The organism is Paraburkholderia sp. EG286A, assembly GCF_040965375.1.
Classification (GTDB): Bacteria; Pseudomonadota; Gammaproteobacteria; order Burkholderiales; family Burkholderiaceae; genus Paraburkholderia.
Map to the genome: position 1 here is coordinate 1,077,707 of NZ_JBFRCB010000003.1, position 115,343 is coordinate 1,193,049.

General features: G+C 63.2%; 99 protein-coding genes, 1 tRNA gene, 1 pseudogene and 1 riboswitch (1 of these 102 cut by a window edge). Of the genes and pseudogenes, 45 read left to right on the plus strand and 56 right to left on the minus strand.

Annotated elements, in window-relative coordinates; translation table 11 throughout:
* Positions 1-249: 249 nt before the first annotated feature.
* From AB4Y35_RS17720 to AB4Y35_RS17735, 4 genes are all read right to left on the minus strand, one after another.
* Entirely contained in the window at positions 250-756 is a 507-nt protein-coding gene (locus tag AB4Y35_RS17720) for a carboxypeptidase regulatory-like domain-containing protein (protein WP_368705250.1), read from the minus strand.
* Between the two features lie 198 nt (positions 757-954).
* Entirely contained in the window at positions 955-2,460 is a 1,506-nt protein-coding gene (locus tag AB4Y35_RS17725; protein ID WP_368705251.1) for a DegQ family serine endoprotease, read from the minus strand.
* Positions 2,461-2,596: 136 nt separating this feature from the next.
* On the minus strand, positions 2,597-3,898 hold the full coding sequence (locus AB4Y35_RS17730) for an ATP-binding protein (protein WP_368705252.1): 1,302 nt from the start codon (positions 3,896-3,898) through the stop codon (positions 2,597-2,599).
* 135 nt (positions 3,899-4,033) lie between these two features.
* The gene (locus AB4Y35_RS17735) at positions 4,034-4,696 is read right to left on the minus strand and encodes a response regulator (RefSeq protein WP_028205939.1); all 663 of its coding nucleotides are present in this window, start codon (positions 4,694-4,696) and stop codon (positions 4,034-4,036) included.
* Positions 4,697-5,219: 523 nt separating this feature from the next.
* Here AB4Y35_RS17735 and dacB point away from each other — a divergent pair.
* From dacB to AB4Y35_RS17750, 3 genes are all read left to right on the plus strand, one after another.
* Entirely contained in the window at positions 5,220-6,809 is a 1,590-nt protein-coding gene (dacB, locus tag AB4Y35_RS17740) for a D-alanyl-D-alanine carboxypeptidase/D-alanyl-D-alanine-endopeptidase (protein WP_368705429.1), read from the plus strand.
* A 329-nt stretch (positions 6,810-7,138) separates the two neighbouring features.
* Positions 7,139-8,113 carry a sterol desaturase family protein gene (locus AB4Y35_RS17745; protein ID WP_368705253.1) on the plus strand — a complete coding sequence of 325 codons (975 nt, stop codon included), beginning with the start codon at positions 7,139-7,141 and terminating at the stop codon, positions 8,111-8,113.
* 182 nt (positions 8,114-8,295) lie between these two features.
* A complete protein-coding gene (locus AB4Y35_RS17750; RefSeq protein ID WP_368705254.1) occupies positions 8,296-9,678 on the plus strand; it encodes an acylhydrolase in 1,383 nt (460 codons plus the stop codon).
* Between the two features lie 96 nt (positions 9,679-9,774).
* Here the strand turns inward: AB4Y35_RS17750 and AB4Y35_RS17755 are convergent, their stop codons facing one another.
* The 7 genes from AB4Y35_RS17755 to AB4Y35_RS17785 all read right to left on the minus strand — a co-directional run bounded on the left by AB4Y35_RS17755 (position 9,775) and on the right by AB4Y35_RS17785 (position 18,311).
* A complete protein-coding gene (locus tag AB4Y35_RS17755) occupies positions 9,775-10,827 on the minus strand; it encodes an L-threonylcarbamoyladenylate synthase (protein WP_368705255.1) in 1,053 nt (350 codons plus the stop codon).
* Between the two features lie 14 nt (positions 10,828-10,841).
* Positions 10,842-12,059, minus strand: a complete 1,218-nt coding sequence (locus tag AB4Y35_RS17760) for a 5-(carboxyamino)imidazole ribonucleotide synthase (protein WP_368705256.1) — start codon at positions 12,057-12,059, stop codon at positions 10,842-10,844.
* A 56-nt stretch (positions 12,060-12,115) separates the two neighbouring features.
* Entirely contained in the window at positions 12,116-12,634 is a 519-nt protein-coding gene (gene purE / locus AB4Y35_RS17765) for a 5-(carboxyamino)imidazole ribonucleotide mutase (protein WP_028205944.1), read from the minus strand.
* Between the two features lie 26 nt (positions 12,635-12,660).
* Complete coding sequence (locus AB4Y35_RS17770) at positions 12,661-13,551, minus strand: phosphoribosylaminoimidazolesuccinocarboxamide synthase (protein WP_368705257.1); 891 nt, start codon at positions 13,549-13,551, stop codon at positions 12,661-12,663.
* Positions 13,552-13,796: 245 nt separating this feature from the next.
* Complete coding sequence (fba, locus tag AB4Y35_RS17775; RefSeq protein WP_133182807.1) at positions 13,797-14,861, minus strand: class II fructose-bisphosphate aldolase; 1,065 nt, start codon at positions 14,859-14,861, stop codon at positions 13,797-13,799.
* Between the two features lie 384 nt (positions 14,862-15,245).
* On the minus strand, positions 15,246-16,682 hold the full coding sequence (gene pyk / locus AB4Y35_RS17780; RefSeq protein WP_368705258.1) for a pyruvate kinase: 1,437 nt from the start codon (positions 16,680-16,682) through the stop codon (positions 15,246-15,248).
* Positions 16,683-17,111: 429 nt separating this feature from the next.
* On the minus strand, positions 17,112-18,311 hold the full coding sequence (locus AB4Y35_RS17785; RefSeq protein WP_368705259.1) for a phosphoglycerate kinase: 1,200 nt from the start codon (positions 18,309-18,311) through the stop codon (positions 17,112-17,114).
* A gap of 491 nt (positions 18,312-18,802) precedes the next feature.
* On the opposite strand from AB4Y35_RS17785, the gene AB4Y35_RS17790 reads away from it, so the two are divergent.
* The 6 genes from AB4Y35_RS17790 to AB4Y35_RS17815 all read left to right on the plus strand — a co-directional run bounded on the left by AB4Y35_RS17790 (position 18,803) and on the right by AB4Y35_RS17815 (position 23,693).
* Positions 18,803-19,726 carry a branched-chain amino acid transaminase gene (locus AB4Y35_RS17790; RefSeq protein ID WP_368687590.1) on the plus strand — a complete coding sequence of 308 codons (924 nt, stop codon included), beginning with the start codon at positions 18,803-18,805 and terminating at the stop codon, positions 19,724-19,726.
* Between the two features lie 60 nt (positions 19,727-19,786).
* The gene (locus AB4Y35_RS17795; RefSeq protein ID WP_028205950.1) at positions 19,787-19,981 is read left to right on the plus strand and encodes a zinc-finger domain-containing protein; all 195 of its coding nucleotides are present in this window, start codon (positions 19,787-19,789) and stop codon (positions 19,979-19,981) included.
* Between the two features lie 207 nt (positions 19,982-20,188).
* Positions 20,189-21,214, plus strand: a complete 1,026-nt coding sequence (waaF, locus tag AB4Y35_RS17800) for a lipopolysaccharide heptosyltransferase II (protein ID WP_201695308.1) — start codon at positions 20,189-20,191, stop codon at positions 21,212-21,214.
* 303 nt (positions 21,215-21,517) lie between these two features.
* Positions 21,518-21,964 (plus strand): nuclear transport factor 2 family protein, encoded by a 447-nt coding sequence (locus AB4Y35_RS17805; protein WP_069262853.1) that lies wholly within the window; start codon positions 21,518-21,520, stop codon positions 21,962-21,964.
* A gap of 27 nt (positions 21,965-21,991) precedes the next feature.
* Positions 21,992-23,062, plus strand: coding sequence for a YheT family hydrolase (locus AB4Y35_RS17810; protein ID WP_368705260.1), 1,071 nt, complete (start codon positions 21,992-21,994; stop codon positions 23,060-23,062).
* A complete protein-coding gene (locus AB4Y35_RS17815; RefSeq protein ID WP_368705261.1) occupies positions 23,055-23,693 on the plus strand; it encodes a DUF2946 family protein in 639 nt (212 codons plus the stop codon). The genes AB4Y35_RS17810 and AB4Y35_RS17815 overlap by 8 nt, the downstream gene beginning before the upstream one ends.
* An 8-nt stretch (positions 23,694-23,701) precedes the next feature.
* Here AB4Y35_RS17815 and AB4Y35_RS17820 read toward each other — a convergent pair whose 3' ends face one another.
* Positions 23,702-25,507 (minus strand): M48 family metalloprotease, encoded by a 1,806-nt coding sequence (locus tag AB4Y35_RS17820; protein ID WP_368705262.1) that lies wholly within the window; start codon positions 25,505-25,507, stop codon positions 23,702-23,704.
* A gap of 168 nt (positions 25,508-25,675) precedes the next feature.
* Here AB4Y35_RS17820 and moaC point away from each other — a divergent pair, with 168 nt between their 5' ends.
* Positions 25,676-26,155 (plus strand): cyclic pyranopterin monophosphate synthase MoaC, encoded by a 480-nt coding sequence (gene moaC / locus AB4Y35_RS17825; protein ID WP_368705263.1) that lies wholly within the window; start codon positions 25,676-25,678, stop codon positions 26,153-26,155.
* A 4-nt stretch (positions 26,156-26,159) separates the two neighbouring features.
* The gene (locus tag AB4Y35_RS17830; RefSeq protein ID WP_368705264.1) at positions 26,160-26,510 is read left to right on the plus strand and encodes a nucleotide pyrophosphohydrolase; all 351 of its coding nucleotides are present in this window, start codon (positions 26,160-26,162) and stop codon (positions 26,508-26,510) included.
* Positions 26,511-26,580: 70 nt separating this feature from the next.
* Here AB4Y35_RS17830 and AB4Y35_RS17835 read toward each other — a convergent pair whose 3' ends face one another.
* The 8 genes from AB4Y35_RS17835 to recA form a co-directional block, all read right to left on the minus strand.
* Positions 26,581-28,422 (minus strand): PglL family O-oligosaccharyltransferase, encoded by a 1,842-nt coding sequence (locus AB4Y35_RS17835; RefSeq protein WP_368705265.1) that lies wholly within the window; start codon positions 28,420-28,422, stop codon positions 26,581-26,583.
* 144 nt (positions 28,423-28,566) lie between these two features.
* Complete coding sequence (locus tag AB4Y35_RS17840; RefSeq protein ID WP_368705266.1) at positions 28,567-29,181, minus strand: pilin; 615 nt, start codon at positions 29,179-29,181, stop codon at positions 28,567-28,569.
* A gap of 126 nt (positions 29,182-29,307) precedes the next feature.
* The gene (locus tag AB4Y35_RS17845; RefSeq protein ID WP_368687583.1) at positions 29,308-30,030 is read right to left on the minus strand and encodes a TerC family protein; all 723 of its coding nucleotides are present in this window, start codon (positions 30,028-30,030) and stop codon (positions 29,308-29,310) included.
* A 186-nt stretch (positions 30,031-30,216) separates the two neighbouring features.
* Positions 30,217-31,098: a succinate--CoA ligase subunit alpha gene (gene sucD / locus AB4Y35_RS17850; RefSeq protein ID WP_069262862.1), complete on the minus strand. Its 882-nt coding sequence runs from the start codon at positions 31,096-31,098 to the stop codon at positions 30,217-30,219.
* Positions 31,099-31,195: 97 nt separating this feature from the next.
* Positions 31,196-32,362 (minus strand): ADP-forming succinate--CoA ligase subunit beta, encoded by a 1,167-nt coding sequence (gene sucC, locus AB4Y35_RS17855; protein WP_321930262.1) that lies wholly within the window; start codon positions 32,360-32,362, stop codon positions 31,196-31,198.
* Between the two features lie 50 nt (positions 32,363-32,412).
* Positions 32,413-33,108 (minus strand): DUF2889 domain-containing protein, encoded by a 696-nt coding sequence (locus tag AB4Y35_RS17860; protein WP_324160523.1) that lies wholly within the window; start codon positions 33,106-33,108, stop codon positions 32,413-32,415.
* 119 nt (positions 33,109-33,227) lie between these two features.
* Positions 33,228-34,115, minus strand: coding sequence for a recombination regulator RecX (recX, locus tag AB4Y35_RS17865; RefSeq protein WP_368705267.1), 888 nt, complete (start codon positions 34,113-34,115; stop codon positions 33,228-33,230).
* 53 nt (positions 34,116-34,168) lie between these two features.
* The gene (recA, locus tag AB4Y35_RS17870) at positions 34,169-35,245 is read right to left on the minus strand and encodes a recombinase RecA (protein ID WP_069262865.1); all 1,077 of its coding nucleotides are present in this window, start codon (positions 35,243-35,245) and stop codon (positions 34,169-34,171) included.
* A 248-nt stretch (positions 35,246-35,493) separates the two neighbouring features.
* On the opposite strand from recA, the gene AB4Y35_RS17875 reads away from it, so the two are divergent.
* From AB4Y35_RS17875 to AB4Y35_RS17890, 4 genes are all read left to right on the plus strand, one after another.
* A complete protein-coding gene (locus tag AB4Y35_RS17875) occupies positions 35,494-36,246 on the plus strand; it encodes a response regulator transcription factor (protein ID WP_342921200.1) in 753 nt (250 codons plus the stop codon).
* Positions 36,247-36,258: 12 nt separating this feature from the next.
* Positions 36,259-37,905 carry a sensor histidine kinase N-terminal domain-containing protein gene (locus AB4Y35_RS17880; protein WP_368705268.1) on the plus strand — a complete coding sequence of 549 codons (1,647 nt, stop codon included), beginning with the start codon at positions 36,259-36,261 and terminating at the stop codon, positions 37,903-37,905.
* A 321-nt stretch (positions 37,906-38,226) separates the two neighbouring features.
* Positions 38,227-39,885, plus strand: a complete 1,659-nt coding sequence (locus AB4Y35_RS17885) for an MFS transporter (RefSeq protein WP_368705269.1) — start codon at positions 38,227-38,229, stop codon at positions 39,883-39,885.
* A gap of 111 nt (positions 39,886-39,996) precedes the next feature.
* Positions 39,997-40,073, plus strand: a tRNA-Met gene (locus AB4Y35_RS17890).
* A gap of 98 nt (positions 40,074-40,171) precedes the next feature.
* On the opposite strand, the gene AB4Y35_RS17895 is transcribed toward AB4Y35_RS17890, so the two are convergent.
* Positions 40,172-41,188, minus strand: a complete 1,017-nt coding sequence (locus tag AB4Y35_RS17895; RefSeq protein WP_368705270.1) for a diguanylate cyclase — start codon at positions 41,186-41,188, stop codon at positions 40,172-40,174.
* Between the two features lie 175 nt (positions 41,189-41,363).
* Positions 41,364-42,119, minus strand: coding sequence for a FadR/GntR family transcriptional regulator (locus AB4Y35_RS17900; RefSeq protein WP_368705271.1), 756 nt, complete (start codon positions 42,117-42,119; stop codon positions 41,364-41,366).
* A gap of 73 nt (positions 42,120-42,192) precedes the next feature.
* Here AB4Y35_RS17900 and dgoD point away from each other — a divergent pair, with 73 nt between their 5' ends.
* Both dgoD and AB4Y35_RS17910 read left to right on the plus strand, forming a co-directional pair.
* Positions 42,193-43,341 carry a galactonate dehydratase gene (gene dgoD / locus AB4Y35_RS17905; protein WP_069262869.1) on the plus strand — a complete coding sequence of 383 codons (1,149 nt, stop codon included), beginning with the start codon at positions 42,193-42,195 and terminating at the stop codon, positions 43,339-43,341.
* Between the two features lie 284 nt (positions 43,342-43,625).
* Complete coding sequence (locus AB4Y35_RS17910) at positions 43,626-43,925, plus strand: hypothetical protein (protein ID WP_368705272.1); 300 nt, start codon at positions 43,626-43,628, stop codon at positions 43,923-43,925.
* A gap of 17 nt (positions 43,926-43,942) precedes the next feature.
* Here the strand turns inward: AB4Y35_RS17910 and AB4Y35_RS17915 are convergent, their stop codons facing one another.
* Positions 43,943-44,869 (minus strand): CopD family protein, encoded by a 927-nt coding sequence (locus AB4Y35_RS17915; RefSeq protein WP_368687575.1) that lies wholly within the window; start codon positions 44,867-44,869, stop codon positions 43,943-43,945.
* Positions 44,870-45,479: 610 nt separating this feature from the next.
* Between AB4Y35_RS17915 and AB4Y35_RS17920 the strand changes: the two genes are divergently transcribed.
* The 4 genes from AB4Y35_RS17920 to AB4Y35_RS17935 all read left to right on the plus strand — a co-directional run bounded on the left by AB4Y35_RS17920 (position 45,480) and on the right by AB4Y35_RS17935 (position 50,414).
* Positions 45,480-46,247 carry a c-type cytochrome gene (locus AB4Y35_RS17920; protein WP_069262871.1) on the plus strand — a complete coding sequence of 256 codons (768 nt, stop codon included), beginning with the start codon at positions 45,480-45,482 and terminating at the stop codon, positions 46,245-46,247.
* Positions 46,248-46,269: 22 nt separating this feature from the next.
* Positions 46,270-47,565, plus strand: a complete 1,296-nt coding sequence (locus AB4Y35_RS17925) for a c-type cytochrome (protein WP_368705273.1) — start codon at positions 46,270-46,272, stop codon at positions 47,563-47,565.
* Between the two features lie 270 nt (positions 47,566-47,835).
* A complete protein-coding gene (locus AB4Y35_RS17930) occupies positions 47,836-48,456 on the plus strand; it encodes a hemolysin III family protein (protein ID WP_342921208.1) in 621 nt (206 codons plus the stop codon).
* A 257-nt stretch (positions 48,457-48,713) separates the two neighbouring features.
* On the plus strand, positions 48,714-50,414 hold the full coding sequence (locus tag AB4Y35_RS17935) for a DEAD/DEAH box helicase (RefSeq protein ID WP_368705274.1): 1,701 nt from the start codon (positions 48,714-48,716) through the stop codon (positions 50,412-50,414).
* Positions 50,415-50,480: 66 nt separating this feature from the next.
* On the opposite strand, the gene AB4Y35_RS17940 is transcribed toward AB4Y35_RS17935, so the two are convergent.
* On the minus strand, positions 50,481-51,314 hold the full coding sequence (locus tag AB4Y35_RS17940; protein WP_368687571.1) for a ferritin-like domain-containing protein: 834 nt from the start codon (positions 51,312-51,314) through the stop codon (positions 50,481-50,483).
* A 630-nt stretch (positions 51,315-51,944) separates the two neighbouring features.
* Between AB4Y35_RS17940 and AB4Y35_RS17945 the strand changes: the two genes are divergently transcribed.
* Positions 51,945-52,142, plus strand: coding sequence for a hypothetical protein (locus AB4Y35_RS17945; RefSeq protein WP_028205977.1), 198 nt, complete (start codon positions 51,945-51,947; stop codon positions 52,140-52,142).
* A 258-nt stretch (positions 52,143-52,400) separates the two neighbouring features.
* On the opposite strand, the gene AB4Y35_RS17950 is transcribed toward AB4Y35_RS17945, so the two are convergent.
* Positions 52,401-52,778: a hypothetical protein gene (locus tag AB4Y35_RS17950; RefSeq protein ID WP_342921211.1), complete on the minus strand. Its 378-nt coding sequence runs from the start codon at positions 52,776-52,778 to the stop codon at positions 52,401-52,403.
* A 221-nt stretch (positions 52,779-52,999) separates the two neighbouring features.
* Here AB4Y35_RS17950 and glpK point away from each other — a divergent pair, with 221 nt between their 5' ends.
* Both glpK and AB4Y35_RS17960 read left to right on the plus strand, forming a co-directional pair.
* Complete coding sequence (gene glpK, locus AB4Y35_RS17955) at positions 53,000-54,535, plus strand: glycerol kinase GlpK (protein ID WP_368705275.1); 1,536 nt, start codon at positions 53,000-53,002, stop codon at positions 54,533-54,535.
* A gap of 144 nt (positions 54,536-54,679) precedes the next feature.
* Positions 54,680-55,366 (plus strand): HAD family phosphatase, encoded by a 687-nt coding sequence (locus AB4Y35_RS17960; RefSeq protein WP_069262876.1) that lies wholly within the window; start codon positions 54,680-54,682, stop codon positions 55,364-55,366.
* 116 nt (positions 55,367-55,482) lie between these two features.
* On the opposite strand, the gene ribB is transcribed toward AB4Y35_RS17960, so the two are convergent.
* The 4 genes from ribB to AB4Y35_RS17980 form a co-directional block, all read right to left on the minus strand.
* Entirely contained in the window at positions 55,483-56,211 is a 729-nt protein-coding gene (gene ribB, locus AB4Y35_RS17965) for a 3,4-dihydroxy-2-butanone-4-phosphate synthase (protein ID WP_368705276.1), read from the minus strand.
* A 163-nt stretch (positions 56,212-56,374) separates the two neighbouring features.
* Positions 56,375-56,548: riboswitch (FMN riboswitch) on the minus strand.
* Between the two features lie 113 nt (positions 56,549-56,661).
* The gene (locus tag AB4Y35_RS17970) at positions 56,662-57,402 is read right to left on the minus strand and encodes a helix-turn-helix domain-containing protein (protein WP_368705277.1); all 741 of its coding nucleotides are present in this window, start codon (positions 57,400-57,402) and stop codon (positions 56,662-56,664) included.
* Between the two features lie 202 nt (positions 57,403-57,604).
* Positions 57,605-58,792 carry an MFS transporter gene (locus AB4Y35_RS17975; protein WP_368705278.1) on the minus strand — a complete coding sequence of 396 codons (1,188 nt, stop codon included), beginning with the start codon at positions 58,790-58,792 and terminating at the stop codon, positions 57,605-57,607.
* A gap of 57 nt (positions 58,793-58,849) precedes the next feature.
* Positions 58,850-59,254, minus strand: a complete 405-nt coding sequence (locus AB4Y35_RS17980) for an extradiol dioxygenase (protein WP_368705279.1) — start codon at positions 59,252-59,254, stop codon at positions 58,850-58,852.
* A gap of 113 nt (positions 59,255-59,367) precedes the next feature.
* Between AB4Y35_RS17980 and AB4Y35_RS17985 the strand changes: the two genes are divergently transcribed.
* The 12 genes from AB4Y35_RS17985 (at position 59,368) to AB4Y35_RS18040 (ending at position 73,213) form a co-directional block, all read left to right on the plus strand.
* A complete protein-coding gene (locus tag AB4Y35_RS17985) occupies positions 59,368-60,351 on the plus strand; it encodes a LysR family transcriptional regulator (protein ID WP_368687565.1) in 984 nt (327 codons plus the stop codon).
* A 280-nt stretch (positions 60,352-60,631) separates the two neighbouring features.
* The gene (gene miaB / locus AB4Y35_RS17990; protein ID WP_368705280.1) at positions 60,632-62,005 is read left to right on the plus strand and encodes a tRNA (N6-isopentenyl adenosine(37)-C2)-methylthiotransferase MiaB; all 1,374 of its coding nucleotides are present in this window, start codon (positions 60,632-60,634) and stop codon (positions 62,003-62,005) included.
* Between the two features lie 45 nt (positions 62,006-62,050).
* Positions 62,051-63,184, plus strand: coding sequence for a PhoH family protein (locus tag AB4Y35_RS17995; RefSeq protein WP_368705281.1), 1,134 nt, complete (start codon positions 62,051-62,053; stop codon positions 63,182-63,184).
* Positions 63,185-63,219: 35 nt separating this feature from the next.
* The gene (gene ybeY, locus AB4Y35_RS18000) at positions 63,220-63,681 is read left to right on the plus strand and encodes an rRNA maturation RNase YbeY (RefSeq protein ID WP_368705282.1); all 462 of its coding nucleotides are present in this window, start codon (positions 63,220-63,222) and stop codon (positions 63,679-63,681) included.
* Positions 63,682-63,690: 9 nt separating this feature from the next.
* A complete protein-coding gene (locus tag AB4Y35_RS18005; protein WP_368694040.1) occupies positions 63,691-64,380 on the plus strand; it encodes a gamma-glutamylcyclotransferase in 690 nt (229 codons plus the stop codon).
* A gap of 236 nt (positions 64,381-64,616) precedes the next feature.
* Positions 64,617-65,510, plus strand: a complete 894-nt coding sequence (locus AB4Y35_RS18010; RefSeq protein ID WP_324155991.1) for an HlyC/CorC family transporter — start codon at positions 64,617-64,619, stop codon at positions 65,508-65,510.
* Positions 65,511-65,707: 197 nt separating this feature from the next.
* A complete protein-coding gene (gene lnt / locus AB4Y35_RS18015) occupies positions 65,708-67,396 on the plus strand; it encodes an apolipoprotein N-acyltransferase (RefSeq protein ID WP_368705283.1) in 1,689 nt (562 codons plus the stop codon).
* A gap of 249 nt (positions 67,397-67,645) precedes the next feature.
* A complete protein-coding gene (gene glyQ / locus AB4Y35_RS18020; protein WP_342921223.1) occupies positions 67,646-68,653 on the plus strand; it encodes a glycine--tRNA ligase subunit alpha in 1,008 nt (335 codons plus the stop codon).
* Positions 68,654-68,669: 16 nt separating this feature from the next.
* Positions 68,670-70,769: a glycine--tRNA ligase subunit beta gene (gene glyS, locus AB4Y35_RS18025; RefSeq protein WP_368705284.1), complete on the plus strand. Its 2,100-nt coding sequence runs from the start codon at positions 68,670-68,672 to the stop codon at positions 70,767-70,769.
* A 20-nt stretch (positions 70,770-70,789) separates the two neighbouring features.
* Positions 70,790-71,353 (plus strand): D-glycero-beta-D-manno-heptose 1,7-bisphosphate 7-phosphatase, encoded by a 564-nt coding sequence (gmhB, locus tag AB4Y35_RS18030; protein WP_368687556.1) that lies wholly within the window; start codon positions 70,790-70,792, stop codon positions 71,351-71,353.
* Positions 71,354-71,394: 41 nt separating this feature from the next.
* On the plus strand, positions 71,395-72,156 hold the full coding sequence (locus AB4Y35_RS18035; protein WP_133182884.1) for a 1-acyl-sn-glycerol-3-phosphate acyltransferase: 762 nt from the start codon (positions 71,395-71,397) through the stop codon (positions 72,154-72,156).
* Between the two features lie 169 nt (positions 72,157-72,325).
* Complete coding sequence (locus AB4Y35_RS18040; protein ID WP_368705430.1) at positions 72,326-73,213, plus strand: M48 family metallopeptidase; 888 nt, start codon at positions 72,326-72,328, stop codon at positions 73,211-73,213.
* A 62-nt stretch (positions 73,214-73,275) separates the two neighbouring features.
* Here AB4Y35_RS18040 and AB4Y35_RS18045 read toward each other — a convergent pair whose 3' ends face one another.
* The 14 genes from AB4Y35_RS18045 to AB4Y35_RS18110 all read right to left on the minus strand — a co-directional run bounded on the left by AB4Y35_RS18045 (position 73,276) and on the right by AB4Y35_RS18110 (position 92,564).
* Positions 73,276-74,016, minus strand: coding sequence for a WecB/TagA/CpsF family glycosyltransferase (locus tag AB4Y35_RS18045; protein WP_368705285.1), 741 nt, complete (start codon positions 74,014-74,016; stop codon positions 73,276-73,278).
* 104 nt (positions 74,017-74,120) lie between these two features.
* Entirely contained in the window at positions 74,121-74,873 is a 753-nt protein-coding gene (locus tag AB4Y35_RS18050; protein ID WP_368705286.1) for a heparin lyase I family protein, read from the minus strand.
* A gap of 38 nt (positions 74,874-74,911) precedes the next feature.
* On the minus strand, positions 74,912-76,201 hold the full coding sequence (locus AB4Y35_RS18055) for a WzyE family oligosaccharide polymerase (protein WP_368705287.1): 1,290 nt from the start codon (positions 76,199-76,201) through the stop codon (positions 74,912-74,914).
* Between the two features lie 51 nt (positions 76,202-76,252).
* Positions 76,253-77,335, minus strand: coding sequence for a glycosyltransferase family 4 protein (locus AB4Y35_RS18060; RefSeq protein ID WP_368705288.1), 1,083 nt, complete (start codon positions 77,333-77,335; stop codon positions 76,253-76,255).
* Positions 77,336-77,380: 45 nt separating this feature from the next.
* Positions 77,381-78,598: a hypothetical protein gene (locus AB4Y35_RS18065; RefSeq protein WP_368705289.1), complete on the minus strand. Its 1,218-nt coding sequence runs from the start codon at positions 78,596-78,598 to the stop codon at positions 77,381-77,383.
* A 107-nt stretch (positions 78,599-78,705) separates the two neighbouring features.
* Positions 78,706-79,947 carry a UDP-N-acetyl-D-mannosamine dehydrogenase gene (wecC, locus tag AB4Y35_RS18070; RefSeq protein ID WP_368705290.1) on the minus strand — a complete coding sequence of 414 codons (1,242 nt, stop codon included), beginning with the start codon at positions 79,945-79,947 and terminating at the stop codon, positions 78,706-78,708.
* Positions 79,948-79,974: 27 nt separating this feature from the next.
* On the minus strand, positions 79,975-81,129 hold the full coding sequence (gene wecB, locus AB4Y35_RS18075; RefSeq protein WP_368705291.1) for a non-hydrolyzing UDP-N-acetylglucosamine 2-epimerase: 1,155 nt from the start codon (positions 81,127-81,129) through the stop codon (positions 79,975-79,977).
* A 36-nt stretch (positions 81,130-81,165) separates the two neighbouring features.
* On the minus strand, positions 81,166-83,379 hold the full coding sequence (locus AB4Y35_RS18080) for a polysaccharide biosynthesis tyrosine autokinase (protein WP_368705292.1): 2,214 nt from the start codon (positions 83,377-83,379) through the stop codon (positions 81,166-81,168).
* Between the two features lie 3 nt (positions 83,380-83,382).
* Positions 83,383-83,826, minus strand: coding sequence for a low molecular weight protein-tyrosine-phosphatase (locus tag AB4Y35_RS18085; RefSeq protein ID WP_368705293.1), 444 nt, complete (start codon positions 83,824-83,826; stop codon positions 83,383-83,385).
* Positions 83,823-84,998, minus strand: coding sequence for a polysaccharide biosynthesis/export family protein (locus AB4Y35_RS18090; RefSeq protein ID WP_368705294.1), 1,176 nt, complete (start codon positions 84,996-84,998; stop codon positions 83,823-83,825). The genes AB4Y35_RS18085 and AB4Y35_RS18090 overlap by 4 nt, the downstream gene beginning before the upstream one ends.
* A gap of 101 nt (positions 84,999-85,099) precedes the next feature.
* A complete protein-coding gene (locus AB4Y35_RS18095) occupies positions 85,100-86,509 on the minus strand; it encodes an undecaprenyl-phosphate glucose phosphotransferase (RefSeq protein WP_368705295.1) in 1,410 nt (469 codons plus the stop codon).
* A gap of 1,062 nt (positions 86,510-87,571) precedes the next feature.
* Positions 87,572-88,705 (minus strand): PIN domain-containing protein, encoded by a 1,134-nt coding sequence (locus tag AB4Y35_RS18100; RefSeq protein WP_368705296.1) that lies wholly within the window; start codon positions 88,703-88,705, stop codon positions 87,572-87,574.
* Positions 88,706-88,710: 5 nt separating this feature from the next.
* Entirely contained in the window at positions 88,711-90,735 is a 2,025-nt protein-coding gene (locus tag AB4Y35_RS18105) for an ATP-binding protein (RefSeq protein WP_368705297.1), read from the minus strand.
* Positions 90,736-91,223: 488 nt separating this feature from the next.
* Positions 91,224-92,564: a DnaB-like helicase C-terminal domain-containing protein gene (locus AB4Y35_RS18110; protein ID WP_368705298.1), complete on the minus strand. Its 1,341-nt coding sequence runs from the start codon at positions 92,562-92,564 to the stop codon at positions 91,224-91,226.
* 388 nt (positions 92,565-92,952) lie between these two features.
* Between AB4Y35_RS18110 and AB4Y35_RS18115 the strand changes: the two genes are divergently transcribed.
* Together AB4Y35_RS18115 and AB4Y35_RS18120 are read left to right on the plus strand one after the other, a co-directional pair.
* Positions 92,953-94,602 (plus strand): hypothetical protein, encoded by a 1,650-nt coding sequence (locus AB4Y35_RS18115; RefSeq protein ID WP_368705299.1) that lies wholly within the window; start codon positions 92,953-92,955, stop codon positions 94,600-94,602.
* 180 nt (positions 94,603-94,782) lie between these two features.
* Positions 94,783-95,085 carry a YciI family protein gene (locus tag AB4Y35_RS18120; protein ID WP_368705300.1) on the plus strand — a complete coding sequence of 101 codons (303 nt, stop codon included), beginning with the start codon at positions 94,783-94,785 and terminating at the stop codon, positions 95,083-95,085.
* Between the two features lie 1,108 nt (positions 95,086-96,193).
* Here AB4Y35_RS18120 and pcaF read toward each other — a convergent pair.
* From pcaF to AB4Y35_RS18150, 6 genes are all read right to left on the minus strand, one after another.
* The gene (gene pcaF, locus AB4Y35_RS18125) at positions 96,194-97,396 is read right to left on the minus strand and encodes a 3-oxoadipyl-CoA thiolase (protein WP_368705301.1); all 1,203 of its coding nucleotides are present in this window, start codon (positions 97,394-97,396) and stop codon (positions 96,194-96,196) included.
* 50 nt (positions 97,397-97,446) lie between these two features.
* A complete protein-coding gene (locus tag AB4Y35_RS18130; protein ID WP_368705302.1) occupies positions 97,447-98,391 on the minus strand; it encodes an electron transfer flavoprotein subunit alpha/FixB family protein in 945 nt (314 codons plus the stop codon).
* Positions 98,392-98,419: 28 nt separating this feature from the next.
* The gene (locus AB4Y35_RS18135) at positions 98,420-99,169 is read right to left on the minus strand and encodes an electron transfer flavoprotein subunit beta/FixA family protein (protein ID WP_368705303.1); all 750 of its coding nucleotides are present in this window, start codon (positions 99,167-99,169) and stop codon (positions 98,420-98,422) included.
* Between the two features lie 68 nt (positions 99,170-99,237).
* A complete protein-coding gene (locus AB4Y35_RS18140) occupies positions 99,238-100,497 on the minus strand; it encodes an MFS transporter (protein WP_368705304.1) in 1,260 nt (419 codons plus the stop codon).
* Positions 100,498-100,612: 115 nt separating this feature from the next.
* Complete coding sequence (locus AB4Y35_RS18145; protein WP_368705305.1) at positions 100,613-101,767, minus strand: acyl-CoA dehydrogenase family protein; 1,155 nt, start codon at positions 101,765-101,767, stop codon at positions 100,613-100,615.
* Positions 101,768-101,819: 52 nt separating this feature from the next.
* A complete protein-coding gene (locus AB4Y35_RS18150; RefSeq protein WP_368705431.1) occupies positions 101,820-102,653 on the minus strand; it encodes an IclR family transcriptional regulator in 834 nt (277 codons plus the stop codon).
* 313 nt (positions 102,654-102,966) lie between these two features.
* On the opposite strand from AB4Y35_RS18150, the gene AB4Y35_RS18155 reads away from it, so the two are divergent.
* The 3 genes from AB4Y35_RS18155 to AB4Y35_RS18165 all read left to right on the plus strand — a co-directional run bounded on the left by AB4Y35_RS18155 (position 102,967) and on the right by AB4Y35_RS18165 (position 107,445).
* Positions 102,967-104,190: a CaiB/BaiF CoA transferase family protein gene (locus tag AB4Y35_RS18155; protein ID WP_368705432.1), complete on the plus strand. Its 1,224-nt coding sequence runs from the start codon at positions 102,967-102,969 to the stop codon at positions 104,188-104,190.
* A gap of 203 nt (positions 104,191-104,393) precedes the next feature.
* On the plus strand, positions 104,394-106,433 hold the full coding sequence (locus tag AB4Y35_RS18160; protein WP_368705306.1) for an FUSC family protein: 2,040 nt from the start codon (positions 104,394-104,396) through the stop codon (positions 106,431-106,433).
* Positions 106,434-106,503: 70 nt separating this feature from the next.
* Positions 106,504-107,445 carry a LysR family transcriptional regulator gene (locus tag AB4Y35_RS18165; protein ID WP_368705307.1) on the plus strand — a complete coding sequence of 314 codons (942 nt, stop codon included), beginning with the start codon at positions 106,504-106,506 and terminating at the stop codon, positions 107,443-107,445.
* Positions 107,446-107,613: 168 nt separating this feature from the next.
* Here the strand turns inward: AB4Y35_RS18165 and AB4Y35_RS18170 are convergent, their stop codons facing one another.
* Together AB4Y35_RS18170 and AB4Y35_RS18175 are read right to left on the minus strand one after the other, a co-directional pair.
* Positions 107,614-108,621, minus strand: a complete 1,008-nt coding sequence (locus AB4Y35_RS18170; protein WP_368705308.1) for a LysR family transcriptional regulator — start codon at positions 108,619-108,621, stop codon at positions 107,614-107,616.
* A gap of 142 nt (positions 108,622-108,763) precedes the next feature.
* Positions 108,764-109,687, minus strand: coding sequence for an enoyl-CoA hydratase/isomerase family protein (locus tag AB4Y35_RS18175; protein ID WP_368705309.1), 924 nt, complete (start codon positions 109,685-109,687; stop codon positions 108,764-108,766).
* A gap of 518 nt (positions 109,688-110,205) precedes the next feature.
* On the opposite strand from AB4Y35_RS18175, the gene AB4Y35_RS18180 reads away from it, so the two are divergent.
* The 4 genes from AB4Y35_RS18180 to AB4Y35_RS18195 all read left to right on the plus strand — a co-directional run bounded on the left by AB4Y35_RS18180 (position 110,206) and on the right by AB4Y35_RS18195 (position 111,955).
* Positions 110,206-110,508 carry a 3-keto-5-aminohexanoate cleavage protein gene (locus AB4Y35_RS18180; RefSeq protein ID WP_368705310.1) on the plus strand — a complete coding sequence of 101 codons (303 nt, stop codon included), beginning with the start codon at positions 110,206-110,208 and terminating at the stop codon, positions 110,506-110,508.
* The gene (locus tag AB4Y35_RS18185; protein ID WP_368705311.1) at positions 110,414-110,818 is read left to right on the plus strand and encodes a 3-keto-5-aminohexanoate cleavage protein; all 405 of its coding nucleotides are present in this window, start codon (positions 110,414-110,416) and stop codon (positions 110,816-110,818) included. Before AB4Y35_RS18180 ends, AB4Y35_RS18185 begins: the two co-directional genes overlap by 95 nt.
* A gap of 57 nt (positions 110,819-110,875) precedes the next feature.
* The gene (locus tag AB4Y35_RS18190; RefSeq protein ID WP_368705433.1) at positions 110,876-111,064 is read left to right on the plus strand and encodes a 3-keto-5-aminohexanoate cleavage protein; all 189 of its coding nucleotides are present in this window, start codon (positions 110,876-110,878) and stop codon (positions 111,062-111,064) included.
* A 126-nt stretch (positions 111,065-111,190) separates the two neighbouring features.
* On the plus strand, positions 111,191-111,955 hold the full coding sequence (locus tag AB4Y35_RS18195) for a TetR/AcrR family transcriptional regulator (protein ID WP_368705312.1): 765 nt from the start codon (positions 111,191-111,193) through the stop codon (positions 111,953-111,955).
* 57 nt (positions 111,956-112,012) lie between these two features.
* Here AB4Y35_RS18195 and AB4Y35_RS18200 read toward each other — a convergent pair.
* The 5 genes and pseudogenes from AB4Y35_RS18200 to AB4Y35_RS18220 all read right to left on the minus strand — a co-directional run.
* Positions 112,013-112,430: pseudogene (locus AB4Y35_RS18200) on the minus strand (helix-turn-helix domain-containing protein); the annotation flags it as partial.
* A 105-nt stretch (positions 112,431-112,535) separates the two neighbouring features.
* Entirely contained in the window at positions 112,536-112,970 is a 435-nt protein-coding gene (locus AB4Y35_RS18205; protein WP_368701978.1) for a hypothetical protein, read from the minus strand.
* A gap of 55 nt (positions 112,971-113,025) precedes the next feature.
* The gene (locus tag AB4Y35_RS18210) at positions 113,026-113,628 is read right to left on the minus strand and encodes a DUF3331 domain-containing protein (RefSeq protein ID WP_368705434.1); all 603 of its coding nucleotides are present in this window, start codon (positions 113,626-113,628) and stop codon (positions 113,026-113,028) included.
* Positions 113,629-113,662: 34 nt separating this feature from the next.
* Positions 113,663-114,112, minus strand: coding sequence for a hypothetical protein (locus AB4Y35_RS18215; RefSeq protein WP_368705313.1), 450 nt, complete (start codon positions 114,110-114,112; stop codon positions 113,663-113,665).
* Between the two features lie 396 nt (positions 114,113-114,508).
* Positions 114,509-115,343, minus strand: partial view of an alginate export family protein gene (locus tag AB4Y35_RS18220; RefSeq protein ID WP_368701981.1) — the 3' portion only. It continues 629 nt past the right edge of the window; 835 of the gene's 1,464 nt are visible here — the last part of the coding sequence; its start codon lies off the right edge, out of view; the stop codon is at positions 114,509-114,511.

Genomic DNA, 115,343 nt, shown 5'->3' on the forward strand with positions numbered 1-115,343 from the left:
CGTGGCCCGCCGCCACGAAGGCGCGTGCCGTGCAATGCCACGGGATGGCCGCTCGCCAGCCGCCTGTCGCCGCGCCGGTCACGCAAGCGACGGCGACCGACGGCAACACGCGAACCCGCTCGCGAAACGCCTGAGCGATCGCGGCCTCCCCTCGGCCTCATTATCGGCCAAACTCGTCCTGGCTGCGTGAATCTTATGCGCGGCGCGCGTGCGGCAGCGCCCAAACGCGGCGGGGCCCGGCCAGGCGGCTTACCAGATGAACGCCGCCCGCGCGCTGCCGTTCGAGCCCACCGTCACGGCGCTCGTCTTGTCGACGCCCGCATGGCTCACATGCACGTTGTAGCGACCCGGACGCACCTTGACGAGCATGTACGGCCCGCGGGAAGTCGTATCGAGCACGCTCGCGCCGTGCGAGTCGGTGATCTGCACGCGCACGTCCGCCACGTACTCGCCGCTGCGCTGGGTGAACCGCAACGCCAGTGGCCATTCGCGCTCCGCGCCGAGCAGCGCCCTGGATTCGTCGAGACCCACGCCGCCGGAGACGAACGACACGTCGCCCTGCTGCTGAACCTGGGGCATGCCGCCGCCGTTGGTGTTGCCGGCGCTCGTGTTGTCGGTGGTCGTGCCGCCGACCGTGCCCGAGGCATCGGCCTGCTGTGCCGCCGCGCCGCCCGCGTAGCCAAGAGCAAGCGTGGCCGCGAGGAACGTCGCGCAAGCGGTCGTATGGATGGGGCGCGAGTTGCGGAAACTCTTCATCGATCGCTCCTTTCAGGTGGTCCGATGTAATGCTTCCGCAAGGGGCGTGCCCGATCCGGGCGCGCAGCAGGTTTTGTGCGCCCCAAAAAACCGCTGCCGCCGGGGCCAGGGGCCAACGGCGGCAGCACAGGTACAACGTAATGAAACCTGCTCTCGCCGCGAATCCGGCGCACGGAGCCGGATTCGCGACAGCAGGGATCAGCCGAGATCGACGGGCACGAAAATCTGTGCGTCGTCTCGCTGGATCAGGAGCGCAATGCTGTTGCCAGCCTTGGAAACCATTTGCTTGAGCTGATCGGCGCTCGTCACCGGGCGGCCATTCACGGCGAGAATCACGTCGCCGGGCTGGACACCCGCGTTTTCGGCTGCACCACCCGACTGCTGGACGAGCAGACCGTGATCGAGCGAGCCGTTGCTCTTCTCTTCCGGCGTGAGCGGGCGCACGGCGACGCCGAGGCGCCCTTGCATCTGCGCCTGCGGTGCCTCGTTCGAAGCCACCTTCGCGTCCCCCAGCGTGCCGATAGTTGCGCTGAGGTCCTTCGTGCTCTTGTCACGCCACACCTGAACGTCGGCCTTCGTGCCCGGCTTCATGCCGGCGATGAGCGAAGGCAGAGCGGACGAGTCGTCCACGGCCTGGCCGTTCACGGACAGGATCACGTCGCCGGGCTTCAGGCCTGCCTTCGCGGCCGGACCGCTCGCGTCCACCGAGCTCACCAGCGCGCCACGCGGCTTGTCCATGCCGAACGAGTTGGCGAGCGTCTGGTTCATCGACTGCACCGCAACGCCGAGACGCCCACGGCTCACGTGACCGGTCTTGACGAGTTCGTCCTTGACCTTGATCGCCTCATTGATCGGGATTGCGAACGAAAGGCCCTGGAAGCCGCCCGTCTGCGAATAGATCATCGAGTTGATGCCGATTACTTCGCCCTGCAGATTAAACAGCGGGCCGCCCGAATTGCCGGGGTTGACCGGCACGTCGGTCTGGATGAACGGCGTGTAGTTTTCGTCCGGCAGCGAGCGCGACTTCGCGCTGATGATGCCCGAGGTCACCGTGTTGTCGAAGCCGTACGGCGAGCCGATCGCCACCACCCACTGGCCAACCTTGCTCTGGCGCGGGTCGCCGATCTTCACGGTCGGCAGGTCCTTTGCGTCGATCTTGAGCACGGCGACGTCCGACTGCTTGTCCGCGCCCACGACCTTCGCCTTGTATTCGCGCTTGTCGGTGAGCTTCACCGTCACGACGTTGGCGCCGTCCACGACGTGCGCGTTCGTGAGAATGTAGCCGTCCGGGCTGACGATGAAACCCGAGCCGAGGCTCGCGCTCGGCTGATCGGCCTGCGGACCGTTGTCGCCGCCGCCCATGCCGGGCGCGCCGCCATAGAAGTGCTTGAAGAACTGGTAGAACGGATCGCTCGGATCGATCGGCAGTTGTTGCGAACCACTGCCGCCGCTGCGCAGCGCCGTCTGCTTCACGACGTGCTTGGCGCTGATGTTGACCACCGCGGGCCCGTAGGTTTCCACGAGACCCGAGAAGTCGGGAATGCCAGTCTTGGCTGCGGCTTCGGCGGGCATCATCGCCGCGGCCTGGGCCTGCGAGATGACCTGCGGAGCAGGCAGATCACGGTGCCCTGCTACGTAGCCCGCCGACAATGCGACGACCACGGCGGCTGCCACGGCACTGCGGGAAAGAACTTTTGTATTCATTGCGGACTCCTTGCGCGGGGTACTCATCACGACGTACCGAAGAGTAAGCCGTGTCGCTTAAAGGAGTCTTAAGTACGCGGAAATCGCAATAATCGCGCAAACGCCCGCGCGGCGGTCATTTGCGGGCAGTTCGGAGTCACAACCGGACGTCCACGAGCAGGCCGCCGGCGGGCGAATCGCCGAGTGTGATGGTCGCGTCGTGCTGATCCGCGATTCGTCGCACGATAGCGAGCCCGAGGCCCGTGCCGGCGATATCGGTGCGTGCGCGATTCGCGCCCGCGCCCACGCGATAAAAGCGATCGAACACGCGTGCACGCTCCTCTTCCGGAATGCCCGGCCCGCTGTCCGCGATGCGCACGCGCGGATGCCCGTCGACGACCGCGAGGCTCACGTCCACGCGGCCGCCCGCGGGCGTGTATTTGGTCGCGTTGTCGAGCAGGTTGTTGAGCATCACGCGCAACGCATCGGCGTCGCCATGCACGCTCGCCGCCGCGCTTTCCTCGATGCCGAGATCGACGCCGCGCTGCTGGGCAAGCGGCGCATAGTTGAGCACGCAATCATCGAGCAGCGCATGCAGATCGACGTTCTGCGCACGGGCATGACCGTCGGGTTCGGAACGCGCGAGCGCGAGCAGCTGCTCGGCGAGACGCGTGGCGCGCGTCACGCCCGCCTGCAGATCGACGAGCGCTTCGCGGCGCGTTTCGTCATCCCTTGCGCGCGCAACGAGTTGCGCCTGGATCTGCACGGCCGCCAGCGGCGTGCGCAACTCATGTGCGGCATCGGCGACGAAGGCCTTCTGTGTGTCGATGGCCTGCGCGAGGCGTTCGAGCAGCGCGTTCAACGCATGCACGAGCGGCGTGACTTCGCGCGGCAGACGCTCTTCGGGCAGCGGGTCGAGCGCTTCGGGATGACGCGTGTCGAGCGCCCGCGCGACGCGCGAGAGCGGCCTGAGCCCGCGACCCACCATGATCCAGACCGCGATGCCGAGAAACGGCAGCACCACGATGAGCGGCCAGAGCGTGCGCAGCGCGACGTTCGCGGCGAGCCGGTTGCGCACCGAAACGGGCTGCGCGAGCTGCACGACGTTGTCGCCGACGATCGCGCCATACACGCGCCAGTCGCCGCGATCGGTGCGCTCCGTCGAAAAGCCGAGTTCCGCGCGCGGCGCGAGCGGCGCGCGCGGATGCGAGTAGTACATGAGCACGCCGTTGCGATTCCAGATCTGCAGCACGATGCCTTCGTCGCCCGTGTCGCGCGAACTGAGGATCTCGTTGAATGGCTCGGAGGGCAGCGCCTCGGCGATTTCCTGCAGCTGGTAGTCGAACAGCTCGTTGGCTTCGGCGAGCGCCTGGCGATAGATCAGCCAGCCCGCGAGCCCAACGCCCGCGACGACGATCGCGAGCAGCCAGAACAGCAGTTGTCGTCGGATGGAACTCATCGGCTAAAGGGGTCTCCCTGTCGATCCGGAATTTGCGCTGCAGCTGTCGGCCGGAGTTGGTGCTTTAGCATCTACTCCGGCCCCATGCAAAGCACTTACCCCGGCCCCATGCATGGCCGCGCTTGATTACCTGCTTCATGCGTCTTTGGCGATCATGTAGCCGAGGCCGCGCACGTTGCGGATCAGGTCGGCCCCGAGCTTCTTGCGCAGCGCGTGAATATAGACCTCGACGGTATTGCTGCCGATCTCCTCGCCCCAGCCGTACATCTTCTCTTCGAGCTGGGTTTTCGAGAGCACCGCGCCCGGACGCGCGAGCAGCGCCTCGAGCAGCGCGAATTCGCGCGCCGAGAGCGCGACGGGCGAACCGTCCTGGGTGACCTGGTGCGAGGCCGGATCGAGCGTAATCGAGCCGTGGCGGATGGTCGAATCGCTGCGGCCCGCCTGGCGGCGGATCAGCGCGCGCATGCGTGCGCCCAGTTCGTCGAGATCGAACGGCTTGATGAGGTAGTCGTCCGCGCCGGCGTCGAGACCCTTCACGCGGTCGGCGACGGCGTCGCGCGCGGTGAGGATCAGCACCGGCAGCGCCGCGCCGCGCGCGCGCAGGGTACGCAGCACGTCGAGACCGTCGCGCCGCGGCAATCCGAGATCGAGCAGCATGAGATCGTAAGAATCCGCGCTCGCGGCGGAGAGGGCGGCATCGCCGTCTTCGACCCAGTCGACCGCGAAGCCTTCGCCGCGCAGCGCCTTGCGCACGCCTTCGGCGATCATGCGGTCATCTTCGACTAGCAGTATGCGCATCGTAATGTTGGCCGGGCGGCGCTGCTGCGCCGCGCTGCGTGAGTGGATGAGGATGCGAGCATTCTAGCGCCTGAACAGGGGCGCCGCGCCGCTGCGGCACGCAGCCGGTCGCGCTGCAATGGCGCGCGGGGTGGGCACATTATGGGCAGTGTTTGCATCACGCCACGCAATGTGCAACGTTTTCTTGCGGCAATGCGCGCACGCGGCGCGAGGTCTTTACAATGTGCGCTTTTGCGGCGCTCCACTCGTGATTCGGCCGCGATGCGCGCGTGCGGGTTTGTACAGTACGTTCAAGAGAGCGCATCGCGCGCGCACCACGAATCACACGCCGCCCCAATTTTCGCGTCCGCGCGCAGCACCGGAGAGTCTCCGCTTTCCGTACGCCGCGCGCGGCCCAAGCACCGCCCCTGCACTCGCCCGAACGCATTTCATGCTGCCCGCATCGCTGTCCCGCCTACGCTCCTTGTTCAGACTGCCTGCCTCGCACACCGACCGCACGCATCGCGCCGCCGCCACTGCGCGCCTGCCTCGACCGCTCGCCCTCGCTCTCGCCTGCGCCACGCTCGCCGCGGGCTTCGCCGCCGCGCCGGCCGCGTATGCGCAGCCCGAAGGCGCGCGCATTCCCACGGTCAACGTGACCACCGTGCTGCCGCCCACCGTGATGGCGGGTCTCGAGCGCGCGCACGTGCCGCTCTCGTCGGTCAGCGTGGTGATCGAAAAGGTCGGCGACCGCCAGCCCAGCGTCGCCGTGAATGCCGGCCAGCCGATGATGCCAGCCTCGACGATGAAGCTCGTCACGACGTGGAGCGGCCTCGCGATGCTCGGTCCCGACTATCGCTGGAAAACGAGCGCCTATACCGACGGCGAAGTCGATGCGAGCGGCACGCTGCACGGCAACCTCTATATCAAGGGCACAGGCGACCCGAAGCTCGTGCCCGAAGAGCTGATCGACCTCGTGCAAAAGATTCGCGCGGCGGGCGTCGCGCGCATCGACGGCGCGCTCGTGCTCGACAAGAGCGAGTTCGATCCGTCCACGCGCGACCTCCCCTCGTTCGACGGCGACGACAGCGCGCCCTACAACGTCGGCCCTGATCCGCTGATGTACGCGTTCAAGTCGGTCTCGTTCACGTTCTCGCCCTCCCGCGAGGGCGTGTCGATCGACGTGGTGCCGCCCGTTGCGCAGTGGCAGATCGACAACCAGATCCGCGAGCGCGCCGGCGCGTGCGGCGGCATGCTGCCGAGCCCGCAGGTTTCGCCGGGCGGCAACGGCGTCGTCACCGCGAGCTTCGCCGGCAGCTACGCGATGCGCTGCGGCGAGCGCACGCTCAACATGGCCGCGCCCGTGGACCACAGCACGTTCTTCGCGGACGGCTTCCTCGCCCTCTGGCAGCAAACGGGCGGCAGCCTCTTCGCCACGCCGGCCGGCGCGGTGCGCGAAGGCGTCGTGCCGCCGCGCGCGCGTTTGCTCGCCGTGCACCAGAGCCCGCCGCTCTCGGACGTCGTGCACGACATCAACAAGTTCAGCAACAACGTGATGGCGCGCAATCTGTTCCTCACGCTCGGCGCCGTCGAGGGCAGGCCGCCTGCGACCACGACCAAGGCCGCCACGGCGGTCAATACGTTCTTGCGGCGCAGCGGCCTGAACATGCCCGAACTCGTGCTCGACAACGGCTGCGGCCTCTCGCGCGAAGAGCACGTCAGCGCGCTCTCTCTTGCGAACCTGCTGCAGAACGCGAACGCGAGCCCGGTCGCGCAGGTGTTCATCGACTCGCTGCCGATCGTCGGCGTGGACGGCACGATGCGCAACCGCCTCACCAACGCGGGCGTGGAAGGCAACGCGCATATCAAGACGGGCACGCTGCGCGACGTGCGCGCCATCGCCGGTTACGTGGCGGCCGAGAACGGCGAGAGCTGGATCGTGGTGAGCCTCATCAACGATCCGCGCGCCGAATCGGCACGCGCCGCGCACGACGCGCTGCTCGAGTGGGTCTACAAGGGCATGCCCGAAGAAAAGCCCGTGTACGTCGAGCCGCATCCGAAGCGCGCGGCAAAAGGGTCGAAGGTCGCGAAGGCCACGTACAAGGCTCCGGCCAGACGACGCGGCGCGCATTGACCACGCGCTACGCGCACGTTGTTTGCACACGGCGTGCACGCCGTGTCCGCGCCCGGCGGGCGCCGTGGACCTGTCCCCGCACGCCTCACCCGAGCCCGCCGCGATGCGCCGGGCTCGAAGTTTTCCTCTAGCAAAGCCCCGCCCGTCCTGGGCCTGGGGCGTGTACTCTGGCGAGCAAAGGCCGGTAATGCATTGAAAGTTTTATCTTGCGTGCCCGGCCATCGAGCCGCGCACCCTGCGAACGCACACCAACGCGGCCAATACGATACGAGACAACAAATGCCGCGCTGCCCGCCAGCGCCGCCCACGGGACAAGGAGGACGACGTTCGTGCAGTTCGACGCGCAATGGCTGCTGCTCGCCCTCGCCCCCGTGTTTCTCGCCTGCATCGGCTGGGAAGCGTGGCATCTCTCCCGCACGCGGCCGCGCGCTGCATCGAACGCCAACCCTGACAGCGCCCGCTACGCCTGGCCCGATACGCTGTGCAACGCCGCGCTCGCGCTCATGCACCAGGGCGCCGACAAGCTTGCGTGGCTCGTCGCGGTGCCCGTCTATGCGTACGTCTACCGGCACTTCCGGCTCGTTTCGTGGCAGCCGGGGCTCGTCGCATGGTTCGCACTCTTTATCGCGCAGGACCTGCTCTACTACGTGTTTCACCGCGCGAGCCATCGCGTGCGCTGGCTCTGGGCCGCGCACGTCGTCCACCATTCGTCGGAGCGCCTGAACCTTTCCACGGCGTTTCGCCAGAGCCTCATGTATCCCGTGGCGGGCATGTGGATCTTCTGGATTCCGCTCGCCATGCTCGGCTTCACGCCGGAGCAGATCGTCGCGATCGTGCTCGTCAATCTCGCGTTCCAGTTCTTCGTGCACACCCAGGCCGTAGGCAAGCTCGGCTGGCTCGAATACGTGTTCAACACGCCGTCGATGCATCGCGTCCACCACGCGCGCAACGCGCGCTATATCGATCGCAATTACGCCGGGGTGCTCGCGATCTGGGACCGCCTGTTCGGCAGCTATGTCGAGGAAGACGCGCACGACGCGCCCGATTACGGCATCGTCAAGCCGCTTGCATCATGCAATCCGCTTAAGGCGACATTTCACGAATGGCTCGCGATGGCGCGGGACTTCGCGCGCATGTCCGGCTGGCGCTCGCGTCTCGCCGCGCTGTTCGCGCCGCCCGATTGGTGCGAGCGCCACGACGCGCTCGGCCTCGCCTCCGTGACGGCGCCGGCGACACCCGCGGGAACGCGCTACGGCGTGCCGGAAAACAACACCGAGGGTGAGTTCGGGTCGCGCAATAGCTGAGAGATTGCGTAGTCTGTCGGCCTTGGCCCTGACCCTGGGGCAGCAGCGCACAGGGGGTTGCATGCAAGGCCGGCGATCGAGAAAAACATCGACAACGGGGCAGCCGCTCGTGCCACGAGCACCCGTTGCATGAGTAGGCAAGCATGGCATCAAAGGCCACACACAGAGGAGATGAAGTGAATATGAAGCATCAAGGACCGAGACACCGTACGTTGTTGCGCGCCACCCAGATCGCGGCCGCGAGCGCCGCCTTTGCGCTGCTCGCCGCCTGCGGTGGTGGCAGCAGTGGGAACAACAACGCGAGCACGCCGCCGCCGTCGGGCGTCAACATGCAGGTGGTGGCGTTCGGCACGAGCCTGACCGACGCGGGCACGTATTCGGAGCAGATTCTGCCGGGCTTCGGCGGCGGCCGCTTCACGACCAACCCGGGCGAAGTCTGGGCGCAGCATGTGTCCGAATACTTCGGCAACACGCTTTCGCCGGCCTTCGAAGGCGGCTTCGGTCTACCGCTCACGGCAACGGGCGGCCTCGACTACGCGCAAGGCGGCGCGCTGGTGACGGGCGGCGGCGTGGCGAATACCAGCGCCGTGATCCCTGCCGCGAGCGAGCAGCCGGTCACTTGGCAGCTCCAGCAGTATGTGGCGCAGCACGGCAGCTTCAATGCGAATCAGCTCGTGCTCGTGGAAGGCGGCGCGAATGAAATCCTGAACCTGCTGGACGTGCCCACGGACGGCAGCCCGACGAACCTGGCATTGTTCGGCGCGGCGCTCGTGGCGAACAATTTCTCGGCCGCTGTCGCTTCGCAAGGCACTGCAGCCGTCACGGCCCTGATGACGCAAGGCTTCACGCAGGCGCAAGCCACGGCGCTCGCGCCGGCGTACATCGCGCTCGGGCTCGTGAAGGCGAATCCGACCGCCTTCTCGTCGGTCACCCCCGTCATCACAGCAGCGGCGACGCTGGGCGCGCTCGTCCATGCGGATATCGTCCCCGGCAATCCGAAGATCGCGCTCGTCACGGTGCCTGACATCGGCAAGACGCCGGCGGCGCTGAAGGCCGATGCCGCCATCGGCGCCACGCCGGGCTCTTCGACGTCGGCCGACGTGGCGCTCTCGCTCATTTCGGCGATGTACAACCTGACGCTGATTCAGGCGAGCGCAGCCGACGTGCAGGCGAAGAAGGTCGTGCTGGTCGATACGTTCTCGTGGCTCGACCAGTCGATCGCGAACGCGGCAAGTCTCGGCTTCACCGTGACGAACACCGATACGGCCTGTAACCTCACGGCCATGACGAACAGCGCAACCAACTATGCGCTCGCCAATCCGCAGGCAACGCTCGGGTTGAACCCGGCCACGACGCCGCAAGCCACCATCAACGCGTATGCCGCGGCCTACGGCCAGAGCTTCGGCAGCTCGCTGTTCTGCTCGCCGCAAACGCTGACGACGGCTAACGCGCCGACGACCTACATGTTCGCGGATCTCGTGCACCCGACCACGGCGCTGCACTCGCAATTCGCGACGTTCGTCGAAACGCAGCTGGCTGCTGCTGGCATCGGCAAGGCGCCCTGATAAGCGTCGCTTGCACCGGGTCTTCCGGTGCAAGAGAAAACACCCCACGGACCGTCAGGCTCGTGGGGTGTTTTCATTGAATGCGAGAAAACCGGTTCAGCCCTGCTGCTGCGCCTCGAACGCCGCCGCCGCCCGCCCCAACCGGTCATTGACCGCGATCCACTCGATCGTCTCCGGCAGCTTCTCGATGAGAATGCGCGAGACGTTCGCGCGATCGAGCGCGCGCAGCAAGCCATACAGTTCGCGTGCATATTCCTGCGGCTCTTCCGGCGCGGTGACGAAGTGCACGCCCTGAGCCTGCGCCCAAACGCCAGCGCGCGAGGCGCGCGCCACCAGCGCCACCGTTTCGCCCGCATCGCGCGCCGCCGCAAGCAGCGGCTCCAGCGCTTCGAACGGCAGCAGCGCGAGCGGCGTGCGCGGCGCGTAGTGCGCCTTGAGCGTGCCCGAGGCGCGCGGCGCCGTGGCGTCCGAGCCGTCGGGCAAGCGCGGCGCCTCGCCCAGCACGCGCGCGATGTCGTGCGGCGTCACATGACCGGGCCGCAGCAACGCGGGAAATCCGCGCGAAAGATCGAGAATCGTCGATTCGATGCCCACGTCGCATGCGCCGCCGTCGAGCACATGCACCGCCGCGCCGAATTCGTCGCGCACGTGCTGCGCCGTGGTCGGGCTCACGTGGCCGAAGCGGTTCGCCGACGGCGCCGCCACGCCGCCATGGCCGCCGCGACGCGCGGAAAACGCCGCCAGCAACTGCTGCGCGACCGGATGCGACGGGCAGCGCAGCCCCACCGAATCCTGGCCGCCGCTCACGGCGTCGGGAATGCGTTCGTGGCGTTTGACGATCAGCGTGAGCGGGCCGGGCCAGAAGGCGTCGACGAGCTTTTGCGCCGCCTCGGGCCACTCGGCGGCCCAGTACTGCGGGTCGCCGCCGGGCGGCAGGTGAACGATCACCGGATGGTTTGCCGGCCGCCCTTTGGCCGCGTAGATGCGCGCGACCGCCTCGGGGCTCGCCGCATCGCCGCCCAGACCGTAGACGGTCTCGGTCGGGAACGCGACCAGCTCGCCCGCGTCGAGCAGCGCGGCGGCGTGCTCGATGTCGGCTGCGGTCAGGGGCGGCGTGCCATCGTGCGACGCGTTCTGCGGATCGGACATGATGCGGCTCAACCTCAGCTCGTGGCGATGTGCAGCAGGCGCGCGCAGTCGCGTGCGGCCGTGCGCGCTTCGTCGAGCGTCGGCGCGGTGAAGTTCACATGGCCCATCTTGCGGCCCGGACGCGCGTCTTCCTTGCCGTACAGATGCAGGCGCGCGGCCGGCATCGAGGCCACCTGGTCCCACGGCGGCGTGACAGGCGCGGCGCCCTTCTGGGGCTTCGCCTCGCCCACGGCGCAGGGGAACCACACGTCGCCGAGAATGTTCAGCATCACGGCCGGCGAGTGCTGGCGCGTGTCGCCGAGCGGCATGGCCGTCATGGCGCGCACCTGCTGCTCGAACTGGCTCGTGGCGCACGCATCGGTCGTGTAGTGGCCCGAGTTGTGCGGACGCGGCGCCATTTCGTTGGCGACGAGCGAGCCGTCTTCGAGGATGAAGAATTCCACGCACAGCACGCCCACATAGCCGAGCTTCGCCGCGATCTGGATCGCGGCCTGCTGGGCCTGCTGCACGAGCGCCGGGCTGGCGTCCGGGGCGGGCACGATGGTGTGCGAGAGCACGCCGTTGCGGTGCGTGTTCTGCGCGAGCGGATACACCGCGGCCTGGCCGTTCGTGCCGCGCGCGATCAGCGCGCTCACCTCGAACTTCAGCGGCAGGCGCTTTTCCAGCACGCACGGCACGCCGCCGAGCGACGCATGGGCCTCGCGCACTTCCTCGGCGTTGGAGACGCGAATCTGGCCTTTGCCGTCGTAGCCCATGCGCGCGGTCTTGAGAATGCCCGGCAGCACGGCGGCGAGCGCCTGGTCGTCGATGCCGGCGAGCGCCTGCGACGACTCGATCACCACGTGCGGCGCGACCGGCACGCCGGCCGCCGCGATAAAGCGCTTCTCGGCGATGCGGTCCTGCGCCACCGCCACGCAGCGCCCGGCCGGGCTCACGAAGGTCGACTTCGCGAGCGTGTCGAGGCTCGCCGCGGGCACGTTCTCGAACTCGGTCGAGATGGCCGCGCACAGGCGCGCGAGTTCGGTGAGCGCCGCTTCGTCGTCGTACGCGGCGCAGATGTGGCGGTCGGCCACGGTGCCCGCGGGGCTGGTCGCGTCGGGATCGAGCACGGCGACGCGGTAGCCCATCGCCTGCGCGGCAAAGCAGAACATGCGGCCGAGCTGGCCGCCACCCACCATGCCCAGCCAGGCGCCGGGCAGGATCGGTGAAACCGGTGAATTGTCAGGAGTCATCTTCGTGGTCGGCCGCGGGATGGCCGCGGCGCGTGGGGACGATCAAAGCGGGGCAATCAAAGCGGGGGCAGCACCATGGCGTGCGCCGCTTCGTTCTGGCGCACGCGGAAAGCCGCGAGCTTGTTCGCGTATTCGGTGTTGGTCACGCTCAGGATCGAGACGGCGAACAGCGCCGCATTGGCCGCGCCCGCCTCGCCGATGGCGAAGGTCGCGACCGGCACGCCCTTGGGCATCTGCACGATCGAGTGGAGCGAATCCACGCCCTTCAGATACTTGCTGACCGCCGGCACGCCCAGCACGGGCACCGTGGTCTTGGCCGCCAGCATGCCCGGCAGGTGCGCCGCGCCGCCCGCGCCGGCGATGATCGCGCGCAGGCCGCGCTCGCGCGCCTTTTCCGCGTACTCGAACATCTCGTCGGGCATGCGGTGCGCCGAGACCACCTTGGCCTCGTACGCGACGCCGAACTCCTGCAGGATCGCGACCGCGTGCTTCATCGTGTCCCAGTCGGAGCTGGAGCCCATCAACACGCCGACGAGCGGCGCCGCATGCTGGTGAGCCGTCTGAACTTCGCTCATTGTGCTTCCTTCTTCCCTCTTCTCGCTCACGCGAGCTTTTGACCCGTGAGACGCTCGAGCGCCTCCTGATACTTCGCCGACGTTTTGGCGATCACATCGTCCGGCAGCTTCGGCGCCGGCGGCTCCTTCTTCCAGTCCTGGGTTTCGAGCCAGTCGCGCACGAACTGCTTGTCGAACGACGGCGGGTTCGAGCCCACCTGATACTGGTCGGCCGGCCAGAAGCGCGACGAGTCGGCGGTGAGCGCCTCGTCCATCAGATACAGCTGGCCGTGGTTGTCGAGACCGAATTCGAACTTCGTGTCGGCGATGATGATGCCGCGCGTGGCCGCGTAGTCGGCGGCTTCCTTGTACAGCTTGATCGAAATTTCCTTGATGGTGCGCGACAGCTCGGTGCCGATGCGGCGCTCCATCTCTTCGTACGTGATGTTCTCGTCGTGGTGGCCCATTTCGGCCTTGGCTGCGGGCGTGAAGATCGGCTCGGGCAGCTTTTGTGCATTCTGCAGGCCCGGCGGCAGTTCGACGCCGCACACGGCGCCCGTTGCCTGATAGTCCTTCCAGCCGCTGCCGGCCAGATAACCGCGCACCACGGCTTCCACGAGGATCGGCTCGAGGCGCTTCACCACGACGGCGCGGCCCTTGACCTGCTCGACTTCGTCGGCGGCCACGACGGTTTCCGGCGCGACGCCCGTGAGGTGGTTCGGCACGACGTGCTTGAGCTTTTCGAACCAGAAGTCGGCCATCTGGTTGAGCACCTCGCCCTTGCGCGGAATCGGCTCGCCCATGATGACGTCGAACGCCGACAGACGGTCGGTGGTGACGATCAGCAGCTTGTCGTTGCCCACGGCATAGTTGTCGCGGACCTTGCCGCGGCCGAGAAGCGGCAGCGAGCGGAGCGTGGATTCGTAGAGGGTAGACATCGTCGTGATTCGCTAAAAGGACAATCGAAACGGAGGCGGGTTCGGTCCAGAACCGCGGTTGCAACCGCGCCAGGAAACCGTAAAACCGGAGGTAATGCGAGGGTAAACCAAAAACCGGCAAATTTCCCGGAAAAGCCCATCGCCGTTCCCCCAAAACAGGCGGAAACGGCGATGTTTTGACTACTCGAGGCGCGGCCGGCAAGGCGCGGCCGGCAAGGCACGACGCGCCTGGCGCAGAAGCCCGCTTAGCGAACGATCTGCGCGAATTCGCCCGACTTGTACTTTTCGGCGATCTTGTCGAGCGCGACCGGCTTGATCTTGCCGGCCTGGCCTTCCGAGCCGAACGCGAGGAAGCGGTCCACGCACACCTTCTTCGCGGCTTCGCGAGCCGGCTTCAGGTAGTCGCGCGGGTCGAACTTCGACGGGTTTTCATACATATAGCGACGGATCGCGCCCGTGATCGCCAGACGCAGGTCGGTGTCGATGTTGATCTTGCGCACGCCGTGACGGATGCCTTCCTGGATCTCTTCGACCGGCACGCCGTACGTTTCCTTCATGTCGCCGCCAAATTCGCGGATCTCGGCCAGCAGCTCCTGCGGCACCGACGACGAACCGTGCATCACGAGGTGCGTGTTCGGAATGCGCGCGTGGATTTCCTTGATGCGCTGGATCGACAGGATGTCGCCCGTGGGCTTCTTGGAGAACTTGTACGCGCCATGCGAGGTGCCGATGGCGATGGCCAGCGCGTCGCACTGCGTGAGCTTCACGAAGTCGGCGGCCTGCTCCGGGTCCGTCAGGAGCTGCTCGCGCGTCATCGTGCCTTCGGCGCCGTGACCGTCTTCCTTGTCGCCCTTCATCGTTTCCAGCGAACCGAGCACGCCCAGTTCCGCTTCGACCGTGACGCCGATCGAGTGCGCCATTTCGACGACCTTGCGCGAGACTTCGACGTTGTACTCGTACGATGCGACCGTCTTGCCGTCGGCTTCGAGCGAGCCGTCCATCATCACGCTGGTGAAACCGCTGCGGATCGCCGCCATGCAGACCGCCGGCGACTGGCCGTGGTCCTGGTGCATCACGACCGGAATATGCGGATACGACTCGACCGCGGCTTCGATCAGGTGACGCAGGAAGGGCTCGCCCGCGTACTTACGCGCGCCGGCCGATGCCTGCATGATCACCGGCGAACCGACCTGGTTCGCGGCTTCCATGATCGCCTGGACCTGTTCCAGGTTGTTCACGTTGAACGCGGGCAGGCCATAACCGTGTTCAGCCGCGTGGTCGAGCAGTTGACGCATTGATACGAGAGGCATTGTTGCTACTCCTTTGATTTGAAACGAAATGCTTCTGCCGCCGGCTGTCTTGCGCAGCCGGTCGAGGGCGGCCTGGCAGCCGCCGCCCGCGTGACCTGCCGCGGGCTCGATGGCGTGATTTTATCGCGAAGCGCGTCCGTTCCCGGCGCCAGGCACGTAACTGGCATGAAATTGGCGTATCGGAGCGTCAAAAGCGCGAGAAGGTGCAAAAGGAGTTGACAGCCCGCGCGCCGTTTCTCCGGCGTACGGGCTGCAATTGCGGGGAAAAGGCGTCTAAGTGGCACCGATCTGGCGCCGATCTGATACCAGTGTGATACCAGTCGGCGCCGACCGCATTTATTTTCGGGAGTCGCGAAAATAAAGCGAAAAAAATCGCCGCGAGAATTACAGCACGTCGCCGACGCGCACGATCTTCAGCGTGTTCGTGCCACCCGGCTGACCCATCGGCTCGCCCACGGTCAGCACGACCATGTCGCCGCGCGACGCATAGCCCTTGCTCACCACCACCTCGATGGCCTGCTGAAGCGCCGTGTCGCGGTCGCTGCTCGTGTCGAGGTGCAGCGGCGTGACATTGCGGTAGAGCGACATGGCGCGCTCGCTGCCTGCGCGCGGCGTGAGCGCGAAGATCGGCACGTGGGTCCAGTGGCGCGACATCCAGAGCGCGGTCGAGCCCGACTCCGTGAGCGCGACGATCGCCTTCGCGCCCAGGTGGTAGGCCGTGAACAGCGCGCCCATGGCGATCGACTGGTCGATGCGCGTGAAGGTGCGGTCGAGGAAGTCCTTGTCCAGCTCGGATTGCTCCGACTTCTCCGCTTCCAGACAGATCGCGGCCATGGCCTCGATGGTCTGCACCGGGTACTTGCCCGCCGCCGATTCGGCCGAGAGCATCACCGCGTCCGTGCCGTCGAGCACGGCGTTGGCGACGTCCGAGACTTCGGCGCGCGTGGGCACCGGCGCGTGGATCATCGACTCCATCATCTGCGTGGCCGTGATGACGAGCTTGTTCGAGTCGCGCGCCATGCGGATCATGCGCTTTTGCAGCGCAGGCACGGCGGCATTGCCCACTTCCACGGCGAGGTCGCCGCGCGCGACCATGATGCCGTCCGACGAATCGAGAATTTCCTGCAGCGCCGGAATCGCTTCGGCGCGCTCGATCTTCGCGATCATCTTCGGCTTGATGCCGTACGGCGCGCCCGCGATGTTCGCGAGCTGGCGCGCCATTTCCATGTCGGTGGCGTTCTTCGGGAACGACACGGCGACGAAGTCCGCGCCCAGCGACATGGCCGTGCGGATGTCTTCCATGTCCTTCGCGGTGAGCGCGGGCGCCGTCAGGCCGCCGCCCTGGCGGTTGATGCCCTTGTTGTTCGACAGGTCGCCGCCGACCTTCACGGTCGTGTGGATCTCGCTGCCGATCACGCGTGCGACGTCGAGCACGATCAGGCCGTCGTTGAGCAACAGGATGTCGCCCGGCTTCAGGTCGCGCGGCAGGTCCTTGTAGTCGAGACCGACGCGCTCGTCATTGCCGAGCTCGCATTCGGCGTCGAGGATGAACGGATGGCCCGGCTCGAGCGTCGTCTTGCCATTCTCGAATTTGCCGACGCGAATCTTCGGGCCTTGCAGGTCCGCCATGATCGCAACTTCTCGGCCAGCCTGGCGGGCGCAGTCCCGCACCATTTCAGCACGCTGACGGTGATCGTCGGCGGTGCCGTGCGAAAAGTTGAGGCGCACCACGTCCAGTCCTGCGCGGATCATTTTCAGCAGGATGTCCGGCGTGCTGGAAGCCGGACCGATGGTGGCGACAATCTTGGTGGCGCGATGCATGAGTCTCCTCGTCTGGATAGGATCGCTGGGAAAACCGTTGCTGCGAGAAGTGCTGGCCGGCTGAGCCGCGGGTGCGGAGGCGCCGGAACGCGCACCGGGTCTACCCGGCGTCGCTTTCTTGGAGGGCGCCGCGGGGCTCACATGAGCCGCTGCGGCGCTATCTACATGCGTAGTCGTATTCGATGCGGGCGTGGCTGGGCGCCCTGCCGGATTCTGTGCGGCTGTCGATTCAGCAGTCGACTGCGTCGCCGCAATGTCCATTTTGGCAGCGGCGGCGGGGGTCGCGTCGGCCCCCGCCTTTTCCGTCCCTGCCTGGGGCGCTGCGCGCCCCTTCTGTTTTGCTGCGGCCCCGGCTGCGCTGCGCGACTTCTGTGCGCCTGCACGAGGAAGTTTGCTCATGGCCTTCCCGGCCGGGGCGCGCGGCGCCACTTAACCGGCCGCCCGCGTTTCGAGCACTTCGACCGCCGGCAGCTTCTTGCCTTCGAGGAACTCGAGGAAGGCGCCGCCGCCGGTGGAGATATAGCTGACCTTGTCGGCGATGTTGTACTTCGCGATGGCCGCGAGCGTGTCGCCGCCGCCGGCGATCGAGAACGCGCCCGAACCGGCGATCGCATCCGCGAGCGTCTTCGTGCCGTTGCCGAACTGGTCGAACTCGAACACGCCGACCGGGCCGTTCCACACGATCGTGCCGGCCTGCGCGAGTTGCGCGGCGAGTGCGTTGGCGGTGACGGGACCGATGTCGAGGATCATGTCGTCGTCGGCCACGTCGGCCACGTTCTTCGTCTCGGCCCTGGCCGTCGGCGCGAATTCCTTCGCGGTCACGACGTCGGTCGGGATCGGCACCGAGGCGCCGCGGGCGCGCGCCGCGTCGATGATGGCCTTCGCGTCGTCGATGAGATCGACCTCGGCAAGCGACTTGCCGATCTTCAGGCCTGCCGCGAGCATGAACGTGTTGGCGATGCCGCCGCCCACGATCAGCTGGTCGACCTTCTCGGCCAGCGACTTGAGAATGGTGAGCTTGGTCGAGACCTTCGAGCCGGCGACGATCGCCACCAGCGGGCGCTTCGGCGCGCCGAGGGCCTTGCCGAGCGCGTCGAGTTCGGCGGCGAGCAGCGGACCCGCGCAGGCCGTCGGCGCGTACTTCGCGATGCCGTAGGTTGTGGCTTCGGCGCGGTGGGCGGTGCCGAACGCGTCGTTCACGTAGATATCGCAGAGCTTCGCCATCTTTTGCGCAAGCTCGTCCGAGTTCTTCTTCTCGCCCTTGTTGACGCGGCAGTTTTCGAGCAGCACCACGTTGCCCGGCTCGACGTTCACGCCGTTTTCCACCCAGTTCGCGACCAGCGGCACGTCGCGGCCGAGCAGTTCGGCGAGGCGCTTCGCGACCGGCGCGAGGGAGTCTTCGGGCTTGAATTCGCCTTCGGTCGGGCGGCCCAGGTGCGAGGTGACCATGACGGCCGCGCCGGCGTCGAGTGCGGCCTTGATGGCCGGCACGGAGGCGCGCACGCGGGTGTCTTCGGTGATGTTGCCGTTGTCGTCCTGCGGCACGTTCAGGTCGGCGCGGATGAATACGCGCTTGCCCTTCAATTTGCCTTCGGAGATCAGATCGGAAAGACGCAGAACCTTGTTCATGGGCATGTCATCTTGATGGTGGGAAGGCGGTGGCAAGGCGATGCGGCGCCGCGGGCCTGATTCTGGCGCGGCAAGTACGTACTCAACGGCACGGCGCGGGATCCGGTTTCGAACGCTGTCCCGGATCGCCGTGTCGGCTGCTCGTCGCTGGCACGAGCCGGCATCGAATTGCGAGATCGGTATTTTAGCTGATAGCCAGGACGATCTGAGACGTGTCCAGGCGAATCTCCCGTATTTGGGCAGACGCTGCTCGCCGGGCGGGCGTTCGCGCGATTTGCTGCGTTGCAGCACGCGCGAAACCCGAAAAAAATCGGCGGGAGGCGGTGCGAAACGACCCTAAAATCGCCCGAAAACCCCGCCCCATGCGCCGGCGGGACGCTGGCAGGCATCAAATGACGCTAAAATAATCGTCTTTGCCAATCGCAGCCACGCGGCGCGCGGCGAAACCCCTGTATAAGCCCGATATTTACTGCACTTGTCTGGAGAATCGTATGTCAATGGCCGACCGCGACGGCAAGATCTGGATGGACGGCAAGCTGATTGATTGGCGCGACGCCAACATTCACGTGCTGACCCACACGTTGCACTACGGCATGGGTGTTTTCGAAGGCGTACGCGCCTATCAGACCGCCGACGGCAGCACGGCCATCTTCCGCCTCGCCGAGCACACCAAGCGTCTGCTCAACTCGGCCAAGATCTTCCAGATGGACGTGCCGTTCGACGCAAAGACGCTCGCCGACGCGCAGCTCGAAGTCGTGCGCGCGAACAAGCTCGAGTCGTGCTACATCCGCCCGATCATCTGGGTCGGCTCGGAAAAGCTCGGCGTTTCGGCCAAGGGCAACACCATTCACGTGGCCATCGCCGCATGGCCGTGGGGCGCCTATCTCGGCGAAGACGGCCTTGCCAGGGGCATCCGCGTGAAGACGTCGTCGTTCACGCGCCATCACGTGAACGTGTCGATGGTGCGCGCCAAGGCTTCGGGCTGGTACGTGAACTCGATCCTCGCCAACCAGGAAGCCACCGCCGACGGCTACGACGAAGCGCTCCTGCTCGACGTGGACGGCTATGTCTCGGAAGGCTCGGGCGAGAACTTCTTCCTCGTGAACAACGGCAAGCTGTACACGCCGGACCTCGCGTCGTGCCTCGACGGCATCACGCGCGACACCGTCATCACGCTTGCGCGCGACATGGGTATTCCCGTGATCGAAAAGCGCATCACGCGTGACGAGGTGTACACCTGCGACGAAGCGTTCTTCACGGGCACCGCCGCCGAAGTCACGCCGATCCGCGAGCTCGACAACCGCACCATCGGCAGCGGCTCGCGCGGCCCGGTCACCGAGAAGCTGCAATCGGCCTTCTTCGACGTCGTCTCGGGCAAGAACGACAAGTACGCGCGCTGGCTCGCGAAGGTCTAAGAATTAAAGGTCCGGGCGCGCCAACGCCTGGCCCCCACAGCTACACAGAGAATCGTCCTCATGAGCGAAATTAAGGAAATGCCGCTGGTCGAACTTTCGGCCAAGGATCTGCCCGCTTACTGCCCGAATCCGTCGATGCCGCGCTGGAGCAACCACCCGCGCGTGTTCCTCGACGTGACGCACGGCGAAGCGAAGTGCCCGTACTGCAGCACGCGTTACAAGCTGCGCGCGGGCGAGGTCGTCCACGGCCACTGACGCGTTTCGCCTCATTCGCGGCGCGCCGCCGTGCATGCGGCGGCGCGTCTTACGTCATGCCGCCGCCCGTTCACCGGCGCGCGGCTGTTCGTCATTTTCCCAACCGTGTTTCGCGCGCGGCCCGATACGCCCCCATGCCGGCAAGTGCCGGCCCCGGGCACGCAAGCCGCACGTGCAACCTTTACCCTCTCCGGACCCTGACTCCCGATGCGCCGCGCGCTGGTAATCGCACCGAACTGGATCGGTGACGCACTGATGGCGCAGCCGCTTTTTTCGCGGCTCGTGAAACTGCACCCGCGCATTCAGATCGATGCGCTCGCGCCAACCTGGGTTGCGCCCGTGCTCGAGCGTATGCCCGAGATCCGCGACGTCTACGCCACCGACCTCGGCCACGGCAAGCTGCAGTTGCTGCGCCGCTGGCAACTGGCGGGCGACTTGCGCGCCGAGCGCTATGACGCCGCCTACGTGCTGCCCAATTCGCTCAAGTCCGCGCTGATCCCTTGGCTCGCCAATATCGGGCTGCGCATCGGCTATACGGGCGAGAACCGCTACGGCCTCTTGAACGTGCGCCACGCGAATCCGCCGAAGGACGAGCGCCCGCCGATGGTCAGGCACTACGCCGCGCTCGCCTATGCGCCCGGCGCGAGCGTGCCCGACGACCTGCCGATGCCGCGCCTCGAGTCGGACCCGAACGAGGCGTCGCGCGTGTCGGCGCGCTTCAATCTCGATACGCGCGTGCCGCTGCTCGTGTTCTGCCCCGGCGCCGAGTACGGCCCCGCCAAGCGCTGGCCGCCCGAGCATTTCGCGGCGCTCGCGAAGATGGTGGGCCAGTCGTTCCCGTACACGCAGATCGTCGCGCTCGGCTCGCCGAAGGACGCCCCGCTCGCCCAGGCCATTGCCGATCGCGCGCCGAACGTGCGCAACCTGTGCGGGCAAACCGCGCTCGGCGAAGCGTGCGCGCTGATCTCGCGCGCGAACGCCGTGGTCACCAACGACTCGGGCCTGATGCACGTGGCCGCCGCGCTGCGCCGGCCGCTCGTCGCGCTGTACGGATCGACGGATCCGCGCCACACGCCGCCCTTGTCCGAGCTTGCAAAGGTACAATGGCTCCATCTCGAATGTAGTCCCTGCTTTGCGCGAGAGTGTCCGCTCGGGCATCTGAACTGCCTGCGCGAACTGAGCCCGGAGCAGGTTTTCGGCGATCTGCGCGGCATGCTGCTCGGGCAGCGATAAGCAACAGGCATCGCCGGCGGCGTGGGGCGGCTATGTGCCGCCCGCCACGCTGAAAACATCGCGCACACAAATGGATGTGCGCCACGCAACGGACGCCATGCGCGTTGCGCGCGCCCAATAGAGGCATCGGAGGCGCGGGAGAGACCAAAGCGCCGCATCGGAGCACGTCACAGGCCTGTCTCGCGAAAGCGGCATGCTCGCGGCAAACGCGCGGCATGTAGCGACAGCCGCGCAGCGACGCAACCGATCAATCGCCAACCCGCGCCCAGGCAGACGCCACCGAGCGCACAAGACCAACGAGCCATGCCACGTTTTGCCCACATCTTCGAAGCCGCCGCGGACACCCTCAACGCGTACTACCAGGCCGTCGCGGAAGTCAACATCGACAGCTTGATGGGTCTGTGGATCGATGAAGAGTTCGTGAGCTGCATCACGGCGGAAGGCGCGCATCTGCACGGCCTGCCGAGCATCCGCGCGGGCCTCGCCGCGCAGCTCGAAGCGGCGCCGGTGTCGATCGAGCCGCTCGACATCCGCGTGTACGACAGCCTCGGCACCGTGGTCTATGCGATCGTGGAAGCGCACCGCCCGGTCGATCCCAGCGCGATTCCCACCATGGTCTTCACGACCTACGTGATGGTTCACGAGCGCGGCGAGTGGCGCATTGCGCACATTCACGCGAGCCGCATGCCCGACGACGCAGCTACCCAGTTCTCGGCCAGATTGCGCCACGGCCAGGGCGCGCTGCACTGACATAAGGGCGCAAAGCAGGGGGCAGTGATGAGTACGACCGACGACACCCGCAGGCCCAGCGAGGCAGCCCGCGTCGCGGCCGCGCTCGATGCCCAGACTGCCCTGCTCGGCCCCCAGTACGACAACGACTACCGCGCGCCGTTTTGGCTGCCCGGTGCGCACATCCAGACCATCGTGCCGGCGCTGTTCTCGCGCCTGCCTGCGCCCGCCTACCGGCGCGAGCGCTGGAACACACCGGATGGCGACTTCATCGAAGTGGACTGGCTGGACGGCAAACATGCCGGTGCGAATTCACACAACGCCCCGCTTTTCGTCCTGTTCCACGGCCTGGAAGGCGGCTCGAGCTCCCACTATGCGCGCTCGCTCGCTGCCGCCGCGCAGGCGCGCGGCTGGCATGCGGCGATCCCCCACTTTCGCAGCTGCAGTGGACCGCTCAACCTGCTGCCGCGCTTCTACCATCTCGCCGATTCCGCCGAAGTCGACTGGGTGCTGCGCCGCTTCGCCGCCCGCCACGCAGGCCCGCTCGTGGTCGCGGGCGTGTCGCTCGGCGGCAACGTGCTGCTGCACTGGCTCGCCCAACGTCGCGAAGACGCCGCGATCGTCGCCGCGGCCGCCGCGATCTCCACGCCGCTCGATGTGCATGCAGGCAGCGAGATGCTGACGCAGGGCTTCGGCATGATCTACACGCGCAGCTTCCTGAAGACGCTGAAGGTGAAGGCGCTCCAGAAACTCGAACAGTACCCCGGCCTGTTCGACGCGCAAGCCGTGCTCGCCAGCCGCACGATGTACGAATTCGACAATGTCGTGACGGCGCCGCTGCACGGTTTTCGCGACACCCACGACTACTACACCCAGGCGACGATCCGCCCGAAGCTCGGCGAAATCGCCGTCCCCACGCTCATACTGAACGCGCGCAACGATCCGTTCCTGCCGGGCCGCGCGCTGCCCGCTCGCCACGAAGTGAGCGCCGCGGTCGAGCTCGATCAGCCCGCGCACGGCGGCCACGTCGGCTTCATGACCGGACCGTTCCCCGGCCGCAGCGACTGGCTTTCGCAGCGCGTGTTCACTTATCTCTCGCCTTTCGTCTCTCATGGATGACATCGTCAAACAGGCGCTCGCGCGCTGGCCCAACGTCCCGCATTGCACGGGCTGGCTGCTGCTCGACGCACGCGGCAACTGGCGCATGCGCGACGAGGCCGCCCAGGCTCAGAACGCCCCCGGCACGGCGATCCGCCACGAAGCGCTGCTCGGCTTCATCAACCGCAATTACGAGCGCGACGAACAGGGCCAGTGGTACTTCCAGAACGGGCCGCAGCGCGTGTACGTCGAGCTCGAATACACGCCGTGGATCGTGCGCCTCGCCGCGGGTCATGACGGCGACGACGACGCGTTGACGCTCACCGATCAGGGCGGTCAGGCGTTCGAGCCCGTGGCCGCCTACCTCGACGAAGCGGGCAGCGTGATCTTCGCCGATGCGGGCACGCCGCCGCGCGCGGCGCTGCTGCACGACCACGACCTCGATCTCTTCACGGACCACGCCACGCTCGCGGACGACGCCCACAGCGGCACGTTCCACTGGCGCGCCGGCACCGCGCTGCCGCTGCAGCCGGTGAAGCGCGCCGAGGTGAGCGCGCGCTTTGCCTTCGTGACGAGCCCGGCGCGCGCCGAGCGCGACGCGCAGGCCGCGCAGCAAGGCGCGAGCAGCACGCCGCCGGCCTCCGCGGACTGAGCGCCGCCTCAGCCGCGGCCCTCGTCCTTCTCGTCCTGGCGCTCCTGCTGGTAGCGCGCCTCGAAGTCGTGCAGGCGCGCTTCGATCGTCGACAGGTCGTAGTAGCCCACCGATTTCATGTCGCGCGCCTCCTTGAGCTGACGGATGGCCGAGGGCCAGGCGCCGTCGAGCGCCAGCTTCTCCGCCATCGCCCGATGCTGGGTGAGCGCGTCGCCGAGTCCGGCGCTCGCCTGCGCCAGATAGAGCCACCATGCGTCCTGCTGCGGTTCGGCCTCGGTTTCGCTGCGCGCGAGCGTCTGCGCCTCCTTGAAGCGCCGCGCCGCGATCAGCGCCTGCAGCAGCGCATCGGTGGCCGCGTGTGACCCTGGCCACGCCTGGTGCGCGGCCAGGGCCTGCCGCACGGCGTCGTCGGTGCGGCCCGCGCGGCGCGCGATGTCCGCGGCGAGCACGTCGAGGCTCGGCGAGTTGCGCGTCTTGCTGCCATCTGCCGCCTCGAACTGCGCGAACGCCGCGCGAGAGTTCGCGAGCGACGCCGTGGCGTCGTCGTAGCGCTCGAGCAGCATCTGCGCGTAGGCAATGCCATACCAGTTCGCGGCGACGTTGAGCGCCGTGCGGTCCTCGAGCTCCGAGCGCAGACGCGAGACCTCGTCGATGTACTCGTTGCGCGTGCGGTCCTGAAGCACACGCACGCGTGCGCGCACGAAACCGTACTCGGGCGCCTGGCGCGGCTGCCGGTAAGCGGCGCGGCGCGCGCGGTCCTGCATGTCGGCGATGCGCTCGCCGGTGAGCGGGTGCGTGCGCGCGTAGGCCGGCACGCCCGTGTCTTCCATCGAATCGCGCTCGAGCCGCTCGAAAAACGCCACCATGCCCCACGGGTCGTAGCCCGCGCCCGTGAGGAGCTGGAAGCCCACGCGATCGGCCTCGTGCTCCGCCGCGCGCGAGAAGCGCAACTGGCTGTCCACGGCATACGCCTGGCTGCCGAGCGCAATGCCGGCGCCGAGATCGCCGCTATGCGCGAGCACGCCCGCAAGAATGCCGAACAGCACGCCCGCCAGGGCGGCCAGACCCGTGCGCTCGCTCTGCGAAAGCATGCGTGCGATATGCCGCTGCAAGACGTGGCCCATTTCGTGACCGAGTACGGAGGCGAGCTCGGACTCCGTTTGCGTGACGACGATGAGCCCCGAATTCACGCCGATGAAGCCGCCCGGCAGCGAGAACGCGTTGATCTGGCCGTCGCGGATCGCGAACAGCTCGAAGTCGGGCCGATAGCCGCCGATGAACTGCGCGCTAGCGGCCGCGGCGAGGCGCGCGGCGACCGAATTGAGGTAGTCGCGCACGAGCCAGTCGCCGATATAGTCGGGGTCGCGGCGAATCTCGCGCATCACGCGCTCGCCGATACGGCGCTCGGCCTGCGGCGTGAGCGCGCCACCCGAGCCGTCGCCGAGGTCGGGCAGTTGCGGCACCCAGGCGGGGGCGCGCACGCTGGTATTGCCGCTCGAAGTCGAGGACGCTGCGCTGGCCTGGCCCTGGGAAGAAAAGCGGCTCTGCGCGCCGCCGTAGGTGCCGAACACGCCCTGCGCGATCGAGGCGGGGACGACGGGGTCCGCCGCGTCGTCGAACGGGCCGCTGACGAGTGGGGGCGCCGCATTGGCCGCATTCGGTGCGGGGCCGGAGGGAGCGGGGGCAGGCTGCGTGGCCGACGGCGGGGCCACGCCGAGCTTGAGCACGGCGGCATTCGACGCCTGCGCGTTCGCTTGCGGCGAAACCGCGAGCGACGCGCACAACCATGCAGCAAGCAGCCGTTTCAGACGCATTGATGACAGGATCGGGGAATGCGGGGCACTGGCGCGGCGGCGCGCCCGGTGCGGACCGCCAATCAATCGATTGTAGCCCGCCTTACAACTCTTGCGGCAAGGCAAGACGCGTAGAAAGCGCGGCGTGCCGCGCTGTTAAGATAGGTACCCCTCAAGGAAGAACCCACCATGCCTGAACTCACGCATTTCGACGCCGCCGGCGACGCCCATATGGTCGATGTCGGCGGCAAGGCAGAGACGAAGCGCATCGCGCTCGCGAGCGGCACGATCCGCATGTTGCCGGCAACCTTCGCGCTGATCCGCGACGGCCACGCGAAAAAAGGCGATGTGATCGGCGTTGCGCGCATCGCCGCGATCCAGGGGGCGAAGCGCACTTCGGATCTGATTCCGCTGTGCCATCCGCTCGCGATCACACGCGTGAAAGTGGACTTCATGCTCGACGAAGCGCTGCCCGGGGTTCACTGCACGGCGCAAGTGGAAACGCTCGGCCGCACGGGCGTGGAGATGGAAGCGCTGACCGCCGTGCAGGTCGGACTGCTGACCGTCTACGACATGTGCAAGGCCGTGGACCGCGGCATGACGATCACCGATGTGCGCGTGCTGGAAAAGCACGGCGGGAAGTCGGGGGATTGGGTGGCGGAGCGCTGACGCCATGACGCTCGACAAACTGCTCGCGCAGGTTCTGGCCTTCCGCGACGAGCGCGACTGGAAGCAGTTTCACACGTTGCGCAACCTGATCGTCTCCACCAGCATCGAGGCAGGCGAGCTGCTGGAAACGGTCCAGTGGAAGACCGATGCGCAGATCGACGCACAGCTCGCCGATCCCGCGCAACTCACGCATCTCAAGCACGAATGCGCGGATGTGTTCATCTACCTCTTGCTGGTCGCGCATACCGCCGGGATCGATCTGGTCGATGCGGCAGCGGAGAAGCTCAAGCTGAACGCGCAGCGCTACCCCGTGGACAAGGCGAAAGGCAGCGCCGCGAAATACTCCGAGCTTTGATCGCCCTGGCGGCGGCACAGAACGCGGCGGCGAGCTGACTCGCCGCCGCTTCACGCACGAGCCGTGAGGCTCAATCGTCCGAATCGTCCTCGTCGTCCTGTTCGACCGACTTCGCCGGCATCCCGTATTTCTTGACGAGTTGCGCCTTGAAGTCGGCGAGCGTGGGCTGCTCGTCGAGCAGGCCGTAGAGCGAAGCGAGTTGCGTCTGCCAGTCGTGCAGCTCCGTGGCGAAAATGCGCAGGCGCTCCACCGTATCGAATGCGCCCGCCGTATCGCCGTCCAGCGCCTGCAAGACCGCGTAGCGGCGCAGCACCGTCTCTCCGGGCAGCAGCGCGATGGCGCGCTGGTGCGCGTAAAGCTTGCTCGGCAGGCTCGCGGCGTTCAGCGGCAACAGCGTGGCCATGCCGTAGTCGCCCCACGCGCCGAACAGGCGCGAAGGATCGTCGCCGTAGTCGCGCGCCGGGTGCTGTCCGTAATACAGCACCTCGGCGCGGTTGTAGTCGCGCAGCACCGGGTACAGCGCCGCGACGCCGCCGAACACGACCACCGCATACACGCCGAGCGAGACGCGCGACGGCACGACACGCAGCGGCTTCGTCTCCAGCAGACCGAACACGAACATCGCGGGCAGCAGGAAGAACATGTACTGCTGCGGATATTCGACGAGTGCATGCATGACGAGCACGCCGATCAACATGAAGCCGAACACGCGCTCGGCGGTGTGCGGCGCGCGCAGTCCGCGCACGAACCACGCGACGAGCCCGATCACGACGATGGCAAGACCGACGAGGCCGGTCTTCGCGAGCAGGTCGAGGAAGATGTCGTGCGCGTTGTTGGCGATCTCGACGCCGCCAAGCGAGCGCGCCAGCTCGAACTGGTGCACCGGGAAATCGCCCCAGCCAACGCCCAGCACCGGATGCGACTTGAACATCGTCCAGCCGTAGCGCCAGAGTGCGAGGCGCGGCGCGATCTGGCTGGCGTCCTTCATGCGCTCGGCGGCCGACTGCGCAAGGTCGAGGCCGTAGTGGACGTTGGCCCAGCGCACGAACGCATTCATGCCGAAGAAAATCAGCACGAGCACGACCGGGATGAGCCAGGCGCGCACGCCGCCGCCCTTGCGGCCCGAGCCCGCCGCCGATCCGAAGCCTTGCGCACCCACACCACGTCCCTCGTCGGCTTCGCTGCGGCAGCCCGCGAGCGCGATCCACAGCCCCGCGACGAAAATCACGCCCATCTGCAGCCACGGCCCGCGCGACACGGTGAGCGCGAGACCGCCCGAATAGATCGCGGTCAGCACGCCCCAGAGCAGGATGTTCAAACGCCGCGTGAGCACGAGGTACATCGCACCCGCCATCGCGAAAGCGATATAGGTGGCCAGGTGATTGGCCTGCGCCATGTTGCCGAACGGCCGGCGCTCGACGGTAATGTTGTACGCCACCACGAGCGGCGTGACCTTCGTCTCCAGGTGAAAGAGCTGGATCACCTGGGTGAACACGGCGAAGAGGCCGCCGAACTGCAGCGCGAACGCTCCCCACACGAGCGCGGACTGCATGAGGCGCGCGCGCGTGATGGTGTAGCCGGCGTGCGTCGCGAGGAACGCGGCGAGCAGATAACCGGCGCCGAGCCAGTTCATCGAAGGCTCGGCGAGCGGCAGCGCGAAGGTCTGCACGATCAGCAGCAGACCGAAGAAAAGCGGCACGAGCGCGACCGTGGGCGACGCGAAGCCCTCGCCCGTGCGCGCCGGACGAACGAGCAGCAGCATCGCGGCGCCCATCAGCACATAAAGTGTCAGTGCAACGAATTCCGCGTAGAAAGTCGGAATCGGATAGGTGTGGTTGACGACCGCATAGGGCAGCGTCAACGCGAGGGCCAGCAAGACGAACGTAAGGTAACGCGCAAAATTGGAAGGCATGGTTGGGCGGGGGCGTTCAGCAACGGGGCACTATACAAAACTTTTCCCCCGCTGTGCGGTTGCGGCCGGTTGGCTCGCATCGGCGTGCGCTGCGCGAATGCGCTCGAAGGCGCTCACCGTTGCCCCCGGACCTGTGCGCAAACCTTATGCGCGGCACTCCGGCGGCGCGAGATTGCCCGCCAGCGTGGCGGCGTCCGCCGGCGACGGGCCCGTGCCGGGCGCGCCCAGCGACGAAGCCGCCTTGCCCGCAGCGAAGCACTCCCACGTGAGCGTGCCGCCCTGCACGCCGCCCTGCGCGAGCGCGACACGCGCGGTGGGCTGATCGGCGTTGTCGGGCACCGAGGGCACGAGCACGATGGTGTTGCTGCCCACCGGCGCCACGCGCGAGGTGAAAGCAACCGTGATCTGGCCGGTCGTATCGTCGATATGCAGCGACTGCACGTTGCGGGTGGCGGGCGGCACCGTGTAGCCCGCGCCGAAGGCGTTGCCGCTCGCGGCGTTTTCCGCCACGGCAAGGCGTGCGGAAGACGCGAGCGAAAGGCCCTCGCCCACGCGGCTGCGGGCGAGGTAATCCTGGTACGCGGGAATGGCGTAGGCGGCGATCACACCGACGATCGCGAGCACGATCATCAGTTCGATCAGTGTGAAGCCGCGCGCGGTCCAGCGCGCGGCAACGCCGGCGAGACGCGACAGTCTGGCTGCAAAACACGCGCAGCCGTTGCGCGGCGGCGGGCTCATGGGAAGGGCGGATACGGTCATCGTCAGGGCTCCTGAAACAAGAAACGCCTGCTCACAGTCGTGAACAGGCGTCTTGATCGTATCGGCGGCCCGCTTTGCGCAGCAGTCGGCCGGATGGCCCAGGCGCAATGGCACAGCCCTGCGCGCTCAGTGCGACTGCGGCCCCTGCGCCTGGCTGCGCCGTGCGTTGCGGCGCCTGAGCCACGACCCGAGCGCGACGACGAACACGGCCCCCGCCGCGCTCATGCCGTATTCGGCCGCGGGCGTATCGAGCAGCGGCCAGCGGTCGCCGGCGGGGTCGTTGATGATGAGCCCACCCGCGATCCAGCCGAGCAGCGCCGCGCCGAGCGTCACGATCACCGGGTAGCGGTCGAGCAGCTTGAGCACGAGCTGACTGCCCCACACGATGAGCGGAATGCTCACCATCAGCCCGAAGATCACGAGCGCGATGCGATGGCGCGGATCGGCCGCTTCGGCAGCGCCCGCAATCGCGACCACGTTGTCGAGGCTCATCACCGCATCGGCGACGATGATCGTCTTGATTGCGCCCATCAGCTGCTCGGCAGGCTTCACGTTGGCGTGCTCGAGTTGACTGGGCGCGAGCAGCCGAACGCCGATCCACAGCAACAGCAGGCCGCCTGTGAACTTGAGGAACGGCACGTTGAGCAGCACCACGGCGAACGCGATCAGCACCACGCGCAGCGCGATCGCGCCGGCGGTGCCCCACAGGATGCCGCGCATGCGCTGCTGCGCAGGCAGATCGCGGCAGGCGAGCGCGATCACCACGGCGTTGTCGCCGCCGAGCAGGATGTCGATGACGATGATCTGGATGACAGCGCCCCAATGGAGCGTCGCGAAAAACTCGAGCATGGAGACGAAGACTCAGCCGTGACTCAGGATGGGCGGCTCAAGCGGCGAGCCAAATAAAAAAGCGAGGAGGCCATGACTGGCTCCCTCGCTTTTGTTCGGAAACCTCGTGAAAGGATTCCGCAAGCATATCAAAAAACGCCGGCCGCCCGCGCATACATGATGCACGAGTGGCGGCGCATTTCGAATTTACAGCATCGCCTTCAGCAGACGACCCATTTCCGACGGATTGCGCGTCACCTTGATGCCGCACGCGTCCATGATTTCCAGCTTCGCGTCGGCCGTATCTGCACCGCCCGAGATCAGCGCGCCGGCGTGGCCCATGCGCTTGCCCGGAGGCGCCGTGACGCCCGCGATGAAGCCAACCACCGGCTTCTTCATGTTGTCCTTGATCCACTCGGCGGCGTTCGCTTCGTCCGGACCGCCGATTTCGCCGATCATGATCACGGCGTCCGTATCCGGATCGTCGTTGAACATCTTCATGACGTCGATGTGCTTCAGACCGTTGATCGGGTCGCCGCCGATACCGACTGCCGACGACTGGCCGAGGCCGATCGCGGTCAGCTGGGCAACCGCTTCATACGTCAGCGTGCCCGAACGCGACACGACGCCGATGCGGCCCTTGCGGTGGATGTGACCCGGCATGATGCCGATCTTCAGCTCGTCCGGCGTGATCGTGCCGGGGCAGTTCGGGCCGAGGAGCAGCGTCTTGCGGCCTTCGCGGCGCATACGGTCCTTGACTTCGATCATGTCGCGGACGGGAATGCCTTCCGTGATACAGATCGCGAGATCGAGGTCGGCCTCGACGGCTTCCCAGATCGCAGCGGCAGCGCCTGCCGGCGGCACGTAGATGACCGAAACGGTCGCGCCGGTCGCGTCCTTCGCTTCACGCACGTTCGCGTAGATAGGAATGCCTTCGAAATCTTCGCCGGCCTTCTTCGGGTTCACGCCAGCAACGAACGCTTCGCGGCCGTTTGCGTACTCACGGCACGCGCGGGTATGGAACTGACCGGTCTTGCCGGTAATGCCCTGCGTGATGACCTTGGTGTCTTTGTTGATCAGAATCGACATGTATTGACCTCTTTTCGTTTGGCGTCGCGCGTCGCGTCATCCGCGCCTTGCGTTGCGGATTTCGCGCCGGCACGCCGCCATTCGTGTCCGGTGAAAATTACTTGCCTTCGGCAGCCGCGACGACCTTCTGCGCGGCTTCTTCCATGCTGTCTGCCGAGATGATCGGCAGGCCCGATTCGGCCAGCATCTTCTTGCCGAGGTCCTCGTTCGTGCCCTTCATGCGCACGACGAGCGGCACGTTCAGGTTCACGGCCTTCGAACCAGCGATCACGCCTTCTGCGATCACGTCGCAGCGCATGATGCCGCCGAAGATGTTCACGAGGATCGCCTTCAGGCCCGGGTTCTTGAGCATGAGCTTGAACGCTTCGGTGACCTTCTCGGTCGTGGCGCCACCGCCCACGTCGAGGAAGTTGGCCGGCTCGCCGCCGAACAGCTTGATGGTGTCCATCGTCGCCATGGCGAGGCCTGCGCCATTCACCAGACAGCCGATGTTGCCGTCGAGCGAGATGTACGCGAGGTCGAACTTCGAGGCTTCGATTTCGGCCGGATCTTCTTCGTCCAGGTCGCGGTAAGCGACGATTTCCGGATGACGGGACAGCGCGTTGGAGTCGAAGTTGAACTTCGCGTCGAGCGCGATGACCTTGCCGTCGCCGGAGACGTTCAGCGGGTTGATTTCAGCCAGCGATGCGTCGGTTTCCCAGAATGCCTTGTACAGGCCTTGCAGGATGGCGCGGGCTTGCGGAATCGAAGCAGCCGGCACGCCGATCTTTGCGGCGAGGTCGTCGGCCTGGGCGTCGAGCAGACCCGTCGACGGCTCGACGATGACCTTGTGGATCAGTTCCGGGTGCTTTTCGGCGACTTCTTCGATGTCCATGCCGCCTTCGCTCGAACCCATCAGAACGATCTTTTGCGACACGCGATCAACGACGAGGCTGACATACAGTTCCTGCTTGATGTCGGCGCCTTCTTCGATCAGCAGACGGTTGACCTTCTGGCCTTCCGGACCGGTCTGGTGCGTGACGAGCTGCATGCCGAGGATCTGGTTCGCGTATTCGCGGACTTGCTCGATCGTCTTGGCCACCTTCACGCCACCGCCCTTGCCGCGGCCGCCAGCGTGGATCTGCGCCTTGACGACCCAAACCGGACCGCCCAGCTCTTGAGCGGCCTTGACCGCGTCATCCACCGAAAACACCGGGATGCCGCGCGGGACCGCGACTCCGAATTTCCGCAGGATTTCCTTACCCTGGTACTCGTGAATCTTCATGCGTGATTCCTTCAGTCTGAGAGTTGGAGTGAACTTCGATTCCGCTGTTGTTATTCATGCGAGACGGCGTCGGCCCTGCCCTCTTGGCCCGGGCTCCGGCTGTCGCGCACGCTGGGGGTTTCCGCGCCGCGTGCTATTGAACGCGGCACATGGCCATACCAGCGCGGATAAAACTGCTTCACCGCCTCCCCGTCGAACCGCAGCGCGTGGCAGCGGCCAAGCTGGAAGGGCGGCTTTTCACCGGCGGCCTCATTGCCTCCGGCGGTCTTGCCGAGTTCCGGTCCGGGCGCTTCACCCGGCGAGCCATTCGATGTGTCCCACACTGCCCCGACGAACGCCTGGATCGCAGCGGTCGGCAAAACGCCCAACATTTCTGTGAGGTGTGTGCAGCCGACCGTGCCGGCGAGGAGCCGGCCCGCTTCACGGCGGAAATTGTCGAGGAGATTGAGCCCGATAAGGGCCCGATAGGCGGGATTGGCGTTCTGGCACTGACCGTCGTAAGGCACCCAGTCGGACGACGCTTCGGCGTCGACGACGTTGAGCTTGCGATCGATCGTAATGCGCAGCCAGAGTTCATGGATCGGCAGACCATTGGGCCGGACACCGGCGGCGAGCGGCACGTCGCGTGGCTTGTGGTCGGTCAGGCACGCGTCGATGTCCCACAGGCCGTCTTCGCGCTCATAGGCAACCGCCCGGATGGCGCGCTGATGGCGCAACTGGCGGGGCACGGGCGGAGAAAGCGGCATGCTAAAGGTAAGACCGGATTGGAAAACCTCGTGATTTTAACATACCGGGTATTTGAGACAGCCGCGAACACACAGGCCGGGCGGGGACTTGCCTGCGTGGATTTTTCGAGACGGCCGGCTCAGTTGTCGGACCAGTCTTCGTCGATTCCCTTGAGGATCTTGCCGATGATCGACATCGAGAAGCCGCGCGCCGCGAGAAAGCGCGCCTGACGCGCGCGCTCGGCAGGCGTCTCTGGCAACTGGCCGTACTTCTTCTGCCAGACCGTGCGGGCACGCACGAGCTCGGTCTCGCGCAGTTGCGAGCTCACCTCTTCGATGAGCGCTTCGCCCACCGCATGGCGCTTGAGTTCGCTGACGATACGCCCCGCCCCCACGCGCGACGCGCGCCGGTGCACGACGCTTTCGGCAAAGCGCGCGTCGGAGAGCCAGCCCTCGCGTTCGAGCGAGTCGAGCAGCACTTCGAGTGCGTCGGCGTCTTCGGTGTACGGCATGAGCTTGCGCGAGAGTTCGGCGCGGCTGTATTCGCGGCGCGAGAGATAGCCGAGCGCGCGGCCCTTGAGGGAGCGCTCGGGGCGCTGCTTCGCCGTGGACGACTTTTCGCGCTCGCTGGCGCGTGCGGCGCGGCTGGCCGAGCTACGCTCGTATTGGTCGCCTTGCGGCGCGCTGGATTCGCGCGCTGTTTCGAGCGGCGCGCGACGCGATCGCTTGAATGTTGGTTCGGACAGCGGTTCTGGCGGCAGGCTTGCCGCCGCTTCATCCGCCCCGCCGAAGAAAGCCTCGAACGGGACTTCGAAGACTGCGCCGCCATCGTCGCTGAGATCGGCGGGCGACGAATACGCGGCGCCAGAATGCGCAAAGCCGCGATCGCCCGGCTGGGCGTCGCGGCTCAAATGGCTTGAGCGGCTCGTGCGCGAGTCGGCAGGCTTGACGGCGGAGCGCCGCTCGGCGCCCCTGTCCGCAGGCGAACCCGCTCGCGGGTTAGCCTGCTCGCCGGAAGGCGAGGACATGTGTGACCCGCCCTTGCGCATCAGCTTGCCTTATCTACGAGAGCCTCGTGGACTTATTCTTCGTCAGCGACTTCGACTTCGCCGGAATCCTTGACGCCGTCCGGCATCGTGCTCACGCCAAGCGATTCGCGGATGCGGTTTTCGATCTCGCGAGCAATGTCCGCGTTCTCGCGCAGGAATTCGCGTGCGTTGTCCTTGCCCTGGCCAATGCGCTCGCCGTTGTAGCTGTACCACGCACCCGCCTTGTCGACGATCTTGGCCTGCACGCCGAGGTCGACGATTTCGCCCTGACGCGAGATGCCCTCGCCGTAGAGAATGTCGAACACGGCTTCGCGGAACGGCGGCGAGACCTTGTTCTTCACGACCTTCACACGCGTTTCGCTGCCGATCACTTCGTCGTTCTTCTTGATCGAACCGATGCGGCGAATGTCCAGACGTACCGACGAGTAGAACTTGAGCGCGTTGCCGCCCGTGGTGGTTTCCGGGTTGCCGAACATCACACCGATCTTCATGCGGATCTGGTTGATGAAGATCACCATGCAGTTCGTCTTCTTGATCGTGCCGGTGAGCTTGCGCAGCGCCTGCGACATCAGACGCGCCTGCAGTCCCGGCAGCGAGTCGCCCATTTCGCCTTCGATTTCGGCCTTCGGCACGAGCGCCGCGACCGAGTCGATCACGATCATGTCGATCGAGCCCGAGCGTACCAGCGCGTCGGTGATTTCGAGCGCCTGCTCACCCGTGTCCGGCTGCGAGATGAGCAGTTCGGGCACGTTCACGCCGAGCTTGGCGGCGTATTGCACGTCGAGCGCGTGTTCCGCGTCGATGAACGCCGCCGTGCCGCCGAGCTTTTGCATTTCGGCGATCACCTGCAGCGTGAGCGTGGTCTTGCCCGACGATTCCGGACCGTAGATCTCGACCACCCGGCCGCGCGGCAGACCGCCCACGCCGAGTGCGATGTCGAGGCCGAGCGAACCGGTGGAGACTACCTGGATGTCCTCGACCGCTTCGCCGTCGCCGAGTCGCATGATCGACCCTTTGCCGAACTGCTTTTCGATCTGCGCGAGCGCGGCGGCCAGCGCCTTGCTCTTTTCAGCAGTCAGCCCAGCCGAGCCTTTCTTGCTATCTTCCATGAATCGTCCTTTGCTATGATGAACGGCGTCTCGTGACCTTGCGCACGCCTCATTCGGGCTAATGCACACGAACGCAGACACTGTATAAAAAAACAGTGGTTTTGGCAAGCCTTTCTGGCGATCCAGAACCGCGAATTTCGGGAGACCGCCGCGCGTCGCCTGGCCGCGCCTTCAAGGACGCGGCGCGGCGCGGGTGTTACGAGCCTGACTACGAGGTCAAAACGCCTCGAAGGCGACGCTGGCGCAACATGCGAATCCTCATTGCCGAAGACGACAGCATACTCGCGGACGGGCTCGTGAGATCACTCCGCCAATCAGGCTATGCCGTTGATCACGTGCGTAGCGGCGTGGATGCCGATACCGCCTTGTCGATGCAGTCGTTCGACCTCCTGATCCTCGATCTGGGCCTGCCGAAAATGCCGGGCCTCGAGGTGCTGCGCCGTTTGCGCGCGCGCAATTCCAACCTGCCCGTGCTGATCCTCACCGCCGCCGACAGCGTGGACGAGCGCGTCAAAGGCCTCGACCTCGGCGCCGACGACTACATGGCCAAGCCCTTCGCGCTCAACGAGCTCGAAGCGCGCGTGCGTGCGCTCACGCGGCGCGGCGCGGGCGGCGGCCCGACCGTCGTGCGGCATGGCGCGCTGGCGTTCGACCAGGTGGGGCGCATTGCGCGCATCAACGACCAGGTGCTCGACCTTTCCGCGCGCGAACTGGGCGTGCTCGAAGTGCTGCTGCAGCGGCTCGGGCGGCTCGTTTCGAAGGAGCAGCTCGTCGACCACCTGTGCGAATGGGGCGAGGAAGTCAGCAACAACGCCATCGAAGTCTACGTGCACCGGCTGCGCAAGAAAATCGAAGCGGGCGGCGTGCGCATCGTGACCGTGCGCGGGCTCGGCTACTGCCTCGAAAAGGAGGCGAAGGACACGCAGGCCGGCGCAAGCCAGACACCCGCCGGCACGCCCGACGCCGCGCCGGCGATGCCGGCCAGCCACTACTTCAAGTAGGCGGGATCGACGATGGCCGGGCGTCCTCCCATCGCGCGCGCCGTGCCGCCCAAGGGCGCCGCAGGCGTGGCCGGTTCGGCCGGCGACAGCGCCCCGGGCGCGACCGCATTCGCGGCCGACGCCCTCGACGACGACGCGCGCGACGCCCGCTACGCCAATCCGTTCGCCCCGCCCGACGAAGCCGAAGCCGCCGCCGAGGCGCGCCCGCGCTCGCTCTTCGGCGAGATTCTCGACTGGATGCTCGCGCCGTTGCTGCTGCTCTGGCCGATGAGCATCGCGGTCACGTATCTCGTGGCGAAGTCGATCGCCAACGGCCCCTTCGACCGCGCGCTCGAAACCGACGCCTATGTGCTCGCGCGCCAGATCCAGCCGGTGAACGGCGTGGCCGAGCTGACGCTGCCCGCCTCCACGCGCGACTTCCTGCGCGCCGATAACGTCGACAGCGTGTTCTATCAGGTGCTCGGCAGCCGCGGCGAGCTGATCGGCGGCGATCGCGACATGCCGCTGCCGCACGACGACGACCGCCCGCCGCCGGGCCTCGTCGAGTTCCGCGACGACACGCTGCATGGCATCGACATCCGCGTGGCCTATACGACGGTGGAACCGACGCACCCGAGCGCCGGCGATCGGTCAGGTCAACCCGTGCTCGTGCAGGTCGCGGAAACGCTCGACAAGCGCCGCCAGCTCGCCAACGACATCATCAAGGGCGTGATCCTGCCGCAGTTCGTGATCTTGCCGCTCGCGATCCTGCTCGTGTGGTTCGGCCTCTCGCGCGGCCTCGCGCCCCTGCACGCGCTGCAGTCGAACATCCGCATGCGTCGGCCCGACGATCTATCGCCGCTCGAAGCGCGCCGCGCCCCGCCCGAAATCGAGCCGCTCGTCACCTCGTTCAACGACCTGCTCACGCGGCTCGAACAGAACATGGAGCTGCAAAAGCGCTTCATCGCCGACGCCGCGCATCAGATGAAAACGCCGCTCGCGGGCCTGCGCACCCAGGCCGAACTCGCGCTGCGCCAGAACGCGCCCGCCGAAGTGCACCGCTCGCTCGAGCAGATCGCGACGAGCTCCGAGCACGCCGCGCGGCTCGTCACCCAGCTGCTGGCGCTCGCGCGCGCGGAAAACCGCATGTCGGGGCAGGTCTTCACGCCGGTGGACGTGGCCGACGTGGCGCGCCACGCCGTGCGCGACTGGGTGCAGCCGGCGCTCGCCAAACAGATGGACCTCGGCTACGAAGGCCCCGAAACGGCCTGCGGCAGCGAGGAAGGCGATGGTGAAGCGGCGCGCGTCGAAGTGGACGGCAACCCGGTGATGCTGCGCGAGATGCTCTCGAACCTCATAGACAACGCGATCCGCTATACGCCCGCGGGCGGGCGTATCACCGTGCGTGTGCGGCCCGAGCCCGCGGCGGGCGTGGTCCATCTCGAGGTGGAAGACACGGGCATGGGCATTCCGTCCGCCGAGCGCGAGCGCGTGCTCGAGCGCTTCTACCGCATTCTCGGGCGCGACGGTGAAGGCAGCGGGCTCGGGCTCGCGATCGTGCGCGAGATCGCCACGATGCACGGCGGCACGCTCGCCATCGACGATCACGTCTATCAGGACACGCCGCGCCTTGCCGGCACGCTCGTGCGCGTGACGCTGCGGCTGCGCACGCGCGCTTGAGCGGCATCGCCGGCGCTTTGGCGGCGAAACCACCGCAAAACTGACGGATCGCGTCAGAAAACCGGGATGGGACTTACCCTTATCCGATCCGCGACGCACGAGTCAAAGCTCGAACTTTATAAGATGTTAAAAACGGAATGCGCGATTTTACTGGCGCATTCCGCGAACATAACCGATTAGACCCCACTCCGATACCACCCTCAGAAACCCACACGCGCGTCAGAAGCCCGTAAGTTTCCATTCCAATAATGCTCCGCAGGACCGCGGGTCTACGAGTCGCCTGCCCGACGGACCACACGCATATCAATACTGGAGACATCTATGGCAACCGTTGGCGGACAAGTCTCGCACGCGCCGATGACCAGCGACGAAAAACGCGTGATCTTCGCGTCGTCGCTCGGCACCGTGTTCGAGTGGTACGACTTTTACCTGGCCGGATCGCTTGCGGCCTTCATCAGCAAAAGCTTCTTTTCCGGCGTCAATCCCACGGCCGGCTTCATCTTCACGCTGCTCGGCTTTGCCGCCGGCTTCGCCGTGCGTCCGTTCGGCGCGATCGTGTTCGGGCGCCTCGGCGACCTCGTGGGCCGCAAGCACACGTTCCTCGTCACGATCGTCATCATGGGTGTCTCGACCTTCGTGGTCGGTTTCCTGCCCGGCTACGCGTCGATCGGCATTGCCTCGCCGGTGATCTTCATCGGCATGCGTCTGCTGCAGGGCCTCGCGCTCGGCGGCGAGTACGGCGGCGCCGCGACCTACGTCGCCGAACACGCGCCGCCCGGACGCCGCGGCTTCTACACCTCGTGGATCCAGACGACCGCCACGCTCGGCCTGTTCCTCTCGCTGCTCGTGATCCTCGGCGTGCGCACGTTCGTCGGCGAAGAACAGTTCGCCGCGTGGGCCTGGCGCATTCCGTTCATCGCCTCGATCCTGCTGCTCGCCGTTTCGGTGTGGATCCGTCTGCAGCTCGACGAATCGCCGGCGTTCAAGCGCATCAAGGCGGAAGGCAAAGTCTCGAAGGCGCCGATCAAGGAAGCGTTCGGCCAGTGGAAGAACCTCAAGGTCGTCCTGCTCGCCCTCTTCGGCCTCACGGCCGGCCAGGCCGTGGTCTGGTACACGGGCCAGTTCTACGCGCTGTTCTTCCTCACGCAAACGCTCAAGGTGGACGGCTCGAGCGCCAACATCCTGATCGCGCTGGCGCTGTTGATCGGCACGCCGTGCTTCCTGTTCTTCGGCGCGCTGTCGGACAAGATCGGCCGCAAGCCCATCATCATGGCCGGCTGCCTGATCGCGGCGCTCACCTACTTCCCGATCTTCAAGGCAATCACGCACTACGCGAACCCGGCGCTCGAAGCCGCCACGCAGCGTGCGCCGATCGTCGTGATCGCGGATCCGGCCGAGTGCTCGTTCCAGTTCAACCCGGTCGGCACCTCGAAGTTCACGAGCTCGTGCGACATCGCCAAGAGCGCGCTTTCGAAGGCCGGCCTGAACTACGACAACGTGGCCGCCCCGGCAGGCACGCGCGCGCAGATCAAGGTGGGCGACACGACCATCGACACGTTTGACGGGCGGGCGCCTGGCGCCAAGGAAGCCGGCGCGCTGTTCGAGAAGACGCTCGCGGCCACGCTGAAAGCGGCGGGCTATCCGCTCAAGGCCGACCCCGCGCAGCTGAACTGGCCGATGACAGTGGTGATGCTGACGATCCTCGTGATCTTCGTGACCATGGTGTACGGGCCGATCGCAGCGATGCTGGTCGAGATGTTCCCGACCCGCATCCGCTACACCTCGATGTCGCTGCCCTATCACATCGGCAACGGCTGGTTCGGCGGCTTCCTGCCGGCAACAGCCTTCGCGATCGTGGCGGCGCGCGGCGATATCTACTCGGGCCTCTGGTATCCGATCATCATCGCGCTGGGCACCTTCGTGATCGGCATGCTGTTCGTGAAGGAAACCAAGGACTCGGATATTTACGCGCAGGATTGAGGCTGTGAGCGCCGCCGGGCGGGGCTTCTCGCCCGGCGGCCGCCCTCCCTGCAAAAAAGATGACGATGGGGGTTGACAGCCTCATCGTGTACAGCCATAATTATTTTCTTCGGCGAATTAGCTCAGCCGGTTAGAGCGACGGAATCATAATCCGCAGGTCCGGGGTTCGAATCCCTGATTCGCCACCAGTTGCAAAAAAAGCCGCTGTCCCACAAGGACAGCGGCTTTTTTCATTTCCGCGCGCCTGGCGAAGCGAAAACCCTGAGCCCGCCAGGCCAAACAGCATTTACCTGATCTGCTTGCGCTCCCGCTTCGTTTCGTACATCGAACGATCCGCGTATTCGATCAGCGCCGTCATCTCGGTGCCGTCTTCGGGCAGGATCGCAACGCCCACGCTCACGCCGAGATCGATGCGATGTCCTTCGAACTCGAACGGCTCGCCCACCGTGTCCACGAGCCGGCGGCTGTATGCCTCGGCGTCCCTGCGCCCCGCGATGCCGGGCAAGATCACGGCGAACTCGTCGCCGCCCACGCGCGCGGCCGTGTCCACGCGGCGGCTGTGGCGAGCGATGCGCGTCGCGGTCTCGCGAATCGCCGCGTCGCCGGCGCGATGGCCGTAGCGGTCGTTGATCGGCTTGAGGCCATCCATGTCGAGATTGAGTACGCCGAGACCGCCCGACGAGCGCACCGCGAGATCCACCGACTGGCGCAGGCGGTCGTAAAAGAGCGCGCGATTGGGCAAACCCGTGAGCGCGTCATGCGTCGCGCGCAGATAGAGCTCACTCGTCTCGTGTTGCGCGGCATGGAACATCGCCGCGGCGATGAGCTCGGACATCAGCGAGAGCGTGCGGATGTCCTCGTCCTTGAAGGCGTCGACTTCGGAATTCGTGACTTTCAGAACGCCGACGGTCGTCTCGAGATGTTTGAGCGGCGTGACGATCATCGAGCGCAGGCCGGCGCGCCGGCAGGCTTCGCGGTCCACGCGCGGATCGGTTTCGGAGTCGTCGCAGCGCAGGATCTCGCCCTCGCGCACGCACAGGCCCGACAGGCTCGTTTCACGCGCGAGGCGCAGTCCAAGGAGGTCCGCGACATTGCCCGAGGCCGCGCGGTAGACCATGTCCTCGCCCTCGGCAAGCTCGACGACCGCGCCCTGCGCTCGCGTGAGCTGCTCGGTGCGCTCGGCCACGTAGGCCATCACGCCGCCGAGATCGAGCCCGAGCTTCGCGATGTCCGACTGCGCCTTGATGATTTCCAGCAGGGTTGCGTTGTCCAGTTGCGTGTCTTTCGCTTCGCTCTTCTTCATCGCTCAACCGTTTGCCTTGCCTTCGACTTGCTGACGGCACTGAAAGCCAAAGCGCCGTTCGATCGGCCTAAAGCATAGCAAACGTTATTGATTGCGCCAGCGCAAACGTTTGATAGCCACAAATCGCTGCGCCTTTTTGCGATTCGTTGCGAAGACACCCATTGGGCATACGCGTTCAGCGCTCGATGCGCTCGCGCGTCAGGCGCAGCAGCGCCGCCATCGCACGGCTCGCCGCATAGGCGTCGCGTTGCGCGATCGCGTCGTACACGAGGGTGTGGTCGGGCAGCGCGGCGTTGAACACGTCGGCGCGCTTCGCATTCACGCGCAACTGGCCTTCGAGCGTGCGCTCGATCAGCGTGCCGAGCGGCACCAGCAATTCGTTGCGGCAGGCGCCCAGCACCGCGAGATGAAAGCGCAGGTCGGCGCGCACCCATTCGTCCACGTTGCGCGCCTCGGCCATGGCCTCGTGCGCGGCGGCGATCGAGGCAAGCGCATCGGCATCGTGCGCGTTCGCGGCAAGGCCTGCCGCAAACGGCTCGATCATCTCGCGCATTTCCTGGAGCTTGAGCGCGAACGCGAGCGGCGGCGCCACGCGCGCGTACCAGTCGAGCACGTCGGCATCGAGCAGGTTCCACGCTTCGCGCGCGCGCACCCGCGTGCCCACGCGCGGGCGCGACTCCACGAGCCCTTTCGAGGTGAGCGTGCGCAGCGCCTCGCGCAGCACCGTGCGGCTCACGTCGAACGTTGCCATGAGTTCGGCCTCGCGCGGCAGGACCGTCGCGGGCGGGTAGTCGCCGCGCAGGATCGCGCTGCCGAGTTCGTAGGCCACAGTGCCGTGCAGATCGCGTTGAATCGCCGTTCTCCTGGATATTGGGAAGCGTCGCGAAATAATACTATTAATAGCACTTAAAGGCGAATTTTGCAGTAGCATGTGCGCTTGAAGACGTCGCCGCTCGCGCGTGGTGCGAGCGCCGCCCTACCGCTCAAGGTCATGGAGACACCGCATGAAAATCACCAGGCTCGAAACCTTCGTCGTCCCGCCGCGCTGGCTCTTTCTGAAGATCGAAACGGACGAGGGGATCGTCGGCTGGGGCGAGCCGATCGTCGAAGGTCGCGCGCACACGGTGGCCGCCGCCGTCGATGAGCTCGCCGACTATCTGATCGGCAAGGATCCGCTCCTCATCGAGGACCACTGGCAGGTGATGTATCGCGCAGGCTTCTACCGCGGCGGCCCGATCTCGATGAGCGCCATTGCCGGCGTCGATCAGGCGCTCTGGGACATCAAGGGCAAGCATCATGGCGTGCCCGTTCACGCGCTGCTCGGCGGCCAGGTGCGCGACAAGATCAAGGTGTATTCGTGGATTGGCGGCGACCGTCCGAGCGACGTCGCCAACAACGCGCGCGCCGTGGTCGAGCGCGGCTTCAAGGCCGTGAAGATGAACGGCTCGGAAGAACTGCAGATCATCGACACCTTCGACAAGGTCCAGGGCGTCATCAACAACGTCGCGGCCGTGCGCGAGGCCGTGGGCCCGAACGTCGGCATCGGCGTGGACTTCCATGGCCGCGTGCACAAGCCGATGGCCAAGGTGCTCGCCAAGGAACTCGATCCGTTCAAGCTGATGTTCATCGAAGAGCCCGTGCTCTCCGAGAACGTCGAGGCGCTGCGCGACATCGTCAACCAGACCAGCACGCCGATCGCGCTGGGCGAGCGTCTGTATTCGCGCTGGGATTTCAAGCACATTCTCGCGGGCGGCTACGTGGACATCATCCAGCCCGACGCCTCGCACGCGGGCGGCATCACCGAGTGCCGCAAGATCGCCGCGATGGCCGAAGCCTATGACGTCGCGCTCGCGCTGCACTGCCCGCTCGGGCCGATCGCGCTCGCCACCTGCCTGCAGATCGACGCGGTGAGCTACAACGCGTTCATCCAGGAGCAGAGCCTCGGCATCCACTACAACAAGGGCAACGACCTGCTCGACTACATCAGGAATCCCGAAGTCTTCAAGTACGAAGACGGCTTCGTCTCGATTCCGCAGGGCCCGGGTCTCGGCATCGACGTGAACGAGGAGAAGGTGCGCGAGATGGCGAAGACGGGCCACCGCTGGCGCAATCCGGTGTGGCGTCACGAGGATGGCAGCGTCGCCGAATGGTGATGCGCAAATGAACGCCGAAACGCGCGGCGCGCAGCGTGGCGTGACACGCTGGCCATCGCGCGTTTCGGCGAAGTAACGTTTCGCGTGGCTTAGCGCGCTCAGGCGCGCTCGCTCGCGAGACGCGCGCACGGCCTATGTCGTTTGCGCACACAGCCAGTTCATGGAAAGCCGCGCCGCGCAAGGCGCGGCCGTCATCGAACGCACGCGCCGAGCGCGAACGCCCCCCACTGGCCTGCTCCTTGCTGATTCCTTTGCAACCCAACCTCGGTGTTGCAAGGGACTCCATGGACGCGTCGCTTCCCGACTATCTGATCCGCGAACAAGCCGCCGTCGGCGCACTCGTCGCCTTCGGCTTCCTGCGCGTGCTCGCTGCCGCAGTCGCCTTCACGCGCGGCTGGCGCATTCGCTGGATCGAGTACGCCGCGATCGGCGCCGCGGCGCTGTGGTGCGCGCCGCAGCTGATCGCGCTGATCGCCAATCCAGCGTCCGTGGCCGCACTCGCGGAACTCGAAGGCAATGCCACGGGCTGCGCCCTCGCCCTCTTCTTCTCACCGATCTTGAGTCACCGGCTCGGCTACGAATAAGTTGCAGCGACGACGTTTCAGCCCTGCAACACGTAGGCCGGCACGCTGTGCGCGAGCGCGGCCGCGGTCACCAGCACACCGATCATCACGATCGCTTCGAGATGGATCACGTTGACGAAACGGCGCGCCGCCGCTGTCGACGCCGCGCGCCGCAACTCGGGCATCGCCACGAGCCGGTTGAAGCCGCCCATCGCGAGCGCGAGCAGCACGAGCACGGCCTTGAGCATCAGCACGCGGCCCCAGGTGCTACCGACGATGGCGTCGATCGAGCCGCCGCTGCCGCGCAGCGCATCGAACACGCCCGTCGCGATCACGAAGCCCACCGCGAAGAACGCGACGTTCGAAATCTGGCCCGCCGTGCGGATCAGCACGCCGCGTGCCGTCGATGCGCCGAGCGCCGGCAGCACGGCAAGCCCCCCCGCCATGACGATGCCACTCCACGCGCTCGCGCTGAGCAAATGGAGCGTGTGCAGCCCGAGCGCGGCCGAGGCGAAGCCCGCATCGGCCGCGTGGCCGAGCCCCGCGCGCCCCGCGGCGATGGCGACGAGCGCGAGCCACAGCACGCCGTCGCGCGCCACACTCGAAGCCGCGAACGCGCAGCCGAGCAGCACGAGCGCGCCGACGAACGCGACGGTCCACGCGTGGCCGACGTGCGTTTGCGAGAGCACCGTGCCAACCACGCCGAACGCGCTGGGCAACGGTTCGCCGCTGACCGACGCGCTCTCGTAAAGCATCCACATGATGAGCGCCGCCACGAGCACGAACGCCGCGGCGCGCAGCGAGCGTTGCGCACGCAGCCATGCGAGGCGCGCGGGCGCGACCGGCGTGCGGCCGTCCTTGTCGAGCCAAGCGCCATAGAACGCCGAGCCGAGCGCGAACGCGTAGGCGATGTTGACGATGGCCGCCATGGCGACCTGCCCGATCCAGAGCCAGTCAGCTTTCATCGGACCTCGCCCTCCCGCGTGTTGCGGGTCGCGCGGACTTCGCGCGAAGGGGATCGGTCGGCTTGATGCAACGATAGGGAAAGTGCAATTGGAGTCATCGAGACAAGTGGCAAGGAAACAACATGAAAACGGCAACAGCAACACGCACACGCATCACATCGCGTGTCCCGCAAGGGTGCCTGCTTCGATAGCCGCCGCGCCATTCGGTTCAATGCGGGCTCCATGCGGCTTCAACGCGGATTCCATGCGCGAGCATCGAGCGAAGGCAAGAGACCGTAAGCGGCGGCAGCATGCGCCCGGCATCGGGTCATGCATGCAGCCGGCAACGAGCGGCTCGCCGAGTGTGGCGCGGGTGCGGGACAACCCCGTGTCACCGATTGGCGAACAGGTGCAGAATCATAACCGGCACCGACGCGACGATCGGCCGCAAGCACGTCGCGGTGGCGCCTCGAAGCCATCGGAGGGCGCTTGTGGCGCATGCGGCAAATGGTCACTATGAGTTCCCGATGCTAGAATCTGCTGCGTCGCCGCAGCGCGCACGGTCTTCTGCTTTCATCGCGCGCAGCCTGGAAGCCGGGCCGTTCGAAGCCTGGTCAGGTCCACGATAAAGATGGAGTTACGCGTGTCCCCAAGACGTATCTTCCGACCGCTCATTCCGCTCGTCGCGCCTCTGGCAGCAGCACTTTTGCTCGGGACGACCGGCGTTCTCAGCGCTGCACATGCCCAGACGGCGGCCTCCGCGCCGCAGGCCAAAGCCCCCGACACGATCGCCGCGCGCGTGCAGGGCTGCACCGCGTGCCACGGCTCGCACGGGCAGGGCACCGACAACGACTACTTCCCGCGTCTCGCCGGCAAACCGGCCGAGTACCTGTTCAACCAGCTAATGAACTTCCGCGAGGGGCGCCGCAAGTACCCTCCGATGAATTATCTGGTCACCTATCTCTCCGACGACTACCTGCACGAGATCGCGACGTTCTTCTCGCAGCAGCGGCCGCCCTACCCGCCGCCCGCGAAACCTTCGGTCGGCAGCGACACGCTCGCGCGCGGCCAGCAGATCGTCCTGCACGGCGACCCGGCCAAGCAGGTGCCCGCCTGCGCAGCTTGCCACGGCGCGAAGCTCACCGGCATGGAGCCGGCCATTCCGGGTCTGGTCGGTCTGCACATGGATTACATCAGCGCGCAGATCGGCGCCTGGCGCTCGGGCTCGCGGCATGCGAAGGCACCCGACTGCATGCATGAGATCGCCACGCGTCTCACCGACGAAGACGTGAACGCGGTCGCGGCCTGGCTCTCCACGCAGAGCGCGCCGCAGAACCCCGTGCCGGCGCCGGCTGGCTCACTCAAGACGCCGCTTGCCTGCGGCAGCGAACCGCAATAAGGCGCCGGGGGAGACAGCCAATATGAACCGCAAGTCCCTGTTCGCACTTTCCGCCGTCATCGTGGCCGCCGCCGCGGCCCTCGTACCGGTGCTCTGGTCGGGCACCCACTATCTGCACAACGGCGCGGCGCAGGCCGCGACGCCCGTCGACCAGGGCGATCTCATCAAGAAGGGCGAGTACCTCGCGCGCGCCGGCGACTGTATCGCCTGCCACACCGTGCGCGGCGGCCAGATGTTCGCGGGCGGCCTGCCGATGGCCACGCCGTTCGGCACGCTCTACACCCCCAACATCACGCCCGACGACCAGTACGGCATCGGCAAGTGGAGCGCCGACGACTTCTATCGCGCCATGCACACGGGCCGCTCGAAGGACGGCAGCCTGCTCTATCCGGCGTTCCCGTTCGCGAGCTACACCAAGGTCACGCGCGCCGACGCCGACGCGATCTTCGCCTATCTGCGCTCGGTCCCGCCCGTCAACGTGCCCAGCCGCCCGCACGAACTCAAGTTCCCGTTCAACAACCGCAACCTGCTGATCGGCTGGCGCACGCTGTTCTTCCGCGAGGGCGAGTACAAGCCCGATCCGACCAAGTCGGTCGAATGGAACCGCGGCGCGTATCTCGTCGAAGGCCTCGGCCACTGCGGCATGTGCCACACGTCGATCAACGCGGTGGGCGGCCCGGTCAACTCGGCGGCCTTCGCGGGCGGCCTGATCCCCTTGCAGAACTGGTACGCGCCGTCGCTCACGTCGAGCGAAGGCGGCCTCGGCGACTGGGACATCAGGGACATCGCAAGCCTCCTGAAGACCGGCGTGTCCGAGCGCGGCGCCGTGTTCGGCCCGATGGCGGACGTGATCCACAACAGCCTGCAATACCTCTCGGACGACGACATCCACGCGATGGCCTCGTACCTGAAGACCATCCCGCAGAAGAAGGAAGCGCCCGAAACGATGCAGATGGAGACGTCGGAAGCGTTCGGCGGCGAACTCTTGCAGCAAGGTCAGAAGATCTACCACGACCAGTGTGCCAAGTGCCACGCGGAGAACGGTCTCGGCATGCCGCCGAACTTCCCGCCGCTTGCGAACAACCAGTCGATCCAGATGCATTCGGCCGTGAACCCGATCCGCATGGTGCTCAACGGCGGCTATCCGCCGAGCACGGGGGGCAATCCGCGCCCGTACGGCATGCCGCCGTTCGCGCAGTCGCTCTCGAACCAGGAGGTTGCGGCGGTGGTGACGTTCATCCGCATGTCCTGGGGCAACAAGGGCACGCCGGTGTCGCCGCAGCAGGTCGCGGACCTGCGCTCGTCGCCGCTCGACTGACGCAAAGCCGTCCACCGCCGTAAGGGCCGGAGCCCTTACGGCGGTCCCACGCAAGTGGTTACTGTTATAGTGACGGTTGCCTGATAAGGGCGCAGTCCGCACAGCGCGGGCTGCGCCCTTCGCTATTTGGCGCCGGGGCCGTGTGGTGAAAGCGGCTCCGTGGCCCGTCAGGCCTGGTTTTGAACGCTGCGCTCGGGCACGGCGCCGTACGCGGTGGAACACTGTTCCGCCGGCGCGCGTCGCGCCCAGGAAGAACAAGGAGTGGTCGTCATGCACGCCGGTGAGCGTCTGAACAGCATTACTCACCTCGTGGGCGCGATGTTGTCGGTGGCGGGACTCGTCTCGCTCGTGACGCTCGCGGCGCTGGATCACGACGCGTACAAGGTCGTGAGCTTTGCGGTATACGGGGCGATGTTGTGCGCGCTGTACACGATCTCGACGCTGTATCACGGCGTGCGCGGCATCCGCCTGAAGGCAGTGCTGCAAAAGTGCGACCACGCCGCGATCTATCTGCTCATCGCGGGCAGCTATACTCCGTTCACGCTGGTGACGCTGCGTGGTCCCTGGGGCTGGTCGCTCTTCGGCGTGAGCTGGGGGCTCGCGGCCCTCGGCATCGTTCAGGAACTCACGCTCGGGCGGCGCACGAGAGCGCTGTCGATGGTGCTCTACGTGGTGATGGGCTGGCTCGCGGTGGTCGCGGTTCGACCGCTCATCGAAGCCTTGCCGGCCGCGGGCACGGCGTGGCTGCTGGCCGGCGGCGTCATTTACAGCGTCGGTATTTATTTTTTCGTCAATGACGAACGCATCCGGCACGGACATGGAATCTGGCATCTGTTCGTGCTCGCCGGGAGCGTCTGTCAATTCGTGAGCGTCGCGCGCTACGTCGCGTGACGCGTCAATGCGAAGACATCGTACGGCTGCCGCAGTGTCCGCGGCCGCGCGATGCAACTTAACGCCCGACGCCAGGTCTCGATAGACCTGTCCGTTCCATGAAGAAAAAACGCGGCGCGCGCACTGGCGCGCCGTCCGAACAACGCGAAAAGGCGGCTTCACCGGGCGCATTCGAACCCGGCAACACCGCTTTGGCTGCGCAGCGCGCCTTCGGGCCGCGAAGCGACGCCCGCGCTACTGCAATACAACAGGTGTTTATGTCTTTCGATTCTCTCGGCTTGTCCGAACCGCTGGTCCGCGCAGTCAACGAACTTGGGTACAGCACGCCCACGCCTATCCAGGCGCAAGCGATTCCCGCCGTGCTCGGCGGCGGCGACCTGCTCGCCGGCGCGCAAACCGGCACCGGCAAGACCGCTGGCTTCACGCTGCCGATCCTGCAACGCCTCACGGACATGGCGCCAGCCGCAGGTGGCAAGCGCGTGGTGCGCGCGCTGATCCTCACGCCCACGCGCGAACTCGCCGCGCAGGTCGAAGAGAGCGTGCGCGCCTACGGCAAGTATCTGAAGCTCAAGTCCACGGTGATGTTCGGCGGCGTGGGCATCAATCCGCAAATCGACGCGCTCAGGCGCGGCGTGGATATCGTGGTCGCGACGCCGGGTCGCCTGCTCGATCACATGCAGCAAAAGACGATCGATCTGTCGCAGCTCGAGATTCTCGTGCTCGACGAAGCGGACCGCATGCTCGACATGGGCTTCATCCACGACATCAAGCGCGTGCTCGCGAAGCTGCCACCCAAGCGCCAGAACCTGCTCTTCTCGGCCACCTTCGCCGATGAGATCAAGGCGCTCGCCGACAGCCTGCTCGACTCGCCCGCGCTGATCGAAGTCGCGCGCCGCAACACCACGGCCGAAACCGTGGCGCAGAAGATCTATCCCGTCGACCGCGACCGCAAGCGCGACCTGCTGACGCACCTGATCCGCCAGCACAACTGGTTTCAGGTGCTCGTGTTCACGCGCACCAAGCACGGCGCCAACCGCCTCGCCGAGCAGCTCACGAAGGACGGCATCAGCGCGCTGGCGATTCACGGCAACAAGAGCCAGTCGGCACGCACGCGCGCCCTGAGCGAGTTCAAGGACGGCACGCTCCAGGTGCTCGTCGCGACCGACATCGCCGCGCGCGGGATCGATATCGACCAGCTGCCGCACGTCGTCAACTACGATCTGCCGAACGTGCCCGAGGACTACGTCCACCGCATCGGCCGCACCGGCCGCGCGGGCGCGACGGGCGAAGCCGTGTCGCTCGTGTGCGTGGACGAGCATCAGCTGCTCAAGGACATCGAAAAGCTCATCAAGCGCGCGGTGCCCCAGGAGGTCATCGCGGGCTTCGAGCCGGACCCGAACGCGAAGCCCGAGCCGATCCAGCGCCGCAGCCAGCCCCAAGGGCGCTCGCCGCGCCAGGGGCAAGGCCAGGGCCAGGGCCGTGGTGCGTCGAATGGCGCCAATGCGGCGAACGGCGGACGGCCTGCGCAGGCGCGTGAGCCGCGTGAGCCGCGTGAGCCGCGTGAATCGCGTGAATCGCGTGAATCGCGTGAATCGCGTGAATCGCGTGAGCCGCGCGAGCCGCGCGGCGGTAATCGCGAAGGCAACCGCGAAGGTGGCCGCGACGGCAACCGCGCGCAGGCAGCCAACGGTGGCGGCAACGGCGGCCAGCGCCCGGCCAAGCCGGCCTCGAACGGCGGCGTGCGCACCGCCAAGCCCGTGAAACAGCAAGGCGCGAATCACGGCGCACAAGGCGCGCGCGGCGAGCATACGCGTCGCGAAAGCCAGCGCGGCGTTTCGCACGAAAGCGCACTGGGCCGCCCGCAACAACGCAAGTCGCAAGGCAACCCGGGCGCGCTGCTCGGCGGCCGCCCAGGCGGCAATGCGCGCCGCGACGGCAACGGCCAGCGCGATCGCTGATCTTTGCGCCCAGAAACGAAAAAGCCCGCTCCAGCAGCGGGCTTTTTGTTTTCGCGGGCCGATGTCCTAGCGGAAGAAGACGTGTTGTGTGATCTTCGCGAGCGGATAGTGCACGCCGGGCCGGATCTTCGCGGGCAGGTTGAGCGGCTTGAGCAGCATCTTCACGCACATGTCGGCGGAAAGATTGTGGCGCACCAGCCTGTTCACGCGCGCGGTGAGTTCGCGGCTATAGGCGTCGTCGCGCACGCGGTCGGGATAGCGGCCCGCGTACACATGGCGCAGCGCGATCTCGGAATCTTCGTTCTTGATCTCCATCACGCGGCGCATGAGCGCGCCGAGCACGGCGAGACGCCCGTGCCCTTCTATCTGGTTGTACTTCTTGAAATAGCGGAAAAAGTGCTTGTAGTGACGCACTTCGTCGCTGCGAATGTTGTCGGTGATTTCCTTGAGCACGGGCTCATCCGAATACTCGCCGATCGCGCGATAGAGCGTGGCGGTGCCGGTTTCGACGACGCAGCGCGCGACCATTTCGAGCGCGCGCGTTTTCTCGAATTCCTCGAACGAACAGGTCTTCGAATACTCTTCGATGAAGGTCTGAAACGCCGCGTCCCAGTCGAACTCGGGCCACACGTACTGGATGTACGTCTTCAGCGCGCGTCCATGCTGAAGCTCCTCGGGCTCCCATTCGCGGTTGAGCCACTCGGAGACCTCGGGGTCGCCGTTGAAGAACACGTTCAGGTTGCTCGTGTAAAGATCGGAACCGCTTTCAATGAACGAAGAGGCGGCGAGGAGCAGCATCAGGTCTTCGTTGGCGGCGGCACGTTGACGGTCGATACGGGTGAGATCGATGTCTTCGATGCGCCAGGGCATCACATGGCGAGGCTCATTGTCGTTACGCATTGTGTCCTACTCCCGAAGCGGCGTTTTACGCTCTCGACGCGCGGCGCCCAGCCGGAAGCCCGAGGCCCGGCGAGCTGCGCCAGTCACGCGCGGCGAACGTTACAAGCCATCCCTAATTCCATCTTAGCTGTACTTTCGCGTAGCTGCAGTCACAAAGCACAGACCGGGCCCGCTTCCCGCAGTTCCGGGAATAGACGACCTCTCCGCGTTACGTCATGTGACGATCACTGGCCGACGCGCAAACGCAATACCCGCGGGCATACCGTGCGTTTGATGCGTAGCGTATCGAAGTGGATTCGCTCGCTGCGTGCCGCGCTGCGGCACGAACTTCAAGTGATTTCGCGAATCCAGGCGGCTCGCACGACCGCTGCGTGCGGGCTCGAATGTCAAAGGGAAAATTTTCGGGGCGTGGTTTGTACAACGCAGCGGCGTTGACTACACTCCAGTTCCCCGAGGTAGATCCCGGGCTGGATGCCGTTTGGGCCGCGCACAGGCGGTCCGGGCGGCCGGTCCCTCCAGCCAGTCGATCTGCACGGTCGCAGGCTTTCGCTCACACCACCGCATTCCTGTCGCTGCGCCGCCCTGCGGGCCGCAACCGGCGACCTCTGATGCGGCAACACGGAGAGAACGATGCTGAGTCCGCATGAATTCGCCACCCTGCTGCTAGTACAGGACGCCCCCAACCAGCTCGACATGGAGCGAGAAGAACTGGACGCCTTGCTCGAACGACAGCTCGTCCAACTGGAGCGCCTTGCATCCGGCCTTCAGCAATGGCGACTAACCGAAATCGGCGACTCTGCGTTGCGCGCCATCAAACGGTGTTCGTAGCCTGATCCCGCGGGCCGAGCACCCGCGCAGCCACAGGCTCCATTGCCCTTTATCGATTTGCGCGGACGCATGGGTCGTCCGCCAGCCCGACTTGTCGGGCACGTCCCCGATGCAGGCGCACGGCTGTAGACGTACGCGCCTGCAGTGCATGGTCACGCGGACCCGCGCGCTTCATGCCCGCGTGACCATTTTTTTGCGCATGCCTCCGTGCAGCGCGCGTACGCGCGCACCCTGCCGCAGCGCCATCCGCCTGTTCGCCTACCCGGCTCTCAGCGTGGGGTCGACCGCCGACCGCCAGCTCAGCGCCTGGGCGCGCTGTGCGTTGAGGAAGTTCACCCACTCACCCCGCGCCTCGCCATTGCCGCTCTTGCCGAGCGTGGTGTATTGCTGCGCGAGCTGAGCCTGGAAGCCGCAAAACTGGTCCTGGGGCAGCCTGCCGCGCCGATTCGCGACCCACGCGTCGAAGATGGCCGCGTAGACGCCCGGCGCATACGCGCCGAAATCGACCGTCTGGCCGCCGCACATCTGCTGCAAGGCGGCGAGCGACGGCGCGCGCCCCCCGCCTTCCGGGCCCGGCGGCGCGCCCACGCACCCCGCGAGCAGCACGGCCGCACCGATCATTGCAATTGCACGCATGATTGCCTCGTTATCGTTTTCGACTGGTTGGAACGACTGCATCCCGACTCGGTCATTGTCGCACCGCGCCGCGCGAGCGACACCCCGGCCGTTCCGTTGCACCGAAGCGAGCGCAAACCGCTTTCGGGCTATGCTGGGTTCGATGCCACGCGCTTCAGTGCGCGCCGGTCGACGGCCGGCCGACGCGCGTACCGCCGCGCACCCTCCAGGGAGACTGCACGATGCCTCAGTCGCACGCCGAGTCGTACATCCTCGCGCTGGACCAGGGCACGACGAGTTCGCGCGCCCTGCTGCTCGAGCGCAGCGGCGCGATCGTCGCGCTCGCGCAGAAGGAGTTCGCGCAACTCTACCCGCGGCCCGGCTGGGTCGAGCATGATCCGCGCGACATCTGGTCGAGCCAGGCTGGCGTCGCGGCGGAAGCGCTCACGCGCGCGGGCGTCGGCGCCGCCGCGATTGCGGGCATCGGCATCACGAACCAGCGCGAAACGACCATCGTGTGGGACCGTGCGACGGGTCAGCCCGTGTACAACGCGATCGTCTGGCAGGACCGCCGCACGGCCGGCTATTGCGACGAGCTGAAAGCGCGCGGGCTCGAGCCGATGGTGCGCGCGAAAACCGGCCTGCCGATCGACGCGTACTTTTCGGCCACGAAAATCCGCTGGATTCTCGATCATGTCGAGGGCGCGCGCGAAAAAGCGCGCGCGGGCCGGCTCGCCTTCGGCACCGTGGACGCCTGGCTGCTGTGGCACTTGACACGCGGCGCGCTGCACGCCACCGACGTCACCAATGCCGCGCGCACGATGCTCTTCGACATCCACACGCTGCGCTGGGACGACGACCTGCTCGCGCTCTTCGAGATTCCGCGCAGCATGCTGCCGGAGGTGCGTTCGTCGTCGGAGGTCTATGCGCGCACGGCGGCGTCGCTCTTCGCGGCCGAAATCCCGCTCGCCGGCGTGGCCGGCGACCAGCATGCGGCGCTCTTCGGGCAGATGTGCATGCGCCCCGGCATGGTGAAGAACACCTACGGCACCGGCTGCTTTCTCGTGATGAATACCGGCGCGCAACCCGTCGAGTCGAGCCACCACCTCGTCACGACCATCGCGTGGCAAGCGCTCGGGCAAACGCAATACGCGCTGGAGGGCAGCATCTTTATCGCGGGCGCGGTGGTGCAATGGCTGCGCGACGGGCTCGGCATCATTCGCAGCGCAGCGGAAATCGAACCGCTCGCGGCCAGCGTGCCGCACAGCGACGGCGTGTACCTCGTGCCCGCGTTCGCCGGGCTCGGCGCGCCGCACTGGAACGCGCACGCGCGCGGCACGCTGTTCGGTCTCACGCGCGGCACGACTGCGGCGCATATCGCACGCGCGGCGCTCGACTCGATCGCCTATCAGTCGTTCGACGTGCTCGCCGCCATGGAGGCCGATTCCGGTATGCGCATAAACGAGCTGCGCGTGGATGGCGGCGCCAGCGCGAACGATCTGCTCATGCAGTTCCAGGCCGATCTGCTGGGCGTGAACGTGTTGCGGCCGCGCTCGAGCGAAAGCACCGCGCTGGGCGCGGGATATCTGGCCGGGCTCGCGGTGGGGTTCTGGCGCGATATCGACGAACTCCAGCAGCATTGGAGCCTCGAGCGCCGCTTCACGCCTTCGTTGCCGAGCGACACGGCCGCACGTTGCGTGGCCGGCTGGCAGCGCGCGATCAGCGCGGCAAAAGCGTGGGCCGACGCCGGCACGGCAAACGCCGCGGACGACGGCTGAGCCTTGCAGGCCGCGAGTGCACTGCGTGCAAAAAGCAAAAGCACGTATGATTGGGGGTTTCCACCTTCCCGCCTGCCTGGCTCAGGCGCACGCACCGGCCGCTGACCTCTGGCCGCGCGCTGCGCCCGGCCTCTCGTTTCACGCATGATCGACCATCTCATCTGCGACTGTGACGGCGTGCTCGTCGACAGCGAAGTCATCGCCGACCGCGTGCTGTTCGACACGCTCAGCAGCACCTTTCCCGGCATCGATTTTCACGCCGCCGTGAATGCAGCGTTCGGCCAGCAGACCTCGCGCTTTCTCGCCGACGTCGCCGCGCGCTTCGACCTCACGATGCCCGAGGACTTCCTCGAGACCATCGAACATCGTTGCGAAGCCGCGATTGCCGAGTCGGTGAGCCCGATCAACGGCGTGCGCGACGCCTTGCGCCGGGTCACGCTGCCTGCCGCCGTCGTTTCGAACAGCCGGCTCACGCGCGTGCACGCTTCGGTGCGACGCGCCGGGCTCGACACGATCTTCGGCGAGCGCATCTTCAGCGCCGAGCAGGTCGCGCGGCCCAAGCCTTATCCGGACGTGTACCTGCACGCGGCGAAGCAGCTCGGCGTGGAGCCGGCGCGCTGCATCGTCGTCGAAGACAGCATTTCGGGTTTGAACGCCGCGCGCGCCGCAGGCATGAAGACGATTGCGTTCGTGGGCGCGAGCCACATTCCTTCGGGCTACGCCGACGTGCTGCGCGAGATGGGCATCACACGCATCATGGCGCACATGGAAGAGCTGCCGGCGCTCGTCGAGGCCGGCGTGCGCGGCGAATTCGGCGACGTGCAGTCGTAAGGCTGCGCGCGCCACCGGCGCACAGATCGCACAAATCGCGCATGCCGCAATGAAAACGGGACGCGGCGCCCATCGGCGTCACGTCCCTCACCTCACCTTGCGACTTTCAGCGTGACTCAGGCCGGCTCGGCACAGCGCTCGCGCGCCACGGCGAGCGACTCGCGAAACGCCACCAGCTCGGCAATCGAGAGCACCGGCAGATTGTGCAGCTTCGCGAAGTCGTCGACCTGCTTGCCGCGCGCCATCGTGCCATCCAGGTTCATCAGCTCGCACAGCACGCCGGCCGGAGCGAGGCCCGCGAGCACCGCCAGATCGACGGTGCCTTCGGTATGGCCGCGGCGCGCCAGCACGCCGCCCTTCTGGGCACGCAGCGGGAACACGTGGCCGGGGCGCACGATATCGGCAGGCTTCGCGTCCGCGGCGATCGCGGCGCGGATCGTCGTCACGCGGTCGGCGGCCGACACGCCCGTGCTCACGCCGTCGCGCGCTTCGATCGAGACCGTGAACGCAGTGCGGTTGCGGCTCTCGTTGTGGGCCACCATCGGCGGCAGTTCGAGCGCGCGCACTTTTTCGTCAGAGAGACACAGGCACACGATGCCGCTGCATTCGCGGATGAAGAGCGCCATCGTTTCGGGCGTGAGGCGTTCGGCGGCGACGATCAGGTCGGCCTCGTCCTCGCGGTCGTGGTCGTCCTGCAGCACGACCGGGCGGCCTTCGCGCATGGCTTGCAACGCGGCGGCAATGCGCGGCGGCACCGGCTCGGAATCGATGAACGGGAGATCGGCGGCGGCGTCGAGCGGCGCGCCCTGGGATGCAGCGAGAGGGGTACTGGCAGTAAGGGACATGTGAAACGCTCCTCGCGAGAGTTAGGCGAAAAACGTTTCAGGGCATTGCAAACAGACAGGAATCCCCGGCACGCGCGATTCGCACGGATGCCGCGCGCCCCGAAAATGGGGACGCACGCACATCGGCCGAAACGCCGCGGCGGATGGGCAAACATGACCATCTGCACATCTTCTTTCATCCGGACTATGACCGTCGGCTCTGGCTTCGCACCAGATCTGCTGACCCTGCGCACGACACAATGAGGCTCGCGCAGGCGCTCGCGGGCTCGTCGACCTTGCCTTGCGGCGCGGCCGGCATACCGCCGGTGGGGAATTTCGCCCCGCCCTGAAGACGCACTGATTACCGGCTTATTACCTGACTTAACCGGCGGGCAAAGGATACAACAGGCTGCGCAACTGTGCAGCGCAAAAAAGTACGACTAGAGAATTTTCTCGACGATGCGACGCGGCTCATGCCGGCTGCGCCGCCGCGACAGTGACCGACTCGACCGCTTCAACCGTCCTGATCGCTTCGACTGCCGACGCCGCTTCGCCGCCAGCCGTCGCGGCCGGCACGTCCCAGCGCGGCGGCGTCTCGGCGTTGAGCGTCACGCGAAACACGCGCGCCTCGGTGTCGCCCGGGTTGCGCAGGCTGTGCGGCTGGTCGGCGTCGAATACGATCGCATCGCCGGTGGCGAGCAGCTGGCGCCGATCGTGCACGCTCACTTCGAGCGTACCCTCGCTCACCACGAGGTTCACCGTCGTGCCGGGCGGGCGGCGCACGCCGGGCTCGGTGTGCAGCGGCGCGATGCGCAGTTCGTGGAATTCGGCGGCGGCGGGCTCCGCTTCCGGATAGAGCGCGCGCGCCGAATAACGGCCGTCGGCGGAAACGAGGCGTGACGCCCGATCGGCCGGCAAATGCTCGAAGCCGTTCACGGCATGCCGCCGCAGGAATGCCGACACCGAGACCTTGAGCGCCGCTGCCACCTTGCACAGCACCTTGATCGACGGCACGCTGCGCGCCGACTCGACCTGGGCGAGCATCGCGCGCGAGACACCGGAGGCGCGTGCGAGCGCATCGAGCGAAAGCTGGCGTTCGGCGCGCAGCCGGGCGAGGTTCACGCCCACGAGATGCTCCAGCGTCTCGTAAGATCCTTCGGTGTGCGCACTATCGGGTTGTGCATCGCGTACGAGCGCGAGGGGTGAATGCATGGCTGCCTCCAGGCAGCGCCGCGTCATTGCGGCGCAAGAGCATGAATGGAGGCAAGACTAGCATCGCGATTTGCCGCGCCCAACGAAGTTATCTTCACACTGTTATCAGCATTGCAGAGCGCGAATCGTGGATTGCTTTCGCGCCCTGCGCATAAGGCGCGCTGCCTTCAGCGCGGCCTTGCGCGTTGCCCTAGTCGGGCGCTCACGAATTCTGCCGCGCCGCCACGTGCGCGTCGCGCAGCGGTACGGCGCGCGTGTCGAGCCGCGCCGCCGCCCAGGTGAGCACGAGCGCCGCCACCGAAACGGCCGCGGCCACCCACGGCAGCGAGTCGAGCGCCACGCCGTGCGCAATGGCGAGGCCACCCATCCACGCGCCCATTGCGTTACCCACGTTGAACGCGCCGATGTTCAGCGTCGAAGCGAGATTCGGCGCCGCCGCGGCTTTCGCGACCACGCGCATCTGCAACGGCGGCACGGTCGCGAACGCGGCGATGCCCCACACGAACACGGTGATCGCGGCGGGCCACATGGCGTGGCTCGTCTTCGTGAAGATGGCCATGACCACGGCGAGCACGACGAGAATGCCCATCAGCGAAGGCATCAGCGCGCGGTCCGCGAGCTTGCCGCCCAGGGTGTTGCCGAGCGTCAGGCCCACGCCGAACAGCACGAGCATCAGCGTCACGCCGCGCGGCGAGAAGCCGCCCACCTGCTCGAGAATCGGCGCGATGTAGGTGAACACGACGAACACGCCGCCGAACCCCAGCACCGTCATGCCGAGCGCGAGCCACACCTGCGGGTCGCGCAGCACGCGCACTTCGTGGCCGAGCCCGGCCGGGCCGCTATCGTGCTGGTTGGGCACCAGCGCCGTCACGCCGACGAGCGAAATCACGCCAAGGCCGCTCACGATCCAGAACGCCACGCGCCAGCCGAACTGCTGGCCAATGGCGGTGCCGAACGGCACGCCCAGCACGGTGGCGAGCGTGAGCCCCGTGAACATCAGCGCGATGGCGCTCGCGCGCTTTTCCTGCGGCACGAGCGAGGCGGCCACCACGGCGCCGATGCCGAAGAACGAGCCGTGCGCGAACGACGCGACGACACGCGCAACCATCAGCAGCGAATAGTTCGACGCGACCGCGCACATCACGTTGCCGACGATGAACACGCCCATCAGCAGTTGCAACGCGAGCTTGCGCGGCATGCGGCTCGTCAGCGCGGCCAGCAGCGGCGCGCCGGCCGCCACGCCGAGCGCATAGCCCGTCACGAGCAGGCCCGCGGCGGGAATCGTCACGTTCAGATCGCGCGCCACGTCGGGCAACAGGCCCATGATGAGGAACTCGGTGGTGCCGATGGCAAAGGCGCTGATGGCCAGCGCGAGCAAGGGGATAGGCATCGAAATCTCCGAAAATCAGCCTGGATTCAAATGGGCTTCAGTGGCAGCCAGCGGCCATCAAGCCGCCACGCCGGCCGCCAGCGACGTCACGAACTCGACGACGACACCGGGCGCGAGCGCAACGAACAGCTGCACTTCCGCGCTCGCGGGCACCTCCGCCAGCTGGTACGGCACGCGGTGCGCGGCCAGCCGCTCGACGAGCGCGCGCCACTCGATGCCCGGCGCCACGCGAAACGCCACGTGGTCGATGCGCGGCGCGACGAGCGCAGACGCACCGCCTGGCAACCGCGCGGGCCCGGTCGCATCGACCAGATGGATGACCGGGCGGCCGTGCGCGTAGAGCCAGTGGCCGTCCACGCGAAACGGCGGACGCGGGCCGTCTTCGAGGCCGACGACGTCGCGAAAGAAGCGGCATGTGCCTTCGAGGTCGGGCGTGACGAGGGTGACGTGATCGAGTTGCATGGCGTGCAGGCCTGGGCGGCTGTCCTGAAAACACGCGCATTGTCGCGGCTACGCTCGAATTTGATAATTGGCGTAGCATTTGAATCATTTTCAATCCATTTCTAATAATCGCGATGGACAACCTCGGCGACGTGCGCCTGTTCGTGGAGGCGGCACGCCTCGGCAGCCTTTCCGCGGCGGGCCGCAAGCTCGGCCTCACGCCCGCGGCGGCCAGCGCCCGGCTCGCGCGGCTCGAAGCGGAGCTGCGCGCGCGTCTGTTCGACCGCACCACCCGCCAGCTGCGCCTCACCGACGAAGGCCGCCTCTACCTCACCTGCAGCGAGCACGCGCTGCGCTCGCTCGATGACGCCAAGGCGGCCTTGCAGGAGGGCCAGAACGCGGTGCGCGGCAAGGTGCGCATTTCGGCGACCTCGGATTTCGGCCGCAATCTGCTGATGACCTGGCTCGACGAATTCCGCGCGCTCTACCCCGACGTGCGTTTCGCGCTAATGCTGACCGACTCGCTCTCGAATCTCGTGCTCGAAGACATCGATCTCGCGATCCGCTTCGGCACGCCGCAGGACAGTTCGCTCGTGGCGCGCTGGCTCGCGCCGAACCGCCGCGTGCTGTGCGCCTCGCCCGCGTACCTCGCGCGCTGCGGCGAGCCGCGGGAGCCGAACGATCTGGCCCGTTTCGACTGCATCGTGATCGGTTCGGCGGCGGGGCCGGTGAACGAGTGGCGCTTCACGCGCGGCAGCGGATCGCAAACCGAAACGCAGACCTATACGGTGCCGCTCGATGGCGCGCTCGAGTCGACGGATGGCGAAGTCGCGCGCCAGTGGGCGCTGTGCGGCTACGGCCTCGCGGTGAAGTCGATCTGGGATGTCGCGGAGGATCTGCGCGCCGGGCGGCTCAAGACCGTGATGCCCGAGTGGCGCTACCCCGACGCGCCGCTGCACGCGCTCTACCACCGCAACCGCTTTCTCGCGCCGCGCGTGCGGGCGCTGCTCGATTTCCTCACCGAGCGCTTCGCGCAGACTTCGGGCGAACTCGAGGCGCTCGTCCCCTGCACGGATCCGGCCGAAGCGACGCAAAGCCGCAGACGCAAACGGATATAATGTCGGATTGCGCAGAAAGCGATCCGCAGGCGCGTCCGCATTGGCCAATATCGGCAAATGCGGCACCGGCAAACAGAACAAAAGAGCAACCCGGAACGTCCCAAGTTGCCAGACGCGCATGGCCAGAAACAGGATGCCAACGCCGGCCTCATAGCCGGCTTCCCTGCATCTCGATTCGGCCCCCATAAAACACCGTAGTCCTGACGTGCAGACCGTGCATCACGCGCGTGCATCAAGCGGACGACGCCCCCAGGTCAACCACTGCGAACGGCGAAACCCGATGACCAAGAAAGTTTATGTAAAGACCTTTGGCTGCCAGATGAACGAGTACGACTCCGACAAGATGGTCGACGTACTCGGCGCTGCCGAAGGTCTCGTGAAGACCGACACCCCCGAAGACGCGGACGTCATCCTCTTCAACACCTGTTCGGTGCGCGAAAAGGCGCAAGAGAAGGTCTTCTCCGACCTCGGCCGCGTGCGCGAACTCAAGGAAGCGAACCCGAACCTGCTGATCGGCGTGGGCGGCTGTGTGGCCAGCCAGGAAGGCGCGGCGATCGTCGCGCGCGCGCCGTACGTGGACCTCGTGTTCGGCCCGCAAACGCTGCACCGCCTGCCGCAGATGATCGACGCGCGCCGCGCCTCGGGCCGCGCGCAGGTGGACATCAGCTTCCCCGAAATCGAGAAGTTCGACCATCTGCCGCCCGCGCGCGTGGAAGGCCCGAGCGCGTTCGTCTCGATCATGGAAGGCTGCTCGAAATACTGCAGCTACTGCGTCGTGCCCTACACGCGCGGCGAGGAAGTCTCGCGTCCGCTCGACGACGTGCTCACCGAGATCGCGGGCCTCGCCGACCAGGGCGTGCGTGAAGTCACGCTGCTCGGCCAGAACGTCAACGCCTATCGCGGCGCGCTCACGAGTGGGGCGCACGACGTGGCCGACTTCGCCACGTTGATCGAATACGTCGCCGAGATCCCCGGCATCGAGCGCATCCGCTACACGACTTCGCACCCGAAGGAATTCACGCAGCGCCTGATCGACACCTACGCAAAGGTGCCCAAGCTCGTGAGCCACCTGCATCTGCCGGTGCAGCACGGCTCGGACCGCGTGCTCATGGCGATGAAGCGCGGCTACACCGTGCTCGAGTACAAGTCGATCATCCGCAAGCTGCGCGCGATCCGCCCGGACCTGTCGCTCTCCACGGACTTCATCGTCGGCTTCCCCGGCGAGACCGAAGAGGACTTCCAGAAGATGATGGCGCTCGTCGAGGAGATGAGCTACGACACGAGCTTCTCGTTCATCTACAGCCCGCGCCCGGGCACGCCCGCCGCGAATCTCGAAGACGACACGCCGCGCGAAGTGAAGCTCAAGCGCCTGCAGCATCTGCAGGCCACGATCGAAGAGAACGTGGCGCGCATCAGCCAGTCGATGGTCGGCCGGGTCGAACGCATTCTCGTGGAAGGCCCTTCGCGCAAGGACCCGAGCGAACTCTCGGGCCGCACGCAGAACAACCGGGTGGTGAACTTCCCGGCGCCGCTCGCTTCGCACGCGCGCCTGATCGGCCAGATGATCGACGTGAAGATCAACCACGCGTACCCGCACTCGCTGCGCGGCGAACTCGTGCTCGCGCACGAAGACGCTTCGACGCTCGCGCACTAATCGGCTCGACGCACCCAGCCAGGAATTCAGGAGTTCAGAGACACCTTGAAGCCCAATCAGCAGCATCTGGAATTCACCGCGCCGCGCGACGACAACGCGCGGCTCGCCAACCTCTGCGGCCCGCTCGACGAAAACCTGCGCCAGATCGAGCAAGCGCTCGACGTGACGCTCGCGCGGCGCGGCCATCGCATCACGATTCGCGGGCGTGGCGCCAAGCTGGCGCTCGCGGCGCTCGAGAACTTCTACAACCAGGCGCGCGATCCGCTCTCCGTCGACGACATTCAGCTCGCGCTCGTCGAGGCCCGGCACCCTGCGAACTTCGGCGGCAACTCGGCGAACGATCCGCGCGGCAATGGCCACGGTGGCGTGCGCGGCAACGTGAACGGCGGCAATAGCGGCGGCAACGACGCCGCCGAGATCGACCCGCGTTTTCGCGGCGACCCCGATCATCCGTTCGACGAGCCCGCGGGCGAAGGCGTCGATGTCGAGGAGCTGGGTCCGAAGCTGTACACGCGGCGCGCCGACCTGCGCGGCCGCACGCCCGCGCAGCGCGAGTATCTGAAGCAGATCATCTCGCACGACGTGACGTTCGGCATCGGCCCCGCGGGCACGGGCAAGACCTATCTCGCCGTGGCCTGCGCGGTGGACGCGCTCGAGCGCGACCAGGTCAAGCGCATCGTGCTCACGCGTCCGGCCGTGGAAGCGGGCGAGCGTCTGGGCTTCCTGCCCGGCGATCTGTCGCAGAAGGTCGATCCGTATCTGCGTCCGCTGTACGACGCGCTTTACGATCTGCTCGGCTTCGACAAGACCGCGAAGATGTTCGAGCGCCAGATGATCGAAATCGCGCCGCTCGCCTACATGCGCGGGCGCACGCTCAATCACGCGTTCATCATTCTCGACGAGGCGCAGAACACCACGCCCGAGCAGATGAAGATGTTCCTCACGCGGATCGGCTTCGGCTCGAAGGCGGTCGTGACCGGCGACACCACGCAGATCGACTTGCCGCGCGGCCACAAGAGCGGCCTGATCGAAGCGCAGCATGTGCTGAAGGACGTGCGCGGTATCGCCGTCACGCACTTCACGAGTGCGGACGTCGTGCGCCACCCGCTCGTCGCGCGTATCGTCGAGGCTTATGACGCGCATTCGAAAAAGGACGAAGGCGTTGGCGACGCGCGCTAACGCCGCCGCCTGCGTCGCTTCATAGCTTGAGCCCCATGCCCCGCGCACCAAAACTCAAACTGACCGTGCAGTTCCCCGCCGCGAAGGCGTTCCCCGAGCACAAGGCCGCGCTGCCGCGCGCCACCGTGGCGGCGTGGCTCAAGGCCGCGCTCTTCGCGGACGCGGAACTGGCCGTGCGCTTCGTCGACGGCGAAGAAGGCCGCACGCTGAACCGCACGTATCGCGGCAAGGACTACGCGACCAACGTGCTCACCTTCGCGTACGCGGAGAGCGAGGACGATCCGGTCACGGGCGATCTGATCCTGTGCTGCCCCGTGGTGGAAAAGGAAGCCGCCGAGCAGGGCAAGCCGCTCGCCGCGCACTACGCGCATCTGCTCGTGCACGGCGCGCTGCACGCGCAGGGTTACGATCACGAAGACGAGACCGAAGCCGAAGAGATGGAAGGCATCGAGACCGAGGTCCTCAACTCGCTAGGCTTTCCTGATCCGTACAAGTAAGCCCCCGTCATGAACGACAAACGCACGCCCGATTTCGCCGAACCCTCAGCACTGCCCGAGGCGGGCGATGCGAGCGTGCCCTGCCCCGGCTACCCGCCGGCACTCGGCGAGTCGCGGCTCCTGAGCGAAGACGAGTTGCGCGCCTCGCTCGACTGCACGCTGAAAGCGCGAGGCTGGGACAGCGCGAGCGACATCTGGCTGTTCGGCTATGGCTCGCTGATCTGGAACCCGGGCCTGCCCACCGTCGAGAACGTGCGGTCGCGCGTGCACGGCTACCATCGCGGGCTATATCTGTGGTCGCGCGTGAACCGCGGCACGCCCGAGCAGCCCGGCCTCGTGCTCGCGCTCGACCGCGGCGGCTCGTGCGCGGGCGTCGCGTTCCGGCTTGCGGCCGAGGGCGTGATGCCGCACCTCGAAGCGCTCTGGCGCCGCGAGATGCCGATGGGCTCGTACCGCCCCGCCTGGCTGCCCTGCGTGCTCGCAGACGGCCGCCGCGTCGACGCGCTCGCCTTCGTCATGCGGCGCGATGTGGCCTCTTACACCGGCAAGCTTTCCGAAGCCACGGTGCGCACCGTGTTCGGCTGCGCGTCGGGCCGCTACGGCTCGACGCTCGACTACGTGCGCCGCACCGTGGATGCACTGCGCGAGAGCGGCATGCGCGACCGCGCGCTGGAGCGGCTGCTCGCGCGCTGCGCTTGAGGCCGCGTTTCTGCGGTTGCGCTTCTTAGGTTGCACTTCCGAGGTTGACCGGACGGCGGCTGCCGTCACGCCGCGCCGCTTTTTCGTCCACCGGGCGGCCACGCCGCATCTGCGTTAGGATTGATCTGCCGGTGTGTGTCCTTTGTGTGGCAATACACGGTAGCGCCACAGGCATGTTGTATCCTTAACCCTCCGCAACAGCGCGCCCTGCCCCCAGCGGCAAAGGGCGCACCACCATGAACGACTCTTATCCCAGTCGACGCCAGACCGACAAACCGCAGGAAAAGCGCTCGCTACTCGAGCGGCTGACCGACTTCATCTCGCCCGAGCCCGACTCTCGCAGCGAGCTTCTCGAAATCCTCCAGGACGCGCACGCGCGCAACCTGATCGACGCCGATTCGCTTTCGATGATCGAAGGCGTGTTCCAGGTGTCCGAGCTTTGCGCGCGCGACATCATGATCCCGCGCGCCCAGATGGACGCGATCAACATCGCCGAAAGTCCTGACGAATTCATTCCGTTCGTGCTCGAGAAAGCGCACTCGCGCTACCCCGTGTACGACGGCAACCGCGACAACGTGATCGGCGTGCTGCTCGCGAAAGACCTGCTGCGCTACTACGCCGAAGAGGAATTCGATGTGCGCGGCATGCTGCGCCCGGCCGTGTTCATCCCCGAGTCCAAGCGCCTGAACGTGCTGCTGCACGACTTTCGTCAGAACCGCAATCACATCGCCATCGTCGTCGACGAATACGGCGGCGTGGCCGGGCTCATCACGATCGAAGACGTGCTGGAACAGATCGTCGGCGACATCGAGGACGAGTACGACTTCGACGAGGAAAGCGGCAACATCATCGCCTCGCCCGACGGGCGGTTCCGCGTGCGCGCGCTCACCGAAATCGAGCAGTTCAACGAGGCGTTCGGCACCCATTACCCGGATGAAGAAGTCGATACGATCGGCGGCTTCGTCACGAATCACTTCGGGCACGTGCCGCATCGCGGTGAGAAGGTGCGCATCGACGACCTGATCTTCGAGGTGCTGCGCGCCGACGCGCGCCAGGTTCACATGCTGCTGGTGCGGCGCGACCCGCTGGCAGGACAGCGCGAAGCCGCGCTGCAGCCGCCGGGCACCTGACCCAACGCGGCGCGCCGCCTCTCGCGCAAACGACGCCAGCCTTCGGGCTGGCGTTTTTGCTTCGAGCGCGCCGACGCTTCGATCCGTCCCCTGGAGACCATCCCGGTACCGTCGCACGAAAGTGCTATCGTTGCGCTCGTCGCGCAACCCGCGCTCGCGCTTTTCAGCGCGCTTTCCATCGCCTTCCACCGCACCGCATGGCCGAACCGATCGATACCCGCACGCACACCGAGACGCGCGCGAGCGAAACCACCAACGGCGCCGCGCGCCGCGCGCTGCCCTTCTGGCACTATCTCGCCGCCGCCGGGCTGGGTGCGCTCAACACGCTGTCGTTCGCGCCCACGCCGCACGGCGGCTGGCTCGCCATTGCGATCTTTGCGCTGTTCTACGTCTGGCTCACGCGCACCACCGGCTGGAAGAGCGCGCTCTTCACGGGCTGGGCGTTCGGCTTCGGCAACTTCGTGAGCGGCGTCTGGTGGCTCTACGTGAGCATGCACTTCTACGGCGGCATGCCCGCGGTGCTCGCGGGCGCCGCGCTCGTGCTGTTCTCGCTTTACCTCGGGCTGTATCCGGCGCTCGCCGCACTCGTCTGGTCGTTTTGCGCGGGACACGCGAAGAACGGGCGTAGCGGCGAATTGCCGTTCTCGCCCACGTGGCACGGCGCGTTCGCGTTCGCAAGCGCGTGGGCGCTCGGCGAATGGGCGCGCGGCTATGTGTTCACCGGCTTTCCCTGGCTTGCGAGCGGCTACGCGCAAGTGGACGGTCCGCTCGCCGGTTTTGCGCCGATCGTGGGCGTGTATGGCGTGGGCTGGGTGCTCGCGCTCGTCGCGGCGCTCATCGCGCAGGCGGTTTTGCGTGCAAGCGACGTGAAGGGGCGCGGCGCGGCGCCCCGGCGCGGTGCGGTGGCGACGCCGGCACTGCTTGCGCTCGCCGTGATCGCAGCCGGCCTGCTGCTCTCGCTCGTTTCGTGGACGCAACCCTCGGGCACGCCGCTCAACGTGCGGCTGCTGCAAGGCAACGTCAAGCAGGACATGAAGTTCTCCGAGCAGGGCACGATCGACGCCCTCAACGAGTTCCAGAAGCTGATTACCGAAAAACCCGCCGATCTCGTCGTCACGCCCGAAACCGCGGTGCCGGTGCTCGTGCAGGAAATCCCCCAGAAGTTCGGGCGCGATGTCCGCGCCTTCGCCGACGGCACCAACACCGCTATCCTGTTCGGCGCCGTGGGCGGCACGATCACGTCCGATGGCCGCGTGATCGACTACACCAACAGCCTCTTCGGCATCACGCCGGGCCAGAACGGCCTCTATCGCTACGACAAGCATCACCTCGTGCCCTTCGGCGAATTCGTGCCCTGGGGCTTCCGCTGGTTCGTCAATCTCATGAACATCCCGCTCGGCGACTTCGCGCGCGGGGCGCCCGTGCAGCCGCCCTTCCGCGTGCACAGCGAGCTCGTGGCGGTGAACATCTGCTACGAGGACATCTTCGGCGAGGAGATCGCGCGCACCGTGCGCGAGAGCCCGACCTCGCCGGGCATCCTGATCAACTCGACGAACCTCGCGTGGTTCGGCGACACCATCGCGCTCGACCAGCACCTGCAGATCGCGCGCATGCGCTCGCTCGAAACCGGCCGCCCGATGCTGCGCGCGACCAATACGGGCGCCACCGCCGCCATCGACGCGAAAGGCCGCGTGATTGCACGTTTGCCGACGTTCACGGTGGGCTCGCTCGACGTGAAGGTGGAAGGTACGAGCGGCTTCACGCCCTACGTGACGAGCGGCAACAACACGGTGATCGCCGTTTCGTTGCTGCTGCTGGCGCTCGGCTTTGCGTTCGGACCGGCCTTCAAGGGCGCGAAAGAGCGCAAGCCGGCGAACGAAAAATAAGCCGCGCGCAAAGCACACGCGACCTCGCGCCGACGACCCAACCACACCGCTGCCGGCGGCCCGAACCCGTCCAGGTCTCAAGGCGCCGGCAATCCGGTAAAATTCAACGTTTTAGCACCTGGCCGCCTCCCGGCCCGGGCCACGCAAGGGGAAGGGGCAAGGCTGAGCATCGCCGCCCCGCTGGCGCGCTCGCCTGGCTCCGGCCGCCGCATTCCGCCCCCGAAAGCCCGAAAGACACTGCAGGCACACATGCTCACGTTTCAGCAAATCATCCTGACGCTCCAGTCTTACTGGGACAAGCAGGGCTGCGCACTGCTCCAGCCGATCGACATGGAAGTCGGCGCCGGCACCTCGCACGTCCACACCTTCCTGCGCGCAATCGGCCCCGAGCCGTGGCGCGCGGCCTACGTGCAGCCTTCGCGCCGCCCGAAGGACGGCCGCTACGGCGAGAACCCGAACCGTCTGCAGCACTACTACCAGTACCAGGTGGTGCTCAAGCCCGCGCCGGAGAACATTCTCGACCTGTACCTCGGCTCGCTCGAGGCGCTCGGCTTCGACCTGAAGCAGAACGACGTGCGCTTCGTCGAAGACGACTGGGAGAACCCCACGCTCGGCGCCTGGGGCCTCGGCTGGGAAGTGTGGCTCAACGGCATGGAAGTCACGCAGTTCACCTACTTCCAGCAGGTGGGCGGCATCGACTGCAAGCCGGTGCTCGGCGAAATCACCTACGGTCTCGAGCGTCTCGCGATGTATCTGCAGAAGGTCGAGAACGTCTACGACCTCGTCTGGACCGAGTGGGAAGAGCAAGGCCCGAACGGCCCGGAAATGCGCCGCCTCACCTACGGCGACGTCTACCACCAGAACGAAGTCGAGCAATCGACCTACAACTTCGAGCACGCGAACGTCGACCTGCTGTTCACGTTCTTCAACGCGTACGAAGCCGAAGCGAAGCGCATGATCGATCTGCAGCTCGCGCTGCCCGCTTACGAACTCGTGCTCAAGGCCGGCCACACGTTCAACCTGCTCGACGCGCGCGGCGCGATCTCCGTGACGGAGCGCGCGGCGTACATCGGCCGCATTCGCGCGCTGTCGCGCAGCGTGGCGCAGTCGTACTACGAGTCGCGCGAAAAGCTCGGCTTCCCGATGCTCGGCAACCCCGTGCACGGCGTGCCGGGCCTCACCACCGACGAACAGGACGCCGCGATGCCCGCCTGGGCGCCGCCGCTGAAGGTCGAACGCAAGTTCGACGAGGCATGACCGGATCTCAAGAACAATGACGCAAGCTCATCACGCCACTCTCCTCGTCGAACTGCTGACCGAGGAACTGCCGCCGAAGGCCCTCGCGCGCCTGGGCGACGCGTTCGCCGAAGGCATCGCGCAGCGCCTCGCCGCGCGCGACCTGATCGAAGGCGATCTGTCGTTCGAACGTTACGCCACGCCGCGCCGCCTCGCCGTCACGATCAGGAACGTGCGCAGCGTCGCGCCCGAAAAGCAGGTGCGCGAAAAAGTGCTGCCCGTTTCGGTCGCGCTCGACGCCAACGGCCAGCCCACCGCCCCGCTCGCGAAGAAGCTCGCGGCGCTCGGCTTCCCCGATTTCCCCGTGAGCGACCTCGAGCGCGCGAGCGACGGCAAGAACGAAGCGTTCTTCCTGCGCTACTCGGCGCCGGGCGCCACGCTCGCCGACGGCCTGCAGGCCGTGCTCGACGAAGCGCTCGGCAAGCTGCCGATCCCGAAGGTCATGACCTACCAGCGCCCGGACGGCAGCAATGTGCAGTTCGTGCGCCCGGTGCATCGCCTCACGGTGCTGCACGGCGACCAGATCGTGCCGGTCACGGCATTCGGTGTCGACGCCGACGACACCACGCGCGGCCACCGCTTCCTCTCCGAAGGCCTGATCGCGATCCAGCACGCCGACGAGTACGCGCACACGCTGCAGCACAAGGGCTTCGTGATCGCGAGCTACGCCGACCGCCGCGAATCGATTCGCGCGCAACTGATCGAACAGGCCGGCAGCGACAAGGTCGTGATGCCCGAGTCGCTGCTCGACGAAGTGAATTCGCTCGTCGAATGGCCGGTCGTGTACGCGTGCAAGTTCGAGGACGAGTTCCTGCAAGTGCCGCAGGAATGCCTGATCCTCACGATGCAGACGAACCAGAAGTACTTCGCGCTCACCGACGACCAGGGCCGGCTGCGCTCGCGCTTCCTGATCGTCTCGAACATCGCGACGCCAACGCCCGACGAGATCGTCGAGGGCAACGAGCGCGTGGTGCGCCCGCGTCTGGCCGACGCGAAGTTCTTCTTCGAGCAGGACAAGAAGAAGCCGCTGGCCGACCGTGTGCCGCTGCTCGCGAACGTGGTGTATCACAACAAGCTCGGCTCGCAGCTGCAGCGCGTGGAGCGCCTCGAAGCGCTCGCCGGCCGGATCGCCTTGATGTGCGGCGCCGACATCGCGCTCGCGGAACGCGGCGCGCGCCTCGCGAAGGCCGACCTGTTGACCGACATGGTGGGCGAGTTCCCCGAGCTGCAAGGCACGATGGGCACCTACTACGCGCGCCACGACGGCGAGCCCGAAGAAGTGGCGATTGCGTGCTCCGAGCACTACCAGCCGCGCTTCTCCGGCGACGCCCTGCCCGCCACCACGACGGGCACGATCGTCGCGCTCGCGGACAAGCTGGAAACGCTCGTCGGCATCTGGGGCATCGGCCTCGCGCCCACGGGCGAGAAGGACCCGTTCGCGCTGCGCCGTCACGCGCTGGGCGTGCTGCGCATTCTCGTCGAGAAGCAGCTGCCGCTCGACCTCGTCGAGCTGCTGCGCGCCACCTCCGCGCAATTTGCCGGCATCGAGGCCGTGACGGAATCGACCCAGGCCATCTACGAGTTCTGCATGGACCGCCTGCGCGGCATGCTGCGCGAACGCGGCTTCGCGGCCACCGAAGTGGACGCGGTGCTCGCGCTGAACCCCACGCGCTTCGACGACATCGTCTCGCGTCTCGACGCGGTGCGCGAATTCGCAGCGCTCGCGGAAGCGGCCTCGCTCGCGGCGGCCAACAAGCGCATCTCGAACATCCTCAAGAAGTCCGAGGGTGCGGAAGACGCCGGCGTGCAGATCGCGCTCTTCGTCGAATCCGCCGAGAAGGCGCTCTTCGCGCAGCTCGAACAGGTCGCGCCGCGCGTGGAAACGCAACTCGCCGCGCGCGAGTACACGGGCGCGCTCACCGCGCTCGCGGCGCTGCGCGAGACCGTGGACACGTTCTTCAACGACGTGATGGTCAACGCCGAAGACCCGGCGCTGCGGGCGAACCGCCTCGCGCTGCTCAAGGCGCTGCATCGCCAGATGAACAGCGTCGCGGACATCTCGCGGCTCGCTGCATAAGCGGAACTGAGCGAAACGCCATGCCGACCAGCACCACCAGAAAACTCGTGATCCTCGACCGCGACGGCGTGATCAACGTCGACTCCGACGCGTTCATCAAGTCGCCGGACGAATGGGTCGCGATACCCGGCAGCCTCGAAGCGATCGCGCGCCTGAATCAGGCGGGCTATCGCGTCGCGGTCGCGTCGAACCAGTCGGGCATCGGACGCGGACTGTTCGACATGGCCGCGCTCAACGCCATGCACGCGAAGATGCACCGCCAGGCGGCAGCCGTGGGCGGCCGCATCGACGCCGTGTTCTTCTGCCCGCACACGGCGCAGGACCACTGCGAGTGCCGCAAGCCGCAACCGGGCATGCTCAAGATGATCGCGGAACGCTTCGAGATCGAACCGGCCGATACCCCGGTGGTGGGCGACTCGCTGCGCGATTTGCAGGCAGGCGCGGCGCTCGGCTTTCGTACGCACCTCGTGCGTTCGGGCAAGGGCGAGAAGACGCTCGCCGCCGGCGGCCTGCCCGAAGGCACGCTGATCCACGACGACCTGCGCGCTTTCGCGCTCGACTTTCTCGCGAACGTCACTGCGTAAAGGCGCAGGCGGCTTACGCGAACATTAAACCGGCTCGACCGATGCGCTTTCTCCGCTCCCTGCTGCTGTTCATCTATTTCATCGTTTACACGATGCCGTACGCCACGGCGTGCTTTATCGCGTTCCCATTCATGAACGCGACGCGGCGCTACTGGATGGCCGTGGGCTGGTGCCGCTCCACGCTCTTCGTTGCGCGCCACCTCAATGGCATTCGCTACCGCATCGAGGGCATGGAGAACCTGCCCGACGGGCCGGCAGTGCTGCTTTCGAAGCACCAGTCCGCATGGGAGACGCTGGCGTTCCCCGCGCTCATGCCGCGGCCAATGTGCTACGTGTTCAAGCGCGAGCTGCTGTTCGTGCCGTTCTTCGGCTGGGCGCTGGGCATGCTGAAGATGGTTCACATCAACCGCAAGGAAGGCAAGAACGCATTCACCTCGGTGATCCGCCAGGGCAAGCAGCGCATGGCCGAAGGCGCATGGGTGATCATGTTCCCCGAAGGCACGCGTATACCGGTGGGCAAGCAGGGCAAGTACAAGACCGGCGGCCCGCGCTTCGCCATCGAAACGGGCGCGCCCGTGGTGCCGATCGCGCACAACGCTGGCCACGTCTGGCCCCGAAACTCGTTCATCAAATATCCGGGTATAGTCACGGTGTCGATCGGCAAGCCGATCGAGACGACCGGACTCACGCCCGACGAAGTGAACACGCGCGTGGAAACGTGGATCGAAACGGAAATGCGGCGGATCGATCCTGAGGCATATCGCGAAACGGATGGCGCAGCGGCGAAAGCGGCACGGATTTGAGGCGCAGGGCGGGCTCACTCGCATCGCGCGAAGCGTCGTAGCGCGGATGTGGGCGCTGCTCGCCGCACGGCTGGGCCCGCCGCGCGACACGGCGCCAGCAGCCCCGCGCAAACGCCCCGCGAACGGCACACGTCCACGCCGCGCACGCCCATCCGCACCAGGCCTGACGATGCAGAAGTCCCCCACGCCGCGCCCAAACGCGGCACTCGACAACCGGCAGCTCGACTTGCCGCTCTTTGCTGAACCGGCGCCTGTTGTGGCGCCTGATGCGTCCTCCCCCACTCTCACACCGCAGCCCGGAACTCCGCTGTCGCCCGAAAAGCCCGGCAAGGCACCGCTTGCGCCCGATGGCACGCGGCTGCGTACTGTCGTGCTTGGCGCGCGCACGCTGCATTACCGGCTCAAGCGCTCGTCGCGTAAATCGATCGGGTTCGTGATCGATGGTACCGGGCTCAGCATCACGGCGCCCCGGTGGGTCACGATCGCCGATATCGAAACCGCTATCGCCGAGAAGCAGCGGTGGATCTTCGCCAAGATCGCCGAATGGCAGACGCGCACGGAGCAGCGCGCCTTGCCGCGCGTGGAATGGAGCGACGGGGCTGAACTGCCTTTTCTTGGCAAGCCGATTACGGTGAAGCTGGGGGCTTCCTTGCTCGCGTTCGATCAACAGACGCGCGTGCTTGCGTTGCCGCTGCCGCCGCATGCCGACGCGCAGCAGATCAAAGACCGCGTGACTGGATGGCTGCAGGGCGAAGCGACGCGGATTTTCGGTGAGCGCCTCGAGGTGTATGCCGAGAAGCTTGGCGTCTCGTTCCAGTCTTATGCGCTTTCTTCGGCAGCGACGCGGTGGGGCAGCTGTTCAAGCGAAGGCAGGATTCGCTTGAACTGGCGGCTGATTCATTTTCCGCTCTCAGTTGTGGACTACGTGGTGGCGCATGAGCTCGCGCATTTGCGCGAGATGAATCACAGCCCAAGGTTCTGGCAGACGGTGGAGTCGATTTTTCCGGAATTTCGCGAGGCGAGGAAGCAGCTTAAGCAGCATCCGGTGGAGATGTGATCAGTACGGCACGACTGCCATTTCGCTATTTCGCGTAAACATTGCAACCGGCGAATTCGAGCTCAGATTTGGCGTGAAGCCAAATAAGCTTTCGCAATCATTAGCGCAAATTGCGCGTTTGTCGCCAAGTATCGACGCCACATCCGCTTTGGTTCCTGAACAACGCGATACAACCACTCCAGACCGCCACGCTGCATCCATTTCGGCGCTCTACGCACTTTCCCGGCGACGACATCGAACGTTCCGCCAACCCCCATAACGAAATCCACGCCCAGCTCCCCTTTCCATTTATTAATGAAATTCTCTTTCTTTGGCGAACTGATTGCGACAAAAAGAAGTCTTGCACCGGAACTACGAATACTATCGACAACGCTTTTTTCGTCATCCCAAAAATATCCATTGTGATAACCGCTAAGCTCTAGTGTTGGATATCTGCGCGTGACCACTTTTGCGGTCTGCTCAACCACTAAGTTCGTACCCCCCAATAAATAGACGGGATAATTGTTTCTGGCCGCCAATTCAAGTAATCGCTCGAATAGATCCACTCCCGCTACACGCTCCGGCACCTCTTTACCAAGCATTCGAGCCCCCCAAACGACCCCCATGCCATCGATATTAACGATGTCGCAATCACAAACGGACCTAGCAAGCTCAGGATTTTTTCTCATGTGCACAAGCTTTGCGACGTTTACGGCAACATGCTGGGTGAAAAGATTTCTCACCAGACGATTCTGTATTAAGCTAACCGTCTCATCCATCGTAAGAGAATTCATTCGACAGCCAAATAATTCAATGCTCTTCATGTTTCAATGAATATATCGTTATTGAATATTTTTCGACCACAAACATCAGGACGATAAAATACTCATCCTCACTATTAGAAATAGTAATATTTAGATTATCCACTTTATTTCAAAATTCGAACGGACACAGGTCCATAGTAAAGAATTCTACTGTCAACATCGGATGGTTTTTTGAGCCAATCCGCCTTGTATATTCCGAGCTTTAAATAAGATTTTTCGTCGCCTTCGTACGCATTTCTCACCCCCCTTGTCGCATAAACGATTTCTCCATCCTTCTTCAATTCGGTAACGGCCCCTTCTCCAGTCGCATCGGGAATGTAGTGTAATTCCCAGCGAACCCGATGACCTCTATCATTAACCAGATTTCCAAAAAAAACATTGACTGAGTCGATATTTGACTGCGTCCTATTGTGAACCTCATATTTTCCGTCGCCCGAGAAAAAGAGGGCGAATGGAGGATATCCCGCCGCCGGGCCTTGATGAATTTGAGCCACCAACTCTGCTTGCCCCGTATCAAATCGATAATCTTCGGGGATGTATATTTCCCATTTTATTAAATACTCTCTCTTCTGTTCAAAATGAATAAATCCATTAAAAGACAATTCGGCCCTAGGCGCGCCATTTGCGACATGCGTATAGTCATCGCCCTTATATATCGTTACCTTTATCATCCTCTCAAGATCACCACCATCGACCTTGACAGGTTCAATTGAGTCCGGTCTCGGCTCCTGATATTGGATACGCTTGTCAATTCCGTTTGTCCAATCTGACGAGAACAGAATCGTGATACCATGCGCCTCTGCAAATGCACTGAAGCTCACAAGGTAAAGCGCAGCTACCTGTATGATCTTTCGCATGTATTTCGTCCTTCTATTTCAGGTCGATTCATTAAGAACTAACAACCTCTAATACCATATGCGCCTTTCTTAACGGTGCGAAGCAGTTTTGAGAAAGCAGACAGCATCACCGATACCACACCAAACAGCATAATTTTTGTGAGAAATACACTTACACCCTCTCGATACAAATTAAACACGAAAACAAATGAAAATGAAAAAAAGAAAGCCACCAAAATTTTCTTTCTCGAACGAATAACTATTTCATCCAGAACTCTCAGGGCAATTCCAGAAACAAAGACACCGGCGCAGCACATCACATTTCCGCCGATTAGATAAAGCTCACCCAACAAAGTAGGAGAATATGTAATGGCGTCAGTTCGACCGATTACAACTTGCGTATAAAAATTTCCTGCATTTAAAACAACAAGCGGCTTATCTGACCATATTGCGCGTGGAATGACAGTTAAGAACTGATTTACGAACACATTTTCCGAAATTTCGTGATTTTTAGAATACTCCACGATATTATAAAATGCATCCACCGGAGCAAATCCATCATATAAAAATATGATGAGCCTTCCGTAAACTCCACCCACGTCATCTGCGCTAGTTCCTGTATATCTCAGCATCGCGACCGCTAGTGTGATAATGACCAGCAGTCCGGAAAACATCGTGAACTTTAAGAACGAAATATCTCCCCGCATCAACGCAATTACACCGAACGAGAAGAGTGAAGCAAAGCCCAATTGCCGGTACCCACCCAAAACAACAAATGTCATCACGCAATAGGCTATCGTACATCCAAGTGCAATTCGCTTTTTTCTCTTCGTTTCGGCACGCAGTGACAGCATTGTGCATCCGAGCAATCCCATGGAGAAAAATAGCGAATACCCCCCCATTCCAACGTTCGCATCGTATCTATTTTCGTAGCCCCCCTCCTTAAACAACACCACCCCCCCAGAGCCGACAATATAGGCAGCCATCGCTACAAAAAATGACACCAACAGCACACAGATAAAAACCTTCGTGTTTTTATTCCAATTCAAGCTGTCACGTTTCGTAACGATCTTCTTTATGGGAGACGCGATAACGTAACCTAGAACAAGCAGGCCCAGACAAATTTCAGACAATATTACGAGCCGCCAAGCCGTTCCATCCGGCACTCCAATTTTCTCAATACCGAGCATCGAAGAAAGAGCAGCCGCAAGCAGAATTCCGCCGAAATATGTAAAGACATAGCAAGAAACAAAAATAGTAAAGTAAATTCGTTCCAAGCCAATCTCGGCATATTTCCTCCAAAATAAGAGCAAGCCGAGCATGTTCGCGAAGCAAAATAAGAACAGCATCTTTGCAACCTCAAAAATCCAAGTAGCGACGCTAGAGAACACGCCTGGAAACTACACGATAGGATGATCCATCTCGGCGCCTCGATAAACTTCCTTGATCATCAAATCCAACTCTCGCGAAACACGGTCAACTCCAAAATTAGTCAATACCCATTCCCGGCCAATTCCGCTTTCGATCGTCGAGTTAAGATCATTCGCTCGCGTAATCGCTTCAGCAATCTCTGCCGGCTCGGCGGACTGAACGAATACGCCTCCACGTGGTCGAATGACCTCGACTACCGGTGGATGAGAATAAGCGACGATTGGCAAGTCATATACCTGTGCTTCCACGAAACTCATTCCGAAAGAATCTATCCGGCTCGGCAGGCAAAATACATTTGCAGTTGATAGCAACTTCTTCTTAGCTTCACCAAGGACCCACCCCTTCATCTCCACCCGTTGATTCAAGCCAAGCTTGGCAATCAAATCAACAATCTTCTCGCGCAAATTACCATCTCCAGCAATCACTAACCGATAATGACTAGGCAGCCTCGGCATCGCCTCCAGTGTTTCGATGAACCCCTTTCCTTCAACAAGACGACCCATCGCCAAGACAAGCACACCTCCATCCTGTGACAAACGTCTTTCCATAAGAGGATGTTCAATCTTGTACGGATTTGATATAACGTCGACATTATTTGAAATGCCATTCTTCTCTAGCAATTGCCGTGCATAAGAGGTCAATGCAATTACTCGATCACTACATTTAACAAGTGAAGAAATTATCGCCCGCCAAAACGAATTTCGGAGATATCGCTCGAGGTAAGGTGTATGTAGGTAGACGATTACACGCTGCCTCAGACCAAATCGGAGGTAGGCGGCCAGCAATAACATTCTGAGGATACAAACCCCCGATCCGGGATGAAGATGAAAAAAAATATCAGCCTCCCGGTGCCTGCGAACGACATCAGACGAGCGCTGAAATGAGCGGATCCAAGGCCAAACTTTCCCCCTGATCCCAATACCGGCGTGAGTCGGGATGAACTCGGTATCTCCAAGCCTTTTTAATGCTTCGAGATACATTGGAATAACGGTAGCCACTCCCCCTTTTCCCACGCCAGGTTCTGTCGACAAGACCACGTTGAACATTTTCATACTGAATCTCGATCATCACTAAGCGGCTGGCGACGCGAGCCACCTTCAGCGGTTGGCGACTGCGCGCGAAGCGAGAAAAATCGAACTTCGGCGCTTGAGCATCCTGTTTCTGAATATCGTCACTGCAACACACGCAGCTAGTACGAAGGAGAAGTCGAAGTGTCCCTCCGTCAGGTAGAAAAGTCCTACCGATGCGACGAACAGGCTGCAGGACGCCAGATTGACAATTACTGAGTCGCGGCTTGCCTCACGCACCATTAGCACGCTGCTATGCGCCATACCAAGCATGCTGATGCAGCCTTGGGCACAGATCACTAAACCGCATATCAACGCGTACCAGAACTGTGCGCGGGTCCCCTCATAAGACACAATCGCCAAAACGATCACGCCATTAATCAAGAAGGTTGCCCCGCTCGCAAGGGTGATTTCGCGAGCGGTCTGCATGGTCAACTTCACCAACGGCTCGCCAACACTGACAAGCCGACTCAGTTCAGGCAATCGATACATCGAAATTGCACGCGGGATCAGTGCACTGATTGCACTAAAGGATGCAATCAAGGAAATGACGCCAGCAAAGCTCGCCCCATCCGTGAGGTTTGCAATGGGCACTAGACTTAACGCAACGCCGCCGGACAGAAAGTTCGTGAAGCCAAATTCAAGTCCTTTGAGTTCGAAAGTCCAACTCCCGAGCCGTTGACGCGGCGGCCCGATATTCAGGAGCATGAGCCCACCGACTATTGCCAGTGCGACGCCCAACGTCCAGCCAGCCGCTACACCCAGCCTATGGAGCCCGACAATGAGTACCGCCGTTGCTGCGAGCAGGACGAAGTCATAGATGACGACTCGACGATATTCTCTCTGGGCGAGATAGTAGTGCCGACACAGTTGATATAGCGTCCACCCGCTTAGAATCGCAACTATTTCCGGCCCAGAAACGTTCCGGAAAAAAAAATGCGACCAAAGCAGAGTACACGCGCCAATTAGCGCGACCGAAACGCTCCCCATTCGGACGAGTTCGTAAAAGCGCTGAATGCGTTCGGATCGATCTCGCGCGGCAGGTATGCGAACAAGAATTAGGCTTGCCCAGCCGATAGCCGTAAAGAACGCAAGAATCTGCGCAACTGAGAAGGCCGAAGCCGCGCTTCCCAAGTCTCCGATGGAATAGACCCTCTGGATACAGAGAAACGCGATCACTCGATAGAATCCGGGCATCCCGGTCGCAACGATCGCTTCGGCCTTTTCGACTAGTCGCCCATAGTTCATCGTCTACCTAACCTCGAAAAGGAGGCTCAATGACATGTATTGCTGGTGTGCGGCCTGCTTGACTGCAATAGTTGCATTGCCAGCTTCTGCTTGATTACGTGGCACCGTCACTTCGCCAACACCCCACGCGTATCAATCACCACCTTCGCCTGCAGCCGGATCGGATCGACCAGCTTGAACTGCGAGTGATCGACCAGAATCACAACCACATCGGCCTCAGCTAACGCTGTACGCAGATCACACAGATGCAGGACACCCTGCAACCCCGCCGGCATTTCGCGAATATTCGGCTCAACCGCCACCACCTGTCCCGGAAAACGCTGGGCCAGTTCCTTCGCAATCTCCACCGCCGGGCTTTCCCGCAGATCGTCGATGTTCGCCTTGAACGCGAGCCCAAGACACGCGATCACCGGCTCACGAAAACGCTTCGCCGCGCGCTCCACACGCTCGACAACCCAATGCGGTTTGTCATCGTTCACCGTACGCGCGGCGCGAATGAGACGAGCCTGCTCAGGCGCCGAGTCCACGATGAACCACGGATCTACGGCGATGCAATGCCCGCCCACGCCCGGCCCCGGCTGAAGAATGTTCACGCGCGGGTGGCGATTCGCCAGCTTGATCAATTCCCACACGTTGATGTCCAGCCGGTCGCAAATCAGCGAAAGCTCATTCGCGAACGCGATATTCACATCGCGGAACGAGTTCTCGGTGAGCTTGCACATCTCGGCGGTTCGGGCGTCCGTAACGATGCATTCGCCACGCACGAACACCTGATAAAGCTCGCGCGCCGCCTCGCTGCAACGCGCCGTCATGCCTCCAATCACCCGATCGTTTTCAACGAGTTCCCGAATCACGTGTCCGGGCAACACCCGCTCAGGGCAGTGTGCAATACGCACGTCGGACGCATCACCCATTTGCTGCGGGAAGGTCAGGTCCGGACGCATCCCGGCCATCCACTCGGACATTTGCGCGGTCGCACCAACCGGCGAAGTCGATTCGAGCACGACCAGGTCGCCCTTTTTCAGTACCGGCGCGACGGCACGGCTTGCCGCTTCGATGTATGAAAGGTCGGGTTTGTGGCCGTCCGAAAACGGCGTGGGAACGGCGATGAGAAATGCGTCAGCGGGTTCGGGGTTCGTCGTCGCGCGCAGATACCCCTGCGATACCGCCGCCTGAACCAGCATGTCGAGTTCCGGTTCGACGATATGAATGGCGCCGCGATTGATCGTGTCGACCGCGTGCTGGTTGACGTCAACGCCAATGACTTTCTTGCGGCGCGCGGCAAACGCTGCTGCTGTGGGGAGGCCGATATAACCCAGACCAACAATCGAAATCGTTTCGAAGTTCATGGTAGCCAAGCCTTTATTCTTCAGTTCTCACGCCGCGCGAGCGGCGGTGCCCCACCAGTCATTCAACGCACTCGCAATGCGCTCGCATGCCTGTCCGTCCCCGTAAGGGTTGTCGCCTCGGCGCATCGACGCGTAAGCCTTCCCGTCTTCCAGCAAGTGCGTCACGCCCTGCACGATTGCGCCTACGTCCGTGCCGACGAGCCGCACCACGCCCGCATCGACTGCCTCCTGGCGCTCGGTCGTTTCACGCATCACAAGTACCGGCTTGCGCAGCGAGGGAGCCTCCTCCTGAATTCCGCCCGAATCCGTCAGGATCAGATGAGCGCGGTCCATGAGGGCGACGAAGGGCAAATAATCGAGCGGCTCGATCAAATGCACATTCGCAATTCCGGTAAGCAGGCGATTGACGGGTTCGCGCACGTTCGGGTTCAGATGAACGGGATAGACCACGTCCACGTCCTGCCACGCCCGCGCGATTTGCGCGAGCGCCGTGCAGATGCGTTCGAAACCATCACCGAAACTCTCTCTGCGGTGGCCCGTTACCAGAATGAGCGCACGCCCGGGGTCGAGCTTCGGGAGAGCATGTTGTGCCTGCTCGTTCAGCTTTGTATCGGTCGCGAGGCGCTCTCTCACCTGCAGCAACGCGTCGATAACGGTATTGCCCGTAACAATGATTGATGGCGCCGAAACGCCTTCGCGCAGCAAGTTTTTCCGCGCAGTTTCAGTGGGCGCGAAATGAAGCGACGCGAGCGCGCCGGTCAGCTTGCGGTTGGCTTCTTCCGGCCAGGGCGAAAGCAGGTTCCCGGTCCGCAATCCCGCTTCAACGTGTGCGACCGGCGTGCGGTGATAGAACGAGGCCAATGTTGCCGCCATCGTCGTGGTCGTATCGCCATGCACGAGCACCAGATCGGGTTGCGCTTGTGCGAGCACGTCACGCATGCCCGCCAGAATGGACGCTGTGACGTCGTAGAGATCCTGACCGCGTTTCATGACGTTCAAATCGAAGTCGGGCTCGACGGCGAACAGGCTGAGAACCTGGTCCAGCATCTCGCGATGCTGCCCGGTGACGCACACCCGGCACCGAACGCCCGGCTCGCGCTGAAGGCGCTTGACCAGAGGCGCCATCTTGATCGCCTCCGGTCGCGTTCCAAATGTTAGTAGTACATTTTTTTTCATCGGCATCGCCTTAAACGGATCCGCGTTACGCGGCGCCGGGTCTCAGTCGGACTTCCTGGTGTAGTTCGAGTACGCGCCGTAGGATATGCCGCGACCAGGCACATCCGTCAGCAGCAAGCCATCGACATTGACGCCCGCGCTCGCAAGCTGGCGCGTGCATTCGCGTAGTTCGGCGGCGGAATGGCGCCCATGGCGCACGACCATCAGCGTGGCGCCTGCGTGCTTGCCAAGCAAAACCGCGTCCGTCACCGCTAGCACAGGCGGTGAGTCGATGATGACCATGTCGTATGTCAGTGCCAGCGCCTCCAGCGTTTCGCCAAGTCGATCTCGAGCGAGAAGTTCCGCCGGACGCTCAGGTATCGAGCCCGACATCACCACGTCCAGGTTGGGCAGCACTTCGCGATGAATGACATCCTTCGCCTCGCGCCCAGTCAGCAGCTCGGAGAAACCGGGCTTGCGATTGATGGAGAAGTACGCGTGAACGTCGCCGCGGCGCATGTCGGCATCGATCAGCAGAATGCGCTTGCCGGTTGCCGCCAGCACGGTTGCGAGGTTCACCGATACAAACGATTTGCCGACACCCGGCCGCGGCCCGGTAAGCATCACGATGTTGTTCCCGGGCTTGAGTACCCCGAATTGCATGGCGGTACGCAAACTGCGCAACCCTTCCACCGCGACGTCGTCTGGATACGCCGCTGCGAGAACGGCTGGCCTCGTCGGGTCGCGGCGCACGGACTGACGCAGTGCAAGTTCCTTGTCGCTGTGCGAGATGATGGCGTGCACGGGAATATCGACGGCGTGCTCAATTTCCGCCGGGGTCTCCAGCCCGCGATTGAACATGCGGCGCGCGAGCGCGAGCGCACACCCAAGCAGCAGACCTAGCATCAGGGCTAGAGGCAGGACCAGGATCTTCAGCGGGCGGACAGGCGCTTCGGGCACGACCGCGTAATCGACCGTGCGCACGTTGCCAAGCTGGCCCGCCTTCAGCACGCGCAATTGCTGCGTGCTATCGAGCAATTTCATGTAGAGATCGGTACTGACCTTCACGTCGCGCATGAGCCGCAGCGCCTGCTGCTGCGTGTCGGGCAGCGCCGTCACCTGCCTCTCGTATTGATCCTGCTGGCGCTCCAGTTCCGCAATCCGCGCGTCCACGGCCGCGACCATGGGATGCGATGCCGTGTATCGCTGGACAAGATCAGCGCGCTGTTGCTGAAGCTCCGTCAAACGCGTTTGTATATCGACGACCGTTTGCAGCAGGAGCTTGCCCTGCGCATCGAGATCGATCGCGCCGGACATCGCCCGAAATGCGTTATAGCGCGCTTCCGCCTTGTCCAGGTCGGCGCGCAGTTGCGGCAACTGCTCTCCAAGGAAGCTGAGCATCTGCTCCGCCTGCGCCGATTTGCGATCGACGTTGCGCTGCACGTAAAGGCTCGCAATCATGTTGACGATCGCCGTGACGCGTTGGGCGTCGATGCCATCGAGCTTCATGCCGATGATTCCGGACTGCTTCGTCTTCTCGGCAATGTCCAGTTTTTTCTGGAGTGCGGCGACGGTCAACTGCGTCGACAAGCGCTTCAAGTCGAAACGCGCGCCGGCATGAGCCAGCAACGACGTCACCTCGAGCGTGACCGGGCCGTAATCCGTTCTACCGTTGACTATCGTTCCGACGCGTCCCCGAAGCACCACATTGTTGTCAGGATCAGCGAGTTCAAACGCTTCGTCATCAAGGACCGTTAGCTTGAACTTCTTCTCGTAAAGCGCCGCAGGTACGTTGAACTGCGCCACGCCAATGCGCTCACCGCCCCAGGCGAAGCTTTTCATCCCGAGTATGGGCGAGAGCAATCCATCGCTGGATTGCATGCGATAGCGCGCGATGGGCGCACCGATCAGCGGAAAATAGTGGGGACGCGCGTCGATATCGACATGGAGCCTGTCGACGGTCTCGCCTACCACGGTACGCGAGCGTATCAGCTCGATTTCCGCGTCCGCAGTCGCCTTCGACTGGAACAGCGTCGCCAGGTCACCCAGCTTGTCGTTGATCGATCCCATGCCCGAGTCGTCGTCCACCTGAATCACTGCATCCGCGCGATAAACAGGCGTGCCGAGAAACGCGTAGAGCGCCCCCAGAACGAACACGATTGCCGTGACGATACCAATCAAGGAAAGGTTTTCGCGAAGCACGGCAAACAACTCCGAGAGGTCGATCTCATCGTCGTCCGCGGTATGGGACTGCGGATTCTTTTTCAGAAGAGTCATGGTTCAATAGACTTGCTGTCCTGCGAGGACGTCGCGCCAGTGCGCGACGCCGTGTTCGATCTGTGCAACCGCGAGGTCGAACGTCGCGCGATGACGCCGATACGGGTCGACGATGTCGATGCCTTCTGTTTCGTTCAGCCGATACACCTTGCCGCGCACGAACGGCCACGCGCGCTCGATATGCTCCCGCTGCAGCTTCGTCATGGTGAGGATCAGGTCGGCGTTGCGCACGCGCTCGTCAGTGAGCGGCGTCGCTACGTGATCCTCGAGTTCCACGCCACGAACGCGCGCCAGTTCGATCATGAGCGGATCCGCGCCCTCGCCGGTCAGCGCGTGCGTACCCGCCGAACTGAAATTGATGCCCGGGACCGAACGCGCCAGCATCGCGCACGCCAACGGACTGCGGCAGATGTTGCCTTCGCAGACGATCAGAACGCTCTCGATCATTTCGCCATCACCCCCGCAGTCAAGCCCGCATTGATCACTGGAATCAACAACGTCAATACGCGGTTGAAGCGGACAAGGCCGTTGCCATCGACATACACGACATCTTTGGGCTGAAGGTCGAATTCCTTCGCAACGAGCATTGCCACCGGCGAACGACCATCCAGATGGAAAACTTCAGGCTTGCCGCTCAACGCGCCACGAATGACGAACATTTGCGCTGCGTCTGCGGTCGACGAATTGACGCTGCCCGCCTGAGCGATTGCGTCGGCGAGGGTGATGCGCCCCGTGCGACGCGGAATGGCGGAGATCGGCTTGTTGACTTCGCCCATCACGTAGACGTCGTTTTCGTCGCGCGCGACGACCCGTAACATGTCGCCCGGCTTGAGATAGAGGCGCGACGGGCTGAGACCGCTCGCCACCATCTGCGTGAGATTCACGCGGTGCGATTTGCCGTCGCGCACGAGCACGAGGTCGCTTTGATCGGCCGTGTCTGCAAAGCCGCCCGCGCGCGAAATCGCTTCATAAAGCGACATCGGCACGTCATTGACTGCAACCACACCTGGGTTGCGCACTTCGCCGTCCACATAGACCTCGTGCGCGCGATAGGAAGCCATGCGCACCGTCACCTGCGGTTTGACGAAATAGCGGCCAAGCGACGCCGTCAAGCGGCGTTGAACCTCCTCGGTGCGAAGTCCGGCAACGCGCATCGTGCCCGCGTACGGAAACGTGAGGTCGCCCGCTTGATCGACGATGAAGCCGGTGAACGGATCGCCGGGCCGCGTGGAGGCTTGCGACTGTGTGCTGCCTACGGCCGCGGAGAGTTCAGGATGGTCCCACACGACGATCTGGAGCACGTCGCCGGCGCCAATCGTGTAAGCCTGCGGAGTCGTCGAAAGCAAGTCGACCTGCTGTTGCTGCTGCTTCTGCCGCGCTTCCTGGAAGCGCTTTACGGTGTCGACATTGAGTTCCGTTATGGCCACTTCGGGCGTGGAGGAAGTCGCGCTGGCCACTTGCGTGCCTTCGCCGCCTGGGGATGCCTCGGATGAGGCCGTCGCGGCATTCGCGCTGGTGCCGACGCCCGGCGCGGCTTGAGTCGTTCCCGGCGCAACCAGCATGCGCATGCCCGGCGCGATGGCACAGGCGCCCAGCGCTACACAGAGCGCGATTGCCATGCCGCAGCTCGCAAGCCGGGCGGCGGCCTCGTACCGCTGCCCGCAACCTGCGCGACTAAACGGTTGATTGATTCGTGTCAGCACGTCCACATTCCGGCTATTCAATACGCGTTGCGATGTACCAGTCCCTTGAAGATCGTTGCGACGATGATTCGCATGTCGAGCCAGAAGGACCAGTTGCTGAGGTAATAGAGATCGTGTTCGACGCGGCCCCGCATCTTCTCGACAGAATCCGTTTCGCCGCGAAAGCCGTTCACTTGCGCCCAGCCCGTAATTCCCGGCTTGATGCGATAGCGGTGGACATAGTCGTCCACGATGTTTTGATAGAGCGCGTCATGCTCGATGGCGTGTGGGCGCGGCCCGACTACCGACATTTCGCCGCGCAGGACGTTTAAGAATTGCGGTAGTTCATCGAGACTCGTACGACGCAGGAAAGCGCCAACCCGCGTAATACGGGGATCGTTACGCGTTGCCTGCCTGACGACGCCGGGAGCCGTTTCATGCACTCGCATGCTGCGGAACTTGTAGATGTCGAAGACCTTGCCGTTGGCACCTTTGCGACGCTGCGTGAAGAGCACAGGCCCCGGCGAGGAAAGCTTCACGGCCAGCGCGATGATGCAAAGCGCTGGAGCCAGCCCGATGACAGCCAGCAGCGCAAACACGCGATCGAAAATGTCCTTCGACACGAGGGCGCCAGTCGAAAGCGGTGAACCGACGAGGTTGATCGCAAACGTACCGTCGAGATTGACCATTTCGCCTTCGAAAAGCGCCAGGCCACTAACATCGGGAACGAACCGGATGTTCACGAGGTCATTGCGAAACAGGTCGATGAATTCGCGAATCGTGTTCTCTTCCGAGAGTGGCAACGCGAGCCAGACTTCCGCGACGTGATGACGCCGCACGAACTCGGCAAACCGTTCTGGCTCACGAAACACCGGTACGACGCCTGGCGCCGTGGCAGTCCCGGTGCCGGTGTCGAAGACAGTCGACACGCTGTAAATCGAATACGGCGTTGTTTCAACCTTGCGCAGCAGGTGATCGCAATACGCCCCGCTGCCGACGATCGCAACCGCGCGCGTATGTGCGCCCTGCTCCTCCCGGCGCCGACAAAGGCCGCGTTCGACGATCCGGCACATCACGAGGCCCAGACCGGAGAGGGACATCCACCAGATGAACCAGTCACCCGCCGGTCGATACGGATCGAGCACAGTGGTCGCGATCAGCAATGCGCCAGCGAAAGCGAGCACCAGAGCGACTACCGGCGCGCAAACGCAGCGCCAGAAGATGTGGCTGCGAATGGCCTGATACAGTCCGAAGAGCGGAAAAAGAAGGGCTGACGCCAATAGCGCGAACGCGACAAGCGCGTTGTCGCAGCCGGGTTGAGCCGCTGTTGCCTCTAGCCGCAGCGCAATGAACGCGCACGCTGCGATCACGGCGAAGTCCACCAGGCGCATCAGTGCGCCAAAGCGGCGTCTCGATGGGGTGCGATTGCCTTGAGCGGGCAAGTGCATTGGGATATCCACGAATGAATTGACTGCCGCGTCTCTGCAGACGGAGTTCATCAACGCTGGTGCACTCGACTCGTCGTCAGTGACTGCAGGTTGATTCGTGAAATGTCCCGCGACGCCGCGAATCCACTACGGACAAGAGACGAAATACACGAAAACTGGTTGCTTGCCTGCACGCTGCACTCCCTCGTTCGACGAATTCGATTACGGCTCGCGCGGATGCGCACGACCTGCGCGTGCCAGCCCGAAGGTGGCTACCCCGCGCGTGGGAGCGACTTGCCGAATCCGTTTCGTGTCTAATGACAGGGGAGAGAGTTTCGTTCGCCGATACTTCGACGTATATAGGAAGAGTCTGAAATGGACTCGTAGGAGATCGCGCCGAGGCAGTCTCGCAAATTTCAAATCCACCGAAAACAAGTACCGGGAAATGACATGCGAAATCGATCGTCAATAGTAATGAGACGTGCAATCGACAAATAGCCGCACTCGTATCCCAAACGAGATAGAGATATCGGAATATTTAAATTCTCACCAATCGCCCAATATTTTCTTTTTAATTTCCGGACGATTGCCAATTCGATTCAAAGCTCGAGGAGCTCGAAGCGACGGCATCGGGCAATCCCGACACCGCCACGAGAAAGACGTTACTTCTTGCGCTGAATAAACTCGATCTTGTACCCCGAAACACCCAATCATTCCATAGAAGATGGACAAATATATCTATAAATATCAATAACTTAAAAAATATCCTCTTGTCCATCTATCTCCAAAGGAAATGGACAAAGGGTAGCGTGATGAGAACACATCCTGTCCTGCGCATCGGCCGCCGAGCCACAACCGCGTCCTCGGAGAACGACGTTTGAATTGCCGACACAAGCGACAACGCTGGCGTGCCCAGATAAGGCGACCGCACGCGACGCTCATGTTCTAACGCTCCCAACACGCGTCCTCCATCAATGATGGTACGCGATTTTGACGCTTCGATTGGTCACGGGGTATGGTCCAGCCCATGAGCGCAGTCGGATGTACCCGCGCTGAGTCTGGACATATCCACATCCAAATCAGTCAAATCGACGGTCCGACGTAGTCACAGTCGATGTATATTGACGTTGCCATAATCTCAACGTCTGACAACTCTGGCGGCACGCCCTCATCCTCCAGCGGCCAAAACGTCAAAATCGCACTGCTCGCTATTGCTCGCTTTTCTTTGACGCGCGTGCCGCCGATTGCAACGCAATCTTTGTCAATGCCATCGCGCAGGTAGAATGAAAAGGAAACCTCAATTTCGAGATTGAGCACCAACGGGACCTCGATCACCCATTCTTCAGCGCCCGCAGAGATAACGGTGGCTTCGTCTCCAACTTCAGCACCGAGAAGAACTCGGTCTATGACCTCGTCTTCAAAAGAGTACTCTGAGTTGGCATCCACGGTGATGGACATACCCCAAAGTGCGTCTTCAACGGCAGATTCAACTCGCGCCCAATCGCCATTCGTCTCCGCCCACTCTTCCAGCGAACTTGCGAAATTCGAAGCTGCAGTTACGTGTTGAAACAGGCCGATGGCGTGTGCTAAGTCTCCGATGATATGTAGTCTTCGCGATCCCGCACAGAAGTTCTTCCAGTCATTGTCGTGAGAGACAACGAGCACGTTTTTGTCGTGCTTGTCAGCCCACCCTTCGAGGCTGAGTAACGCAATTGCGTCCGGAAATTCAGCTTTTTTATCCCCGGCCTCCGAAAACGGCGCCTCCGATTCGAAGTACCGCCGCTGCAGCTCCGCTGCGTCGACAAGACTCGCGGGAGACAATACAGTTGTACCAGTTGATTCGATAAACGAATCAAAGCGCGACTTTGCGAGCTCATCCGCCTGCAGACCACCTAATGCGACCTCAAGGACTCTATCCTGTACATCGCGAGCCAGCCCCAACCCAAACCCTGCATCCTTTAGTGTCTTCCTCAAATCGCGAGCAGACTCCGTCGCGCGTGTGGCAGCATGTCGAAGGGTCTCTTCGTATACCACCTCTGGCATCAGCAGCTCGACAGGCTCCTTTCGCGAGAACTGCTCAAGTTGCTTAAGCATGCGTCCCTCAAAGAAGCCCTTGAGACCGTCGTAGATATTTGTGTCAATCGCAATGGCCTGCAGCAGCTCGCAGTCTGACAAAGCTTCTGCCGCAGCCTTATTATCGAAATCTTCGATATTCATGCGTATTACTCGGTGCCATCAGTGACCAAATCCATCTGCAACACGGCCAGAGGCTCCATGAACTTCTCAAGCTCCTTCTGCTGCGAAACTAGGAACGGCGTGTCCTTCACACGGCTGTGCAGATTGAGTAGCCGCTTCTCGGCCCTTATCAAGATAGTGTCGTAAAGCATTGGAGAAATCTTCACTTCTTCTCCATGCTTTATGGGTTCGTTCTCGCCTTCTTCAATTTTGTCCCCAAGAACGAAACCGTCGACCTTCGTGAATTTTTTGATGTAGCCGCGTGAACGCAACTCCTTCACGTACTTCCAAACCTGATCCCTTTCTCTGCTCCCAAGAGGCAGGCCCGTTGTCTTCAGGTCAATGATCACCAAGTGATCCACTCCATCTTCGTCGTGATTTTCGTCATACGACGGTCGAGCGTAGAAGCCAACGCTGGCATCAGCGAGAGCGACGAAATCGGGGCGATTTCGGCTTCCTTTTCCGGAGGCATCTTTGAAGATAGTCTTGATGACTTGAGTCATCCCAACGTTGGAGGTGAAATCGATAGATTCGAACTGTGCGCCAAACATCCAAAGACCGCGCTCGAACAGCGGTTGGAGCTCGTGGACTTCGTCGATTCCAACCTTCTTCAGTTTAATGCGCAATTCACCGATGAGCTTCAGCCGATTCTGTATTTCATCCAATACAAGCTTCGCCATGCTGACGCTCCACTGCGTCAGGATTTCGTGGAGGCCATCGTAGTCGTTGGGATCGCATTTCTGGAGAACGTCGAGAAGCCCATAGCGGGACTTCGACTTCTCGAGCTTGGTCAGAATCGTCGTAAGCTGAACGAGTTCGTTCTCACCAAAATTCGGGCATGTCTCAACCACTTCTTCCACAAAAGATGCGACGCGGTCCTTGCTCACGGGAGAGAGAGAGTTTATGGCATTGCCGACGCGCTCGATGACTGCGCTCTTCGTAGCCTCTCGCTCACTCTTGCCAGCGTCATGGATAATCTTCCGAATTCGATCCTGGACAGCTTCGCGAGTTTTCAACCAAGCCGGATTGACCTCGTCGAAACCGCTCCAGTCCTCACTTACGGCGTCGTGGTCATTCAGAAAGTCCGCTTGGACGATAAACGTGTAGCGCTTCGCCTCCGAGGTACGACCGTCAAGCACACGCTCGTAGTCACTCGGACTCCAGCTGCACTGACCAACCGCCCGGCTCTGCACCCACCATGCGATACCATGCTGCTTTGTCGTTTTGTCCGCCTTCTTTGTATCAATGTGCAGAATTCGGACTGTACCCAAGCCCTCGACGTCGAACTCTTCTTGCGACAGGTAGGCAGGAATGTCGTTGAAGCTTATCTGCTTCGAGCCGATGGATACCTTGAATGCAGGGTTTGCGAGAAAGCGGCTACCGATAATCTCTCGAGCCTTCTCTTCAGTGAAGAGAAGTTGAGGAATGTCACCGATGCCTTCAATTATCGTCCCGTGTCCTTCCACACCTTGAGCGGTATAGGAGATTTCATCAAGAACTAACGGCTTCGTGCTTGTCCGACCGACCCGACAGACAAATTCCTGGCCGTTCTTACGTGACCTGACGATGTATTCTGAGGCGAAACAGAACGAGGCAAATCTTCCCTTTCCGTTCTTCCCAAAGACCTCGCGCGGAAGGCCGGCGGTCCCGTCAGGCGGCAAGGATTTCTTCCCTTGAGCCGCGATACGGTTATACGACCATGTGCGCCAGATGTACTCAAACTCATCGCGCGTCATGCCGTTGCCATTGTCTTCAATCTTGAAGTGGCGTTCGTTTCTTGCGCTTGGAAGAGTTATGCGAACGTCTGTTGCGTACGCATCCCAACAATTCGCTACCAATTCAACGATAGCGGTCGGTGGGTCAGATACTATGGCACCCGCATAGTTATTCAGAAATCGCTCGTCAAATAGCGGTTCTTGCTCCACTTGGTCCCCCGAAGGTTTCTGCGTGCGGCCGCCCAATTGGCTTTTGAGTTCGCGGCTCACACTCTCTAACAAACGCCACTCGGCCATTCGCGAGGGCGTCGCTCGTCCTTTCCCGTTTCTCGTCGTTAGCTGGGCATCCACGCGCTCGAGCAACGAAAGGGGCCCGTGGATGCGGCTGTGGCTGCCAGCTTTCTGCCTAGATTGTAAGCTTAACCGACTGTTCGTTGCGGTCCGCTACCCGACGATGGGCGGCAAATTCTGCGCCGCGGCAAGAATGCGCGCAACGCAGAATATGCGATTTGGATAGCAGATCATCCATTTTCGCCAGAGACAGTATCACGCCGGCCGCCGCAGGAGAACGAACGCCCCACGCATCTGCGCTGAGTCATGCTCAACGAAACCGTATGAACCGGCCAACGTTCTAGAGGTCGCCTGTCGCGAGTTCGAAGCCGACAAGATTCGGGCGGCCGGTATCGCACGGCTCTTCGCCCCTAAAGACATCCATTCGCGACTGGGTGGCTCGCCAAGGCACTGCGCAGCAACGCAACATTCGCTTCTATCTCGCCGTGGGGTCCTTACGGGTTAAAAGTGAAGTTGGAGAAAGTCCCGTATTCCGGCGCGAATACGAGCCGTATCGGGCCAATCGGACCATATTGGTTTTTACCAATGATGAGTTCTGCCGTTCCCTTGTCCGGTGAATCGAAATTGTAGAACTCGTCCCGATACACAAAAGCGACCAAATCGGACTCGTCTGCGAGTTCGCGCCAGTTTTGGAGGTCCGATGTGTACGGTCGCTTGTTCGGTCGAACTTCAACCGCCCGTGCAACAGGCGCAGTTACGAGAACCGCACATTCGAGTTCACGGGCGAGTGCTTTGAGTCCTCGAGCTATGACCTCTTCCTGGGCGCCAGTTTCTGAAGAAACATTGATATACGAAACAGAGTCAACTACCACCAAGCCCAAAGCACCAAGCTTTTTCTTCGCTGAAACACATCTTTCGCGAAGCGAGCTAAACGCCAGGTCAGTGCTGTCGTCGAACCAAATCTGCGCTTCGGAGAGTTGGTGTACCGCATGCGTTACGCGCGGCCAGTCATCGTCATTAAGCCTCCCGACCTGAAATCGAGAGTGGGAAACGCGACCCGTGATGGTTATCAACCTGTTCATAACCTCCCGACGCGGGGCTTTGGTGCTGAAAACAAGAACTGGTAGGCCAGATATGGCGACCGACAATGCAATGCCTAGCGACAAGTTAGTCTTGCCCATGCCTGGACGAGAAGCCAGCGTTATTAATTGCCCGGCGTGTATCCCATCAGTAATATGGTCAACGTCTAGCAAACCGAAGGAGACGCCGCTGATAGTTCCGGAATTATCGAGCCGGTCGAGGCTCTCAACCATCTCTGCCAAGGTTTCCTGGAGTGTGCTAAAGCCGGACGGTTCATGATGCCGGCGCTTCCTTTCCAGTATCTCGTCTACGACGACACGAAGGCCTCGGGCAACGTCACGCCAGCCTAAGTCTTCGTTCTGCCATTCGGTGATTGAGACAGCGTCTTTCGGCAATCCCTGGAATCCCATCAAGGGCTCGTCCGTAAGGTCAACGGGCCGCACGAATACTGGAATTACGACCGCGCTCTCGGCCTCATGCCTCTTGATAGCACGCGCAAGCTCCTTCTCGTAGCAGTATCCAGACGCTATGAAACTCGAGCTGACGAGCAAAAGAATGATGTCGGCGGTCTCGATGTTGCGGTCGATTTCCGCCGCCCACGAGGTTCCGGGAACAATTTTTCGGTCTGACCATTGCGAAATCTTCTTCGCGCGCCTCAAAACCGCGAGGTGCTCCTCCAGACACTCCTTGAAGGGCTCGTCCTTGTGCGAATAGCTGATGAAGATGGAGACTTGCGGGTCTTCGGTGACATCCATGGCGTGTACCACCCGATGAATAGTTTGAACGCGTTTCCGGGGGCTCTCGGGAACGCCGGCCTGAAGGCATGGCGCCGAACCGTATCCAGCTTCTAAGTGAGCAATGTTCGCACTATGCCACAGGCGAAGCGCCAATCGGCCATATCTAGCAACCGCGGACGCGCTAGCGACGCGTTCGCCGATGGCCCGTCCAGCCGATTGACGTCGCCCGCCCGATGGCTTTTGCGCGAGCCAATCCCGGGCATTCATATCACTGGAATGATGTTCTCGTAGAGTGACCACTCGCAGTGCCACACAGCAATGCAATACGTTACAAATTTCGCGAGCGAATATAAACCCGGCTGCCTAGATAGGGTAAGCAGTGACCCAACCATCTAGGCATCTCGATATGAAACGATACAAGGCCGCCGCACCTCAACTCAGTGAAGTCGACTTGGCTCTCGCAGAAGCAATCCGGCTGATTGCGCGTATGGACGAATCCGCCCGCGCCGGCAAGCCTATTATTGTCGTGGAGCTTATAGTTTGGGCTCTTACGAAGTCTGTGCCTTCAGTCATTGAGCCGCTGCTCGAATCCGGGCGGGTGGAGAGTCTTGCCGGGCTCCTTCGCGATTACGCAGCGTTGCGACCAATCGCCGAGTCTAATCGGTTCAGCAACTATCTGAAAGGCTGCGCAGAGGCGGGCGTTGATTACGACGACGACGGCTACCTCACCCCCGAAGACATGCGGCGCGCACTTAAAAGCCGCGCCTGGGGGTGCGGTGACCCAGAAGCACGTGCTGCCATCGGGCGCGCCTTGCATTTTGTCTTGGCGGACTCGAAAGACGCGGAGACCTCTGGGCCTCCGCATTCCGGGGCGAACCGTACCGCGCCCGAAAACACTCACCGAAACCACGTGGAGTGTTCGAGTGACGCGCGAGCCGCAGATGAATTGGACCCGGTTTTGCAGCCTGCGCTGGCCACAGCTGTCGCCCATACGCGTCGCGAATTGCTCGCTTGCGACAACGGCGGCGTCCCCGACTTCTGGGACAAGATTTACACGTCGGTTCTGGGTGACTGGCTGGAGACTGACGTACCCGAGGTTGCCGCCGAGCTGCTGGCAAACGGGCTGACGAGCGAATACTTCAAGTCAGTTTGGCACTATGTCAAACAGATGTGCTGGGTGGAGAGACTCTGGGCCGGTCTTGGACACCATATTCGCGACCTACTCCTTAGAGAAATAGATGAAGTTTTTGCGCTCCAGCTAATTGGCGCGGTAGTCAGAGCCGGCGAGCTGCACATTGATGAGCCTCGGGCTGACGCGTGGTCTCGGCGCGTGTGGCAAATGCTTCAACGACGTGACTCGCGCACCAAAGAAAGCGCAGACAGCCTAATTGTATCTGCTGAATCGAATACGTTTCTCGAATCAGTAAGAAGCTCGACGAACGGCTACGACACCGGCTACCTTGTGGACGCAAAGACGCTACCGAGCAGGTTCCGTGGCCTCACCGACGAGAGGCAGGTCCTCGTTGTCCGCCTTCCGGAGGATTGGCTCTCCGCATTAGGCGAAATAGAGTCCCAACCACATCTCTACTGCTTCTACTGGGAGAGTGGCGAAGACTGTCGTCTCGCGCTCTCGATAAATCGTGCGTTCTGGTGTGATTACGACAAGCTGTGGTTGAAGCTATTCAAATTCCGACGCTTCATCCCCGTTCTGTATGTATTTGGGACATGTTGCATCTTTGCGCGCTACCGATTTCAGCATTTCAGCGACTTACGCGCCGTCGCTGATGTTCCCAACAAAAGGAGGGAGACACTCGACATATCCGGTGAAAATTGGGAGCACTATCCCGGCTCAGCTTATTGGACGACTGCACTACCTGACGGAAGTCACCTCAAACCGACCATCCTCTGCAATCTGGTAGATAAGACGAGCGGCACACCACGACGTGAGCTTCGCGAAGTCTATCTGCGAGAGAATCCGGATGCCAGGCTATCGCCGCAGGAGCGCAGCATCCGCGACGCGTTAGGGCGTATGCGCGAAGCGCACGTGAATGCTTGAACAGCACCTAACGACACACGAGGGATAACTTAATCGGCTGTCCAAGACGTCACTCTGGCGCAAAATGATATTTATCCCACACGTGTCGCGTAGACAAATCGCTCACGTGTGGGTTTCCCCATTGCCCCTAGATTGAACGGCAACAGCATTCACGATTCGACTTACCCCGATAGGCCCATCATGTTCTTCATCATCCATGCACTCGACAAGCCTGACCACGTGCAGAGCCGCTTGGACGGCTACGCCGATCACAAAGCGTACCTTTCTAGCGCGAGCATCAAAACGCTCGTGTCAGGTCCCCTGCTGGCAGACGACGGCGAAACGATGATTGGCTCTTTTTTCCTCGTCGAGGCTGATAAGAAAGCAGACGTTATTAAATTTAATGCAAACGACCCGTTCGCAAAGATTGGGCTGTGGCAGAACGTCAGCATCCATCAGTTCAACAAGCGCGTCGATAATCGTGATATGGGCACACCAGCGTAGAACCGGCAATCTACCGCTGCATGCCTACACGCTCCCTCTTACGAGTGAAGATAGCTGCCCCATGCACTCGTGCGCCTCCGAAAGTCAGACGGCAGACTTCCAGTGCCGGCCACTTTCGATAACTGGATCAATCGAAGACACGGCCGCTCTAGATCAACTTCCGCCTACAGTCATCCCGTGTTCTCGCCCCGATATCCCCGGTTGGCGGTGCTGGCCGGCGGCAAGCTCGAAAGCAAGTTCGGTGTCGGCTCGCTATTGGCGACCCACACGCTGATCCAGTGTCGGTTTTCGTTGGAGAGGGGCAGCAGGTAGGTCGCCCTGCGCCATTGCGGCCCGCGATCGTTTCAGTTTGGGCTATGGCTTGAGCTGAACGCGTTGCGCGCAGAGACGCGTCTTGCCGCGACGATGCGTGAATACCGCGCTGAAAGCGAAAATGATGTGGGAGCCCCCACTTTTGGTGCGATGTGTTTCAGAAATAGGTGCTCTCGGCTGTCCTTCAGAAGTCGCAGGAACTTCGGACCAACGTCGATACCATACCGAACGATGGTCAATAAGCGGGAGAGTACGATCTGGAGGCCACGCGGAACGATGCATACGTGCGTGGCTCTGTTACTCTTACGTGTTCTTCAGCCGGCAGTGCAAGAGCAAGCAGGGCTTCCTGGAAAGCGCGCTCGATGCCATCCTGACACTGATCGTCAGACTTGTTTGTCATCTGATCAGTGCTCACGCAAAGCGAAATCTGATCCAGTGTATATTGAATCTGACCAGCCGTTGCCCCTCCCGCTACAAGCCGCGGGGACTTGTGCATAACAAGGTGGGTATGAGTCAGCGAGCGATAAAAGCGCTCCGAGAATCCGATTTCCCTTGAAACCGCTCAATAGCACGCCGGATCGCCTGATCGAAGCTGGATTCGGTGGCCAGATGCCGATTGTTGATTGATACAAGCCAACCTCGTGCAGACTTACACCAGCGGATGCGATGCTCTTCGCAGAGAATGGAAAACATCCGCCATAGGTCAGCGTCTTCCTGATTTGCGGTTGCCGCCGCCATAATTCGCCGCAACTCAAAGTTTGTCATTCCACTACCTCGCCGGTGTATCTGGTCACGCTTACAGGCGCTCAATCGCTATAGCAATCCCCTGCCCGACACCGATGCACATCGTGCACAGCGCGAAGCGACCTTGCGTGCGTTGCAGCTGATACATCGCGGTCGTGACCAGTCGTGCGCCGCTCATGCCAAGCGGATGACCCAACGCGATCGCGCCGCCGTTCGGATTGACGCGCGCGTCGTCATCGGCAACACCCAGCGCGCGCAGCACCGCGAGACCTTGCGACGCGAACGCTTCGTTCAGTTCGATCACGTCGAACTGATTGATGTTCATGTTCAAACGCGCTAGCAGTTTTTGCGTCGCAGGCGCCGGGCCGATGCCCATTACGCGCGGATCGACACCCGCCGTCGCGATGCCGAGCACGCGTGCGCGCGGCGTCAGGCCATAGCGCTTCGCGGTCTCTTCGTTCGCGAGCAGCAAGGCCGCTCCGCCGTCGTTGACGCCCGAAGCATTGCCCGCCGTCACCGTGCCGTCGGGACGCACCACGCCCTTGAGCTTCGCGAGCGCCTCGATGCTCGTTTCGCGCGGATGCTCGTCCTTCGACACGACAATCGCGTCCCCCTTTTTCTGCTGAATCGTCACCGACACGATTTCCTGCGCGAGCGTGCCGTCCTGCTGCGCGCGCAACGCCTTCTGCTGGCTGCGCAGCGCGAACGCATCCTGGTCGGCGCGGCTGACGTTGTAGTCGGTTGCGACGTTTTCGCCCGTCTCGGGCATCGAGTCGACGCCGTAAAGTTGCTTCATCAACGGATTGACGAAGCGCCAGCCGATCGTCGTGTCGTAGATGTCGGCCTGACGCGAGAACGCGCTCGTCGCCTTGCCCATCACGAACGGCGCGCGGCTCATGCTTTCCACGCCGCCCGCGATCATCAGCCCGGCTTCGCCCGACTTGATCGCGCGCGCCGCAATGCCGACGGCATCCATGCCCGAGCCGCACAGACGGTTCACGGTCGAACCGGGCACGTCCTTCGGCAAGCCTGCCAGCAGCAGCGACATGCGCGCGACGTTGCGGTTGTCTTCACCGGCCTGATTCGCGCACCCGTAGATCACGTCGTCGATTGCGCTCCAGTCGACCTCCCTGTTGCGCTCCATCAGCGCCTTGAGCGGCACGGCGCCGAGATCGTCGGCGCGCACCGACGACAGCGAACCCGCATAGCGGCCAATCGGCGTGCGAATAGCGTCGCACAAAAGAGCATCCGTCATGCTTTCTTCTCCAATTCGAGGTTACAGGAGCAACTTCGCTCCTTCGTTAGTTAGATAGTCGCCGCGAGATCTGGCACGGCCGAGAACAGATCGTCAACCAGACCGTAGTCCGCCACGCTGAAGATCGGCGCATCTTCGTCTTTGTTGATCGCGACGATGACCTTCGAGTCCTTCATACCGGCGAGATGCTGGATCGCGCCGGAGATGCCGACGGCGATGTACAGTTGCGGCGCGACGATCTTGCCGGTTTGACCGACCTGATAGTCGTTGGGCACGTAGCCCGCATCGACGGCTGCGCGCGAAGCGCCCATCGCTGCGCCGAGCTTGTCGGCCAGTGGCTCCAGCACCTTCGTATAATTCTCGCCGCTGCCCAAACCACGGCCACCCGACACGATGATGTTCGCGCTAGTCAGTTCCGGGCGGTCCAGCTTCGTCACTTCGCGGCTGACGAACTGCGAGAGACTTGCGGCAGCCGCAGCTTCGACCTTTTCGACCGATGCGCTGCCGCCTTCCGCCGCCACCGGATCGAAGCCCGTTGCGCGAACCGTGATGACCTTGATCGCGTCGTGAGATTGAACGGTGGCGATTGCATTGCCCGCATAGATCGGGCGTTCGAATGTATCGGCGCTGATCACCGCAGTGATCTCGCTAATCTGCGCGACGTCGAGCTTCGCGGCAATGCGCGGCGTGATGTTCTTGCCGTACCCGGTAGCGGGCGCGAGGATGTGCGAATAGTTCCTCGCCGGGACTTGAACAAGCGTCAGCACCGTCGCTTCGACATTTTCCGCGAGACCTTCGGCCAGTTGCGACGCGTCGGCCAACAGCACCTTCGCGACGCCTGCCACCTTCGCCGCTGCATCAGCGGCGCCCTGTGCGTTGTGGCCCGCGATCAGCACATGAATGTCGCCACCGATCTTCTGTGCGGCGGCAACCGCGTTCAGCGTTGCTGCTTGCAGCGCCGCGTTGTCGTGTTCAGCAATTACCAGAATCGTCATGTCATTCGTCTCCGTGTGCCCGTGAAAATCAAAGCACCTTGGCCTCGTTCTTGAGCTTCTCGACCAGCGCCTTCACGTCGGCCACCTTCACGCCAGCCGAACGCTTTGGCGGCTCACTTACCTTCAGCGTCTTCAGCCGCGGTGTCACGTCGACGCCCAGGTCTTCCGGCTTCACGGTTTCGAGTGGTTTCTTCTTTGCCTTCATGATGTTCGGCAAGGTCACGTAGCGCGGTTCGTTCAGGCGCAGATCGGTCGTCACGACCGCGGGCAATTTCAGCGACAGCGTTTCAGCGCCGCCGTCGACTTCGCGCAACACCGTTGCCTTGCCGTCAGCGATTACGACCTTCGACGCAAACGTTGCTTGAGGTAAGCCAGCCAGCGCTGCGAGCATCTGGCCAGTCTGATTCGAATCATCATCAATGGCCTGCTTGCCAAGAATGACGAGAGAAGGCTGTTCTTTGTCGACCATCGCCTTGAGCAACTTCGCCACGGCAAGCGGCTGTAGATCCTCATTCGACTCGATCAACACCGCGCGGTCCGCACCGATCGCCAGTGCGGTGCGTAGTGTTTCCTGACAATGCGTCACGCCACACGAAACGGCGATCACTTCACTGACAATGCCCGCTTCCTTCAAACGCACCGCTTGTTCAACAGCGATTTCGTCGAACGGATTCATCGACATCTTCACGTTGGCGATATCAACCCCCGTGTTGTCCGACTTCACGCGGACCTTCACGTTGTAATCAATCACCCGTTTGACAGCTACCAGAATCTTCATAACATCCTCGATTTCAAACTAGGCCGCAGCAACGCACTGCGAAGCACGGCCGTAATCAGCCAACACGGTCACGCATTCTGCGGGTCGTAGAGCTTCTCCCTGATGAACAATGCGGGCACGACACCGGCGAGAAAGTACGCGCCGCCCATGACCAGAAAGCCGAGTCCGATCGTGCCGCCCGTCGCGAGAAAACCGATGGCAGCAGGCGCGATGGCGGCACCCGCACGCCCGACGTTGTACGCGCCGCCCACTGCCGAGCCGCGAATGCGAGCCTCGAAGCTTTCGGTCATGTAAGTCGCGTTCACGCCGTACGGCATCCCGTACAGGAAACCGAACACGGTCATCAGCCAGGCGATGTTTTCTGGCGTATGCCACAACACAATGACAGGCAAAAACACCGCCGCACCGAAGGCACCAAATGCGAATATCGCGCGTCGCCCAAACTTGTCGGCGAGCCAGCCTGCGATGATTTTTCCCAGGATCATCGCGACATAAGTGCCCACCATGTAGCTCGTCATCGACGAAAACTTCAGGTGCAGTTCCTTCTCGAGATAGGTCGGCATCCAGTTGCTGACGCCGTAGTAGCCGAACTGCAGCAGACCCGCGGTCAGCGACCACAACAGGAACATGCGGCGGCATGCCGGATCGCCAAAAATCTGTCTGGTCGCACCGATGCCCTGCTCTTTCCGCACGACGTTGCCGGAAGCGCGTCCTTGTCGCGACGCGATGTAGCTCTCCGGCTCGGGAACCAGACGCTGCATGACCAGCGCAAGCACGACGGGCACGATGGAGAGGAAAAAAAGATAGCGCCACCCGAACGTCGGCAGAATCAGTCCGGCCAGCACCGTCGCGACGACATAGCCGACCGACCATCCCGCCTGCAGCGTGCCGAGGATCGTCGTACGGATGCGGGTGGGCGAGTATTCCGACATCAGCGTATTGCACGCGACGTACTGTGCGCCAAGCCCAAGCGATGCAATGAAGCGGAACGCCGCGAACTGCGTGAAGTTTTGCGTCAGGCCAAGCGCTGCCGTGCCGATCGAAAAGACCCCGATCGTCCACACCACCGTACGCACGCGACCGAAACGGTCGCAGGCCCAGCCCCCGTAGATGCCCCCGATCGCCATGCCTGCAAGCGTGACGGTGCCGAGCGCGCCCGCTTCGACGTTCGAAAGCCCGAAGTCGTGCTTGAGGCTCGACAGGCTATAGGAAAGGAACATCAGGTCTGCACCGTCGACCATCAGACCGAGAAAAGCAAACACGAACACAGCGATCCACACACGATCGCGCGCAACCAGACCTTGCTGGCTGAACGAATTGACTTCCATCCAGACTCCTCCATGCGGCTAACAAGCCAACAAGCGCTCTACGGCGCCTTGACGGCAAACGATTGTGCGGTGACCACTCACCGCCTCCTTCACGACTGCGTGACTGCACCCGCGCTCAAACGCTCGCGTGGCGAAGCATGTTGCGAGCGATCACGAGCTGCTGGATCTGCGTCGTGCCTTCGTAGATGCGGAACAGGCGCACGTCGCGGTAGAAGCGTTCGATCGCGTACTCCGAGACGTATCCCGCGCCGCCGTGAATCTGCACGGCGCGATCGGCGACGCGGCCGCACATCTCCGAAGCGAACAGCTTGCAGCACGACGCTTCCGTGGATACGTCCTCCTTGTTGTCGCGGCGTCGGGCTGCGTCGAGCACCATCGAACGGGCCGCGTAGATTTCTGCCTTGCTATCGGCGAGCATGGCCTGGATGAGCTGGAATTCGCCGATCGGCTGACCGAACTGTTGCCGCTCCATCGCGTAGCGAAGCGCATCGTCAAGCATGCGTTCGGCGGCGCCGACGCAAATCGCCGAGATGTGCAGCCGCCCCTTATCGAGCACCTTCATCGCCGTTTTGAAGCCGACGCCCTCGACACCGCCGATCAGATTCCTCGCCGGCACCCGGCAGTTCTCGAAAATGACGTCGCACGTATGGGCGCCCTTCTGTCCCATCTTCTTGTCGATCTTTCCGAGCGACACGCCAGGCGTGCCCCGTTCGACGATAAATGCGGAAATGCCGCCCGCGCCCTTGATGTCGGGATTGGTGCGGGCCATCACGGTATAGATGCCCGCCTCGGGCGCGTTCGTGATGAAGCGCTTGGCGCCGTCGATGATGTAGTGGTCGCCATCGACCCGCGCACGCGTGCGCAGCGAGCCTGCGTCCGAACCCGAACCCGCTTCCGTCAATGCGAACGAAGCGATCAGTTCGCCAGATGCGAGCTTCGGTAGATAGCGTTGTTTCTGTTCTTCGGATCCGTCGATGATCAGGCCTTGCGATCCGATACCTACGTTCGTGCCGAACAGCGAGCGGAAGCATGGCGAAGTCTTGCCGATTTCGAACGCGACGCGCACTTCCTCCTCCATTGTCAGCCCAAGACCGCCGTACGCCTCGGGGATCGACAGGCCGAAGAGGCCCATCTCGCGCATTTCGTCAACGATGTCGGCGGGAATCTCGTCGGTTTCCGCCACTTCGTTTTCAGCAGGGACGAGCCGCTCGCGCACGAAGCGCGAAACGGTGTCGAGTAGGAGGTTGAGCGTTTCCTGATCACGAATCATCTGTTTTCCTTGATTCCACAAGGGGCGCTTCACGCGAGCGCACCGTTGTCGGTCATCGCCGCCCTATGGCGGCGCCTAAACGTCGCACAAGGTCCACAAGGCGTGGACCAATGTCGTTTTCCAGCGTGTCGCGGCTCATCACAAATGCGGGCCCCCCGCAGTTGAAAGCCATGCGGGTGCCATCGGGGGCCGTGAACGGAGCGGCAGCGCTCGCGATATCCTTGTCCCAGTCGCCCACCGAGAGGCAAAAGCCGCGCTCCTCATAATCCTTCACGGCCTGATCGATGCCGCGCTGGATGCGCGGCCAGTCCGACTCGTCCTGAAGGCGTACCTGCTCGAGCACTTCGTGGCGCTCCTCCTCGGGCGCCGCCGCAAGGTACGCCCGCCCCATCGACGTCGTCGCGAGCGGCAATCGGACGCCGACGCCACGCATGACGGTAATCGGCGCGCTGCTGCGCACCCACTCGATATAGACGACTGAGAGCCGGTCACGAATCCCCAAAGCCACCGATGCGCGGGCATATTCGGCAAGTTCCTGCATGAATGGGCGCGCGACATCGCGGATGTCCAGATTCGACAGCATCGAATAGCCGAGCGAGAGAACACCCGTCCCGAGGCTGTATTTGCCGAGCGATTCCGAGTAGCGCAGATAGCCGAGTTTCGCGAGCGTGCCGGCCAATCGCGCTACCGTGGCTTTCGGCAAGCTCGTGCGACGCGCCAGCTCCGACAAACCGAGATAGCGGTCCGCGGGTCCGAAGCACCGCAGCACTTCGAGCCCTCGCGCGAGTGCGGTCACGAACTGCCGGTCCGTGCCGGCCTCGTCGTCGAAGCGCGCGATGTCGCGCTGCTCATACGGAGCGTCCGACGGTCCCGCCGGACTCTTCATCCTCGGCATAGCTGCACTCTGTCCTTGCTCTTTCGAACCCTTTCCTTTGCTAAATCCTGTCATGTCGAAACACTCCCTGTCAAACATTTTAGAAATTCGGTCCGCATAGCGGACCACCATATATTCATCACCAGCAGATGCTGAAATCGTTTGTCAGATTAGATAACGCCTATTAACCAGGGTTTACATGCGTTATCAAGTCGATTATCTTGCTTGCCTGGCGGAAATTCTATCCTATCGGTTCGCATTGCGGACCATCAATCAGGGAGTAAACCGCTGCCGCGGAATCCCCTTCAATTTCAGGATGACTTACATGTCTGGAGCACTTTCACATCTTCGCGTTCTCGATTTATCCCGCGTCCTGGCCGGCCCTTGGGCGAGCCAGATCCTTGCGGATCTCGGCGCCGAAGTGATCAAAATCGAACGTCCGCGCACGGGCGACGACACCCGCGCATGGGGCCCGCCCTACCTTAACGACAGTGAAGGCAATGCGACCGGCGAGTCCGCCTATTTTCTGTCAACGAATCGTGGCAAGAAGTCGGTCACGCTGGACATCGCGACGCCAGAAGGACAAGCGATCGTGCGGAAACTGGCGAAGCAGAGCGCTGTGTTCATCGAGAACTACAAGGTCGGAGACATGGCCCGCTACGGTCTTGCCTTCGACGACCTACATGCGCTCAACCCGCGCCTGATCTATTGCTCGATAACGGGCTTCGGTCAAGATGGTCCGCTTTCTCAGCAAGCGGGTTACGACTTCATCGTTCAGGCCATGGGCGGCCTGATGAGCATCACCGGCGAGCGTGACGATCTGCCGGGTGGCGGACCGCAAAAGCTCGGCGTCGCATTCGCTGATCTCATGACGGGCATGTATTCGACCGTCGCCATGCTCGCTGCGCTGGCGCATCGAACCAAAACCGGCAAAGGCCAGTACATCGACATGGCGCTGTTCGACGTTCAGGTGGCTGCGATGGCGAACATGAACCTCAACTACCTCGTGTCGGGCAAGACGCCGAAGCGTGAAGGAAACGCGCACGCGAACATTGTCCCGTATCAGGTGTTCGACGCGAGCGACGGGCAGCTCGTACTGGCCGTGGGCAACGATCGACAGTTCCGAAAATTCTGCGAGGTCGCCGATTGCGCGCATCTCGCACGCGATCCGCGGTTTGCGACCAACGCAGCACGCGTGGTCAACCGCGAAGCATTGGTTCCGCTGATTCAGAAAGTTCTGGTCGCTCGCACGATCGGGCAGTGGGTTACGGCGCTCTCAGCAGCGGGCGTGCCCTGTGGGCCGATTAATGACATAGCGCAGACGTTTGTACATCCTCAGGTCCACTTCAGGGGCATGCGGGTGGATTTGCCTCATTCGCTCTCGGGCACCGTGCCGACAGTGGCGAATCCGATCCGGATGTCAGGCTCTCCGATCGAATATCGAAGTGCGCCCCCGACGCTTGGACAGCACACGGATGATGTGCTGGCATCGCTGTGCCAGATCGACAGGGAGGAGCTCGACGCATTGAAGAAGACCGGAGTGATTTGAGACGAACCGACGCGACCCAGGAGCCCCGCCCTGCGCCCAGATGACGCTTCGGCCAACGCCAGCAAGCGCACCGCATGACAGGCACGCGCTCCAGCGTCCAACATGCGCTACCGCATTTCCGAAGCGCATGTCGGTTGCACCGCGCAAAGAGGCTCCCCCGCTGATGAAGTTGTTGACCGGCTCCCCGGTGAGTTCCGCTTAGTATGAAAATCCATCGTTGCAAATTGCCCGATTTAACTGCGCTCGGCACAGCACTGCGTCGCTCACTGCCGGGTGTGCCCTGGGCCTCCATAGCTTTTGCCGTACGCACCACAGCGGCGTCGTTGATCGCACTCTACATTGCCTTTCGGATGAACCTGGACGATCCGAAATGGGCGGCAACGACCGTATGGATCGTAGCTCAAGGTAATCGGGGAATGAGCCTCTCGAAAAGTCAGTACCGGATTCTCGGCACGACAGTGGGTGCAGTGGCGGCGCTCGCACTGATCGCACTTTTTGCGCAGACGCCGGAATTGTTTGTACTTTCGCTTGCCGCGTGGATCGGCCTTTGCACCGGCGTGGCGACTTCATCGAGAAATTTCCGCGCCTATGCCGGGGTACTTGCGGGCTACACTGCTGCAATCATTGCCGTGAGCGCAGCGTCTGCCCCGTCAAATGCCTTCAATCTGGCAGTAGCCCGCTTTCTATACGTGATCCTTGGCATTCTGGTCGAGGCGACGCTGACGACGATCTTCGCACCGGGCGAACCGGTACGCGAAGTTCGTGAAAGCCTTGGCCGATACGTAAAGCAGGCAGCAGATGTCTGCGCAAAAGTGCTCCGCCGCAAGCCTGACGGCCTCGCAATTCACAGGCTTTTCGCGGGTGCGCTCGAGTTGGACACCACTGCCGAATATGCCGCAGCGACATCGTTGACTGTGCGACGGAAGATAGGCCACTTGCGGGCCGTAGCACTTGCTGTACTTTCACAACTGGCGGCTGCACAGACGCTAAGCGAGCAGTTGACCCAACGTCCTGACATCAAGGACGAACTCATCGAAGAAACCGCGCAACTACTGGAACGCGTTGCCATGGCTCCGGCCAGACTGGACGCCGAAGTCGTGGCTGCGACGTCAGCGGTCGACTCGGCGCTGCTGGTAGAAGCAGACGCGTCAGGCGAATCATTCACTCCCCGGCTGCTCGTTTTGAACCGTCTACGCTTGCTTCTGGCCGCGCTCAATGAAGTTCTCACGCGCACAGCGCAGATGGAGCGGACCGATGCACCGACAGCGCGTCCAGACTTTGCCTGGCATCGCGATCCCGTCCTCGCCTGGCACAATGGGATTCGGGCGTTTGTCGCGGTACTGGCCGCGTCGGCATTCTGGATTTTCAGCGCCTGGCCGTCCGGTGCAGGCTTTGTGACGATCGTTGGGGTGGTCAGTGCGCTGTTCGCCACTCGCCCGAACCCCGTGGATGGTGCGCTCGGCTTCCTGAAGGGCGCGGCATGCGCAGCACTTGCGGGGGCACTGTGCAACTTCGTCTTGCTACCGGCAGTGTCGGGCTTCGTCCTGCTCGCATACATCGCTGGTTTCTTTATGGTCTGTGCGGGCCTCGCCATGCGTAATCCTCGCACGGCAGCCATCGGCAGTGGTTTCGCGCTTTTTTTCTGGAATTTTATCTCGCCGGTCAACTCCACACGGATCAATGACGCCTCGTTCCTCAATAGCGCGATCGCGACTTTACTCGGCATCGCATGCGGCACGGCGATATTCGCGATTCTGTTTCCGAGGGATCCAGAGGCCATTCGAGCCCGGTTACACCGCGCGGTCCGCCGGGATCTGGCCGAGATGGCTCGCAGCCCACGGGAATGGAACGCAGACGCATGGCTGAGCCGGACCGCCGACAGGTTGAGTCGCCTGCTTGCGATCGGGAGTGCGGTACCACGAGCGAGTAAAGAGAGCGATCTTCGGGGGCTGGTTGCGGCATGGACCATTGGCGATAGCTTGCTGGCTCTGCGTGACTTTGCTGCGAAGCATTCGGCTGCGCGCAGACCCGTAAGTGTTGTCCTGAAGCGGCTCCAACGCTTCGATGTCGGGCGACTCGTAAGCGTATGCGATGCGGCCGCAAGGCGACTGAAACGACAAGGCCGCGAACTGTCGGACACGGACAGGCGGGAGCTATTGCGCGGCGCCATCCTCATGCAAACAATCGCTGACGCTGCAAATGCACACGCGGATTTTCTTCGCGGTCGGATGACAGCGCCCTGAAATGTGCGCACAGAAGAACTCGTGCTGAAACGGGCACACCACTAACTTCGGGGTTTCTCTACGGATGAGTATGGATACGTTTCAAAAGATGAAAGCGTTTGCACGTGTGGTTGAAGCCGGAGGCTTCACCGCCGCGGCCGCGCGTCTGGATTTGACAGCAGGTCAGGTTTCGCGTGCTGTCACTGAGCTGGAACAACGTCTGCGCACGCGGCTCCTCTATCGCACGACCCGCAAGATTGTGCTGACGGAGGCCGGAAAGCGATATCTGCACCGGTGCTACCAGATTCTGGACTACGTCGACGAGGCCGAAGCAGAGGCATCAAATGCGCATGTGCTTCCGTCCGGGCGCTTGCGTGTGCACGCCACTGCGAGTTTCGGTCAGCATTACGTGATGCCCGCTGTTATGCGCTATCAAAAACGGTACCCACACGTTGCTGTCGAGCTGACCCTGTCTCAGCATGTTCCTGACCTCCTCGAAGAGGGTTACGATGTCTCGGTTCAACTCAGTCGGACCGAACTACCGAGTTCCAGTTCGGTAGCTGTTCGAGTCGGCAACTCCTATAGTATCTTGTGCGCCTCGCCCTCATATCTTGCCGACCGTGGAACCCCAAGTTCGGTTGCCGCGCTTGCCGACCATACGTGCTTGCAGACGACCAGTCTGACACTTCCCTCGTCACGTTGGGATCTGGTCGGGCCAAATGGCAGGGAAGTTTTCGAGCTGCATTCATCACCCTTTCGGGTCAATATCGCTGAAGCGATGGCTTTCGCCCTACGCGATGGTTTAGGCATTGGCGCACTGCCGCTGTGGACTGCATTGCCCTGGTTGCGCGACGGCACCCTGATCCGTGTGCTGCCCACATACCGCCTGAGTGAGATGCAGATTCATGCACTTTACCCTTCCCGCGAGTATCTGGATGCCAAGATAAGGAGCTGGATCGACTTTTTGCGGGAGTCCGTTCCCCAAATGATCGACGACGACGAGCCGGCAACGAATATACCGCGCTCACACTGACGCGCCGTCTAGCATATAGGGTTAGCGCTGAAGGCTCGATTACCAGAACGGGAGGATCGCATGGTAGCCCTGCTTGAAAAGGTCGAGCGCCGGAATGTCACGACGTTTCGGTGCCTTCACGGCGTGGTTCTCGGGTGGCTCGGGACCACCCATTGCCTGAAATGTCCGTCAAGCGGCCTTTAAACCGTCATCGCTTTCGGTGCCGGCCTTGGTCCCATTGGAATCATCGTGATGCGAATGTGCTGGCGTGCAGCACGACAAGAGCAGCTCGGCATCCTGTGAGGCAATTCTCGCGCTTAGCTCTTGCTTGATGAAATCCACGAAGGTGCGGATCGTTGCGCGCACGTAGCGACGCGAAGGATAAACAGCATATACGTTCAAGGGTGGCAACTGCAGCCGCGGCAATACCCGAACCAGCATTCCGACCCGAAGATCGTCGATTGCGCAATAGACTGGCAGCACGCCAATGCCCGCACCCGCCCGCAATGCCGCGCGCATTGCTTCCGGATCAGTGAACTTTAGACGCATGCTCACAGCATCCAACAAAGGCGCGCGGTCCGTGGGCAGCACTAGCCAACCATCCGACGTGGTTGGCACTAGCAACTGCGCGCAAGCATGTCCTGCCAGGTCGCCCTCCGAGAGCAGAGGACGCATCTTCAGGTATGACGGTGCGGCCACTAGCACGCCATGGATTGTGGCCACCACCTGACTGACGTAGTCGGAGTCAGGAAGCGCCTTTGCCGCGATCACCGATATGTCGAACTGTTCTTCGACGAGCCGTGGCAACGTCGGCGACGATGTCAGGTCGACCTCCACCTTTGGGAAGCGCCTTTGGTAGTCAACGATGCAAGCAGCGAGATGTGCCTTCCCAAGACCAGCTATTGTGTGAACGCGAAGCAGGCCGGTCGGCTCTTTCGCTGCATCGCTGGCTTCGGCATCGGCGCAGTCGAGGTCGGCGAGAATCTGTGCGCAGTGGTGGAAATAGCGCTCACCCACTTCGGTGAGCCTGATACGGCGCGTCGACCGGTCAAACAATCTGGCGTGCAAATCATCTTCAAGTTCCGAAACGACGCGCGAGACGTACGCGACGCTGCAATCGAGAACGTTGGCCGCGGCCGTAATACCCCCGGCTTCGCCGACGCGCAGAAACACGCGCAACATACGGATCTTGTCCATCTTACTCCACCAATTGTGCTGACAATTACAGGGCGACTTCGCGACTGGATTGACAAGAAACAGCGTTGTACCGGCACTCGTTTGTACGGACCGTCACCGCCAGCTTTTCTGAATCAGATCGATCATGTCGTCGCTCCGATGTTCACGACATACTCGCTGGTCTCGATCGCATTGCGCGCTGAAATCCTTGCGGCTGCCTTCGGTTCCGCGCCCCATGTTCAAGCCGAGTAGCGGCGGCTCGTACGAAACGATCGTAAACGCGCTGAACGGGGCGAGATTCACCAGCCCGTCCGCCGATCGGCTTGTGATTCAGGCAATCGGCCGGGGGACGACAATCGCATTGAGCAGTTTGTATCGCTCGGGAGCTTCGAGATCGGCTAAGTACAGTTCCACAGATCTGCCGTGCATCCGCCGCGGCGATGCCGCCTCGAGCTGACAGATTGGCCAGCTGCTTGATACCTTTGAGTGCAACGGTCGGAGCTGCTGCGAGTTGCCGTGCCCATGACATCGATACCGAAGGCAGTTCCGATTCGGCTGCGACGAAATTGATGACGCCCCATCGCGCGAGCGACGCCGGGTCGTGCCTGCGCCCGAACATGGCCATTTCCTTGACCGGTGCGGGACCCACGCGCTGCACGAGACGCTGCACACCACCCGGAGGCGGGAGCAGGCCGAGCGAGGCTTCTGCCATTCCGAAGAATGCCGTGTCCGCGGCCACAGTGATGTCGCAGGTCAGCGCGAGTTCGAAGCCCCGGCCGAGCGCGCCACCATGCACCGCAGCGACAGTGGGAACAGGTATGTTCTCGAGCGCATCGAGCAACGATTCGAACGAGGCCTCGTCATGTCGCCTGGCGCCGGCACCGTCCCCAAAACCTGCAACATCGGCGCCGGCGCAAAAATGACGCATCGCACTACGCAGCAAGATCGCCCGGCAACCCTGTTTGATGGCACGCGCGTACGTACCGAGCAGATCTGTCATGAAGGAGGTCCCGATCAGATTGTGTGGCGGGTTAGACATCGTGACGACGCCCACCGCGCCATCCGTTTCATACAAAACAGTGCTCATTTCTCGTCCTGCATGGGGGCCGGGGGTGTTACCGGCGGGTTGATCACAAGATCATCTCGAGAGATGCGAACGCAAGATGACAGGCCTGCAATATGTGGCCCTAGAGATAGTGACTGTCGTGCACGCCGCCAGGAATCGCTTCTCACGACTTAATCCTAACGCCGTTAATATCGATAACAATACGGGTATTCCCGAGGCGTGAAGGGTTAGCGCTCCAACATCACCGATTCCAGGATGCGCTGGTGCGTGTGTCGCTGCGTTAAACGCACTAAACAGCGCCATTTACCGGGAAATTCGACATCTTTTTACCGATGCGCAAAGCGCCATGACTGGCAGCTGTGGAAAACGCATTCCGGCCCCGTGCGTGGATGTCCGTCGATCCCCCTCGACCGCGAGCATAACGGTGTTAATATGTGATCGAGCGCCCAGCCCTTGAGTTGCGCCGGCGAGATAGCAAGAGATATCCGGATTAATGCCCCGATCTACCCTCTGAGTGACCACTACGCTGGACAAAACGATTGTTACTTGGGCACTTACTGGAAACGGCGATACGGCGCGCCTCAACCCCGCTGGAGCAAATCGCCAATGAGGCCATCGCTGCATGTGAGGCCGGCGCGAGCATTGCGCACACTCATGTCCGTCACCCCGCGACCGGCGCGCCAAGTACCGACCTGTCTCTCTACAGGGAGGTTGTTTTCAAGGATCCGCGGAAGCGGATGTCCGATCTTGATCAATCTGACGACCGGGCCGGGCGGAGGCTTCTATCCAACCGACGAGGATCCGAACAGGGGAAGCCCGGAGAGCACGATGATGACGCCTGAGGCGCGCGTCCAGCATGTACTCGAATTGCGTCCGGAAATTTGCAGCCTTGGCGTAGCGACCATGAATTTTGGCAAGCGCGTGTTCGTCAACGTGCCCGACCATCTGGTTAAAATGGCTTCCCTTGTCGAAAGTGCAGGCGTAAGGCCGGAGATCGAGGTCTTTTCTTGGGCACGTGCGCCTCGCGCGTCATCTGATCGAAACACAAGGTGTCCTTCAGTCTCCCCTCTTCCAACTGTGCCTTGGAGTGCCAATGGGTGCGGACGCCGACATAGAGGCTCTGCTGATGATGAGGCGCTATTTGCCCGATAACGCGGTTGGTCGGCGTTCGGCATTTCGCGAGCCCAATTTTCGACAGTGTCTCAAAGTGTGATTCCTGGAGGGCACGTTCGTGTCGGTCCCGAGGACAACCTTTATCTCGGAAAAGGGGAACTCGCGCCGGGTAACGCAGCGCTGGTCAAACGTGCGGTCAGTATCATCGAAAGCATTGGCGCCGAAGTCGCCACCCCCGACGAGGCGCGCTCCGTACTCGGCCTGCAGCCTCGACGGCTAAACTAGCCGGCCACCCGGCGACGATGCTTGATACGGCCACCGCGGCATCATTTCAATGTTGGCGCCGTAACCCACGCGCTACCCGATTGGGGCCCGTTTCACCACAGATCGATTCGGTGTTAAGATTCTGGCATGGAAGAGACCGCAAGAACCAAACGCACGGCCAGAGCCGGAACCAACGCCCGACGCAAAGCAGCAGGGGTCGAGGAAGCCACGGCCAATCCTCCCGCTGCGAACCGTTCCCGTACGCCAAAGAACAGGACGGAGGCTGAGGTTGCTGAACCACGCCCGTATCACCACGGTAACCTCCGTGAGGATCTCGTACGATGTGGCAAGCAGCAACTCAGCGAGGTGGGTCTTGCCGAGTTGAGCATGCGGCGTATTGCAAGCACCGTGGGTGTATCGCAGGTCGCACCCAAGCATCACTTCGGAAACAAGGAAGGCTTGCTGGCCGCCATTGCGGCGAGCGGCTTCCGGGATCTCACAGAGTTCCGCTTTTCCCGGCTTCGCCCCAACATGTCTGCCGAGCAGCGACTGCGATCGCTGTTGTCGAACTATGTGGCATTCGCGGCGCTTCATCCGACGCTGTTCCACCTGATGTTCTCACCGCAATTCCGCTCGCCTCAGGTGCATGCCGAACTCGACGACTCCGCGCGCCAGTGTTACCACACGCTCGTCCGGGCTGCGGCGGACTACCTCGCCGAACAGGGCAAGGCGGACGAGGCGAAAGCGTTTAGCGTGGCGCGTATAGCATGGATGTGCGTGCACGGTGTAGCGACTATGACGGTCGACTTCAGGATCAACCCTTTGGGCGCGCCAAAAGTCACTTCGGAGCAACTCACCAATCAGACGCTCGACGTGATATTTGCGGGTATCCGCGGGCTGAACGGAATGTAGCCGCGACTGTGACGGCGGCGCGAGTTGGCGCGCCTGGCGCGAGGCGGTCTCGCCCGGTCAAGAACCTTCCGCAAGCACGGGCGACGCAAGCGTGGACCTAAGGTTGAGCATGTCGCCGCCCGCGTTGCGTCGAAACGCGGGCGGCGGTTGCCCGAATATGCGCAGGAACGCTTCGCGCATTCTCCGAGGATCGGACAAGCCCGTCTCAACGGCAATCTCATCCATAGTGTGTCGGCTTTCCTTGAGCATCAGGCGCGCTGCCTCGAGACGCAATCGTTCGACGGGCCTTCGCCCGAGTCTGTCCGGTTTTCGTCCGAAACGCGCGGCTAAACTGCCGCGGACTCAACCGCGCGCCTTCCGCCAATTGTTTAACTGAAAGAGGCTCTGCGAGATTTTTCTTCGCGTACGTCAGCACCGCCTGAATGCGATCCGACTTCGGCTTCAGCTCTGGCGGCGCCGAATGCTACGACTGCCCCCTGTCCGCCAGTTCGACTTCCTAAGGCCTGCTACCCGTCTGCGTCACACGTCACGCATGGTCTCGACGCCGCCTGGATCTCCCAACCATTAACGGTTGGCGCGGCTATTTTTGACAAACGACGGCGGTCATGACGAGTGGCATCACCTCCTTCACGGTCGCGGGACTTCCGATCTCGTGAATGCGTTCGCCTACCGCGTCTTTTCCTGCCATGACAACGACCCCGTACACCTCGTTGGTCGCCCCACCGCTACCGTTCTGACTGAACATATCGTCGTTGGGAGAAAAGCCGAATACAGCCGAGACCTTGAATCCCAGTGCTGTTAGATCACCTGTTGTCCTCGGCTGATATGCATTGACCGAGTTGTCCGACACTCTCATCGGCTTCGAACCGATCTCCTGAGCGTCGACCAGTTGCTTGATGAACTCGTGCGCACCCGACTGACAATCCAGCCTCGCATCCAGCTCATGTGCATGGATCATGTTCGAATATAACGACAGGCCAATAGAGAAACATCGAAGCCATTTTGAACTTTTCACTTTTCATACCTCCCCGGGCGTGCATGTGAAAAAGCAATCTCACTCATGCGTACGGTCAAACCGACGGGACAAAGGTTACGCCATGTACTCCATCAGTCCGAGCCGCAACGTGTCGGTCACGACGTTGAATAGCGCTTGTCGGTGGCGTCAGGCCATCAGCCTCATGAAACGAGAAGTGAATCTCAGGCACGACTGCCGCTAGTATCATCCGATCACGATTCGGGGGTACATTCGATTTACGCGCACGAGGCTGGAATACGCGATTGCCAGGACAAATGCGCATGCCTGTCAACGCGCAGATGGACGGTTTGCGCGCAACACCTTTGCGCCACACCTGATCGGCATAGTGTCCGGATTGTGGATCGCTCCAGCAGACACTGAGCGTTTGCGACGTAAGCTGCTCGACAATTGAAATACGGGCGACCACGGGTTCGCCAACAACAGGTTCGATTGTCCGGGGTGCCGTGCCGCCGCTCCGGCGAAATCTGCCTTTACGGGTCTCTGTGTCCGCAGTGGACGCCGACGCGAACGATTCAGGCCTCAAAAGAGCTATCAGTGTGCGTCGAACGATGTCGTTTTCATTTCGACAAGTCATACCTCCACCTCTTCTGCTGTAATCTGTCTCATCTGGCTCTGCGACGGGTAGCACGCTGAACATTGACAGCAATGCCGGCTCATTACGCCCGATAAGCTCATTTTTCTTCGTTGACTGTGCGGTTAAGCACGCTCAGCCGCTCGCCAACACCGTCTCTCCTCATCGCTGCGACTGCGAGTGATGCAACGCATGCGGCTTTGCTAATGCATTCAACCGTCGAGAAGAGTGCAATGGGAATGCAGCGCGTGTACTCAAGAGGTAATGCCGGCGTTATGGCGAGTACGCTCGCTCCGCAGATGAAGGCAAACACTTGACGAGCAAACCGCAAGTTGGCGATGGCGGCCGCACCAATGACGCACATGAGCACCTTCGACGTCACCAAGGCGAGCAGCGAGGTGGAATTGATCGTTCCGATGAGTTCCAGCGGTGCCTCAATCAGTGCCCAGCCGCAGACGAAAATGACAGATGTTTTGAACAGGCGCGCCAATCCGATGGCATCTGCCGGGACAGGTTGCGAAAAGAAATTCACGTAATCCATCGCGTTCATTAACCTGGCTGCTTTTCGGGAATCACAGGAATCCGTCCTGAGCGGAACGTGCGCCTTCATACGCAAACGCAACGACGATGACTAGGTTTGGGGATGAACAGCTGATGCCATAAACCGCCGGCTAGGCACCCGCCCCTGCAATAACCGAAAAACGAACGTCGGTGCTTTGACGCATATCCGCGTCTGCCATCGGCCAAATTTAAGGTATGCCCAGCGCAGCCGCAATTGCACTTTAGGTGCAGGGCGAAACGGGGAAGTCATCAGACTGGCAAACATGCTGCATGGATACACTCTTGTGCCAACGCTCCCACGTGTGCGTCTTCTTCAGCGGATTCCCGCGGTCTGATCTCAGATACATCTGCCATGATTTCTCCTCCTTGGCCTGGTGTCATGTAGCTACCATCCGTACTTCAGTTCTACGCCAATGTAATCTGCGTTCTTGCCACCTGCCTCGCGAATCGAGTTGCCTACCTGGAAGTGCACTGCTTCAACGGACCCGATCAGGTTCGCTGAAATGGTCCAGTCGGCACGCACCTGGGCATACATGCCCGTCCAATGGCTCCCATGTCCGGCTGTTCCCGGCACCACGGCATTGGCCTGCTGATAAACGGCGTCCGCGGTCGTCTCTCGCCACTGGAATCCAAGTGCACCGAGCAACGTGAGAGTATTCGTCGGCTTGAGCATGATGGAAGGCTTGATGTGAATCAGGTTCGCATAGCCCGTGTAGCCCGCAAGCGTGAAGTAGTACCCGTTCGGAAAGAGCGGATTGAACGTTTCGACCCGCCCATCACCGGGATGGCGGTCGCCCGACGCCGCATCGACTTGCACGCCCACGCGCGGGGTCCACGGCAGGTCCAGCGTGTAGCCAGCCAGCGAGCCAACCGCCCACGCGCTGATGGTCTTGGTACCGATGTGCCCCGATTGGTACATCGACTCCACATCCCAGTCGGCGCGGCCGACCTTGCCTGAGTAGCGAAGGTCGAAGACGTCGCGATGCTCGTCGCCCGTCGCATCCAGAAAGTGCGCGTTCGAGCGGTTATATCTTGAGTAGTAGCCGGAGAGATCGCCGGGTCCGACGCCCTGCCGCTCAAAACGCACACCGCTGAACGTCAGGTGCCGGTTGGAGAAATCGTCGAATGCCGTCACGTCGCGGTACTGCACGGGCTGGGTCAGGTAGCCGATGAAACGCCATTTCTGATACTCGTAATCCACCCAGACGGCGTCGTACGCT

Excerpts from the sequence above, each read along its gene's own strand:
- AB4Y35_RS17720 (WP_368705250.1), bottom strand. The coding sequence starts at position 756 with ATGAAGAGTTTCCGCAACTCGCGCCCCATCCATACGACCGCTTGCGCG.
- AB4Y35_RS17725 (WP_368705251.1), bottom strand. The coding sequence starts at position 2,460 with ATGAATACAAAAGTTCTTTCCCGCAGTGCCGTGGCAGCCGCCGTGGTC.
- AB4Y35_RS17730 (WP_368705252.1), bottom strand. The coding sequence starts at position 3,898 with ATGAGTTCCATCCGACGACAACTGCTGTTCTGGCTGCTCGCGATCGTC.
- AB4Y35_RS17735 (WP_028205939.1), bottom strand. The coding sequence starts at position 4,696 with ATGCGCATACTGCTAGTCGAAGATGACCGCATGATCGCCGAAGGCGTG.
- AB4Y35_RS17750 (WP_368705254.1), top strand. The coding sequence starts at position 8,296 with ATGAAGCATCAAGGACCGAGACACCGTACGTTGTTGCGCGCCACCCAG.
- AB4Y35_RS17755 (WP_368705255.1), bottom strand. The coding sequence starts at position 10,827 with ATGTCCGATCCGCAGAACGCGTCGCACGATGGCACGCCGCCCCTGACC.
- AB4Y35_RS17760 (WP_368705256.1), bottom strand. The coding sequence starts at position 12,059 with ATGACTCCTGACAATTCACCGGTTTCACCGATCCTGCCCGGCGCCTGG.
- purE (WP_028205944.1), bottom strand. The coding sequence starts at position 12,634 with ATGAGCGAAGTTCAGACGGCTCACCAGCATGCGGCGCCGCTCGTCGGC.
- AB4Y35_RS17770 (WP_368705257.1), bottom strand. The coding sequence starts at position 13,551 with ATGTCTACCCTCTACGAATCCACGCTCCGCTCGCTGCCGCTTCTCGGC.
- fba (WP_133182807.1), bottom strand. The coding sequence starts at position 14,861 with ATGCCTCTCGTATCAATGCGTCAACTGCTCGACCACGCGGCTGAACAC.
- pyk (WP_368705258.1), bottom strand. The coding sequence starts at position 16,682 with ATGCATCGCGCCACCAAGATTGTCGCCACCATCGGTCCGGCTTCCAGC.
- AB4Y35_RS17785 (WP_368705259.1), bottom strand. The coding sequence starts at position 18,311 with ATGAACAAGGTTCTGCGTCTTTCCGATCTGATCTCCGAAGGCAAATTG.
- AB4Y35_RS17790 (WP_368687590.1), top strand. The coding sequence starts at position 18,803 with ATGTCAATGGCCGACCGCGACGGCAAGATCTGGATGGACGGCAAGCTG.
- AB4Y35_RS17795 (WP_028205950.1), top strand. The coding sequence starts at position 19,787 with ATGAGCGAAATTAAGGAAATGCCGCTGGTCGAACTTTCGGCCAAGGAT.
- waaF (WP_201695308.1), top strand. The coding sequence starts at position 20,189 with ATGCGCCGCGCGCTGGTAATCGCACCGAACTGGATCGGTGACGCACTG.
- AB4Y35_RS17805 (WP_069262853.1), top strand. The coding sequence starts at position 21,518 with ATGCCACGTTTTGCCCACATCTTCGAAGCCGCCGCGGACACCCTCAAC.
- AB4Y35_RS17810 (WP_368705260.1), top strand. The coding sequence starts at position 21,992 with ATGAGTACGACCGACGACACCCGCAGGCCCAGCGAGGCAGCCCGCGTC.
- AB4Y35_RS17815 (WP_368705261.1), top strand. The coding sequence starts at position 23,055 with ATGGATGACATCGTCAAACAGGCGCTCGCGCGCTGGCCCAACGTCCCG.
- AB4Y35_RS17820 (WP_368705262.1), bottom strand. The coding sequence starts at position 25,507 with ATGCGTCTGAAACGGCTGCTTGCTGCATGGTTGTGCGCGTCGCTCGCG.
- moaC (WP_368705263.1), top strand. The coding sequence starts at position 25,676 with ATGCCTGAACTCACGCATTTCGACGCCGCCGGCGACGCCCATATGGTC.
- AB4Y35_RS17830 (WP_368705264.1), top strand. The coding sequence starts at position 26,160 with ATGACGCTCGACAAACTGCTCGCGCAGGTTCTGGCCTTCCGCGACGAG.
- AB4Y35_RS17835 (WP_368705265.1), bottom strand. The coding sequence starts at position 28,422 with ATGCCTTCCAATTTTGCGCGTTACCTTACGTTCGTCTTGCTGGCCCTC.
- AB4Y35_RS17840 (WP_368705266.1), bottom strand. The coding sequence starts at position 29,181 with ATGACCGTATCCGCCCTTCCCATGAGCCCGCCGCCGCGCAACGGCTGC.
- AB4Y35_RS17845 (WP_368687583.1), bottom strand. The coding sequence starts at position 30,030 with ATGCTCGAGTTTTTCGCGACGCTCCATTGGGGCGCTGTCATCCAGATC.
- sucD (WP_069262862.1), bottom strand. The coding sequence starts at position 31,098 with ATGTCGATTCTGATCAACAAAGACACCAAGGTCATCACGCAGGGCATT.
- sucC (WP_321930262.1), bottom strand. The coding sequence starts at position 32,362 with ATGAAGATTCACGAGTACCAGGGTAAGGAAATCCTGCGGAAATTCGGA.
- AB4Y35_RS17860 (WP_324160523.1), bottom strand. The coding sequence starts at position 33,108 with ATGCCGCTTTCTCCGCCCGTGCCCCGCCAGTTGCGCCATCAGCGCGCC.
- recX (WP_368705267.1), bottom strand. The coding sequence starts at position 34,115 with ATGTCCTCGCCTTCCGGCGAGCAGGCTAACCCGCGAGCGGGTTCGCCT.
- recA (WP_069262865.1), bottom strand. The coding sequence starts at position 35,245 with ATGGAAGATAGCAAGAAAGGCTCGGCTGGGCTGACTGCTGAAAAGAGC.
- AB4Y35_RS17875 (WP_342921200.1), top strand. The coding sequence starts at position 35,494 with ATGCGAATCCTCATTGCCGAAGACGACAGCATACTCGCGGACGGGCTC.
- AB4Y35_RS17880 (WP_368705268.1), top strand. The coding sequence starts at position 36,259 with ATGGCCGGGCGTCCTCCCATCGCGCGCGCCGTGCCGCCCAAGGGCGCC.
- AB4Y35_RS17885 (WP_368705269.1), top strand. The coding sequence starts at position 38,227 with ATGGCAACCGTTGGCGGACAAGTCTCGCACGCGCCGATGACCAGCGAC.
- AB4Y35_RS17895 (WP_368705270.1), bottom strand. The coding sequence starts at position 41,188 with ATGAAGAAGAGCGAAGCGAAAGACACGCAACTGGACAACGCAACCCTG.
- AB4Y35_RS17900 (WP_368705271.1), bottom strand. The coding sequence starts at position 42,119 with ATGCTACTGCAAAATTCGCCTTTAAGTGCTATTAATAGTATTATTTCG.
- dgoD (WP_069262869.1), top strand. The coding sequence starts at position 42,193 with ATGAAAATCACCAGGCTCGAAACCTTCGTCGTCCCGCCGCGCTGGCTC.
- AB4Y35_RS17910 (WP_368705272.1), top strand. The coding sequence starts at position 43,626 with ATGGACGCGTCGCTTCCCGACTATCTGATCCGCGAACAAGCCGCCGTC.
- AB4Y35_RS17915 (WP_368687575.1), bottom strand. The coding sequence starts at position 44,869 with ATGAAAGCTGACTGGCTCTGGATCGGGCAGGTCGCCATGGCGGCCATC.
- AB4Y35_RS17920 (WP_069262871.1), top strand. The coding sequence starts at position 45,480 with ATGGAGTTACGCGTGTCCCCAAGACGTATCTTCCGACCGCTCATTCCG.
- AB4Y35_RS17925 (WP_368705273.1), top strand. The coding sequence starts at position 46,270 with ATGAACCGCAAGTCCCTGTTCGCACTTTCCGCCGTCATCGTGGCCGCC.
- AB4Y35_RS17930 (WP_342921208.1), top strand. The coding sequence starts at position 47,836 with ATGCACGCCGGTGAGCGTCTGAACAGCATTACTCACCTCGTGGGCGCG.
- AB4Y35_RS17935 (WP_368705274.1), top strand. The coding sequence starts at position 48,714 with ATGTCTTTCGATTCTCTCGGCTTGTCCGAACCGCTGGTCCGCGCAGTC.
- AB4Y35_RS17940 (WP_368687571.1), bottom strand. The coding sequence starts at position 51,314 with ATGCGTAACGACAATGAGCCTCGCCATGTGATGCCCTGGCGCATCGAA.
- AB4Y35_RS17945 (WP_028205977.1), top strand. The coding sequence starts at position 51,945 with ATGCTGAGTCCGCATGAATTCGCCACCCTGCTGCTAGTACAGGACGCC.
- AB4Y35_RS17950 (WP_342921211.1), bottom strand. The coding sequence starts at position 52,778 with ATGCGTGCAATTGCAATGATCGGTGCGGCCGTGCTGCTCGCGGGGTGC.
- glpK (WP_368705275.1), top strand. The coding sequence starts at position 53,000 with ATGCCTCAGTCGCACGCCGAGTCGTACATCCTCGCGCTGGACCAGGGC.
- AB4Y35_RS17960 (WP_069262876.1), top strand. The coding sequence starts at position 54,680 with ATGATCGACCATCTCATCTGCGACTGTGACGGCGTGCTCGTCGACAGC.
- ribB (WP_368705276.1), bottom strand. The coding sequence starts at position 56,211 with ATGTCCCTTACTGCCAGTACCCCTCTCGCTGCATCCCAGGGCGCGCCG.
- AB4Y35_RS17970 (WP_368705277.1), bottom strand. The coding sequence starts at position 57,402 with ATGCATTCACCCCTCGCGCTCGTACGCGATGCACAACCCGATAGTGCG.
- AB4Y35_RS17975 (WP_368705278.1), bottom strand. The coding sequence starts at position 58,792 with ATGCCTATCCCCTTGCTCGCGCTGGCCATCAGCGCCTTTGCCATCGGC.
- AB4Y35_RS17980 (WP_368705279.1), bottom strand. The coding sequence starts at position 59,254 with ATGCAACTCGATCACGTCACCCTCGTCACGCCCGACCTCGAAGGCACA.
- AB4Y35_RS17985 (WP_368687565.1), top strand. The coding sequence starts at position 59,368 with ATGGACAACCTCGGCGACGTGCGCCTGTTCGTGGAGGCGGCACGCCTC.
- miaB (WP_368705280.1), top strand. The coding sequence starts at position 60,632 with ATGACCAAGAAAGTTTATGTAAAGACCTTTGGCTGCCAGATGAACGAG.
- ybeY (WP_368705282.1), top strand. The coding sequence starts at position 63,220 with ATGCCCCGCGCACCAAAACTCAAACTGACCGTGCAGTTCCCCGCCGCG.
- AB4Y35_RS18005 (WP_368694040.1), top strand. The coding sequence starts at position 63,691 with ATGAACGACAAACGCACGCCCGATTTCGCCGAACCCTCAGCACTGCCC.
- AB4Y35_RS18010 (WP_324155991.1), top strand. The coding sequence starts at position 64,617 with ATGAACGACTCTTATCCCAGTCGACGCCAGACCGACAAACCGCAGGAA.
- lnt (WP_368705283.1), top strand. The coding sequence starts at position 65,708 with ATGGCCGAACCGATCGATACCCGCACGCACACCGAGACGCGCGCGAGC.
- glyQ (WP_342921223.1), top strand. The coding sequence starts at position 67,646 with ATGCTCACGTTTCAGCAAATCATCCTGACGCTCCAGTCTTACTGGGAC.
- glyS (WP_368705284.1), top strand. The coding sequence starts at position 68,670 with ATGACGCAAGCTCATCACGCCACTCTCCTCGTCGAACTGCTGACCGAG.
- gmhB (WP_368687556.1), top strand. The coding sequence starts at position 70,790 with ATGCCGACCAGCACCACCAGAAAACTCGTGATCCTCGACCGCGACGGC.
- AB4Y35_RS18035 (WP_133182884.1), top strand. The coding sequence starts at position 71,395 with ATGCGCTTTCTCCGCTCCCTGCTGCTGTTCATCTATTTCATCGTTTAC.
- AB4Y35_RS18040 (WP_368705430.1), top strand. The coding sequence starts at position 72,326 with ATGCAGAAGTCCCCCACGCCGCGCCCAAACGCGGCACTCGACAACCGG.
- AB4Y35_RS18045 (WP_368705285.1), bottom strand. The coding sequence starts at position 74,016 with ATGAAGAGCATTGAATTATTTGGCTGTCGAATGAATTCTCTTACGATG.
- AB4Y35_RS18050 (WP_368705286.1), bottom strand. The coding sequence starts at position 74,873 with ATGCGAAAGATCATACAGGTAGCTGCGCTTTACCTTGTGAGCTTCAGT.
- AB4Y35_RS18055 (WP_368705287.1), bottom strand. The coding sequence starts at position 76,201 with ATGCTGTTCTTATTTTGCTTCGCGAACATGCTCGGCTTGCTCTTATTT.
- AB4Y35_RS18060 (WP_368705288.1), bottom strand. The coding sequence starts at position 77,335 with ATGAAAATGTTCAACGTGGTCTTGTCGACAGAACCTGGCGTGGGAAAA.
- AB4Y35_RS18065 (WP_368705289.1), bottom strand. The coding sequence starts at position 78,598 with ATGAACTATGGGCGACTAGTCGAAAAGGCCGAAGCGATCGTTGCGACC.
- wecC (WP_368705290.1), bottom strand. The coding sequence starts at position 79,947 with ATGAACTTCGAAACGATTTCGATTGTTGGTCTGGGTTATATCGGCCTC.
- wecB (WP_368705291.1), bottom strand. The coding sequence starts at position 81,129 with ATGCCGATGAAAAAAAATGTACTACTAACATTTGGAACGCGACCGGAG.
- AB4Y35_RS18080 (WP_368705292.1), bottom strand. The coding sequence starts at position 83,379 with ATGACTCTTCTGAAAAAGAATCCGCAGTCCCATACCGCGGACGACGAT.
- AB4Y35_RS18085 (WP_368705293.1), bottom strand. The coding sequence starts at position 83,826 with ATGATCGAGAGCGTTCTGATCGTCTGCGAAGGCAACATCTGCCGCAGT.
- AB4Y35_RS18090 (WP_368705294.1), bottom strand. The coding sequence starts at position 84,998 with ATGGCAATCGCGCTCTGTGTAGCGCTGGGCGCCTGTGCCATCGCGCCG.
- AB4Y35_RS18095 (WP_368705295.1), bottom strand. The coding sequence starts at position 86,509 with ATGCACTTGCCCGCTCAAGGCAATCGCACCCCATCGAGACGCCGCTTT.
- AB4Y35_RS18100 (WP_368705296.1), bottom strand. The coding sequence starts at position 88,705 with ATGAATATCGAAGATTTCGATAATAAGGCTGCGGCAGAAGCTTTGTCA.
- AB4Y35_RS18105 (WP_368705297.1), bottom strand. The coding sequence starts at position 90,735 with ATGGCCGAGTGGCGTTTGTTAGAGAGTGTGAGCCGCGAACTCAAAAGC.
- AB4Y35_RS18110 (WP_368705298.1), bottom strand. The coding sequence starts at position 92,564 with ATGGATGTCACCGAAGACCCGCAAGTCTCCATCTTCATCAGCTATTCG.
- AB4Y35_RS18115 (WP_368705299.1), top strand. The coding sequence starts at position 92,953 with ATGAAACGATACAAGGCCGCCGCACCTCAACTCAGTGAAGTCGACTTG.
- AB4Y35_RS18120 (WP_368705300.1), top strand. The coding sequence starts at position 94,783 with ATGTTCTTCATCATCCATGCACTCGACAAGCCTGACCACGTGCAGAGC.
- pcaF (WP_368705301.1), bottom strand. The coding sequence starts at position 97,396 with ATGACGGATGCTCTTTTGTGCGACGCTATTCGCACGCCGATTGGCCGC.
- AB4Y35_RS18130 (WP_368705302.1), bottom strand. The coding sequence starts at position 98,391 with ATGACGATTCTGGTAATTGCTGAACACGACAACGCGGCGCTGCAAGCA.
- AB4Y35_RS18135 (WP_368705303.1), bottom strand. The coding sequence starts at position 99,169 with ATGAAGATTCTGGTAGCTGTCAAACGGGTGATTGATTACAACGTGAAG.
- AB4Y35_RS18140 (WP_368705304.1), bottom strand. The coding sequence starts at position 100,497 with ATGGAAGTCAATTCGTTCAGCCAGCAAGGTCTGGTTGCGCGCGATCGT.
- AB4Y35_RS18145 (WP_368705305.1), bottom strand. The coding sequence starts at position 101,767 with ATGATTCGTGATCAGGAAACGCTCAACCTCCTACTCGACACCGTTTCG.
- AB4Y35_RS18150 (WP_368705431.1), bottom strand. The coding sequence starts at position 102,653 with ATGAAGAGTCCGGCGGGACCGTCGGACGCTCCGTATGAGCAGCGCGAC.
- AB4Y35_RS18155 (WP_368705432.1), top strand. The coding sequence starts at position 102,967 with ATGTCTGGAGCACTTTCACATCTTCGCGTTCTCGATTTATCCCGCGTC.
- AB4Y35_RS18160 (WP_368705306.1), top strand. The coding sequence starts at position 104,394 with ATGAAAATCCATCGTTGCAAATTGCCCGATTTAACTGCGCTCGGCACA.
- AB4Y35_RS18165 (WP_368705307.1), top strand. The coding sequence starts at position 106,504 with ATGGATACGTTTCAAAAGATGAAAGCGTTTGCACGTGTGGTTGAAGCC.
- AB4Y35_RS18170 (WP_368705308.1), bottom strand. The coding sequence starts at position 108,621 with ATGGACAAGATCCGTATGTTGCGCGTGTTTCTGCGCGTCGGCGAAGCC.
- AB4Y35_RS18175 (WP_368705309.1), bottom strand. The coding sequence starts at position 109,687 with ATGAGCACTGTTTTGTATGAAACGGATGGCGCGGTGGGCGTCGTCACG.
- AB4Y35_RS18195 (WP_368705312.1), top strand. The coding sequence starts at position 111,191 with ATGGAAGAGACCGCAAGAACCAAACGCACGGCCAGAGCCGGAACCAAC.
- AB4Y35_RS18210 (WP_368705434.1), bottom strand. The coding sequence starts at position 113,628 with ATGTTCAGCGTGCTACCCGTCGCAGAGCCAGATGAGACAGATTACAGC.
- AB4Y35_RS18215 (WP_368705313.1), bottom strand. The coding sequence starts at position 114,112 with ATGAACGCGATGGATTACGTGAATTTCTTTTCGCAACCTGTCCCGGCA.